This is a genomic window from Pseudonocardia humida, from assembly GCF_023898865.1.
In the GTDB taxonomy this organism is placed as follows: domain Bacteria; phylum Actinomycetota; class Actinomycetes; order Mycobacteriales; family Pseudonocardiaceae; genus Pseudonocardia; species Pseudonocardia humida.
In genome coordinates this window covers 1-94,819 of sequence record NZ_JAGSOV010000073.1, presented here as the reverse complement: position 1 = coordinate 94,819, position 94,819 = coordinate 1, and the positions used below count along the sequence as shown (strand labels likewise).

The 94,819-nt window shown below is 74.2% G+C and carries 80 protein-coding genes and 4 pseudogenes; 44 read left to right on the top strand and 40 right to left on the bottom strand.

The features are described from left to right. Positions 1-64: 64 nt before the first annotated feature. The 3 genes from KDL28_RS33625 to KDL28_RS33615 all read left to right on the top strand — a co-directional run bounded on the left by KDL28_RS33625 (position 65) and on the right by KDL28_RS33615 (position 1,397). Positions 65-283 (top strand): hypothetical protein, encoded by a 219-nt coding sequence (locus tag KDL28_RS33625; RefSeq protein WP_252445126.1) that lies wholly within the window; start codon positions 65-67, stop codon positions 281-283. Next, positions 280-540 (top strand): DUF5996 family protein, encoded by a 261-nt coding sequence (locus KDL28_RS33620; RefSeq protein ID WP_252445124.1) that lies wholly within the window; start codon positions 280-282, stop codon positions 538-540. The genes KDL28_RS33625 and KDL28_RS33620 overlap by 4 nt, the downstream gene beginning before the upstream one ends. A 110-nt stretch (positions 541-650) precedes the next feature. Beyond that, positions 651-1,397, top strand: a complete 747-nt coding sequence (locus KDL28_RS33615; protein WP_252445122.1) for a MerR family transcriptional regulator — start codon at positions 651-653, stop codon at positions 1,395-1,397. Between the two features lie 343 nt (positions 1,398-1,740). Here the strand turns inward: KDL28_RS33615 and KDL28_RS33610 are convergent, their stop codons facing one another. Further along, positions 1,741-4,476, bottom strand: coding sequence for an ATP-binding protein (locus KDL28_RS33610; RefSeq protein WP_252445120.1), 2,736 nt, complete (start codon positions 4,474-4,476; stop codon positions 1,741-1,743). A gap of 482 nt (positions 4,477-4,958) precedes the next feature. On the opposite strand from KDL28_RS33610, the gene KDL28_RS41815 reads away from it, so the two are divergent. From KDL28_RS41815 to KDL28_RS33585, 5 genes and pseudogenes are all read left to right on the top strand, one after another. Continuing rightward, positions 4,959-5,195 carry an SDR family oxidoreductase gene (locus tag KDL28_RS41815; RefSeq protein ID WP_252445118.1) on the top strand — a complete coding sequence of 79 codons (237 nt, stop codon included), beginning with the start codon at positions 4,959-4,961 and terminating at the stop codon, positions 5,193-5,195. Next, positions 5,192-5,374: pseudogene (locus KDL28_RS41810) on the top strand (hypothetical protein); the annotation flags it as partial. The gene KDL28_RS41815 and the pseudogene KDL28_RS41810, both read left to right, overlap by 4 nt. A 328-nt stretch (positions 5,375-5,702) precedes the next feature. After that, positions 5,703-5,969: pseudogene (locus KDL28_RS33595) on the top strand (enolase C-terminal domain-like protein); the annotation flags it as partial. 8 nt (positions 5,970-5,977) lie between these two features. Then, positions 5,978-6,589 carry a bifunctional 4-hydroxy-2-oxoglutarate aldolase/2-dehydro-3-deoxy-phosphogluconate aldolase gene (locus tag KDL28_RS33590; RefSeq protein WP_252445139.1) on the top strand — a complete coding sequence of 204 codons (612 nt, stop codon included), beginning with the start codon at positions 5,978-5,980 and terminating at the stop codon, positions 6,587-6,589. A 20-nt stretch (positions 6,590-6,609) separates the two neighbouring features. Continuing rightward, positions 6,610-7,512 carry a sugar kinase gene (locus tag KDL28_RS33585; protein WP_252445116.1) on the top strand — a complete coding sequence of 301 codons (903 nt, stop codon included), beginning with the start codon at positions 6,610-6,612 and terminating at the stop codon, positions 7,510-7,512. Between the two features lie 132 nt (positions 7,513-7,644). On the opposite strand, the gene KDL28_RS33580 is transcribed toward KDL28_RS33585, so the two are convergent. Next, the gene (locus KDL28_RS33580; RefSeq protein ID WP_252445114.1) at positions 7,645-8,142 is read right to left on the bottom strand and encodes a hypothetical protein; all 498 of its coding nucleotides are present in this window, start codon (positions 8,140-8,142) and stop codon (positions 7,645-7,647) included. A 59-nt stretch (positions 8,143-8,201) separates the two neighbouring features. Here KDL28_RS33580 and KDL28_RS33575 point away from each other — a divergent pair, with 59 nt between their 5' ends. Then, entirely contained in the window at positions 8,202-8,624 is a 423-nt protein-coding gene (locus KDL28_RS33575) for a MerR family transcriptional regulator (RefSeq protein ID WP_252445112.1), read from the top strand. Positions 8,625-8,774: 150 nt separating this feature from the next. Here KDL28_RS33575 and KDL28_RS33570 read toward each other — a convergent pair whose 3' ends face one another. Further along, positions 8,775-9,206, bottom strand: coding sequence for a MerR family transcriptional regulator (locus KDL28_RS33570; RefSeq protein WP_252445111.1), 432 nt, complete (start codon positions 9,204-9,206; stop codon positions 8,775-8,777). A 25-nt stretch (positions 9,207-9,231) separates the two neighbouring features. Next, positions 9,232-9,903: a thioredoxin family protein gene (locus KDL28_RS33565; protein ID WP_252445109.1), complete on the bottom strand. Its 672-nt coding sequence runs from the start codon at positions 9,901-9,903 to the stop codon at positions 9,232-9,234. 240 nt (positions 9,904-10,143) lie between these two features. On the opposite strand from KDL28_RS33565, the gene KDL28_RS33560 reads away from it, so the two are divergent. Continuing rightward, a complete protein-coding gene (locus KDL28_RS33560) occupies positions 10,144-12,000 on the top strand; it encodes a SpoIIE family protein phosphatase (protein ID WP_252445107.1) in 1,857 nt (618 codons plus the stop codon). Positions 12,001-12,100: 100 nt separating this feature from the next. Here the strand turns inward: KDL28_RS33560 and KDL28_RS33555 are convergent, their stop codons facing one another. Beyond that, on the bottom strand, positions 12,101-12,835 hold the full coding sequence (locus KDL28_RS33555; RefSeq protein WP_252445105.1) for a MerR family transcriptional regulator: 735 nt from the start codon (positions 12,833-12,835) through the stop codon (positions 12,101-12,103). Positions 12,836-12,882: 47 nt separating this feature from the next. Here KDL28_RS33555 and KDL28_RS33550 point away from each other — a divergent pair, with 47 nt between their 5' ends. After that, positions 12,883-13,554, top strand: a complete 672-nt coding sequence (locus tag KDL28_RS33550) for a hypothetical protein (RefSeq protein ID WP_252445103.1) — start codon at positions 12,883-12,885, stop codon at positions 13,552-13,554. A gap of 133 nt (positions 13,555-13,687) precedes the next feature. Here KDL28_RS33550 and KDL28_RS33545 read toward each other — a convergent pair whose 3' ends face one another. Next, the gene (locus KDL28_RS33545) at positions 13,688-14,293 is read right to left on the bottom strand and encodes a TetR/AcrR family transcriptional regulator (protein WP_252445101.1); all 606 of its coding nucleotides are present in this window, start codon (positions 14,291-14,293) and stop codon (positions 13,688-13,690) included. A gap of 56 nt (positions 14,294-14,349) precedes the next feature. On the opposite strand from KDL28_RS33545, the gene KDL28_RS33540 reads away from it, so the two are divergent. After that, a complete protein-coding gene (locus tag KDL28_RS33540; protein ID WP_252445099.1) occupies positions 14,350-15,639 on the top strand; it encodes an FAD-dependent monooxygenase in 1,290 nt (429 codons plus the stop codon). A 572-nt stretch (positions 15,640-16,211) separates the two neighbouring features. Here KDL28_RS33540 and narI read toward each other — a convergent pair. Genes narI through KDL28_RS33520 form a run of 4 tightly spaced genes read right to left on the bottom strand, consistent with a single transcriptional unit; the run spans position 16,212 to position 23,003 of the window. Continuing rightward, positions 16,212-16,937: a respiratory nitrate reductase subunit gamma gene (gene narI, locus KDL28_RS33535; protein WP_308216096.1), complete on the bottom strand. Its 726-nt coding sequence runs from the start codon at positions 16,935-16,937 to the stop codon at positions 16,212-16,214. Further along, positions 16,934-17,566, bottom strand: coding sequence for a nitrate reductase molybdenum cofactor assembly chaperone (gene narJ, locus KDL28_RS33530; RefSeq protein WP_252445097.1), 633 nt, complete (start codon positions 17,564-17,566; stop codon positions 16,934-16,936). The genes narI and narJ overlap by 4 nt, the downstream gene beginning before the upstream one ends. Then, complete coding sequence (narH, locus tag KDL28_RS33525; protein ID WP_252445095.1) at positions 17,563-19,311, bottom strand: nitrate reductase subunit beta; 1,749 nt, start codon at positions 19,309-19,311, stop codon at positions 17,563-17,565. Before narH ends, narJ begins: the two co-directional genes overlap by 4 nt. Beyond that, positions 19,311-23,003, bottom strand: a complete 3,693-nt coding sequence (locus tag KDL28_RS33520) for a nitrate reductase subunit alpha (protein ID WP_252445093.1) — start codon at positions 23,001-23,003, stop codon at positions 19,311-19,313. Before KDL28_RS33520 ends, narH begins: the two co-directional genes overlap by 1 nt. Positions 23,004-23,274: 271 nt before the next feature. On the opposite strand from KDL28_RS33520, the gene KDL28_RS33515 reads away from it, so the two are divergent. Beyond that, positions 23,275-24,447 (top strand): MFS transporter, encoded by a 1,173-nt coding sequence (locus KDL28_RS33515; protein ID WP_252445135.1) that lies wholly within the window; start codon positions 23,275-23,277, stop codon positions 24,445-24,447. A gap of 158 nt (positions 24,448-24,605) precedes the next feature. Here KDL28_RS33515 and KDL28_RS33510 read toward each other — a convergent pair whose 3' ends face one another. Beyond that, complete coding sequence (locus KDL28_RS33510; protein ID WP_252445091.1) at positions 24,606-26,621, bottom strand: AfsR/SARP family transcriptional regulator; 2,016 nt, start codon at positions 26,619-26,621, stop codon at positions 24,606-24,608. Positions 26,622-26,686: 65 nt separating this feature from the next. On the opposite strand from KDL28_RS33510, the gene KDL28_RS33505 reads away from it, so the two are divergent. After that, positions 26,687-27,610, top strand: coding sequence for an alpha/beta fold hydrolase (locus KDL28_RS33505; RefSeq protein WP_252445089.1), 924 nt, complete (start codon positions 26,687-26,689; stop codon positions 27,608-27,610). Positions 27,611-27,690: 80 nt separating this feature from the next. Here the strand turns inward: KDL28_RS33505 and KDL28_RS33500 are convergent, their stop codons facing one another. The 5 genes from KDL28_RS33500 to KDL28_RS33480 all read right to left on the bottom strand — a co-directional run bounded on the left by KDL28_RS33500 (position 27,691) and on the right by KDL28_RS33480 (position 32,487). Further along, a complete protein-coding gene (locus KDL28_RS33500; RefSeq protein WP_252445087.1) occupies positions 27,691-28,839 on the bottom strand; it encodes a molybdopterin molybdotransferase MoeA in 1,149 nt (382 codons plus the stop codon). Positions 28,840-29,018: 179 nt separating this feature from the next. Next, the gene (locus tag KDL28_RS33495) at positions 29,019-29,399 is read right to left on the bottom strand and encodes a PPOX class F420-dependent oxidoreductase (protein ID WP_252445085.1); all 381 of its coding nucleotides are present in this window, start codon (positions 29,397-29,399) and stop codon (positions 29,019-29,021) included. A gap of 1 nt (position 29,400) precedes the next feature. Further along, positions 29,401-30,036 (bottom strand): TetR/AcrR family transcriptional regulator, encoded by a 636-nt coding sequence (locus KDL28_RS33490; RefSeq protein ID WP_252445083.1) that lies wholly within the window; start codon positions 30,034-30,036, stop codon positions 29,401-29,403. Positions 30,037-30,071: 35 nt separating this feature from the next. Next, positions 30,072-31,031, bottom strand: a complete 960-nt coding sequence (locus tag KDL28_RS33485; protein ID WP_252445081.1) for an SAM-dependent methyltransferase — start codon at positions 31,029-31,031, stop codon at positions 30,072-30,074. Positions 31,032-31,098: 67 nt separating this feature from the next. Continuing rightward, positions 31,099-32,487: an MFS transporter gene (locus KDL28_RS33480; protein ID WP_443698380.1), complete on the bottom strand. Its 1,389-nt coding sequence runs from the start codon at positions 32,485-32,487 to the stop codon at positions 31,099-31,101. Positions 32,488-32,784: 297 nt separating this feature from the next. On the opposite strand from KDL28_RS33480, the gene KDL28_RS33475 reads away from it, so the two are divergent. Further along, positions 32,785-35,559 carry a helix-turn-helix transcriptional regulator gene (locus KDL28_RS33475; RefSeq protein ID WP_252445079.1) on the top strand — a complete coding sequence of 925 codons (2,775 nt, stop codon included), beginning with the start codon at positions 32,785-32,787 and terminating at the stop codon, positions 35,557-35,559. Positions 35,560-35,566: 7 nt separating this feature from the next. Here KDL28_RS33475 and KDL28_RS33470 read toward each other — a convergent pair whose 3' ends face one another. The 5 genes from KDL28_RS33470 to KDL28_RS33450 form a co-directional block, all read right to left on the bottom strand. Continuing rightward, positions 35,567-36,466 (bottom strand): universal stress protein, encoded by a 900-nt coding sequence (locus tag KDL28_RS33470; RefSeq protein ID WP_252445077.1) that lies wholly within the window; start codon positions 36,464-36,466, stop codon positions 35,567-35,569. A gap of 22 nt (positions 36,467-36,488) precedes the next feature. Then, the gene (locus KDL28_RS33465) at positions 36,489-37,412 is read right to left on the bottom strand and encodes a universal stress protein (protein WP_252445075.1); all 924 of its coding nucleotides are present in this window, start codon (positions 37,410-37,412) and stop codon (positions 36,489-36,491) included. Between the two features lie 144 nt (positions 37,413-37,556). Then, entirely contained in the window at positions 37,557-40,364 is a 2,808-nt protein-coding gene (locus tag KDL28_RS33460; protein ID WP_252445073.1) for an ATP-binding protein, read from the bottom strand. 107 nt (positions 40,365-40,471) lie between these two features. After that, positions 40,472-43,237 carry a cation-translocating P-type ATPase gene (locus tag KDL28_RS33455; protein WP_252445071.1) on the bottom strand — a complete coding sequence of 922 codons (2,766 nt, stop codon included), beginning with the start codon at positions 43,235-43,237 and terminating at the stop codon, positions 40,472-40,474. Positions 43,238-43,383: 146 nt separating this feature from the next. Beyond that, on the bottom strand, positions 43,384-45,114 hold the full coding sequence (locus KDL28_RS33450; RefSeq protein ID WP_252445069.1) for an L-aspartate oxidase: 1,731 nt from the start codon (positions 45,112-45,114) through the stop codon (positions 43,384-43,386). 162 nt (positions 45,115-45,276) lie between these two features. Between KDL28_RS33450 and KDL28_RS33445 the strand changes: the two genes are divergently transcribed. Continuing rightward, the gene (locus KDL28_RS33445) at positions 45,277-45,882 is read left to right on the top strand and encodes an RbsD/FucU domain-containing protein (protein ID WP_252445067.1); all 606 of its coding nucleotides are present in this window, start codon (positions 45,277-45,279) and stop codon (positions 45,880-45,882) included. Positions 45,883-45,937: 55 nt separating this feature from the next. Here the strand turns inward: KDL28_RS33445 and KDL28_RS33440 are convergent, their stop codons facing one another. The 3 genes from KDL28_RS33440 to KDL28_RS33430 form a co-directional block, all read right to left on the bottom strand. Next, positions 45,938-46,483, bottom strand: coding sequence for a YceI family protein (locus KDL28_RS33440; RefSeq protein WP_252445065.1), 546 nt, complete (start codon positions 46,481-46,483; stop codon positions 45,938-45,940). 202 nt (positions 46,484-46,685) lie between these two features. Then, positions 46,686-47,417, bottom strand: coding sequence for an alpha/beta fold hydrolase (locus KDL28_RS33435; protein WP_252445063.1), 732 nt, complete (start codon positions 47,415-47,417; stop codon positions 46,686-46,688). 43 nt (positions 47,418-47,460) lie between these two features. Next, positions 47,461-48,411 carry an alpha/beta hydrolase gene (locus KDL28_RS33430; protein ID WP_252445061.1) on the bottom strand — a complete coding sequence of 317 codons (951 nt, stop codon included), beginning with the start codon at positions 48,409-48,411 and terminating at the stop codon, positions 47,461-47,463. Between the two features lie 258 nt (positions 48,412-48,669). On the opposite strand from KDL28_RS33430, the gene KDL28_RS33425 reads away from it, so the two are divergent. Continuing rightward, on the top strand, positions 48,670-51,441 hold the full coding sequence (locus KDL28_RS33425; RefSeq protein ID WP_252445131.1) for a helix-turn-helix transcriptional regulator: 2,772 nt from the start codon (positions 48,670-48,672) through the stop codon (positions 51,439-51,441). Between the two features lie 21 nt (positions 51,442-51,462). On the opposite strand, the gene KDL28_RS33420 is transcribed toward KDL28_RS33425, so the two are convergent. The 10 genes from KDL28_RS33420 to KDL28_RS33375 form a co-directional block, all read right to left on the bottom strand. Further along, positions 51,463-52,401, bottom strand: coding sequence for a hypothetical protein (locus KDL28_RS33420; RefSeq protein ID WP_252445059.1), 939 nt, complete (start codon positions 52,399-52,401; stop codon positions 51,463-51,465). Further along, positions 52,398-52,889, bottom strand: coding sequence for a hypothetical protein (locus KDL28_RS33415; RefSeq protein WP_252445057.1), 492 nt, complete (start codon positions 52,887-52,889; stop codon positions 52,398-52,400). The genes KDL28_RS33420 and KDL28_RS33415 overlap by 4 nt, the downstream gene beginning before the upstream one ends. A 3-nt stretch (positions 52,890-52,892) precedes the next feature. After that, on the bottom strand, positions 52,893-54,116 hold the full coding sequence (locus KDL28_RS33410) for a macrolide family glycosyltransferase (RefSeq protein WP_252445055.1): 1,224 nt from the start codon (positions 54,114-54,116) through the stop codon (positions 52,893-52,895). Positions 54,117-54,187: 71 nt separating this feature from the next. Further along, entirely contained in the window at positions 54,188-55,099 is a 912-nt protein-coding gene (locus KDL28_RS33405; RefSeq protein WP_252445053.1) for a patatin-like phospholipase family protein, read from the bottom strand. Further along, positions 55,096-56,610, bottom strand: coding sequence for an MFS transporter (locus KDL28_RS33400; RefSeq protein ID WP_252445051.1), 1,515 nt, complete (start codon positions 56,608-56,610; stop codon positions 55,096-55,098). Before KDL28_RS33400 ends, KDL28_RS33405 begins: the two co-directional genes overlap by 4 nt. Continuing rightward, the gene (locus KDL28_RS33395) at positions 56,594-56,944 is read right to left on the bottom strand and encodes a hypothetical protein (protein WP_252445049.1); all 351 of its coding nucleotides are present in this window, start codon (positions 56,942-56,944) and stop codon (positions 56,594-56,596) included. Before KDL28_RS33395 ends, KDL28_RS33400 begins: the two co-directional genes overlap by 17 nt. Continuing rightward, positions 56,941-57,882: a carbamate kinase gene (locus KDL28_RS33390; protein ID WP_252445047.1), complete on the bottom strand. Its 942-nt coding sequence runs from the start codon at positions 57,880-57,882 to the stop codon at positions 56,941-56,943. Before KDL28_RS33390 ends, KDL28_RS33395 begins: the two co-directional genes overlap by 4 nt. Position 57,883: 1 nt before the next feature. Further along, complete coding sequence (gene argF / locus KDL28_RS33385) at positions 57,884-58,885, bottom strand: ornithine carbamoyltransferase (RefSeq protein ID WP_252445045.1); 1,002 nt, start codon at positions 58,883-58,885, stop codon at positions 57,884-57,886. Further along, entirely contained in the window at positions 58,882-60,165 is a 1,284-nt protein-coding gene (locus KDL28_RS33380) for an arginine deiminase (RefSeq protein ID WP_252445043.1), read from the bottom strand. Before KDL28_RS33380 ends, argF begins: the two co-directional genes overlap by 4 nt. After that, on the bottom strand, positions 60,162-61,586 hold the full coding sequence (locus tag KDL28_RS33375; protein WP_252445041.1) for an amino acid permease: 1,425 nt from the start codon (positions 61,584-61,586) through the stop codon (positions 60,162-60,164). The genes KDL28_RS33380 and KDL28_RS33375 overlap by 4 nt, the downstream gene beginning before the upstream one ends. 348 nt (positions 61,587-61,934) lie before the next feature. Between KDL28_RS33375 and KDL28_RS33370 the strand changes: the two genes are divergently transcribed. Together KDL28_RS33370 and KDL28_RS33365 are read left to right on the top strand one after the other, a co-directional pair. Then, positions 61,935-62,798, top strand: coding sequence for a sigma-70 family RNA polymerase sigma factor (locus KDL28_RS33370; RefSeq protein WP_252445039.1), 864 nt, complete (start codon positions 61,935-61,937; stop codon positions 62,796-62,798). Between the two features lie 73 nt (positions 62,799-62,871). Beyond that, complete coding sequence (locus tag KDL28_RS33365) at positions 62,872-64,461, top strand: peroxidase family protein (protein ID WP_252445038.1); 1,590 nt, start codon at positions 62,872-62,874, stop codon at positions 64,459-64,461. On the opposite strand, the gene KDL28_RS33360 is transcribed toward KDL28_RS33365, so the two are convergent. After that, on the bottom strand, positions 64,455-65,687 hold the full coding sequence (locus KDL28_RS33360; RefSeq protein ID WP_252445036.1) for a low temperature requirement protein A: 1,233 nt from the start codon (positions 65,685-65,687) through the stop codon (positions 64,455-64,457). The two genes, KDL28_RS33365 and KDL28_RS33360, sit on opposite strands and share 7 nt — an antisense overlap. 180 nt (positions 65,688-65,867) lie before the next feature. Here KDL28_RS33360 and KDL28_RS33355 point away from each other — a divergent pair, with 180 nt between their 5' ends. From KDL28_RS33355 to KDL28_RS33335, 5 genes and pseudogenes are all read left to right on the top strand, one after another. Beyond that, positions 65,868-66,611 (top strand): SDR family oxidoreductase, encoded by a 744-nt coding sequence (locus KDL28_RS33355; protein ID WP_252445034.1) that lies wholly within the window; start codon positions 65,868-65,870, stop codon positions 66,609-66,611. Positions 66,612-66,708: 97 nt separating this feature from the next. After that, positions 66,709-67,242: a flavodoxin family protein gene (locus tag KDL28_RS33350; protein ID WP_252445032.1), complete on the top strand. Its 534-nt coding sequence runs from the start codon at positions 66,709-66,711 to the stop codon at positions 67,240-67,242. A gap of 369 nt (positions 67,243-67,611) precedes the next feature. Next, a pseudogene (locus tag KDL28_RS42435) lies at positions 67,612-68,124 on the top strand (hypothetical protein); the annotation flags it as partial. Then, positions 68,076-68,762, top strand: coding sequence for a helix-turn-helix transcriptional regulator (locus KDL28_RS33340; protein WP_252445030.1), 687 nt, complete (start codon positions 68,076-68,078; stop codon positions 68,760-68,762). The pseudogene KDL28_RS42435 and the gene KDL28_RS33340, both read left to right, overlap by 49 nt. 32 nt (positions 68,763-68,794) lie before the next feature. Then, a complete protein-coding gene (locus KDL28_RS33335) occupies positions 68,795-69,265 on the top strand; it encodes a DUF3291 domain-containing protein (RefSeq protein WP_252445028.1) in 471 nt (156 codons plus the stop codon). 156 nt (positions 69,266-69,421) lie between these two features. Here KDL28_RS33335 and KDL28_RS33330 read toward each other — a convergent pair. Beyond that, positions 69,422-69,616: pseudogene (locus tag KDL28_RS33330) on the bottom strand (transposase); the annotation flags it as partial. Positions 69,617-70,045: 429 nt separating this feature from the next. Here KDL28_RS33330 and KDL28_RS33325 point away from each other — a divergent pair. The 11 genes from KDL28_RS33325 to KDL28_RS33280 all read left to right on the top strand — a co-directional run bounded on the left by KDL28_RS33325 (position 70,046) and on the right by KDL28_RS33280 (position 81,785). Further along, a complete protein-coding gene (locus KDL28_RS33325) occupies positions 70,046-71,902 on the top strand; it encodes a flavin-containing monooxygenase (RefSeq protein WP_252445026.1) in 1,857 nt (618 codons plus the stop codon). Next, the gene (locus tag KDL28_RS33320) at positions 71,889-72,287 is read left to right on the top strand and encodes a nuclear transport factor 2 family protein (protein WP_252445025.1); all 399 of its coding nucleotides are present in this window, start codon (positions 71,889-71,891) and stop codon (positions 72,285-72,287) included. Before KDL28_RS33325 ends, KDL28_RS33320 begins: the two co-directional genes overlap by 14 nt. Beyond that, positions 72,284-73,204, top strand: coding sequence for an NADP-dependent oxidoreductase (locus KDL28_RS33315; protein ID WP_252445023.1), 921 nt, complete (start codon positions 72,284-72,286; stop codon positions 73,202-73,204). Before KDL28_RS33320 ends, KDL28_RS33315 begins: the two co-directional genes overlap by 4 nt. Next, positions 73,201-74,103 carry an alpha/beta hydrolase gene (locus tag KDL28_RS33310; RefSeq protein ID WP_252445021.1) on the top strand — a complete coding sequence of 301 codons (903 nt, stop codon included), beginning with the start codon at positions 73,201-73,203 and terminating at the stop codon, positions 74,101-74,103. The genes KDL28_RS33315 and KDL28_RS33310 overlap by 4 nt, the downstream gene beginning before the upstream one ends. Positions 74,104-74,148: 45 nt before the next feature. Beyond that, the gene (locus KDL28_RS33305) at positions 74,149-74,727 is read left to right on the top strand and encodes a TetR family transcriptional regulator (RefSeq protein ID WP_252445019.1); all 579 of its coding nucleotides are present in this window, start codon (positions 74,149-74,151) and stop codon (positions 74,725-74,727) included. Between the two features lie 236 nt (positions 74,728-74,963). After that, positions 74,964-75,800, top strand: coding sequence for a mycofactocin-coupled SDR family oxidoreductase (locus KDL28_RS33300; RefSeq protein WP_252445017.1), 837 nt, complete (start codon positions 74,964-74,966; stop codon positions 75,798-75,800). Positions 75,801-75,814: 14 nt separating this feature from the next. Then, the gene (locus KDL28_RS33295; RefSeq protein ID WP_252445015.1) at positions 75,815-76,264 is read left to right on the top strand and encodes a DUF6640 family protein; all 450 of its coding nucleotides are present in this window, start codon (positions 75,815-75,817) and stop codon (positions 76,262-76,264) included. An 8-nt stretch (positions 76,265-76,272) separates the two neighbouring features. Beyond that, positions 76,273-76,401, top strand: a complete 129-nt coding sequence (locus KDL28_RS40815; protein WP_256503206.1) for a hypothetical protein — start codon at positions 76,273-76,275, stop codon at positions 76,399-76,401. A 59-nt stretch (positions 76,402-76,460) separates the two neighbouring features. Then, positions 76,461-79,178: an ATP-binding protein gene (locus tag KDL28_RS41805; RefSeq protein WP_252445013.1), complete on the top strand. Its 2,718-nt coding sequence runs from the start codon at positions 76,461-76,463 to the stop codon at positions 79,176-79,178. Positions 79,179-79,284: 106 nt separating this feature from the next. Next, complete coding sequence (locus tag KDL28_RS33285) at positions 79,285-80,253, top strand: SDR family NAD(P)-dependent oxidoreductase (RefSeq protein WP_252445011.1); 969 nt, start codon at positions 79,285-79,287, stop codon at positions 80,251-80,253. Positions 80,254-80,765: 512 nt separating this feature from the next. Beyond that, positions 80,766-81,785 (top strand): alcohol dehydrogenase catalytic domain-containing protein, encoded by a 1,020-nt coding sequence (locus KDL28_RS33280; protein ID WP_252445009.1) that lies wholly within the window; start codon positions 80,766-80,768, stop codon positions 81,783-81,785. A 12-nt stretch (positions 81,786-81,797) separates the two neighbouring features. On the opposite strand, the gene KDL28_RS33275 is transcribed toward KDL28_RS33280, so the two are convergent. Then, positions 81,798-82,715 carry a LysR family transcriptional regulator gene (locus tag KDL28_RS33275; RefSeq protein WP_252445007.1) on the bottom strand — a complete coding sequence of 306 codons (918 nt, stop codon included), beginning with the start codon at positions 82,713-82,715 and terminating at the stop codon, positions 81,798-81,800. A gap of 212 nt (positions 82,716-82,927) precedes the next feature. Between KDL28_RS33275 and KDL28_RS33270 the strand changes: the two genes are divergently transcribed. From KDL28_RS33270 to KDL28_RS33255, 4 genes are read left to right on the top strand one after another with little or no spacing between them, the layout of a single operon-like run. Continuing rightward, the gene (locus tag KDL28_RS33270) at positions 82,928-84,412 is read left to right on the top strand and encodes an NAD-dependent succinate-semialdehyde dehydrogenase (protein ID WP_252445005.1); all 1,485 of its coding nucleotides are present in this window, start codon (positions 82,928-82,930) and stop codon (positions 84,410-84,412) included. Positions 84,413-84,453: 41 nt separating this feature from the next. Continuing rightward, the gene (locus KDL28_RS33265) at positions 84,454-85,854 is read left to right on the top strand and encodes a class II fumarate hydratase (protein WP_252445130.1); all 1,401 of its coding nucleotides are present in this window, start codon (positions 84,454-84,456) and stop codon (positions 85,852-85,854) included. A gap of 27 nt (positions 85,855-85,881) precedes the next feature. Next, the gene (locus KDL28_RS33260) at positions 85,882-86,637 is read left to right on the top strand and encodes an SDR family oxidoreductase (protein ID WP_252445003.1); all 756 of its coding nucleotides are present in this window, start codon (positions 85,882-85,884) and stop codon (positions 86,635-86,637) included. 46 nt (positions 86,638-86,683) lie between these two features. After that, entirely contained in the window at positions 86,684-88,006 is a 1,323-nt protein-coding gene (locus KDL28_RS33255; protein WP_252445001.1) for an MFS transporter, read from the top strand. A 75-nt stretch (positions 88,007-88,081) separates the two neighbouring features. On the opposite strand, the gene KDL28_RS33250 is transcribed toward KDL28_RS33255, so the two are convergent. Together KDL28_RS33250 and KDL28_RS33245 are read right to left on the bottom strand one after the other, a co-directional pair. Then, positions 88,082-89,314 (bottom strand): RNA polymerase sigma factor, encoded by a 1,233-nt coding sequence (locus tag KDL28_RS33250; protein ID WP_252444999.1) that lies wholly within the window; start codon positions 89,312-89,314, stop codon positions 88,082-88,084. Next, complete coding sequence (locus KDL28_RS33245) at positions 89,311-89,646, bottom strand: YciI family protein (RefSeq protein ID WP_252444997.1); 336 nt, start codon at positions 89,644-89,646, stop codon at positions 89,311-89,313. Before KDL28_RS33245 ends, KDL28_RS33250 begins: the two co-directional genes overlap by 4 nt. Before the next feature lie 151 nt (positions 89,647-89,797). Here KDL28_RS33245 and KDL28_RS33240 point away from each other — a divergent pair, with 151 nt between their 5' ends. From KDL28_RS33240 to KDL28_RS33220, 5 genes are all read left to right on the top strand, one after another. Then, complete coding sequence (locus KDL28_RS33240; RefSeq protein ID WP_252444995.1) at positions 89,798-90,430, top strand: dihydrofolate reductase family protein; 633 nt, start codon at positions 89,798-89,800, stop codon at positions 90,428-90,430. A gap of 124 nt (positions 90,431-90,554) precedes the next feature. Next, positions 90,555-91,634: a sigma-70 family RNA polymerase sigma factor gene (locus tag KDL28_RS33235; RefSeq protein ID WP_252444993.1), complete on the top strand. Its 1,080-nt coding sequence runs from the start codon at positions 90,555-90,557 to the stop codon at positions 91,632-91,634. 127 nt (positions 91,635-91,761) lie between these two features. Next, the gene (locus KDL28_RS33230) at positions 91,762-93,237 is read left to right on the top strand and encodes an MFS transporter (RefSeq protein ID WP_252445128.1); all 1,476 of its coding nucleotides are present in this window, start codon (positions 91,762-91,764) and stop codon (positions 93,235-93,237) included. A gap of 138 nt (positions 93,238-93,375) precedes the next feature. Beyond that, positions 93,376-93,741, top strand: coding sequence for a hemerythrin domain-containing protein (locus KDL28_RS33225; protein ID WP_252444991.1), 366 nt, complete (start codon positions 93,376-93,378; stop codon positions 93,739-93,741). 142 nt (positions 93,742-93,883) lie between these two features. Next, positions 93,884-94,279 carry an ester cyclase gene (locus KDL28_RS33220; RefSeq protein ID WP_252444989.1) on the top strand — a complete coding sequence of 132 codons (396 nt, stop codon included), beginning with the start codon at positions 93,884-93,886 and terminating at the stop codon, positions 94,277-94,279. Here the strand turns inward: KDL28_RS33220 and KDL28_RS33215 are convergent. Next, the gene (locus tag KDL28_RS33215; RefSeq protein ID WP_252444987.1) at positions 94,276-94,692 is read right to left on the bottom strand and encodes a hypothetical protein; all 417 of its coding nucleotides are present in this window, start codon (positions 94,690-94,692) and stop codon (positions 94,276-94,278) included. The two genes, KDL28_RS33220 and KDL28_RS33215, sit on opposite strands and share 4 nt — an antisense overlap. Between the last annotated feature and the right edge of the window lie 127 nt (positions 94,693-94,819).

Sequence of the window (94,819 nt, the reverse complement as noted above, 5' to 3'; positions counted from 1 at the left end):
ACCTGGGCGGGCGGCGCGCTACGACGTCCGACGTGGACGCGGCATGAACGAGGGAGAACGTCTCATGGACGGATCCGTGACGCAGGAGCCCGACTTCACCGGGCTGCGCGCGATGTACATCAACTGCGACTTCACCAACCGCAACATCGCGTTCATGACCCACAACCTGCTCCACGTCGCGTCGACGGTCCGACGCGCCGGTGGCTTCCCGGCCCACGGCAACCTGCGCACGGCCTGGGACACCGGTTCTCACCCCGACAACGCCAACCCGGAGTACCGATGAGCAGCGCTGAGACGATCAACTCTGCGACGAGCTGGCCGAGCGTGCGGGTCTCGGACTGGACCCCCACCCGCGACACCCTGCACATGTGGACCCAGGTCGTGGGCAAGATCCGCATGGCCCACGCCCCGCTGCTCAACCACTGGTGGCAGGTGGCCCTGTACGTCAGCCCGCGCGGGCTGACGACGTCGGCCATCCCGTATCGCACGGGGGCCTTCGAGATCGAGTTCGACTTCGTCGGCCACCAGAACTCCACATGATCACAGTGACCGACAATCGCACCGTGAACAGCACCGGCGGTGGGGTCGGCGGTCGGGCTCGAGTCGGTCCGGCTTGACCATGCCGCGAGGGCAGGGTGTGTGCTGGGTCCATGGCCTGGAGCACGCGGGAGATCGCCGACCTCGCCGGGACCAGCCTGCGGGCGGTCCGGCACTACCACGAGGTCGGCCTGCTGGCGGAGCCGGAGCGGCAGTCGAACGGCTACAAGCAGTACGGCGTCACCCACCTCCTGCGGCTGCTGCGCATCAAGCGGCTGGTCGACCTCGGGTTCTCGCTGGCCCGGATCGCCGAGCTGGGCGAGGACGACCACCATCCCGTCGACGCGCTGCGCACCCTGGACGCGGAGCTGGGCGCCACCATCGAGCGGCTGACGCGGGCGCGCGTGGAGCTCGGCCTGATCCTGAGGCACCACGCGCCGGCTGATCTGCCCGCTGACCTCGTGACGGCGGGCGCGGCGGAGCTGTCGGAGGCCGACCGGTCGCTCATCCTCATCATGACTCGGGTCCTGGGGCCGGGGCACCTCGACGCCTACGCCGAGATGCTGCGCAACCAGCCCCCGGACCCGACCGACGGCGAGTTCGACACCCTCCCCGCCGACGCCGGCGAGGAGGCGCGCCAGGACCTCGCCGAACGCATGGCCCCGCACATCCGCCGGATCCGGGACGAGCACCCGGAGCTGGTGGACCCGGCCCCGCGCGGGGCCCGGTCGGCCACCCGGATCGCGGCGGCTGCGATGCGGGAGCTCTACAACCCCGCCCAGGTCGACGTCTTCCGCCGCGTCCAGCAACTCCTGCGAGCCGAAGCGCGACCGACGGACTCCCGGAGGGACGCCACCTGAGCCGCAGCACCACCCGTTCCTGACGTTCGTCCAACGGGTGCTGCCGCCCGTCGATGCCGTGGAGTCGTTGGCCGTGCTGGCCGATGACGGCGCTCTGACGCTCGGAGTTGCGGAACGTTCGCCAGCACTGCTCGAGCGATCGGCGTCGAGCCCTGAGCCAGCTCGAGGATCCGCCTGCCGCGAAGCGACCCACACCAGCGAGGCGTGCCGCCTCCAGCGCCGTCACCACACCCTCGCCGTCGATGGCGGCCGTGACGGGTACATCGTTCCAGGCTGACCGTCGCGGCCCGGCTTTCGCGTCGGTAGGAGCCAGCGATCTCCGGCGCAGCCGCACCGGGTCCGGTCAGGGAAGGTGGAGCTCTCTGAGCTCGCGGCGTGAGGTGATGCCGAGCTTGCGGAAGATGTTGCGCAGGTGGGCCTCGATGGTCCGGGGGCTGAGGAACAGCTGTGCGCCGACCTCGCGGGAGGTCGCTCCGGTGACCACCAGCCGTGCGACGTGCGACTCCTGGGTGGTGAGCTCGTCGGTCGGCTGGGCGGTTCGTGCGCGTGGGTGCTCGCCCGTCGCCCCGAGCTCGCGGGCGGCGCGGGCGGCGAACGCTTCCGCGCCCATGTCGGTGAGGAGCTGGTGGGCGGTACGGAGCTGGTCCCGGGCGTCTCGGCGGCGGCCCTCACGACGGAGCCACTCGCCGTAGACGAGATGGGTACGAGCGAGGTAGCCGCCCATCCGGCTGTGCCTGAGCTGCCCGATCGCCTCGCGATACCGATCCTCGGCCGCCGATCCGGTGCTCATGAGCGCCTGTGAGCGTGCCGCCATCCCGAGCGCCCACGGCGTGCCGCTGGCACGAGCCCGGGAGCAGAGCTGCTCCATCGCCTCGACCGCGCGTTCCGGCTGACCGGCACGGACTGCTGACTCGACGAGCTCGGGGTGGGCCAGGTTGCTGTGCGTCAGCTCGTCCGACTGGAACGCCCGCGTCGCGGCGGTCTGGGCCGCTGGGTACTCTCCGAAACCGTTGTGCAGCACCGCCAGGGCGTACTGCGCCAGCGAGACCTCCGTGTCGTCCCCACGTCTGGCAGCTTCTCCGACGAGGGTCGCCTGGATCTCGCCCGTCTCGTGCGAGCGGCCGCGCCAGGCGGCGAGGATGAGCTGGGCGTGGAGCAACGGCACTGCCGTCGTCGAGTCGGCGATCGAGGTCTGCACGTCGGCCAGCTCGGAGGCGCGAGCGAGCTCACCGGCGAGCACCAGCATGACGGACTGGACGAGGAGCGCAGCCGGGAGCGTCGCCAGCGCGCCGTCACGTGCCAGCCGCACGTGACGCTCCGCGAGGACGTGGGCGAGGTCGTCATCGAAGACCGCCATGGCGGCCCTGCTGACCAACCACAACCAGCGGTGGTCGTCGCCCTCGCCCGTGGACCCCGCGCTCGGCTCGTGGCGGGCGAAGGCGAGCAACGCCCGGCGCAGCTCGGGCACGCCCGCCTCGTACCCGCGCGTGAAGGTCGTCACGAGGCCATCGAGCAACAGGTCCGGCGGCTGCGGCGACCCGGGCGGTGCAGGCGCGGCCCGAGCAGCCTCGGCGACCTCCAACACGCCGCGGTCGGGGTCGCCGGTCACGAGTGCCGCGTCGAGCGCGTGCAGGTAGGTCTCACGGGCCAGGGCCGCATCGAGCGGGGTGAGGGTCTTGGCGGCGTCCAGCAGCATCCCCGGCACCTCGCTGCCTCGGCTCTGGTAGAACGCGATCTGGGCGCGGAGCAGCTCGAGGCGGGCGCGTGGCAGGGCGTCCAGTGGCCCGGAGGCCGCGACTGCCAGCAGCTCGCGGGCGGCCTCGGGCGCACCGGCCTCGTACTTGGCGTGGGCGCCCTCCAGCGCCCGCCTCGCGCGAGCGGCAGGCTCAGGAGACAGCTCGGCCGCGCGCTGCAGGAACGCGGCCGCGGCGGCCACACCCCCGCGGGCGCGTGCCCGTCCGGCCGAGCGCTCCAACCCTTCGGCGACTTCTTCGTCAGCTCCGAGCACCGCTTGCGCGCGGTGCCAGGCACGGCGATCCGGGTCGGCTCGTGGGTCGGTCGCCTCGGCGAGCGCGCCGTGGGCGCGACGACGGTCCGGCGGCGTGGCTGCCTGGTACACCGCGGACCGCACCAGCGGGTGGTGGAACCGCACCCGGACACCGATCTCCAGCAGCCCGGCGACCTCCGCGGGCGTGGCAACCTCGCGAGCGAGGCCCAGGTGCGCGATCGCGCGCCACAGCAGTGCCACGTCGCCCGTCGACTCGGACGCGGCGACCAGCAGCAGCAGCTGCGTCTCGGGCGGCAAGCTGGCTGAACGGCGTCGGAAGCTCTCCTCCACGCGGCGCGGGACGCTCAGCGCGTCGGGCAGCTCGAACCCGCCGGCCAAGTGCGCCGGCCGTATGTTGCGGGGCAGCTCCAGCAGCGCCAACGGGTTGCCGCCCGCTTCGGCGAGGATCCGCTCGCGCGCCCCCTCATGCAGCGGTGTGCGCACCGCAGCGCTGAGCAGCGCACGGGCATCGGACTCGCCGAGCCGCTCCAGACGTAGCTCCGGCAACCCGGCGAGCGGAAGGTGGTCGCCCTCGTCGGAGTCGCGCAACCCGAACACGATGGCCAACCTCTCGGCCCCCACCCGCCGCGCCACGAAGGCCAGCACCTGCGCCGATGACTCGTCCAGCCACTGCGCGTCGTCGACGAGGCACAGCAGCGGCTCCTCCTCGGCGACCTCGGCCATCAGGTTGAGGATGGCCAGCCCGACCAGGAACCGGTCCGGCGCGGCGCCACCGTGGAGTCCGAACGCCACTCCGAGAGCGGCCTGCTGCGGCTCGGGCAGCGTGCCGCTGCGATCCAGCAGGGGAGCACACAGTTGGTGCAGCCCAGCGAACGCGAACTGCGTCTCGGATTCGACGCCGACCGAGGACTCCACCCGGAAGGCTGCGGCGAGAGCCGCCTGCCGAGCGTGCTCGAGCACGGCGGTCTTCCCGATTCCGGCCTCCCCGCGCACCACGAGAGAGCCGCTGCGCCCGGACCGGGCCAGCGAGAGGAACTTCTCGATCGCTTCACGCTCTGGGCGCCGGCCCACGAGATCCGCCAGGTCGTGCTCCCGTCAATGCCGCAGGTAGCCGTCACCGTAGTCATCCCTGGCGGGGAGTGCGACAGCCCCGGGTCATCGCCAGCCACCGCCGAGGTTCTCGGTGGCGCCAGGCCGTGAAGACCTACCGACATCTGACGGGGCGGCGAACCCGCCGTCGACATCGGGGGACCGTGCCTGCTCGTCGCCGATCCCGGTCGTGCGGCCGGGCCTGGTGAAGGCCTTTGCGGCCCAGCCCCGCGCCGCGCAGGAGGCGGGAGCGGATTTCGCCCCAGGGCTGCCACGCCCCGGCGGGGCTCGGTGCGAGCCGGTGGCGGGCGCCGCCGAACAGCGAGTCGATGCGCACGGGCACGTCGGCTGCGAGCGCCACGGATTCCGCGGGCACGTCGAGGAGCAGGTGCATCGCCCAGGCCGCCGGCACCGGCCGGTCCGCGACAGCGGTGTAGCCCGCTCGGAGGGCATCGCCCTGGCCGGTGAGCTCGCGGACCATCCGGCGCCGACCGTCGGGCCCGGTGCTCACCGCGGCGTGGGACGGTATCGGTGAGGAGGACCGGCGGCGCAGCGCCGCGCAGACCGCGATCGGGCGGCTGGGCCGCCCGGACGAGGTCGCCGCGGCGATCGCCTTCCTGGTCGGTGACGACGCGTCGTTCGTCACCGGTGCCAGCCTGACCGTGGACGGCGGCTGGAGCACGGTGAAGGACTCCTCGTGAAGGGACGGCTCGGTGGGGGGACTGTGAGCGGCGGCTACGACGGGCGAGGCCTGCACGGGCAGGCGGTCGCGGTGCGGGGCGCCCGGATCGTCTCCGGGGAGCTGGCCCGGGGCGCCGTGCTCGACCTGTCCGTGCTGGGGTCGGAGCTCGACCCGAGCCTCACCGTGCTGCGCGGGGCGATCGGGGTGCTCACCGCGAAGGGCCTGCTCGAGGCCCGGCAGAGGCGCGGCACGACGGTGCTGCCGCGGGAGCGGTGGAACCTGCTCGACGCCGACGCCATCCGCTGGCGCAGCGAGGCGGGGGAGACCCGTGAGGTGCTGCGCGACCTCGCCGAGGCCGTCGGGGCGGACCCGGCCGTCGCGACCGCCGCCGACCTGCGGCTCCACCGGGGCCATCCTGCGGGCCACGCACAACGAGATGCTGGCCCGGATGGACGTGTTCATCGAGCCTGCGCTGGCGCTACGCGACGCGCTCGTGCACCGCCACCCCCACCAGGACCCGGTCCCCACCCACGCCCGTGCGGTCGACCACGACGTGCTGCTCGCGCCGCACTGCCCGCTCGGGCCGCTGGCGCTGGCGGCGAGCCTGCAGGTGGCGTTCGCGACGCCCGACTTCCTGATCCAGGAGCAGAGCATCGGCATCCACTACAACGCCGGCGCAGAGCTGCTGGACTACGTGCTGGACCGCGCGCCGTTCGCGTTCGCGGACGCCGCCGGCCACCGGTGGCGCTCGCCCGTGTGGCGGCACCCCGACGGATCGTTCGCGGAATGGTGAGGGGACACATGGACCTGCTAGGACGGCTCGCCGAGCACCCCGTGCTCGGCATCGTGCGCGGCGACGACGCCGGCGCGGCGCTGCGCACCGTGCTCGCGCTGGCCGAGGAGGGCATCGGGCTGGTGGAGGTGTCGCTGACCACGAACGGGGCGCTCGGGGTGATCGAGCGCGCGGTCGCCGAGCTCGGCGACCGGGTCGGCGCCGGCACCGTGCTCACCCGTGACGACGCGGTGCGCGCCCGCGACGCCGGGGCGGCGTTCGCGCTCACCCCGGCCCTCGGGCCCGGTGTGGACGCGGCGGTGGGGCTGGGGCTGCCGGTGGTGGCCGGGGCGTTCACCCCGACCGAGGTGCTGGCCGCGGTGCGGGCCGGCGCCGTGGCGGTGAAGGTGTTCCCGGCGAGCCTGCACGGCCCGGCGTACCTGCGGGCGCTGCGCGACCCGTTCCCGGACGTCGACCTGGTCCCGGTCGGCGGGGTGGGCGTCGAGGACGTGCGCCCGTACCTGGACGCCGGGGCGCTGGCCGTCGGCGCGGGTGGCCCGCTGGTCGGTGACGCCGCCCGCGGCGGGGACCTGGGCGCGCTGCGGGAGCGGGCCCGGGCGTTCCTGGCGGCCGCCCGGTGAACCCCGAGGTGCTGGCCCCGGTGGACGTCCTGACCTTCGGCGAGGCGATGGTGGCGGTGCGCGCCGACGGGCCGGTGCGCCTGGGTGGCGCGGCCCGCCTCTCGATCGCCGGCGCCGAGTCCAACGCGGCGATCGGGCTGGCCCGGCTCGGGCACGTGGTGCGCTTCGCCGGGCGGGTCGGAGCGGACGAGAGCGGGGCGCTGGTCGAGCGCACTCTGCGCGCCGAGGGGGTCGAACTCGCCCTGCGCGTCGACCCGGACGCGGCCACCGGGCTGGTGCTGTTCGAGCAGCGCCTGCCCGACGTGACCCGGGTCGAGTACCACCGGGCGGGCTCGGCGGGTTCCCGCCTGGAGCCCGATGACCTGGGCGACGTGCTGGCCGCTGGGGCGCGGTTGCTGCACGTGACGGGGGTGACCGCGGCGCTCGGGCCGGGCCCGCTCGACGCCGTGCGCCGCGCCGTGGCGCATCCGGGGTGGCGGGTCTGCCTGGACGTGAACTTCCGGGCCCGGTTGTGGTCGTCGGAGGCGGCCGCGGCGGCGCTGGGCGCGCTGGCCCGCGAGGCCGACGTGGTAATCGGCTCCCCGGAGGAGCTGGAGCTGGTCGGTGGGGTGGTGGCGTTGCGCGAGGCGGGCTGCGAGGTGGTGGTCAAGCTCGGGGCCGATGGCGCCCGCGCGCTGAGCGCCGACGGCGAGCACACCGCTGCTGGGCACCGGGTGGGTGTCGTCGACTCGGTGGGCGCGGGCGACGCCTTCACCGCCGGGTACCTCTCCGCCCTGCTCGACGGGCTGGACGTGCCGGGTCGGCTGGCCCGGGGCAACGCGGCCGGCGCCTTCGCGGTGGCCACCCGGGGTGACTGGGAGGGCCTGCCCACCCGCGCCGAACTGGACCTGCTCGGCCTTCCGGCGGGAGTCGCGCTGCGATGACCGCGCTGACCAGCGGCCGAGTGGGTCCGTGCCAGGCCGGTCGCACGGGAGCACGGGCCCGATGTCGGATGGTCGTCGGCCGGGGTCGCGGCCGTCGAGACGGGCCGGACCATCGCGTCGACCTTGCCGGGTTCAGCTCTCCAGCGGGGTGGGCCCGCCGCGGATCTCCTCGGGTGTCGCGCGCCGGGTGACGGGGCCGTCGGTGATGACGATGGGCACGCCGGTCGTCCGGACGAAACGCTCGTGCACCTCGTCGGCGTCGGTCAGCCGGGCCTCGGGCAGCTCGTGGAGCAGGTCCAGAACGGCGCGGGCAGCCGGATCGTCGATGGTCGTCGAGTCCCACAGCACCTCACCGTCGGTGGTGGTGATGGTGGTGGACATGAACGCGCAGCAGGCGTTCTCCCGGGCGGCCAGATCCCGGGCCAACGCCTCGATCCCGTCGTCGGCCCGCAGCCGCCACCGCATCCCGGTGGAGGTGCGTTCCCGGGAGATGAACGCGGTGGCGAAGAGGCGGGCGTACTCCTGCAGCCGCTGCTCGCCGGTGTCGGGTGCGTCGGTCATGTCGCACACCACGGCCGGCAGCGGCGGCTGTGCCGGCGAGTCGGTCGCCCGGTCGTCGGTGCGGGTCATCGGTTGGCTCCTCGGCGTCGGGCTTCCTTGTCGATCCTGGCCACCGTAAAGTCCGGACCATGGTCCAGAGTCAAGAGTCGCTGCTGAAGATCGGTGCCGTCGCGCGGCGGGCCGGGGTCAGCGTCGACACCGTGCGCTACTACGAGCGCCGCAGGCTCCTCCCTCCCGCGCAGCGATTGCCGTCGGGCTACCGGCTCTACTCCCAGGCCGCGGTCGACACGATCACGCTGGCCCGACGCCTGCAGGGTCTGGGGATGACCTTGGACGAGGTCGCGGACGCGCTGAGGGCTCACGACGGCGGTGGGGCGACCTGCGAGACGGAGCGGTGGCGGCTCGACGCGGTGCTGGACCGGACCCGGGCGCGACTGGCCGAGCTCACCGCGTTGCAGGGCAGCATCGAGACCGCGCTCGCCCGATGTGAAGCCGGCTGCTGCGAGCTGAGCGGCACGGCCGCCGGCGGCACGAACCGAGCGACGTCCTGATCCGTGCCGGCAGCCCACGCACGCGAGGACGGCCAGCACCGCGGCGAGCCTGCTGCGCGCCCGCATCGTGTTCGACCCCCGCATCGGTCTCGCCGGGGGTGCTGGTGGGGAAGGCGGAGGGCACGAGCAGGTCGTCGCGCGGGTCGAGGCTCACGGGGACTCTCCGGAGGCGGGGAAGGGGCGGACCTCGGCCGGCTCGACGAACGGGAGCGGGCAGTCCGGGCACGTGCAGTTGGTGAGGCTGTCGCAGCGGGCCCGCACGACCTGCAGCAGCCCGTCGCGGATGCGGGCCAGGTCGGCCATGCGGTCCTCGACCTCGGCCAACTTCGCCCGGGCGCGCTGCTGCAGGTCCGGGGTCGGGTGCCGGCGGCGGCCGGCGTCGAGCAGTTCGGTGACCTCGTCGAGGGTGAAGCCCAGCCGCTGCGCGGACTTGACCACCCGCAGCAGCGCGACCGCGTCGTCGTCGTACTCGCGGTACCCGCCCAGGGTGCGACGGGGCTCGGGCAGCAGGCCGCGGCGTTCGTAGTAGCGCAGCGTCTGCACGTTCACCCCCGCCGCCGCGGCCAACTGCCCCGACCTCATCGCCGTCCCCCCATCACCGGCTCCTTCACACCCGCGCCGCGTAGGCGGCCTCAGCCTGCGCGGTCAGCCCGTCGAGCACCACGACCCGGCTCGCCGGCACCCGCACATCGACCACCACCTCATCGGCCTGGCGCTGCACGGCGAAGTCGAAGAACGAGCAGCACCCGGCCTCCCGCGCAGTCAGCGCACGGGCCTGCTCCTCGATCCCCTCGCCGTCGTCGAGGCGCAGCCGCAACCAGCCCGGCTCCTCCCGGCGCAGCCCCCGCAGCGACGCGAACAGGCCCTCGAACTCCGCCAGCCGGGTCGGGCGGTCCGCGGTCGGCAACGTGCACGCGTCCGCCGGCACCCACGCCAGTTCCGACCGCCCGCCCTCGATGCGGTTCGCGGCCGCCTCGAACAGGCCCCGCAGCATCGGCTCCGGCTGCGCACCCACCATCGACGCCACCTGCTGCCCACGGTCGAGGACGAACAGCGTCGGCGTCGACGACACCCCGAACCGCTCCACCAGCCCCGGGCTCTCATCGGCGTTGACCTCGACGAACTTCACCGTGGCCGCGAACTCCTCGGCCAGCTTGTCGAGGACGGGCGCGACCCGGCGGCAATCGCCGCACCAGCTCGCGAAGAACTCCAGCACGACCGGGACCGGCGACGCCCCGACCTTCTGGTCGACCGTCTCCTCGGTGACCTCCACCGCCATGTCGCTACCTCCGCAGCACCGTCTCCAGCTGACGGCACAACGCTAAGCCTGTACCGAGGTACCACCTTCAACATGACGTCGGTCACGTGGAGTGCGCACCCGGAGGACTGTGTGGTGGGGCTAGAGCCGACGCTGGTCGGCCGGGCTGTCGGCGGTGATGCATCTGCGCGAGGGGCGAGACCTCCCTCGACCTAGGAGCAGCCTGTCTCCGCAGGTCGGTGAGGGATTCGCGGGAGGTGGATGCAGGACCTCGGCTTCTCGACCAGGCGGCCGGCGACGATGTGCCGTCGGGACGAACAACGGGTAGGCACGTGTATGGCAGAGGCTGCGGTCTTGGACGTGGACTACGCTCGACTGTTCGCCCAGGCTCCCTCGGCCTATGCAGTCGTCGACGCCGACCTGGTGATCGTGGAGGTGAACCGGGCGTACTGCGCGGCGTCTTCGCGTTCGCGGGAGCAGTTGCTGGGGACGAGGTTGGTGAGTTCGTTCCCGGACAACCCGGCAGCTCCGCAGGGGTCGGGGAGCCAGGCGGTGGCGGCGTCGTTGCGGCGCGTCCTGGCCGGCGGGCGGGCGGAGCGCATGGTTCCGCAGCGGTACGACGTGCTGGACCCGGCCACCGGTCGGTACGTGGAGCGCCACTGGAGCATCGTCAACGTCCCCGTGGTGGACGAGGACGGCCGGGTGGTGCTGGTGCTGCATCGTCCGGAGGAGATCACCGAGTTCGTCGTGAGCGAGGGCGAGCGCGGCCAAGGCACTCGTGCCGTCGTCGATGGTGCCGTCGTCGGTGGTGATGCCTTGGTGCGAGCGCAGGAGCTGCAGGCGGCGTGGCAGGCCGAGGCGGCCGCTCGGGTCCGGCTCACGGCGGTGTCGGACGTCGCGCTGCGGCTGTCGCGAGCGCAATCCGTGCAGGACCTCACCGGGATCGTGGTCGGGCAGGGTTTGGCTGCGCTCGGTGCCGATGGTGGTGCAGTGGGGGTGCGCAACGGCGACCGGCTCGACCTGGCGATCACCTCCTCCCTGGGCGAGCACACGCAGACCGAGTACGCGCAGCTGCCGCTGGACGGCCCGCTGCCGGCGTGCGTCGCCGCCGCTTCCGGTCGACCGGTCGTCCTGCCTGACGAGCAGGCCTCGTTGGCGTGGGCGCCCCAGATGCGCCAGGTGCTCGGTGACACCGGGTGCCAGGCGTGGGTGTCGTTGCCGCTGCGCACCGATGGGCCGATCCTGGGCTCGTTGACCATCGGGTGGGCGCAGTCGCACGAGTTCGGCTCTGCGGAGATGGACGTGTTGGGTGCCCTGGCGGCCCAGTGCGGCTACGGCCTGGAGCGGATCCAGGCCCGGCAGGCCGAACAGGTCGCCGCCCAGCAGACCCGCCGCATGTCGGAGGTGCTGCAGCGCAGCATGTTGACCGCTCCGTTCCAGCCCGACCACCTCGAACTGGCGGTGCGCTACGTGCCCGCTGCCGCCGACGCGCAGGTCGGCGGGGACTGGTACGACGCGTTCATGGTCCCCAGTGGCGCGTTGTGCCTGGCCGTGGGCGACGTCGCCGGTCATGATCGGGACGCGGCCGCGGCGATGGGGCAGTTGCGCAACCTGCTGCGCGGGATCGCCTGCGTGATCGACGAGCCGCCCTCGGCGATCTTGGGGGCGCTGGATGCGGCCATGGGCCAGCTCGCCGTGTCCGAGCTGGCCACCGCGGTGTTCGGCAAGATCGAGCAGACACCGCGGCACGCACCGGGGTGGCGGACCTTCCGCTGGAGCAGCGCTGGTCACCCACCGCCGGTGCTCGTCGGGCCGGACGGCGCCGTGCGGCTCCTGGACGCGCGGCCGGACCGCCTGCTCGGCGCCCGGTTCGACCAGCCGCGCCACGACCACGAACAGCTCCTGGAGCCGGGTTCGACGCTGCTGCTCTACACCGACGGCCTGGTCGAACGCCGCGGTGCCGACCTCGACACCGGGTTCGACTGGCTCGTCGCGGAGGTGACCCGTCGCGCCCGGGCCGGTCTCGACGAGCTGTGCGACGGATTGCTGGACGCCATCGGCGGCAGCGTCGACGACGACGTCGCGCTACTGGCGGTCCGCGCCCATCCTGAGGACTGAAGGACCCCATCCCATCGAGCTGAAGCGTGATCTTCGCCCGGAACGTGGTGAGCCCAGGCGGAGCGCGACGACACCGCTCCAGGACGGCGCGGGGGGAGTTTCAGTTGATCGTAGGGGCCGTCGACTGGCCGCCCGTGGGGCGCACGGGCACCTCGAGTGCCGCGGCGCGGGCCCCGTCCCCGTCGACCAGGTGCTCCTCCAGCGTCGGCCCGGCGACCGCCAGTCCCTGCCGGTCCACCCAGTCGAACAGCTCCCGCCCGGCTCGGACCACGCCGGTCCCGGCCGGCACGATCGTCCGCGCCACGTCGCGGACCGGCAGGGTGAGCGGCTCGCCGCCGACACCGGCCCACGCCGCAGTGAACCCGCCCTCCGGTGGGCCGTCCAGCCAGGTCAGCAGGAGTGTCTCCGGCCCGCCGCACATCCCGGCCAGCTCCGCCGGGTGTTCCACCCGCACGCGGTGCATCCGCAGCCGGCGGGCGCCGACCGTGGGCTGCTGAGGCAAGATCGTCCTCGCCGCGGCCAGGTGCTCCGCGGCGCGCGCGGCGGTCGCGGTCAACGCGGCGATGTCGTCGTGCAGGACGGCCACGGTCTCCTGCAGGGCTTGGCGCACCTGCGCGTCGGGTGCGTCGAGTACCTCGACGATGCGGTGCAGGGGTAGCCCGAGGCGCTGCAGCCCGCGGATCCGCTCCAGTCGGGCCAGTTCGGCCACCCCGTACCAGCGGTAGCCGGTGGCGTGGCCGACGGCTGCGGGGGCGAGCAGCCCGATCCGGTCGTAGTGGCGCAGGGTGCGGGCCGAGACCCCGGCCATGCGCGCGACCTGCCCGATCCGCCACATCGTGGGCTTGACCTTCTCTCTGCGGCAGAGTTCTAGCGTCCCCGATCATGACATCGACCGACCGGCGCGTCGCCGGCGTCCTGCTGCTGACCTCGCCGGCCCTCATGCTCGTCAGCGTTGCCATCGTGGTGCCCGCCGGGCTCACCCTCAACCCGGCCGACCCGACGGCGGCCCTGACCGCGGTCCGTGCCCAGGTTGGCCTGCACCTGGCCGAACTGGCCTTCGACGTACTGGGCTGGATCGGACTGACCGCCGCCGGGATGACCTTGGCCGCGGGCGTGCCGCGCGCCGCGCTGCCCGGCGGCCTGCTGGCCGCAGCTGGGCTGGCCGGCGTGCTGCACGACGCAGGCAACCTCGCGGTGACCCAGCTCGCCGCGGAGACCGACCCGGCGGCCGTGGCCGCGGCCCGCGCCCTGCTGCTCGCCGCGAAGTGGGAGGTGAACCTGGCCGGGCTGCTCTGGGCCGCAGCGCTGGCCGCGGCCGCGGTCCGGCTCGCCCTGCCCCGGTCGATGCGGCTGTGCGGCGCTGTCGCGGCGGGATGCGGGCTGGCCGCCGTCGCGCTGCCGTGGACGACCGGGACCGCCGGCCCGTCCCCTGCGGTCGAGCAGCTCGGCTACGTCCTGCAGCTACCGGTGCTGGTCTGGTTCGCGGTGCTGGGGTGGCGGCAACTGCGTCGGGTGGACGCGCTACCGGGCGCCGGAGCCATGGCAGCCCGTTGACCTGGAGGTCAAGGGAAGGCCGGATCGGAGCCTCCGGTGGTTCCGCGAATTTCCGACCGAGCCGAGCAGGGAAGCCCGGGCCGGCGCCGATGGCCGGCCCGATCTGCGCAGCGGTCTGCTCGACCGGCACGGCCTACCGGCTCTGGTCCCCTGCAGCCGGGCTCGTCGTGCCGGCGAGCACGGTGTCGACGCAGCCCGCCACGAAGTCGTCGTCCACCGCGAGACCCGGACCGGACACGGCGAACCAGATCGGGCCCACGATTCGGGTGACGACGACGTCGGGATCCGCGTCGGCCGGCAGTTCGCCGCGCTGCACCGCCCGCTCGATCAGCGGGCGCACGGCGGCGAGCCGGTCGGCCCAGTAGCGCCGGCCGATCTCGGCCAGCTCCCGGTGGTGGCGGCCGGCCGACAGCGCCGACATCAGTGCGCGGCTGGTGGGGGCCAGGATCGCGTCGCGGACCTGGCGGGCGAACACCACCAGGTCCTCCCGGCTGCTGCCGGTGTCGGGCACCGTGACCTGCCGGCCCGTGTTCGCCGTCAGCGCGTCGGCGACCAGCGCCTCCCGGGTCCCCCACCGGCGGTAGATCGTCGTCTTGTTGACCTCCGCGCGGGCCGCGACGGCCTCGATGCTGAGCCCGTCGAGGCCGTGCTCGGTCAGCGCGTGGACGGTCGCGGCGTGGACGGCGCGGGTGATGCGGGCGCTGCGGCCGCCGGGGCGGTGCGGGGGCGGGATCGGCATGGTGCGTCCAGCTTAAAGCAACGGTCAGTTGCCTTGCAACGCGACGTTGCATTAGAGTGCTCCCGGTCGAGGGGGAGAACATGAAGGTCGTGATCGTCGGTGCCGGACCGGCCGGGGCGACCCTGGCCCTGCTGCTGGCCCGCCGCGGCGCCGAGGTGCGCCTGGTGGACCGCGAGACCGCGCTCGGCGATGTGTTCCGCGGCGAGGGGCTGATGCCGCTCGGCATCGAGGCGCTGCAGCAGATGGGCCTGGGCCGGCTGCTGGCCGAGGTGCCCGGCCGGGTCGTGCGGAGCTGGCGGATCAGCATCGACGGCGAGGAGGTGTTCGCGGTCCCCGAGCCGGTCGCCGAGCTCGGGGACCGCGCCTTCCGCATCGCCTCGCCCGTCGCCCTGCTGGAGCGGGTCGTCGAGCAGGTGCGCGCCCACCCGGGCGCCCAGGTCCACCTGGGCGCGCGCTTCGCCGACGTCGTGCGGGACGAGACCGGCCGGGTCGTCGGGGTGCGGGCGGTGACGGCAGCGGGGGAGGAGGTCGTCTGGTCCGCCGACCTCGTGGTCGGATGCGACGGACGGGGCTCCTCGGTGCGCACCCGCTCCGGGCTCGACCTCACCCGGGCCGCGGAGGGCTACGACGTGCTGTGGTTCAAGGCGCCGGCGCCGCAGGCCCTGCGCGAGCACTGCGACTTCCACATCCTGGTGCGCCGGGGCTGTCACCCCCTGGTCGCCTACACCTCCTGGGACGACCGGCTGCAGTGCGGGCTGATCATGCCCAAGGGCGGGCTGGGCGAGTTCCGCGACGGCGACTGGCTGCCGACCGCGCTGCGCTCGGCCCCGCCCTGGCTGGTCGACCACGTGCTGGCCCACCGCGCCGAGGTCTCCCGGCCGCTGCGGCTGAACGTGCTGGTCGGGCTGGCCCCGCTGTGGTGGGCGCCCGGCGTGCTGCTGCTCGGCGACGCCGCCCACCCGATGTCGCCGGTCCGCGCCCAGGGCATCAACCTCGCCCTGCGCGACGTGGTGGTGGCCGCCAACCACCTCGTCCCGCTGGCCGCCGGCGGAGCCGGGGTCGACCGCGGTGCGCTGGACGCGGCGTGCCGCGCCGTGCAGGCCGAGCGGGAGCCGGAGGTGCGCCGCGCGCAGGCACTGCAGCGGCAGGAGGCCAGGGGACAGGGCGATGCCCGCGCCGGCACCTGGCGCTACGGGCTGGCCAGGCGCGGTGCCCGGGTCCTCGGCCGGTACGCCTGGGCGCAGCGGGCGTGGCTGCGCCGTCAGCACGACCTGCGGTTCGGCTCCACCCCGGTCACCCTGCAGCAGCCCGCCGCCGACCCGCCGCCGCAGCCGCCGGCGGGCTGAGCGCTGCCGCGTACCCGGCAGCGTCAGTCGCCGCGGACGTCGCGTCGGTGGTGGTCGCCCAGTCCGACGCCCCGACTGTTCTCCGTCTCGGGTGTCGGTGCTGCGGTGCCCAGTGGGTCCGGCGCAGTTCAGGTCCGAGCCGAAGGCGGTGTCGGACGCTCTCCGTGGTGGTCGTGCCGGTCGAGGCGGCCGGTGCGGATGTAGTCGTAGATCCGCTCGCTCACCCCACGATCGTGGTCGGCTGCGGGGTGTCGCAGACACGTGGTGGAGCCGTTGCCGGGATGTGTGAGACCGGAGTGCTTCGTCATGGTGGTGCTTCCCTAGGTGCGCATGGCGTCAGTATCACTCGATCCGACGTCTGCCGAGGATGCTGCGCGGGAGGCACGCTGCACGTGCAGATGAATGTGCATCTGCACACGATCTTGCTGACCGGGTGGGGAAGAGGCCACCGCTCGCTCAGCCTGACGTGCCCCAGCGCCGCCGGTGGTGCGGCCCTCGTCATCGACAGCCCGGACGGCGGCCACGGACGGTCCTGGACGTGCTCGGACGCGGCCCCCGTGGTCCACCGCGCCTCACCTCGTCCGGTCCCAGCCGGGCCGCGTCGGTCGGGCGGCGCCGGGGCGGCGGCTGCGGTAGACGATGTAGGGCCGGAACAGGTAGTGGACGGGCGCGGTGAACGCGTGCACGAGCCGGGTGAACGGCCAGATCGTGAACAGCACCATCCCGATCAGCGTGTGCAGCTGGAACGCGAGACCGGACCCGCTCATCGCGGCGACGTCGGGCTGCAGCACGAACAGCGACCGGAACCACGGGGAGACGGTGAGCCGGTAGTTGTGCTCCTCGCCGCCCGCGGCCCCGAGCAGCGTGGTGGCCAGCCCGGCGACGATCGCGGCGACCAGCACGACGTACATCAGCTTGTCGTTGCGGGTGGTGGCCCGGAAGACCGGGCCGGTGGTGCGCCGCCGGTAGACGAGGATCCCGACCCCGACCAGGGTGCAGAACCCGGCGATGGCGCCGAGCAGCAGCGCCTGCACGTGGTAGGCCTCCTGGCTGAGCCCGGCGGCGTCGGTCCAGCTCTTCGGGATGACCAGCCCGATCACGTGTCCGACGATCACGACCAGGAGCCCGAAGTGGAACAGCGGGCTGCCGATGCGCAGCAGACGTGATTCGTACAGCTCCGAGGAGCGGGTGGTCCAGCCGAACTTGTCGTAGCGGTAGCGCCAGATCGTGCCGCCGACCAGCACCACGACCATCAGGTAGGGCAGCACGCCCCAGAGCAGCACGTCGATCCCGTTCACGAGGTCCCTCCCGGTCGCACGCCGAACGGCGCGAGGTCGAGCCCGACCTGCTCGCGCGGTGGCCCGTTGCGGGCCAGCGCCTTGGCCGTCGCGACGTCGGCGGGGGAGGGCCCGGGCAGCAGCGCGCAGACCGCCTCGACCGGCCCGGCGTAGGGCGTGCCGGCGCCGAGCAGGGCCAGGCGCAGCAGCTCGAGGCCCGCCCGGTGCTCCTGCAGCAGCTGCAGGCCGGCGGCCAGGTCGGCGACGGCGGCGAACTCCAGGACCGCCGGCAGGAAGTCGGGCAGCTCGGTGGTGTCGAGTTCGACGCCGGCCGCGCGGTAGCGCCCCTTGAGCGCGGCCAGCGAGCCCCCGCGCCGCCGGGTCTCGCCGTCGGTCCACCAGGTGAGGTAGAGGCAGCACCGCTTCCGCAGGTCGAACACCTCGACGTAGTGCCGGGTCATCCGGGTCGGCGGGGTGGCCGCCGCGGCGTCGAGGAACGCGGTCAGCCGCTCGCGCGGTCGGCCGCCCGGCAGCTCGTCGACGGCCCGGCGGACCAGCGGGAGGCTCGCCAGCACGGTGTCGTCGGGGTACTGCAGGCACACCGACGCCGCCTGGAGCACCACGGCCTGGTCGGACGCGCGGATGGTCACCGGTCCACCCCGGGATCGGACGAGGACGGTGTCGCCGCGCTGCGGCCGGTGATGTCGCCGGGGCCCGGCGGTGCCTCGTCGGGCGGGGACTCGTGGGGTGGCGGGAACAGCCCGGCCGGGCGGCCCTTGCCGTCCCAGTTGAGCAGGTTGATCCGGGCCCCGCGGTCCTCCGGGTCGGTGACCCGGTCGCCGGTCTGGCGGTGCCGCAGGGCGTGGAAGGTCTCCACCGACACCGGCATCGGCGACCCGGAGCCCTCGCCGAACGGGCCGCTGCCGACCATGCCGGGCCCGCCGTCGACGTCGAGGCTGCAGGCGAGCTCCTCGAGCTGGTGGGCCTCGCCCTCGTAGGCGGTGGGGATGACGTAGCGCTCCTCGTACTTGGCGATGGCGAGCAGCCGGTACATCTCGACGATCTCCCGGCCGGTCATCCCGACCGCGCCCGCCACCGACTCGTCACGGGGTCGGTCCAGGGTCACATCGCGCATGTAGGCGCGCATGGCCGCCAGCTTCTGCAGCACACCGCGCACCGGTTCGGGGTCGCCCGCGGTGAACAGCTCGGCCAGGTAGGAGATCGGGATGCGCAGGGCGTCGATGGCGCCGAACAGGTTGCCGGCGTCCTCACCGTCGTGGCCGGTCTCGGTGAGCCGGTCGACCACCGGCGAGAGCGGCGGGATGTACCAGACCATCGGCATGGTCCGGAACTCCGGGTGCAGCGGCAGCGCCACCCGGTACTGCTTGGCCAGCTTGTAGACCGGCGAGCGCCGGGCGGCGGCGAGCCAGTCCTCGGCGATGCCGTCCGCGCGGGCCTGGGCGATCACCGCGGGATCGTGCGGGTCGAGCAGCAGGTCCAGCTGGGATTCGTAGAGGTCGCGCTCGTCGGCCACCGACGCCGCCGCGGTGACCCGATCGGCGTCGTAGAGGAACAGCCCGATGTAGCGCAGCCGCCCGACGCAGGTCTCGCTGCACACCGTGGGCAGGCCGACCTCGACGCGCGGGTAGCAGAACGTGCACTTCTCGGCCTTGCCGGTGCGGTGGTTGAAGTACACCTTCTTGTACGGGCAGCCGGTGACGCACATCCGCCAGCCCCGGCACTGGTCCTGGTCGACCAGCACGATCCCGTCCTCGACCCGCTTGTACATCGCCCCGGACGGGCAGGACGCGACGCACGACGGGTTCAGGCAGTGCTCGCAGATCCGCGGCAGGAAGAACATGAACGCCTGCTCGTAGTCCAGCTTGACCGCATCCTCGGACTCGCGGCGCAGCCGCTCCACGATGGGATCACGCGGAGCGTGCTCCGGCGCGCCGCCGAGGTCGTCGTCCCAGTTCGCGCTCCACTCGATCGCCATCGGCTCGCCGGAGATCAACGACTTCGGCTGGGCGACCGGGAAGTCGTCGCCGAGGGGGGCGTCGGTGAGCATCTCGTAGTCGTAGGTCCACGGCTCGTAGTAGTCGCGGATGTTCGGCAGCACCGGGTTGGCGAAGATCGTCATCAGCTTGCGCCACCGGCCACCGGCCTTCAGCGTGAGCCGTCCGCGGCGGTTGCGCACCCAGCCGCCCTTCCACTGCTCCTGGTCCTGGTAGCGGCGCGGGTAGCCCTGCCCGGGGCGGGTCTCCACGTTGTTGAACCACACGTACTCGACGCCGCTGCGGTTGGTCCAGGCCTGCTTGCAGGTGACCGAGCAGGTGTGGCAGCCGATGCACTTGTCGAGGTTCATGACCATGCCCATCTGGGCCATCACGCGCATCAGTACTCCACCTCCTGCGAGTTCCGCCGCCGGACGACGGTCACCTCGTCACGCTGGTTGCCGGTCGGGCCGAGGTAGTTGAACGCGAACGACAGCTGGGCGTAGCCGCCGATCAGGTGGGTGGGTTTGACCAGGATCCGGGTCAGCGAGTTGTGGATGCCGCCGCGCCGGCCGGTCGCCTCCGACTTCGGCACGTTCACCACCCGCTCCTGGGCGTGGTAGACGAACACCGTGCCGGGCGGCATCCGGTGGGTGACGATGGCCCGGGCCACCAGCACGCCGTTGCGGTTCACCGCCTCCACCCAGTCGTTGTCCCGCACCGCGATCGCGGCCGCGTCGGCCTCGCTCATCCACACCGTGGGGCCGCCCCGCGACAGCGACAGCATCAGCAGGTTGTCCTGGTACTCCGAGTGGATGGACCACTTGGAGTGCGGGGTCAGGTAGCGCACGGTCACCGACGCCCCGTCCGCGCCCCGGTCACCGGGGGTGCCGGCGCCGAAGAGCTTGTGCATGTCCAGCGGCGCGCGGTAGATCGGCAGGGCCTCGCCCATCTCGTGCGTCCAGTCGTGGTCGAGCAGGAAGTGCATCCGGCCGGTGAGGGTGTGCCACGGCTTGAGCCGCTCGACGTTGACCGTGAACGGGGCGTAGCGCCGCCCGCCGGTCTCGCTGCCCGACCACTCCGGGCTGGTGATCACCGGGACCGGGCGGGCCTGGGTGTCGGCGAAGGTGATCCGGCGTTCCTCGCTGCCCTCGGCCAGGTCGACCAGCGGGGTCCCGGTGCGGCGCTCGAGCTCCCGGAGGCCCTGCACGGCGAGCCGGCCGTTGGTCGTCGCGGACAGCGCGAGGATGGCCTCGGCCATCTTGGCGTCGGTGTCGACGGCCGGGCGGCCGTCGCCGGCGCCCCCGAGCATCACCCCGTTCTTCGCCGACAGGTGGGCGATCTCCTCGTCGGGGTGGTAGGTGACCGCCTTCGTCGTCATCCCGAGCCGGTCGACCAGCGGCCCGATGCTGGCCATCTTCTCCGCGACGGCCGGGTAGTCGCGCTCGACGGCCACGAAGTTCGGCATCGTGCGCCCCGGCACCGCCTCGACCTCACCGGCGCGCCAGTCCAGCACCCGGCCGCCGGGCTGCGCGGTCTCGCCGGGGGTGTCGTGCTGCAGCGGCACGGCGACGACGTCCCGGCGGACCCCGAGGTGCGTGCGGGCCAGCTCGCTGAACCGGCGGCCGATGGCCTGGAAGGCGTCGAAGTCGGTGCGCGACTCGAACGGCGGGTCGATCGCCGGGGTGAAGGCGTGCACGTACGGGTGCATGTCGGTGGTGTTCAGGTCGTGCTTCTCGTACCAGGTCGCGGCCGGCAGCACGACGTCGGACAGCAGCGTGGAGCTGGTCATCCGGAAGTCCAGCGACAGCAGCAGGTCGAGCTTGCCCTCGGGTGGGTCGCCGTCGCGCCAGGTGACGTCGCGGGGCCTGCGGTCGGGTGGGGTCTGGTCGGCGGTCAGGTCGTTGTGCGTGCCGAGCAGGTGCTTGAGGAAGTACTCGTCGCCCTTGGCCGAGGAACCGAGCAGGTTGGCCCGCCACAGGGTGAGGCAGCGCGGCCAGTTCTGCGGCGCGTCCGGGTCCTCGATCGCGAACCGGAGCGTCCCGTCCCGGAGCCGCCCGGCGACGTGCTCCGCGACGTCCTGGCCCGCCGCCGCGGCCTCGTCGGCGACGTCGAGGGGGTTGCGGTCGAACTGCGGGTAGGACGGCATCCAGCCCAGCCGCGCCGACAGCGCGATCGTGTCCATGGTGTGCATGCCGGCGAGGTGCCCGCGGGCCAGCGGGGAGGTGAGGGCGTCGGCCCGGTAGCCGTCGTAGCGCCACTGGTCGGTGTGGGTGTACCAGAACGCGGTGCCGATCATCTGCCGCGGCGGGCGCTGCCAGTCGGTGGCCATCGCCATCGTCGCCCAGCCGGTGACCGGGCGGCACTTCTCCTGGCCCACGTAGTGCGCCCAGCCGCCGCCGTTGCGGCCCATCGACCCGGTGAGCAGCAGCAGCGCGAGCACCGCGCGGTAGGTGGCGTCGCCGTGGAACCACTGGCAGATCCCGGCCCCCATGATGATCATGGTGCGGCCGCCGGACTCCTCGGAGTTGGCGGCCATCTCCCGGGCGATCCGGACGACCTGGTCGGCGGGCACCGAGGTGATCCCCTCCTGCCAGGCCGGGGTGTAGGGCTCCGCGGGGTCGTCGTAGCCCGACGGCCAGACGCCGGGCAGCCCGTCGCGGTGCACCCCGTACTGGGCGAGCATCAGGTCGAACACCGTCGTGACCAGCCGCCCGCCGACCCGGCGCACCGGCACCCCGCGGCGCAGCACGCCGCCGGAGCCGTCCAGGGCGTCGAAGCGGGGCAGCAGCACCTCGGCGGTCTCGCCGCCGAGCAGCGTCAGCTGCGGGGCCACCTCCCCCAGGTCCAGGTTCCACCGGCCGGCGCCCGACCCGGTGTAGCGGAACCCGAGCGAGCCGTTGGGCACCACCGGCTCCCCGGTGCGCCCGTCGAGCAGCACGGTCTTCCAGGCCACGCCCTCGCCCTCCTCGCCGAGGTCGGCCGCGGTGAGGAACTTGCCGGGCACGTGCGCCCCGTCCTGCTCCTCCAGCGTGACCAGGAACGGCAGGTCGGTGAAGCGCTGCACGTAGTCGACGAAGAACGGCACCCGCCGGTCGACGAAGAACTCCTTGAGCATGACGTGGCCCATGGCCATCGCCATCGCCCCGTCGGTGCCGGGCTGGGCGGGCAGCCAGGTGTCGGCGAACTTGGTGTTGTCGGCGTAGTCCGGCGACACCACGACGACCTTCTGGCCCTTGTAGCGCGCCTCGGCCATCCAGTGCGCGTCCGGGGTGCGGGTCACCGGGACGTTCGAGCCCCACATCAGCAGGTAGGTGGCGTTCCACCAGTCGCCGGACTCGGGCACGTCGGTCTGGTCGCCGAACACCTGCGGGGAGGCCACCGGCAGGTCGGCGTACCAGTCGTAGAACGAGGTCATGGCCCCGCCGACGAGCTCGATGAACCGCGACCCGGCCGCGTGGCTGACCATCGACATCGCCGGGATCGGGGAGAACCCGGCGACCCGGTCCGGTCCGTAGGTCTTGATCGTGTGCACGTGCGCGGCGGCGACGATCTCCACCGCCTCGTCCCAGCCCACCCGCACGTGCCCGCCCTTGCCGCGGGCGGACTGGTAGCGGCGGCGCCTGTCCGGGTCGGTGGTGACCTCCGCCCAGGCCTCGACCGGGTCGCCGAGGCGGGCCTTCGCCTCCCGGTACATCTCCACCAGCACCCCGCGGGCGTAGGGATAGCGCACCCGGGTGGGTGAGTAGGTGTACCAGGAGAACGCGGCACCGCGCGGGCAGCCGCGCGGCTCGTACTCCGGGGAGTCCGGTCCGACCGAGGGGTAGTCGGTCTGCTGGGCCTCCCAGGTGATGATCCCGTCCTTGACGTAGACCTTCCACGAGCACGACCCGGTGCAGTTCACCCCGTGCGTGGAGCGCACCACCTTGTCGTGGCTCCACCGGTCCCGGTAGAAGGCGTCCCCGTCGCGGCCGCCCTCCCGGTACACCGCTCGCAGGTCCGGCGAGGTGTCGCGGCGGGTGAAGAACCGCCCGGTCCGCAGCAGCGCATCCGCCGCCGGCCCGTCCGTTCCGCTTCGGGTCATCGGAGCCATGCCTTCCCCTCGACTGGCCGCCACGATGTCAGCGGGTGCGGCGCCGGACAATCGATGCGCACCCGACGACGACCAAAGTCCGGGTGATGGGGGTCTTTCGTCCCGCCGGTCCGCCGCGTCCCATCAGGGACAGTCGTATCGGCAGGGGGCGGTTCTCATGGCACCCGATCTCGCGTTCTCGACGAACTGGAAGGAGCACGGCGTGAGCGGAACACCTTCCCGGCCCGACCGCATCGCCACGACGGCCGGCGCCGGCGGGCGGCCGGCGCTGATGCTCGCCGTCGCCACGATCGGTTTCGCGATCACGTTCTGGGCGTGGGCCCTGCTCTCCCCCTTGGGCGCGACGTTGCGCGAGCAACTGGGTGCCTCGGCGTTCGAGCAGGCGCTGCTGGTCGCGGTCCCGGTCGTGGTCGGGTCGTTGGGGCGCATCCCCGTCGGCGCGTTGACCGACCGGCTCGGGGCGCGTCGCATGTTCCCGGTCGTCGCGCTGCTCACCGTCGTGCCCGTGCTCTACCTCGGCCACTTCGCCGACTCCCTGGCCGGCTACCTGGTCGGCGGGTTCTTCCTCGGGCTCGGGGGCACGACCTTCGCGATCGGCGTCCCCTTCGTCAACGCCTGGTACCCACCCGCGCGGCGCGGGCTGGCGCTGGGCGTCTTCGGTGCCGGCATGGGCGGCACCGCGATCTCGGCGTTCACCACCGTGCAGCTCAGCACCGCGATCGGGCCCGGCTTCCCGTTCGACCTGGTCGCCGTCGTCCTCGTGCTCTACGCCGCCGCCGCGTACCTGCTGCTCCGCGACCCCGTCGGCCGCCCGACCCCGGGCGGGACCGTGCTCGGCAGGCTGGCGATCACCCTGCGGATGCCCGCGACGTGGCAGTTGTCGTTCCTGTACGCCGTCGCCTTCGGCGGGTTCGTCGCGTTCAGCGTGTACCTGCCCACCTACCTCACCACCGCCTACGGGCTCGACCGCCCGGACGCCGCCCTGCGCACCGCCGGCTTCGTCGTACTCGCCGTCGCGATGCGCCCGGTCGGCGGCTGGCTCAGCGACCGGGTCCGCCCGGTCCTCGTGCTGGTCACGGCGTTCGCCGTGGTCGCGGTCTGCGCCGTCCTCGCCTCGTTCCAGCTGCCGCTGATCCCCATCGCCACGGCGTCGTTCCTCGCGATGGCCGCGGCGCTCGGGGCCGGTACCGGAGCCGTGTTCGCGCTCGTCGCCCGGATGGTCCAGGCCGAGCAGGTCGGGGCGGTCACCGGTGTGGTCGGCGCGGCGGGTGGGCTCGGCGGATTCTTCCCGCCCCTGGTGATGGGCGTGGTCTACGGCGCCTCGGGCAGCTACCTACTGGGCTTCCTGCTGCTCGCCGCCACCGCCGCGACGGCCGGAGGGTTCACTGCGACGATCGTGAGGCGCCGCGACGACGGCGGCGTCCGCGCAGATCGACTCCGATGATGACCCGGCGCACGTACCGGCTGGACCGGGCGGCGGGCATCGCGCTGCCGCCGTATGCGGGGTGGACGAGTTTCGCCACCGCTCTCAGCACCGAGATCGCGCGGCGGAACCGCGCACGTACGTGATCTCCGACCGGTCGCCGATGGGGCGGGAACGGCTCACGGATCGGTCGGAGGGATCGCCGGTGGCGTTCCTCCCGCGGCGGTCGCGCGCAGTGCGTCGAGGTGATCGTCGACCGGTCCGGCGGACAGCATCCCGGTCCCCGCACCCGCCAGCTCACCACCGGCGGGGCCGAGTGCGTGTGCTGCGCGGGCGACGACCTCCCGGTTCCCGACGGCCAGGCCCGCTCGTCCGGCGAGGCACCACAGGACCTCGAGCAGGTGGCCGGGCGGGGGTTCGGGCAGCGCCTGCACCGCGGCCGTGGCCTTCTCCCGCTGCCCGGCGGCGAGCAGCAGGTGCGGGGCGATCCACGGCTCGTAGGGCCCGAGCGGTCCGAGGGAGTCGATCGGGTCTGCCGGTTCCCCCCGCCGCAGGCGGCGGGCGACCAGCGTGAGCGCGAGGAGCCCTTCGGTCAGGCCGGGCATCCCGGCGCCGTCGAGCAGGCGCGCGGCGTCGCGGTAGCGGGTCTCGACGCGCGGATCCCCGCCGAGGTCGGCGCGCAGCGCGTGGAACCAGGTGACGAACACCCGGACCAGCGGGCGTTCGTACCGCTGGTCCAGCTCGATCAGTGCCTGCGCGTGCTGCTCGGCACCGGCGAGGTCGTCGAGCGCGCAGCGGGCCTGCAGTCGGATCAGGTGCCCGAGCGCGATCGAGGTGGCCGACTCCTGCCGCATCCCCAGGTCGAGGATCTCCACACCGATGTCGTCGCGGCGGGCGGCGAGCCCTGCCCGGTCGAAGCAGTGCAGGAACCGGCCGTTCAGGGCGGTCGCCAGCAGCGCCGGGTCGCCGTGCGCGCGGGCGAGGCGCTCGGCCTGCGCCGCGGCCTCGCGGCCCCGTGGGTCGGTGCTCCCGCGGCTCTCCCGGGCGATCGCGGTGAGCAGGCGCACCCGGGTCCGGACCGGCGCAGCACCGCCGAGCCGGCGCAGCGTGCGCTCGGCGGCCGCGACCAGCTGCCGGGAGGCGGCCGGGTCGTCGGGCCGGGTCCAGACGCTGGGCACGTCGAACCCGGTGATCACCTGGGCGGTGAGGTGCGGGTCGTCGAGTTCCTCGGCCGCCGCCACGGTCGCGGCGTGCTGGACGGTCGCCTCCGCCGGTCCGCCGCCGTGCACGGCGAGGCCGGCGAGCAGCGTGGTCGCCGAGGTCAGGGTGGCGCGGGGGCCGATGTCCGGGTCCCACGCCGCGGCGGCCCGGGTGAGGGTGCTGTGCACGCCCGGTACCGGTCGCTCGGGAGGCGGGTCGAGATGGGGCGCGCGGCGCAGGATGTCGACCTCCAGCGCGGCCAGCCGCGGACCGGGGTCGCTGCCGAGCTGCTCGACGAGCTCGCGGCGGGCCCGGCGCAGGACGGCGAGCGCGTCCCCGGTGCGGTCGCTGCGGTAGAGGGCGAGCGCGAGCAGCCGCCATCCCTCCTCGCGCCAGGGGTGGTCGGTGACGTGGGCGTCGAGGTCGGGGACGGCGTCGGCGGGTCGGCCGGCGGCGAGCAGTGCCTCGCCGAGCCGTTCCACGGCGGACAGCCTGAGCTGGCCGAGGCGGGCGCGCTCGGCGCGCGCCCAGGACGCGTCCGGGAAGTCGGCGTACGCCGGGCCCCGCCACAGGGCCAGTGCCGCACGCAGCGTTGCGACCGCACTCACGGCGTCACCCGTACCGGCCGAGCCCGCGACCGCCGACTCGAACCGGGCGCCGTCGAGGAGCCCCGGCGTCGCACGGAACGCGTAACCAGGACCTTCGGTGACGATCAGTCGGGATGCTGTTCCGGGCGGGCGGGCGGGCTCGAGGTCGGCGCGCAGCGCCGAGACGAAGGTGCGCACCGATCCGACGGGGTTGCGCGGCAGCGGCGCGTCCTCCCACAGGTCGTCCACCAGCTGAGTGACCGGCACGACACGACCCCGGGCCACGATCAACCGGGCCAGCACGGCGGTGTGCCGAGGTCCCCGCAGGTCGATCTCCGCCCCCGCACCGTCCCGCGCAGTCACCGGCCCGAGCACGGTGATCCCGGCAGCGGCCGTCCGTCGCGTCATCGGTACTGACCGGATGCTGATCGGGCGGGGCGAGGCTGGAATCCGTCCGAACGAGAGGAACAGCCATGCCCCCCGAGATCCCCGGATTCCGCACCGAGCGCGTCCCCACCGCCGACGGGACGGTCCTGAACGTGGCGACGGCGGGTTCCGGCCCGGCGGTCGTGCTGCTGCACGGCTTCCCCCAGACCCACCTGATGTGGCGGCACGTGGCCGCCGCCCTCGCCGTCGACCACCAGGTCATCTGCCCGGACCTGCGCGGGTACGGGGCCAGCGACAAGCCGGAGGCCGGCACCGGTGAGGTCTACGCGAAGCGCACGATGGCCGCGGACGTCGTGGCCGCCGCCGCCCACCTCGGCGCCGAGCGGTTCGCTCTGGTCGGGCACGACCGCGGCGCCCTGGTCGCCGTGCGGGCCGGTCTCGACCACCCGGAGACGATCACTCACCTCGGCATCCTCGACGTCCTGCCGACCCTCGACATGTGGGACATCCTGCACGGCGCCGACGCGGCGGTCGCCTTCCACCTCTTCCTGATGGCGCAGCCACCCGGTCTGCCGGAGGAGATGATCTCCCGCAGCGCCGACGCCTTCTTCGGGTACTTCCTCGACGCCTGGGGCGCCGATCCGGCGGCGATACCGCCCGACGTGCGTGCGGAGTACCTGCGCGCCTCCCGGGGGGCCGTTGCCTCGATCGTGGCGGACTACCGCGCCTCGGCCGGGATCGACATCGAGCACGACCGGGTCGACCGCGACGCCGGGCGGCGGCTGGCCATGCCGGTCGCGGTCGTCCAGCAGGACTGGGGGGCCGCGCTGGGGTACGACGCCGTGGCCCTGTGGCGGCAGTGGGCCGACGACCTGGACCACCGCACCCGGGCCTGGGGCCATTTCATGGCCGAGCAGGCGCCGGACGAGGTCACCGCGATGATCCGGGGACTGCTGGCCCGCGCACCGCGCACGCCGACGGCGGTCAGCGCGGTGGCGACGTCGCGGTAGTACTGCTCGACCCGGGCCGCGAGGCGGCCCAGCCGCGTGAGGTCGGTGACCAGGTCGTCAGCGGGCCGTCGACGGCGCGGTCAGGAGGCCCACGGCGAACCTCCCGGGTCGGGTAGCAGTCGCACGGAAGCGGCGTCGGCGGGGCTGACCACGGCGAGCCGGTCGGCCACGGCGGCGCCGCGCAGCATGGCCGCGCCGTCGTACCCGACCGGTCGGGCGACCCCGGCGCGCACCCGCACCGGCACGATCCGGTGCTCGGTCGGGTGCGGCCGCACGTCGTGGGCGGGCAGCCGGGCCAGCTCGGGCAGCTCCCGGCCGCCGAGGCCGGCCAGCGCGGCGGCGGCCAGGGTCAGGAACGCGACCAGCGCGGCCAGCGGGTTGCCGGGCAGGCCCACCAGCAGCCGGCCGTCCGGGAGCCGGGCCATGGTCTGCGGGTGGCCCGGCCGGCAGGCGACCCCGTCGACCAGCAGCTCGGCGCCCGCGGCCGCGAGCACCGACCGCAGGTGGTCGGCCGGGCCCTGCCCGGACGCCCCGGTGACCAGCACGACGTCCGCGTGGGCCTGTGCGAGCGCGGCGCGCAGCACGGTCGGGACGTCGGGCACGCGGACCGCGCCCGCCCACCGGCCCCCGGCCGCGGCGACCAGGCCGGGCAGCATCGGGCCGACCGCGTCGCGCACCCGGCCGGGGGACGGCGGGCCGGAGTCGACGAGCTCGTCACCGCTGATCACCGCGCGCACCGCGGGCGTGGGGTGCACGCGGAGCGTGTCGTGGCCGAGCGCGGCGGCCAGGCCGAGCACCGTGGGGCCGGCCACCGTGCCCGTCGCCACCAGGTAGTCGCCGGCGGCGCACTCCTCGCCCGCGGGGCGGACGTGCATGCCCGCAGCCGGGGTGGCCCGCCCGCGCAGCAGGTCCCCGGAGCGCTGCGCATGCTCCGCGGGCAGTACCGCGTCGGTCGCCTTGGGCACCGGGGCGCCGGTCACGACCGCGCACGCCTGGCCGTCCTCCAGGGACCGGTCGGCGGTCTCGACGACCCGCCACGGCGGCGCGCCGCGCACCGCGTAGCCGTCCATCGCCGAGGTGTCGGCCGTGGGCAGCGCCACCGGGGCGGTCAGCGGCTCGGCGAGCACGCCGCCCAGCGCCTGGTCGAGGGGTACCGAACGGGCCGGCAGTGCTGCCGCGGCGTAGTACGCGCACAGCCGGGCCTCGTCCCAGGACAGCCGGTCGGTCATCTCCCCATCATCCACCGACCACCGCGCGGCGCACCGGACCGGGAGCAGCCCGCCCGCGGCGCCGACGCCCCGTTGGTCCGCGTGCCCGCCGCAGGAGATGTTGACCTGGGTCGAGTCATGGCCCGGGCCCGGTCGGGCGCGACGAAGGCGGCGACGCGACCCACGTCGTCCAGGTCGCCTCACGTCGCCACCTCCCGCACGACCACCCCGACGCCGGGACCGCCGCGGCGGCGGGCCCGACCGAGCAGCGTCACCAGGCGCAGCACGCGGAACCCGCGGCCGTAGCGGGCCCGCAGCGCGGCCCGCACCGGGGCCAGCGCCGGACCGGTGACGATCCGCGCCGTTCCCGGCCGGAACGGGGCCAGCGGCTCGCCGTCGAACGTCGCGGGCGCCACCTCCACCCGCGGGTCGGCCGCGATGCGCCGCGCCTTGCCCGACCGCGCCGGGGTGAACCCGACCAGCGCGTCGCCGTGGGGCGCCAGCCAGACCGGTGTGACGACGCCGGACCCGTCGGCGCGGAACGTGCGCAATGCGAAGCAGGGCAGATCCGTGCGGGCCACCTCAACCGCCCGATCCCGCGCGACGCAGCCCGCGCGCGATCGACCGCTCGGCCCGGCGCGGGTCGTCGCCGTAGCCGGTCGCGAGCCGGACGAGCATGTCGGCCAGGACGAACCTCGCCTGCTCGCCCCCCAGAGCGCCGGAGTGGCACAGGCTCACCATGCCGTGCCGCATGCTCCACAGCTGCGCCGCCCACACGGGCCCGAGGCCGGCGGCACCGGCCCCGAACCGTCCGGTGTCGACGCAGCGGCCGATCTCGGCGACCAACCGGTCGAACGCGCCCTTGCCCTCGTCGTCCCCGTCGGCGGGCCGGTCCACGAACAGCGCCCGGTACAGGTGCGGCTCGTCGAGCCCGAACCCGAAGTAGACCTCGGTCAGCGCGGCGAGGTCGGCCACCGGATCATCGGTGACGCCGAGCGCGACCGCCCGGTCGTCGAGTTGGGCGAACCCCACCCGCCGCACCTCCCGGCGCAGCTCCTCCATCCCGCCGAAGTAGGTGTACACGGCGGTCGTGGACGCGCCGACCTCGCGGGCGACCCGGCGGGCGGTGAGCGCCACGGGACCCTCCTCGGCCAGCACCCGCGCCGCGACCCGTACGGCGGTCGAGCGGAGGTCCGGGTCCCGCGATCTGGGGCTCACGTCCCCGATCGTAGCGCAACGCTGTTACGTCACGCTCAGCTCGGGTCCGAGGCCCTTGTCGATGCGGCCCAGGAGGTCGGCTTGCGCGCCAGACCGCCGAAGACGTTCGTGACCGGTTCCGGCTCGCCGAGGCCGACGGACGGCAGCCCGTCGCGGTCGTCGGGTCGCCACCGGGGCGCCGACACCAGCCCGGGTTCGACGAACTCCAGGCCGTCGAAGCGGCTGCGCAGGACGGCCAGGGGGTGGACGTGGTAGGGCACGGCGCCGCTGTGGTTGTACTGCTGACCGGCCTTCTGGGCTGCCTGGGCCTCCTCGGTCTCGATGGCGTCGCAGATGAGCAGGTAGCTGCCGGGGACCACGGCGTCCACGAGGGCGCGGATGAGGGCGCGGACCTCCTGTTCGGTGGGCAGGTGCCCGAGCACCATCTGGAGCACGACGGCCACGGGCTTGCCGAGGTCGAGGTGCTCGCTCGCGAGTTCGAGCAGGTGCGCGGCGTCGCGCATGTCGGTGTGCATGTAGTGCGTCGCGCCCTCCGGGGTGCTGGTCATCAGCGCCCTGGCGTGGGCCAGGATGAGCGGGTCGTTGTCGACGTAGACGATCCGGGCGTCCGGGGCGACGCGCTGGGCGACCTCATGGGTGTTGTCGGCCGTCGGCAGTCCGGTGCCGATGTCGAGGAACTGACGAATGCCGGCCTCGCGGGCCAGGTAGCGCACAGCGCGCTGGAGAAATTCCCGGGACGCCTTGACGGCCACGCCCATCTCGGGGTCGATCGCGAGCCAGGCCTCGCCGGCTTCGCGGTCCACCGGGTAGTTGTCCTTGCCGCCGAGCCAGTAGTTCCAGATACGTGCCGAGTGCGGGACCGTCGTGTCGATACCGGTGCCACTCCGGTAATCATCCGTGGTCATGCCCGCAGGGTAGCGGCGATGAAAAAGCTCGCCCAGCATCGACACGTTGACCCACGCGCAGCTGCCGAGCAGAATGCCTGGGTAGGCCATTCGTCGTAATATCTGTGAACGCGGCTGGGGGAGGAGCACCGGCCGTCGGGTGACCGGGCGACGGGGCTCAGGCGGCCGTGGCGCGGAGGGACTTGCGCCGCCCGTGCGCGCCGACGGACCTGTGCTTGAGGTCGATGCCCTTGGTCTCGGGGAGGGTGAGGATGACGAGGCCGGATATGAGGCCGAGCGCGACGCTGTACCAGACGAACGTGCTCGTCATGTCGAGGTCGGCGAAGTAGGTCTGGAGGTAGGGCGCGGTGCCGCCGAAGAGCGCGACCGCGATCGAGTACGGCACCGCCAGACCGACGGCGCGGATCCGGGTCGGGAAGATCTCGGCGAACACGGCGGGTACGACGGCCGCGGAGCCGCCCAGGAAGACGAGCGCGATCGACATCGCGAAGAACAGCGACCACGGCGACGTGCTGAGCATCGCGTTCAGCGGGTAGCTCAGCACCGCCACGCCGACGACGGAGGCGATCAGCACGGGCTTGCGACCGATGCGGTCGGACACCACCCCCCAGATCGGGAGCACGACCAGGAAGACCACCTGGGCCGCGACGCCCGCCCAGAGGGCGCCCGCCGCGGGAACGTCCAGGACGTTGATCGCATAGGCCGGAGCCGAGATCGCCCATGCGTAGTAGAGGACCGTACCGCCCATGGTGATGCCCACGACCTGGAACAGCAGCTTGGGGTGTTCCTTGACGGTCTGCCAGATGACGCCCTTCCTCGTCTGCGGGCTCGCCCCGTCGGCCGCGGTGGGGTCGTCGCGGACGGCCTCGTCGACGAACACCTCGGTCTCGTGCATCCGCACCCGCATGTAGAGCGCGTAGAGGCCGAAGACGCCGCCCAGGATGAACGGGGCGCGCCAGCCGTAGGCGTTCATCGCCTCCCGGGACAGCCACGTGGAGAGGACGGCCGCCAGCAGGGTGCCCGTGAGCTGCCCGATGGTGCCCGAGAAGTAGATGAGGCTCGACCAGAGGCCGCGCCGCTGCTTCGGGGCCGCCTCCGCGATGTAGGTCTGGGCCGAGGGCAGCTCACCGCCGTGGGCGAGGCCTTGGGCGAGGCGGGCCAGCACCAGGATGATCGACGCGCCGACGCCGATCGCGGCGTAGTTCGGGCTGAGCCCGATCGCGAGGCTCCCGAGGGAGGTCAGCGCCACGGTCAGCGCCATCGACAGCTTCCGGCCCCTCCGGTCGGCGATCCAGCCGAACAGCCAACCGCCGAAGGGTCTGGCGATGAACCCGACCGCGAAGACGACGAGCGTGCTCAGCACGTCGGAGACGGTGTCGCCGGTGTGGAAGAACTGGGAGGCGAAGAACGGCGTGAAGGTGGTGTAGACCCCCCAGTCGAACCATTCCATCGCGTTGCCGGAGCCGATCCCGAACAGCGTGCGGGACCGGCTCTGGGTCGCCGAGGTCTGGATGCGCGGATCGCCCTGGACGGAAGGTTCGCTCACGGGGGTCGCCTCCTCGGCGAGTGCGTCGAGCTGGCAAACGGCAAGGCGGTTGGCTCCGCGATGTCCTGCGCCTTGCACGACCACCCGCAGGGTCGCAACGAGCCGGTCCTGGAACCGTAAATGGCCGGCCGAGGCCCGCCAACGGCCATCCGGGGTAGCGCCACGGCGCGCGCTCGACATCGATGTCGTCGGCCGTCTCCTCCCGAGGACTTCTGTCCTCGGTTCCCCGGGAGTGCGAAGATCGGTTCGATCCTGTCCGGGGCACGGGTCGGCCCGCCGACTCCAGCGGGGGTGGTGATGTCGGACGGCGCTCGTCGTCGCGGGCTGCGGGGCCGCCGCCGCGAGTGCGAGGCGCTCGATCGACTGCTGGCCGACGCGGGGGCGGGTCGGAGCCGGGTGCTGGTGCTGCGCGGGGAGGCGGGCGTCGGCAAGTCCGCGCTCCTGGAGTACCTGGTGCAGCGCGCGGTGGCGTCCCGGGTGGCGCGGGCGGTGGGCGTCGAGGCGGAGATGGAGATGGCGTTCGCCGGCCTGCACCAGCTGTGCGCCCCGATGCTGGAGCACCTGGACCGCCTGCCGAGCCCTCAGCGTGACGCGTTGTGCGTGGCGTTCGGCTTGAGCGCCGGGAGTCCACCGGACCGCTTCCTGGTCGGTCTGGCGGTGCTGAGCCTGCTGGCCGAAGTGGCTGAGGGGCAGCCGCTGGTCTGCGTGGTCGACGACGCCCAGTGGCTGGACGACGTCTCGGCGCGGACCCTGGCCTTCGTCGCGCGGCGGTTGCTGGCCGAGCGGGTCGCGATGGTGTTCGCGGTGCGCGGGGCGACGCTCGGGCCGGCCGCGGTCGCGGACGACGACCACCTGGTCGGTCTTCCGGAGCTGGTGATCTCGGGCCTGCGTGACGACGATGCGCGTGCGCTGCTGGAGTCGGCGGTCCCGGGACGGCTCGACGAGCGGGTCCGCGACCGGATCCTCGCCGAGACCCGCGGGAACCCGCTGGCACTGCTGGAGCTGCCGCAGGGGTTGAGCGCGGCGGAGCTGGCGGGCGGGTTCGTGCGCCCGGATGCGCGCCCGCTGGCCGGCCGGATCGAGCAGAGCTTCCTGCGGCGCATCGGGGCGCTGCCGGTCACGACGCAGCGGCTGCTGCTGGTGGCGGCAGCCGAGCCGGTGGGGGACGCGCCGTTGCTCGGACGGGTGGTCGAGCGGTTCGGGATCGGATTGGGCGCGGCCGCGCCTGCCGAGGCGGCGGGTCTGGTGGAGATCGGGGCCCGGGTGCGGTTCCGGCATCCGCTCGTGCGCTCGGCGGCCTACCGGGCGGCGGATCCGCAGGATCGACGGGAGGTGCACCGCGCACTGGCCGAGGCGACCGATCCGGGGTCCGACCCGGACCGCCGGGCGTGGCACCGGGCCCATGCCGCGGTGGGTCCCGACGAGGCGGTGGCCGCCGAACTGGAGCGGTCGGCCGACCGCGCGCAGGGCCGCGGCGGCGTGGCGGCCGCGTCGGCGTTCCTGCGGCGGGCGACCGAGCTGACCCCGGACCCGGTTCGGCGTGGGGCGCGGGCACTGGCCGCGGCCCGGACGACCTTCGAGGCCGGAGCGCCCGACGCGGCGCTCGACCTCCTCGCCGCCGCCGAGATGGGCCCGCTGGACGAGCTCCGCCGGGCGCGGCTGGCTCGGCTGCGGGGCCAGATCGTCTACGCCCGCCGCCGCGGCGGCGACGCCCTGCCGCTGCTGCTCGACGCGGCCGACCGGCTGCAACGGGTCGATGCCGGGCAGGCGCGCGAGGCGTACCTCGAAGCGGTCGGCGCGGCCGTCTTCGCCGGGCGCCTCGTCGGCCGCAGCGGACTGCGCGAGGTGGCCGAGGCCGCTCGCGCGGCGCCCCGGCCCGTGCGGTCTCCCCGACCGGTGGACCTGTTGCTCGACGGCGTCGTGACCCTGTTCACCGAGGGTTACGCCGGCGGTGCGGCACCGTTGAAGCGCGCCCTGGAGGCCTTCCGGCGCGACGTCGGGGGCACCGCGGACGAGGTGATGCGCTGGCTCTGGTTGACCTGGCCGATCGCCGCTGATCTGTGGGACGACACGACGTGGCAGGAGCTGACCACGCTCGCGGTCGGACGGGCCCGCGCGTCCGGTGCGCTCAACTTCCTCCCGCTCGCCGTCAGCTACCGCGCCGCGGTGCACCTGCACAGCGGGGAGTTCGACGCCGCCTCGGCCTTGATCGAGGAGTCCGACGCGCTCACCGAGCTGACGGGCATCACGATGCTGGGGTACTCCCCGGCGCTGCTCGTCGCATGGCGCGGTGAGGACGCCGGGCACCCGGCGTGGCTCGACGCCAAGACCCGGGAGGCCCTCACCTGGGGCGAGGGTCGCCCGCGCGGCGCGGCCGCCTACCTCACGGCGTTGATGCACAACGGATGGGGCCGGTACCAGGCCGCGCTGGCGGTGGCGGGGCTCGCCTACGAGCACGAGGACCTGGGGGTCTTCGGCTTCACCCTGCTCGAACTGGTGGAGGCCGGCGCCCGGGCCGGCGACGTCGGGGCGGCCGCCACCGCCCTGCGCAGGCTGGAGGAACGGACGGCCGCCGCCGGCACGGACTGGGCCCTCGGGGTGCTGGCCCGGTCCCGCGCGCTGCTCGCTCCCGGCGATGCCGCCGAGGTGCTCTACCGCGAGGCCGTCGAGCGCCTGGGGCGCAGCAGCGTCGCCGTCCACCTCGCCCGCACCCACCTCGTGTACGGCGAGTGGCTGCGCCGCGAGGGCCGGCGCCGGGAGGCGGGCCGGCACCTGCGGACCGCCCACGAGATGCTGGACGGCTTCGGTGCGACCGCGTTCGCCGAGCGCGCCCGCCGCGAGTTGGTGGCCATCGGCGAATCGGTGCGCCGGCGTTCGGCCAAGGCGGCCGGGGCGCTCACCGCGCAGGAAGCGCAGATCGCCCGTCTCGCCGGTGAGGGCAGGACGAACCCGGAGATCGGCGCCGAGCTGTTCATCAGCCCGCGCACGGTCGAGTGGCACCTGCACAAGGTCTTCGCGAAGCTCGGCGTGGACTCGCGTGGCAAGCTCCGCGCCGCGCTGAGCGGCCCCTGACGCGGGGTCAGGGCGCTCCGGCGGACCCGCCGGCCTCCGGACGGACGATCGCGACCGGGCAGTGGCTGCGGTGCAGCACGGAGTGGCTGACCGACCCGAGCAGCAGCCCGGCGAGGTTGCCGTGGCCGTGCGACCCCACGACGACGAGTTGGGCCTGCTCGGACAACCGGACCAGGGCCGCGGCCGCCCCGTGCCGGCCGACCGTGCGGTGGACCCGCAGGTCGGGGTACTTCTCCGACCAGGGGGCCAGCCGCTCGGCCAGCACCGCCCGCTCCTGCTCGAGTACCGCGTCCCAGTCCAGGACCGGCGGTCCGGCCGGGGCGAACTCGGTGCCGGTCCAGGTGTGCACGGCGATCAGCGGCACTCCGCGGGCCGCCGCCGACTCGTGGGCGAAGGCGATCGCGGCGTCGCTGCCGTGCTCCCCGTCCACCCCCAGGACGACCGGTCCGGCCGCGGGGTGGTCCTCGCGGACGACGACGACCGGGCAGCTCGCCCGGGCGGCCAGCGCGACGGTGACCGAGCCGACCAGCAGCCCGGCCAGCCCGCCCCGGCCCCGGTTGCCGAGCACCAGGAGGCCGGCCTCGTGGGCCTGCCCGGCGAGCACGTCGACGGGGAAACCGGTGCGCGTCCCGGCGGAGACCTCCAGATCCGGCGCGACCTGCCGGGCGGCCGCCGCGGCGTCCACGAGCCCGCTGCGGGCGTGCTCGGTCAGCACGTCGCGCACCTGCCCGCTGAGTCGGGTCGGCTCGACCACCCGGTTCGGCGCGTAGGTGAGCGCGGTGACCAGCCGCAGTCGGGTGCCGCGGCGCACGGCCTCCGCGGCTGCCCACCGCCCCGCCGCGAGGGCGCTCGCAGATCCGTCGACCCCCACCACCACGGGCCGGTCGGCGGGGGATCGCCCGGTCATCGTCGTCTCCGCACGGCCGGGCTCACGCCGGTCCGCCCGCGCCCGCCGTGTCGGGACGGACGATCGCGACCGGGCAGTGGCTGTGGTGCAGGACGCCGTGGCTGACCGATCCGAGGACCAGCCCGGCGAAGCCGCCGCGACCGCGGGACCCGACCACGACGAGCTGGGCCGCGCGGGACCGCTCCACGAGCGCGGTCGCCGCGCCGCCGCGGACGACCACCGGGGTGAGCGCCACGTCGGGGTGCTTGTCCGCCCAGCCGCCGAGGTGCTCGGTCAGCAGGGTCCGCTGGGTGTCGAGCACGGCGTCCCAGTCGATCAACGGGGCGATCCGCGCGTCGATCGTCGAGTCCGGCACGGTGCGCACGGCGACCAGCGGCGCGTCGCGGGCGGCGGCCGCGTCGAAGGCGAACGCGGTCGCGGCCTCGCTCGTCGGCGACCCGTCCACTCCGAGGACGACCGGGCGCGGGGAGAGGGGGTCGCGGTCCTCGCCGCGCACGACGACGACCGGGCAGGCGGCGTGCGCGGACAGCCCGACGGCCACCGACCCGACCAGCAACCCGCCCAGCCCGCCCAGGCCGCGGTTGCCCAGCACCAGCAGCTGAGCGCGACGGGACTCCTCGTAGAGGGTGGCGATCGGTGGGCCCACCACCACCTCGGCGCAGACCCGCAGGCCGGAGACGGCGCGCTCGGCCACGGTGACGGCGCCGGTGCGGAGGTGCTCGCGTGCGCGCTGCAGCAGGTCGGCGCGGTAGTGCTCGCGCAGACCGGGGTGCCCGCGCTCGGGCGCCCAGGCGAAGGCGGTGACGACGCGCAGCGGGGCCGCGCGCCGGTGCGCCTCGACGGCCGCCCAGTTCACGGCATCGAGGGCGCCGTCGGATCCGTCGACGCCCACGACGACCGGCCGGGTACCCGGCGTGGGCTCGGGGGCAGTGGACTCATCGCTCATCGTCATCTCCTCGGGGTCCCGCCGGCGGCGTCGACCGGGGTGCGCATCGACGAGGACCGGACAGGGGCGCGGGTCGTGACACGCGTGCCCCGGCGTCGACGGGCGGAACGACTGCCCGGCTCACCCCTCCGGCAGGCGCCGGCCTCAGCCCGAGGGCGCCGAACGGGATGCGGCGACGAGGCGCCCGCGGTCGGGCAGCGCCTTCGCCAGCGCCCTGCGCGAGGTGATGCCCAGCTTCGCGAACACGTTGTGCAGGTGCCATTCGACGGTCCGCGGGCTGAGGAAGAGCTCCGCGCCGATCTGCGGGTTCGTCCGCCCGCGGCCGGCGAGCCGGGCGATCTGCAGCTCCTGGGAGGTGAGCTCGTCGTAGCTGTCGACGGTCTGCCTGCGCACCCGCTCACCGGTCGCGGCCAGCTCGCGGCGCGCGCGCTCGGCGAACGCCTCGGCCCCGATCCGGTCCAGCATCCCGTGCGCGGTGCGCAGCTGCTCGCGCGCCTCGCTGCGTCGGTTCTCGCGCCGGAGCCACTCGCCGTAGACGAGGTGGGCGCGGGCCAGGTGCGGGACCAGGCGGCCGCGGGACAACCGCTCGATCGCCTCCCGGTAGTGGACCTCGGCCGACGGGCCGGTCGTGGCCAGCCCTCGCGACCGGGCCTCGATGCCGAGGGCCCAGTCGCTGCCGCTGGCCCCGGTGCGGGCGCAGAGCCGCTCCAGCGCCGAGGCGGCGAGCCGACCCGCGTCGCAGCGGACGGCCGCCTCGACGAGCTCCACCAGCGCCAGGCCGTACAGGGAGAGCTCCGCCTGGGCGCACGCGCGTTCCGCGGCGGCGAGCGCATCCCCGTACCGGCCGAGGCCGTTGCACAGCACGGCGTGCGCGCACTCGTTCAGGCTCAGCGCCATCCCCTGGCCCCGAGCCGTCGCCTCCCGGCGGGCCGCTTCGATCAGCACCAGTGCCTCGGCCTCGTGGCCGCGGTAGGCGGGGAGCATGCCCGACGGATCGGCCAAGGACGCGGTTCCCGTGGCGTGGGTGATGGCCGCGGCCTCCTCCATCAGCACCGACGCGGCGTCGTACTCCCCGGCGTGGACGTGGGCACCCGCGCGGTACTGGGCCGCGGTGGGCAGGACGTCGAGGGCGCCCGCGTCGCGCGCGAGCCGGACGCCGCGCCTGCTCAGCTCGTCCCACGTCTCGTGGTCCCAGAGGTCCGCCGCGACGCGGCACGCCAGCCACAACCAGCGCTGGGCGTCGGCGGGGAGGTCGTCGTCGCGGAAGGCGGCCAGCGCACTCCGCAGGATCGGGACGCTGGCCGCGTAGCCCTCCGTGACCCGCGTGGCCAAGCCGTCCAGCAGCAGGTCGGTCGCGCCGGGGGGCTGGGACGCCGTCGTCGCGGTGCGCGCGATCGTCCGCGCGTCCCGGCCATCGCCGAGGCGCCCGGTGAAGATGCCGGCCGCGAGCGCTTCGAGGCAGGTCTGGCGGGCCAACCCGACATCGAGCGGCACCAGCCGCGCGGCGGCGTCCAGCAGCAGCGGGGGCGCCTCACCGCCGTTGCCCAGTGCGAAGGCGATCTGGGCGCGCAGGCGCTGCAGGAGCGCGCGTCGGAGCTCGTCGAGCGGTGCGAGGCCGGCGGTCGCGGCCAGGGTCCGGGCCGCGTCGGGTGCGCCCGCCTCCAACTTGGCCTGCGCCGCGGCGAGCGCTCGCGCGCCCTGCAGCGCCGCGTCGGCGGTGAGCGCCGCCGCTCGTTCGAGGAAAGCGGCCGTCGCGGCGACACCTCCGCGCGCCTGCGCCCTGCCCGCCGTGCGCAGGAGTTCCTCGGCGACCTCGTCGTCGGGTCCCACCGCCGCCTGAGCGCGGTGCCACGCCCGGCGATCGAGATCGGTCTCGGAGTCGGTCGCCTCGGCGAGCGCGCGGTGCGCGGCCCGGCGCTCGTCCGGCGTCGCCGCGCGGTAGACGGCCGAGCGCACGAGCGGGTGCCGGAAGCGCACGTGGACCCCGAACTCGACCAGGCCCTCGCCGACCGCGGGCGTCGCGGCGTCCGGGGCGATCCGCAGCCGGTCGGCCGCGCGCCGCAGGAGCGCGGCGTCGCCGACGGGTTCCGCCGCTGCCACGAGCAGCAGTCGCTGGGTGTCGGGCGGCAGCGACCCGAGCCTGCGCAGGAAGCTCTGCTCGATGCGCCCCGCCAGCGGCAGGGCAGCGGGCAGGGCGGCGGGGAGGCCGAAACCGCCGGCCAGCTCGGCCGGCGTCAGCTCGCGCGGCAGCTCCAGCAGCGCGAGGGGGTTGCCGCGCGCCTCGGCGACGATGCGGTCGCGCACCCGCTCGTCGAGCCGGCCGCGGATCGCCTGGTCGAGCAGCGCGTTCGCGTCGCGGTCGGTCAACCCGCCGACCGCGAGCTCCGGCAGGCCGGCCAGCTCCGGATGATCCGGGTGCTCGTGGCCCCCGGAGCCCGACCGCACGGCGAAGACCATCGCGGCCGACTCGGCCAGCAGGCGCCGGGCGACGAAGGCGAGCACCTGCGCGGAGGCGCGGTCGAGCCATTGGGCGTCGTCGATCTCGCAGAGCAACGGCTCCCGCTCGGCGACCTCCGAGATCAGGCCGAGCACCGCGAGGCCGACCAGGAAGCGATCCGGCGCCGGTCCGGCGGTCAGGCCGAACGCCGTGCCGAGCGCCTCGCGCTGGGGCGCGGGCAGACGTTCCAGGTGGTCCAGCATCGGCGCGCAGAGCTGGTGCAGGCCGGCGAACGCGAGCTCCATCTCCGACTCGACGCCCGCGGCACGGGCGATGCGACACCCCGACGCCCGCGCCCGCAGGTGCGCCAGGAGCGCGGACTTGCCGACGCCGGCCTCGCCGCGCACCACCAGCACCCGGCTCTGACCCGCCCGCACGTCCTCCAGCAGCCGGTCCAGGGCCTCGCACTCGCGGCGCCGACCGCGCAGCCCCGTCCGGAGCCGCCCCCCGGCCATACTCAGCGAGGTTATGCACCGCTCACGACCCTGGCAACGCTGCTGCGGCCGACGGCGACCGTGGCGATCTCTCGTGGGTCGATCGGCGGGTCGTCTGCGTCCGAACGTCACGCCGCCACGGCGGTCCTCCGCCGCCGCCACCACTTCTCCACCGCGACCACCGGGACCACCACCGCGCCCGCCGTCGCGGCCAGTGCCCACTGCCCGACGGTCAGGTCAGCGGTGCGGAACACGGCCTGCAGGACCGGCAGGTGCACGACCGCGGCCTGGAGCACCAGCAGCACCGCGATGCCGGCGAAGACGTACCGGTTCGAGGTCCAGCCGATGCTGCGCACCGGTGCGGTCAGCGTCCGGCACATCAGCAGGTAGAAGATCTGGAAGAAGGCCACCGAGGTGACGGCGAGCGTCTGGGCCTGCGCGATCGGTGCCGCGTGCGCCGCGGTCCCGGTCAGCGCAGCGACGGCGAGGAACAGCGAGATCGCGACCGCCGTCATGAGCACGCCGACGTAGAGCGTGCGGACGACGACGAAGCGCGAGAGCAGCCGCTCCTGCGGATCGCGGGGCGGCCTGCGCATCGAGTCGGGCTCCTGGGCCTCGAAGGCGATCGGCAGGGCCAGCGACACCGTGGCCACCAGGTTGATCCAGAGGATCTGCACGGGCTCGATCGGCAGCACCGGCGTCCCCCCGACCACCGGGAACGCCAGCACCGCCACCAGGACGATCAGCGCCTCGCCGACGTTGGTCGGCAGCGCGAACGCCAGCGCCTTGACCAGGTTGTCGTAGACCCGGCGCCCTTCCTCGACGGCCGCGCGGATCGTCGCGAAGTCGTCGTCTCCGAGGACGATGTCGGCGGCCTCCTTGGCCGCCGCCGTGCCGGCGCGCCCCATCGCCACGCCGATGTCGGCCTGGCGCAGGGCCGGGGCGTCGTTGACCCCGTCACCGGTCATCGCCGTCACCGCGCCCCCGGCCTGCAGCGCCCGCACGAGCTTCAGCTTGTGCTCCGGGGCCACCCGGGCGAAGACACCGGTGGCGCGGGCCCGGGCCCGCAGGTCGTCCGCGGAGAGCTCCGCGATCTCGGCGCCCGTCATCGGCGGCTGCCGCCCGGTGATGCCCAGCTCGCGGCCGATCGCCGCCGCGGTGGCGGCGTGGTCACCCGTGATCATCTTGACGTCGATGCCTGCGCCCCGGCACGCCCGCACGGCGTCCACCACCCGCGGCCGCAGCGGGTCGATCAACGCCACCAGGCCGAGCAGCTCGAGCCGGCCGCCGTCGAGGACCGCGGCGTCGAGGGCCGCGCCGCTGCTCCCGTCGTCGTCGCGGCGGCACACCGCGAGGACCCGCAGGCCGTCGGCGGCGTAGGCGTCGAGCACCGCGCCGGCGCTCTCGGCGTCGGTCGGGTCCACGCGCGCGAGCAGGACTTCCGGGGCTCCCTTGACGTAGGTGACGCGACGCGTGCACCCGGTGCCCGGCTCGGGGGAGCTGGCCATGTAGCGGCGCTCCGAGTCGAACGGCAGCACAGCGCGCGGCGGGTGCCCCCGGAACAGCTCGGCGAGGTCCACGCCACCCCGTTCCGCCGCGACCAGCAACGCACCGTCGGTCGGGTCGCCCAGCACGGCCCGCCGCTCGCCGGCGTCGTCCAGCCGCGCCTCGTTCGCCAGAGCCGCGCCCACCAGCAGCTCCCGCAGCGGACCGCGGACCCGGCCCGCGGGGGTCGGTGGGCGGCCCCCGACCACCACCCGCCCGGCGGCCTCGTACCCGACGCCCTCGAACTCCGCCTCGTCGCCCCGCGGCGTCCAGGCCCGGCGGAGCACCATCTCGTTGCGGGTCAGCGTCCCGGTCTTGTCCGTGCAGATCACGGAGGTGGACCCCAGGGTCTCGACGGCGGGCAGCTCCCGGACCACCGCCCGCCGCCGGGCCATCCGCTGCACGCCGACCGCCAGCGCGATCGTGACGATCGCCGGCAGGCCCTCCGGGATCGCGGCGACGGCGAGGGTGATCGCGGCCAGGGCGGCGTCGGCGAGGGGGAACCCCCGCAGCAGCGCGACCCCCAGCAGGACCACCGCCACCACCGCGACGACCCTGGTGACCACCGAGCCCAGCCGGGCGATGCCCAGGGTCAGCGGCGTCCGGATCTTCTCGATACCGCCCAGCAGCCCGGAGATGCGGCCCAGCTCCGTCCGGTCGCCGGTCTCGACCACCGCGGCGACGGCCGAGCCCGCGGCCACGAGACTGCCCCCGTGCAGCATCGACCGCCGTTCGGCGAGCTCCGCGGCCGGCCCGACCGGTGCGGGCGACTTGTCCACCGGCACCGACTCGCCGGTGAGCGTGGACTCGTCCACCCGCAGGCCGTCGGCCCGCAGGATCCTCAGGTCGGCGACGACCCGGGCACTCGCCTCGACCGACACGACGTCCCCGGGGACGAGGACCGCGGCGTCGACCCGCGTCCAGCGCCCGTCGCGCCGCACCGTCGCCGGTTCCGACACCAGCAGGGTCAGTGCCTGGATCGCCCGACCCGCGCGGTACTCCTGGACGAACCCGATCAGCGCGTTGAGCACCACCACACCGAGCACCACGGCGCCGTCGGCGAGGTCCCCCAGGGCGAACGCCACGACGGCGGCGATCAGCAGCGCGTAGATGAGCGGGCTGGCCACCTGCCGCGCCAGCACCGCCCACGCCGAGGGGCCCCGCTGCCGGGTGAGCCGGTTCGGACCGTGCTCGGCCAGCCGCCGCACGGCCTCGGCCGCGCTCAGGCCCCGCGGGTCGCTCGCCAGGCGGGCGAGGACGTCCTCGCTGCTCGAGGCGTGCCAAGCGGCGGTCGTCGTCCCCCGCTCGTCCTCCGCGGGGCGGAGCGCGTGCGGCTCTGAGATCGCCATCTCGCCATCCCTCGATCGTCCGGTCCGCGGCGGGCGCGCCCGCCCGCCTCGACCAGGACCGGACGCGGACCCGATCCGTGACACCGGCGCGCTGCCCGACCCGGCGCCGGCAGCCCTTCCGCCGCGGTGCGAGCCCGGACAGCGCCTCACTCCAGGAGCTTGCCGACCGTGGAGATCTCCCGGACGAGCGCCGCGATCTCCACCGGCGTCTGGGCCACCGGCTCCCGGACCAGCCGCCCGGGGCCGGACCAGACGAGGTTGACCCGCAGTGCCTCGTCCATCTCGGGGAAGTCCGAGCGGTTGTGGCAGCCGCGGGTCTCGCGCCGCTCGATCGCCGCCTCCACCGTCGCCCGGGCCGCGACCAGGGCGGACCGCAGGTCGAACGCGTGGGCGAGGTCCTGGAAGCCGGCCAGGTCCGGATGGACCCCGACGTCCGCGGCGGCGGCCTCGATGTCGTCGAGACGGGCGAGGCCCGTGCGCAGGCCGGTCTCGTCGCGCACGACGCCGGCGTGCTCGGTCATGGTGTCGCGGACCGCCCGCTGCAGGGACCGCACGTTCTCCGGCCCGTCCGCGGCGAGCACCCGGTCCACCTCGTCGCGCGCCTCGGCGACGGCGCCCGCGCCGCGCGGCTGCGCGTCGAGGTCCGCCGAGTAGTCGGCGGCGGCGTCGCCCACGATCCGGCCGTACACCAGCAGCTCGATCAGCGAGTTGCCGCCGAGCCGGTTGGCGCCGTGCAGCCCGCTGGCCGCCTCCCCGACGGCGTAGAGCCCCGCGACCCCGGTGCCGTGGTCCTGCGGCCGTACCCAGACCCCGCCCATGGAGTAGTGCGCGGTCGGGGCGACCTCCATCGGCGTGGTGGTGATGTCGAGCATCTGCAGCTCCATCAGCGTCCGGTGGACGCGGGGGAGCCGCTGCATGATCGTGTCCCGGGGCAGGTGCGAGACGTCGAGCCACACGCCGCCGCGCGGGGTGCCCCGGCCCTGCTTGATCTCGGTGTAGGCGGCGAGGGCGACCCGGTCGCGGGTGGAGAGCTCCATCCTGGCCGGGTCGTAGCGCTGCATGAACCGCTCGCCGAGGCGGTTGCGCAGGACCCCGCCCTCACCGCGCGCGGCCTCCGACACGAGCGTCCCGGCCGCGTCCTCCGGCTCGATCAGCCCCGACGGGTGGAACTGCACCAGCTCGGGGTCGCGGATGCGCGCGCCGGCGGTGAGGGCGAGCCGGAACGAGTCGCCGGTGTTCTCGTCGCGCCGCGAGGAGGTCCGCCGCCAGATGCGGGTGTGCCCGCCCGCGGCCAGGACCACGGCGTCGGCGTGGACCAGGTAGCGCGTGCCGTCCCCGGTGTCGAAGCCGTAGGCGCCGAACACGGTCCCGTCCCGGGTCAGGATCCGGGTCACGTACATCGTGTCGATGATCGGCACCTCCAGCGCCCTGGCCCGGTTCACCAGGGTGCGCTGGATCTCCAGGCCCGTGTAGTCGCCGGCGAAGGCGGTGCGGCGGAAGGTGTGCGCCCCGAAGAACCGCTGCGAGATGCGTCCGTCCGGTTCGCGGGCGAACGGCATGCCCCACCGTTCCAGGTCGGCGACGCCCGCGGCCGCGCCTTCGGCGACGATCCGGACGGTCCGCGGGTCCGCGAGGAAGTAGCTCTCCGTGAGCGTGTCCGCGGCGTGCTGCTGCCAGGTGTCGGCGGGGTCCATGGTGGCGAGGGCGGCGTTGATGCCGCCCGCGGCGAGGGTGGTGTGCGCGTCCGCGGCGGGGCGCTTGCCCACCAGCAGGACGTCGGTGCCGCGCTCGGCCAGCTGGATCGCCGCACGCAGGCCGGAACCACCGGCGCCGATCACCAGCACCGAGGTCGCGAGCCGCTGCTCGACCGGGCTCATGGCCACCGCTCCCGCTCGTCGGCCCGGGTCGCCGGGGCGTGCCTGCCGTCCATGTGACCTCTCCTGCTCCACGTGCGGACGGAGGTGTCCGGTGGCGGGTGGGACGCTCGACCGGACTCCCTCCACGAACGAGGACAGCGCGGCGCGGCCGGACGTGACGCCGTGCCGGGCGGTGCCCGGTGTCACGGAACCGGTTCTCGTCCTGTCCTGCGCAAAGCGAGCGACACCCGGCCCGCCCGTGCGGGCGTCGGCCGCGTGCCGACGGAGAACAGGAGCCCTCGAATGATCAAGAGCCCGGATCCTCGCCTGCCGTCCGACGTCCTGTTCCTTCTGTGGGCGATGGGGCACGGGGACGAAGTGGCCGTCGTCGACCCGTCCTACTTCACCGATGCGGACGGCGACGAGCACGTCGCCGGCACGGTCGTGCGGATGGATGGGGTCGATGTCGCGCAGGCGATGCGCGCGGTCCTGTCGGGGCTGCAGCTCGACACCACCTTCGTGGCCCATCCGGTCCGGCAGATCCGCCGCGGGGGATCGCGACCGCGGCACCGGCTCCGCCGCGCCGTCCAGGTCGAGGTCGACGAGGCGCTGGGGTTCTCCTGCCCGATCACCGCCGTGGCGGAGCCCGAGTTCCGCGCGCAGGTGCAGAACTGCTACGCACTGATCGTCACCGGGGACGCGCGGCGGCGAGGGGCGTTCATCGTGCGGAAGGGGCTGGACGTGACACCGGACAGCGTCCTCCTCCCGCCCGGTGGGCGCGGCCGATGAGGACGCCGCCGTCGCCCGACGGGGGCGACGGCGGCGCTCGGGGCGGCACCGGCGATCAGGCGGTCAGCGTGGCCTCGATCTCCAGCGCGATCCTGATCCGGTCGCTGACGATGGCGCCGGCCGGGCCGCCGGTGACGCCGAAGTCCGTGCGGTCGATCTCGGTGGTGGCCGAGAAGCCGGCCACGGTGGACCCGTTCGGGCCGTCGGCGAAGCCGCCGACCTCCACCGCCAGCGTCACCGGCCGGGTGACACCGCGCAGCGTCAGCTCCCCGTCGACGAGCACGGTCTCCCCGTCCCGCGGCCGGATCGCGGTGGAGCGGAAGGCCATCGTCGGGTACGCCGCCACGTCCAGGAAGTCCCTGCTGCGCAGGTGCCCGTCGCGCTGGCTGTTCCGGGTGTTGACCGAGGCCGTCCGGATGGTGGCGACGACCGAGGACCGCCGCGGGTCCGCGGCCGTCGTGACGGTGCCCTCGAACGCGTCGAAGGTGCCCCGCACCTTGGCGACGCCCAGGTGGCGGGCGGTGAAGGACACCGAGGAGTGGACCGGGTCGATGGACCAGGTGCCGGTGCGGAAGGTGGTGGTGGTGGCCTCGACGGTCATCTCGTGCTCCTGGGGTGGTCGGTGCGGGACGGGTCAGGCGGATCGCCCGGTCGGGCCGGTGGCGGCACGGCGTGCTCCCGCGGTGCCGGCCGCGTCGTCGTGTCGGTCGTTTCGGTCGCTCCCGTCGGTGTCGGGTGCCGGTGGGCCGGGCCGCCGCCGACCGGTGGCGGGGGAGGATCGGCGGCGGTCCGGCCGGGCTGCGCTAGCGGTACTGCTCGGTCACCCCGGCGACGGTGTCGAGGATCGTGGCGCTCACCTGGTCCGGGCGGGAGACGGTGGGCGCGTGGGAGGCCCCGGCGATCTCGCGGGTCCCCCGGGAGCCGGCCCGCTCGGCCATGAAGCGCTGCAGCGTGGCCGGGATGTTGCGGTCGTCGGTGCCGAACACGAACCAGGACGGGATCGTCCGCCACGCCGGTGCGGTGGTGGGCAGCCCCTCGGTCAGCGCGGCCTGGGTGACGGGGCGCTGGGTGGCGGCCATGACGGCGGCCTCCGCGGCCGGGACGTCGGCGGCGAACTGCTGGTGGAACGCGTCCTTGGCGATGGCGAGCTCGACGCCGCCCGCCGCGAGCGGGTAGGCCACGAGGGCATCGCCGAGGGTGCTGCCCGGGAACTTGCCGGACAGCTCGAAGGCCGACTCGCCGTGCTCGGGCGCGAAGGCCCCGACGTAGGTGAGACCGACGACCGCGTCGTTGCCCGACGCCGCCTCGGTGATCACGATGCCGGCGTAGGAGTGGCCGACGAGCACCACCGGCCTGCCGATCGCGGCGACGACGTCGCGGACGTACGCCGCGTCACCGGAGACGGAGCGCAGCGGGTTGGCGACGGCGGTGACCTCGAACGACTCCTCGCGCAGCCGCGCGATGACCCGGTTCCAGCTCGCGGACTCGGCGAAGGCGCCGTGCACGAGCACGATCGCGGGCTTCTCTGTGGACATGGTCGTGTCTCCTCGGGTGCGTGCGGGTGGTGGATGGCCGTGCTCAATCGGCCGCGAGGGCCCGGCGGAGGATGTCGACCGCCTGCTCGACCGCGCCGGTGGTGGCGGCGGTCCGGCGGAGCGGGTTGAGCATCATGAAGTCGTGCAGCGTGGCGTTGTAGCGCACGCTGGTGGTCCGGACCCCGGCCTCGACGAGCCGGCGCGCGAAGGCCTCGCCCTCGTCGCGCAGGACGTCGTTCTCGTCGACGACCAGGAAGGTCTCGGGCAGTCCGGAGAGCTCGTCCAGGCTCGCCCGCAGCGGGGACACCGTGCTGGCGCCGCGCGCGTCGCGGTCGGGGAGGTAGGCGTCCCAGAACCAGGCCATGGCCTTGGCCGTGAGGTAGGGGCCCTCGGCGAACTCGCGGTAGCTGGCGGTGTCCTGCGCGGCGTCGGTGACCGGGTAGTACAGCGACTGGTGCACGAACCGGACCTCGCCGCGCCGCGCGGCCAGCAGCGCCACCGCGGCGCTCATGTTGCCGCCGACGGAGTCCCCGGCGACGGCGAGGCGGGAGGCGTCGAGGCCCTCGGCGAGACCGTCCCGGGTGATCCACCGAGCGGTCGCGTAGGCCTGCTCGATCGCGACGGGGTAGCGGGCCTCGGGCGAGCGGTCGTACTCGACGAACACGACGGCGGCGCCTGCGCCGACGGCGAGCTCGCGCACGAGCCGGTCGTGGGTGCCGGCGTTGCCGAGGATCCAGCCGCCGCCGTGGATGTAGAGGACGGCGGGGAGCACGCCGGTCGTGCCGGGCGGGGTGACGACGCGGACCCGCACGTCGCCGACGTCCGCCGGGACCGTGATCCACTTCTCGTCGACCTCGAGCTCGGGGACGGGCGCGGCCTGGATGTCGTCGAGGACCTTCCGGGCGCCTTCGACGCCGAGCTCGTAGAGCAGCGGCGGGGTGGAGGTCGCGTCGGCGATCTGCTGCGCGTCGCGCTCCAGGACGGGCTCGGCCATGATCGGTTCCCTCGTCTCCCGGTTCCGACGACCGGACATCGCGTCGGGCCCGGTCGTGGTTCCGCGGTTCGTCGTGCCGCTGTCCGAGGGAGGACCGCGCAGCCCCCGGGTGCGTGACACCGTCGGGGAACGTGGCTACCTCCGACGTGACCGCCGTGACTGCCCGCGGCATTTCGTGTCGTCCGTCCGGTGCGCGGTGCGATGATCTGTCCGGTCCGCAGGGCCGGGCCGGGTATCGGGCATCAGCGGGGGGTGGTGATGTCGGACGGTGGTCCTCGGCGCGGGTTGCTCGGCCGGCGCAGCGAGTGCGCGGCGCTGGACCGGCTGACCGCCGACGCCCGGGAGGGCCGCAGCCGCGTGCTGGTCCTGCGCGGCGAGGCGGGGGTGGGCAAGTCCGCGCTGGTGGAGTACCTGCTGGGGCGCGCGGCCGGGTGCCGGGTCGCGCGGGCGGTTGGCGTCGAGTCCGAGATGGAGATGGCCTTCGCCGGGCTGCACCAGCTGTGCGCGCCGCTGCTGGGGCACCTGGACAACCTCCCCGGGCCGCAGCGGGACGCGCTGTGCGTCGCGTTCGGGCTGAGCGCGGGGAACCCACCGGACCGCTTCCTGGTCGGGTTGGCGGTGCTCAGCCTGCTGGCCGACGCGGCGGAGGAGCAGCCGCTGGTCTGCGTGGTCGACGACGCCCAGTGGCTGGACCGGGTCTCGGCGCAGACGCTGGCCTTCGTCGGGCGCAGGCTGCTGGCGGAGCGGCTGGCACTGGTGATCGCCGTGCGCGGACCGATCCCGGACCTGTCGCCCGGACCGGACGAGGACCAGCTGGTCGGGTTGCCGGAGCTGGTGATCACCGGTCTGCGCGACGAGGACGCCCGCGCGCTGCTGGAGTCGGCGGTCCCCGGCCGGCTCGACGAGCGGGTGCGCGACCGGATCGTCGCCGAGACCCGCGGCAATCCGCTGGCCCTGCTGGAGCTGCCGCGGGGGCGGACCGCGGCCGAGCTGGCCGGCGGGTTCGTCCGGCCCGACGCGCGGCCGCTGGCCGGTCGGATCGAGCAGAGCTTCCTGCGCCGCATCGGGACCCTGCCGGCCTCGACGCGACGGCTGCTGCTCGTGGCGGCGGCCGAACCGGTCGGGGACGTCCCGCTGCTCAGGCGGGTGGCCGAGCGGCTCGGGATCGAGATCGGTGCGGTCGTGGCGGCCGAGGCGGTGGGGCTGATCGAGCTCGGTGCGCGCGTGCGGTTCCACCACCCCCTGGTGCGTTCGGCCGCCTACCGCGCCGCGCACCCGCAGGACCGCCAGGAGGTGCACCGCGCGCTGGCCGAGGCCACCGACCCCGGATCGGACCCGGATCGCCGGGCCTGGCACCGCGCCCACGCGGCGGTGGAACCGGACGAGGCGGTGGCCGCCGAGCTGGAGCGGTCGGCCGACCGGGCCCAGGCCCGCGGCGGCGTGGCCGCCGCGGCGGCGTTCCTGCGGCGGGCGACCGAGCTGACGCCGGATCCGGCCGGACGCGGAGCGCGGGCGGTGGCCGCGGCCCGCGCCGCCTTCGAGGCCGGCGCCCCCGATGCGGCGCTCGACCTGCTCGCCGCCGCGGAGATCGCCCCGCTGGACGAGCTCCGGCGGGGGTGGCTGGCCCGGATCCGCGCCCAGATCGTCTTCGCCCGCCGGCGCGGGGGTGACGCGCTGCCGCTGCTGCTCGACGCGGCCCACCAGCTGGAACGGCTCGACGGGGGTCAGGCGCGCGAGGCGTACCTGGAAGCGATCGGGGCAGCGGTCTTCGCCGGGCGCCTGAGCGGACGCAGCGGGGTGCGGGAGGTCGCCGAGGCCGCCCGCGCCGCCCCGCCGGGACCGCGACCCCCGCGGCTCGCGGACGCGCTCCTGGACGGCCTGGCGATCCGGTACACCGACGGTTACGTCGCGGGTGCGGCGCCGTTGGAGCGCGCTCTGCGGGGGTTTCGGCGCGACGCCGAGCGCAACCAGGACGACGTGATGCGCTGGCTCTGGTTGACCTGGCTGGTCGCCGGCGACCTGTGGGACGACCGGACCTGGCACGAGCTGGCCGCGCACGCGGTCCACCGGGCTCGGGAGGCCGGCGCGCTCAACTTCCTGCCCCTGGCCCTGAGCTACCGGGCTGCCGTGCACGTGCACGCGGGTGAGTTCGACATCGCCTCGACGCTGATCGAGGAGTCGGCGGCGATCACGAGGCTGACCGGCAACGCGCCGCTGGGGTACGCCCCGCTGCTGCTCGCCGCGTGGCGGGGCGACGCGGAGGCGGTGGCGCTGATCCAGGCCCAGGCCCGGGAGGCGAGCGGTTGGGGCGAGGGGCGGGCCGTCGGCCTGGGCGACTACCTGGTCGCGGTGCTGTGCAACGGGCTGGGCCGCTACGAGGACGCACTGGCCGGTGCGCAACGGGCCTGCGAGCACGAGGATCTGGGGGTCTTCGGGTTCGCCCTCGTCGAGCTCGTCGAGGCCGGTGCGCGGGCCGGGGCGCCCGAGGCCGCCGCGGCGGCCCTGCGGCTGCTCGAGGAACGCGCCGTCGCCAGCGGCACGGACTGGGCCCTCGGCGTGCTGGCCGTGTCCCGCGCGCTGCTCGCCGACGGCGAGGCGGCCGACGCGCTGTACCGCGAGGCCGTCGAGCGGCTCGAGCGCTGCCGCGTCGCCGTCCACCTCGCCCGCACCCACCTGGTGTACGGCGAGTGGCTGCGGCGGGAGGACCGGCGCGGCGACGCGCGCGAGCAGCTCCGCGTCGCCCACGAGATGCTGCGCGGCTTCGGCGCCGAGGCGTTCGCCGAGCGCGCCCGTCGGGAGCTTGTGGCCACCGGCGCGACGGTGAGCCGGGGTGCGGTCGCGGCGCGGGGGGTCCTCACCGCGCAGGAGGCGCAGATCGCCCGGCTGGCCGGCGATGGGAAGACCAACCCCGAGATCGGCGCCGAGCTGTTCATCAGCCCGCGCACGGTCGAGTGGCACCTGCACAAGATCTTCACCAAGCTCGCCGTCGATTCGCGCGGCAAGCTCCGCGGAGCGCTGACCGGCACCTGACGCGCCCTGGCGCGCCCGCGGCTACGGGTCGTCGCGCGACGCACCGGCGCCGGTGCGGGCCCGGACGAGCGCGATCACGGTGTCGGCGGTGCGGTCGAGGTGGGTGCGGCCGTCGGGCAGCCGGGCCAGGGGGCTGATGTAGCTGCGCGGCCCGACGTGGGTGGCCGGGTCGAGCCGGTGCACCGTGACCTTCCCGGCCCGATCGACCCGGTTCCACGCGCTGCCCCGAAGCAGCGGCCAGCGCTGCGGGAAGATCCAGGCGCCGACCCGCTCGATCCGGTCGCAGGCGCTGGTGAGCCGGTGGACGTGGGCGGCGTGGGTGAGGTCGTTGGCGCCGTTGTGGAACCCGCCGAGGTTGATCAGCACGAGCGGGGCGCCCAGCCGGGCGTGCAGCTCGTCGACCGCACCGGTGGCGACCTGGGTGCCGCCGCTGTAGCTGAGCAGCACCACCGGGATGCCGCTGCCGGGCCGGTAGCCCGCGAGCCGGAGCTGGGCGACGACCTGGGTGCCGACGGCGCGGTTGTAGAGGGGGCGGTACCGGCGGTCGGCGGCGACGAAGGTCTGCATGGCGTTGTGCAGGAACAGCAGCAGCCCGACGTGGCGGCGCAGCCACGCCCACACCCGCCGGTCGGCCAGCGGGTCGGCCAGCGGGGAGTAGGGCAGCACCTGCCCCAGCACCCGCAGCTCCGGCGCTCCGGCGACCAGCGCCCGGACCAGCCGGCCGCCGTCGCGGCTGTCGCGGAAGCGGCGCTTGCCGATGCCGTCGAGGTAGACGAGGTAGGCGTCCGGGGGTCGGTCGGGCGGAGCACCCAGGGCGTAGGGCACGCCCTCCGGGAGCTCGGTGCCCGGGGCCCGCCAGCCGGCGGCGTAGACGAGCACCTCGTAGCGGGCGAGCAGGGCCTCGGCGAGCAGGACCGGCCCCACCCCGCCGACCAGCAGCACGACCAGCAGCTCGGTCATGGGACCGGCTCCGCCGCCCGGTCGACCCCGATCCTGGCGACCAGACGCCGGACGGCCTCGACGGCGAGGCCGAGCCCGATCCCGGCGACGGCCACGCACCCGGCGGCCGCCGCCCAGCCCAGCCCGGTGGCGGCGGCGAGCGGGCCGGCGAGACCGGCCCCGACCCCCACCAGGAGCAGCAGGTGCAGCAGGGGCCCGAGCACCGGGAACGCGAGGACCGCCGCGAGCAGCAGCGGGGCGAGCAGGCCCGGTGTCCAGGTCGGCGCGGCGCCGGCGGGTGGCGCGGCGGGCGGCACCAGCTCGGCGAGGGTCCACGCGGTGAGCGGCCAGAGCGCGAACACGGTGCCCTCGACCAGTGCACCGGTCAGCAGCAGCCCGACCGTGGTCGACGGCGAGGCCCCGGACCGGCGCGCCACCAGGGGCAGGAGGCGCCCGACGGCCTCGGACAGCCCGGCGAGCAGCAGCAGGACGACGACGGTGGGAGACACCGCTCAGCCCAGCCGTGGCGGATCGGCGTGGACCGGTCGGCGGACGGCGCCGGCCGGGCGCAGGTAGCGCTCGAGCTCGTCGGCGGCGCGCCGGTAGCCGCCCGCCTCGCGCTGGGCGACCCGCAGGGCGGCCGCGGCGGCCCGGAAGCGGGTGTCGTCGAGCAGGCGCCGGGCCAGTGCGCGTACGGGGCCCACGCCCGCGTCCCGGGGACGGATCGACAGGCCGGCACCGAGCTCCACGACGCGGCGGGCCACCATCGGCTGGTCACCGCCCTGCGGCAGCACCACCATCGGGACCCCGGCGTACAGGGCCTCGTTGACGCCGTTCACCCCGCCGTGGGTGACGAACAGCGCGGCGCGGTCCAGCACCTCCGGTTGCGGGACCGAACGGAGGGCGAGCACGTGGGCCGGCAGCGGACCCAGCGCCGCGGGATCGGTGCGCCCGGTGGCGACGACCACGGTGGCGCCCAGCGGGGCGAGCGCGGCGGCGAGGTCGCGCAACTGCCGTGGGCCGGCGTCGAACACCGTGCCCAGCGAGGCGTACAGCACCGGGTCCCGCAGCCGGTCGACCGGGAACGACGGGTCGGGCGGACGGGATCCCAGGCTCGGGCCGACGAACGCGTAGGACCGGTCGAAGGTGTCGGCGGCGGGGTGGAACGCCCGCGAGGTGTAGACCAGGTTGAGCGGCTGGCGGATGTCGACCAGGTCGAGCGGCGCCAGCCCCCGGGCGTCGAAGCGGCGGTGCAGCGTCCAGCGCGACCGCAGGTAGCGCCGGACCGACCGGGGCCGGGCCGCCGCGGCGGCCAGCAGCGCCCACGAACCGCGGGTGGGGCTGGGGACGTGCCGGTTGAACGCGAACGTGGTGAACGACGACGCCGCCGGCACCGCGAGCTCGCGGGCGGCGACGGCGCCCCACGGGCAGGCCGAGCCGTGCACGACCAGGTCCGGCCGGACGCGCCGCAGGTCGCTCAGCACGGCGGGCAGCACGCGGACCGCGGTGCGGGTGAGCCCCTCCACCATCGCGACCGGGGTCGGCTCGTCGACGATCGGCGCGTCGCCCCCGGGGTAGAGGTGCACGGTCGCGCCGGTGGCCGCGATCTGCTCGGCGAACGCGGGCGAGGTGTGGTAGCTGACGCGGTGGCCGCGCCGGACGAGCTCGGCCACCACCGGCAACGTCGGGTTGACGTGCCCGTGCATGCCGATGTTGAGGAACGCGATGGTGCTCATCGCACTCGCTCGCTGCGCTCGGTCGGCGCTTCGCACGGGCGGCTGTGCCGATGGTTCGCTCGCAGGCTTGCTCACTGCCCGACCTCCCTGCGCTGGGCCGGCGCGTCGCACCGGCGCTGTGGCGGATCATCGGCCCGGTACAGGCCGGGCCCGCGGACGTGCAGCCGGTCGAGGAAGCGCCCCGCGGTGCGGGACGCGACGCCGATCAGCCGCTCGGAGTGGCCGAAGTCCCAGGGGGCGGGCCATGCCTCGATGCCCGTCGGCACCACGACGGTCGGGATGTGCGCGGCCACCTCGTGCAGGTCGCGCTCGACCTGCCGGTGCAGCATCAGCAGCGCGGCCCGGGCGGCGATCGCCCCGGCCCGCGGGCGCGGGACGGTCGGGAACGGCGGCCGGCTCTGCGGCCCGGTCGACAGCACCACCACGCTGGCCGCCCCGGCCTGCCGGGCCGCCCGCACCGGGACGTAGGCGATCACCCCGCCGTCGACGAGGGTCCGGCCCCCGCGGACCACCGGGGGCAGGACCCCGGGAACGGCCGCGCTGGCCAGCAGCGCCGACTCGAGGTCCCCGTGGTCGAGCAGCACCTCGGCGCCGGCGTCCAGGTCCATGGCCACCGCGGTGAACGGGACCGCCAGCTGCTCGATCCGCGACGGCAGGCCGGCCCGGGCGATCAGCCGGCGCAGCCCGCGATCGGCGCACAGGCTGGTCCGCGAGGGCCGGAAGTCGAGCGGGAAGACCTCGCGGCGGCGCGCCCGGGTCCACACGTGGTCCAGCCAGGGCGCGGCCGAGCCGGGATGGCCTGCCGCGATCGCCCCGTTGAGTGCGCCCACCGAGGTGCCGACGATCAGGTCCGGGGCGAACCCGTGCTGCTCCAGCGCGTAGCCCACCCCGACCTGCGCCGCCCCGAGCACGCCCCCGCCGCCCACCACCGCCGCGACCGGCCGGGGCAGACCGCGCAGCGCCCGCCTGCCGTACTCCCTCATCGGGCGACGCTCCTTCCGGATCCGTTCGACGGGGCCAGGACCTCGCGACCCGTGCAGGGGTGGTCGACCGCGGGCAGGGGGTGGACGTGGACGCGGGCGCCCCGCCCGACCGTCGCGGCGGCGACCGCGCCACCGACGGCGCACAGCCCGGCGCAGATCCACATGGCGGGTCCGAACCCGGGACCGAGCGGCGCGCCGGTGACCGACATGTCGATCCCGGCGACCACCGGCAGCACCGCCACCGCGAGCAGCCCGGCGATGCGGGAGACCGCGTTGTTGACGCCCGACGCCGCGCCGACGTGGCCGGCGGGGACCGAGGCGAGCACCGCGGAGGACAACGGGGCCGCGGTGAGCGCGATCCCGGCGCCGAGCACGGTCACACCGGGCAGCACCCCGGTGAGGTACTCCGATCCCGGTCGGACGGAGCCCAGCAGGCCCAGACCGACCGCGGCGAGCACGGGGCCCACCGTCATCGGCCACCGCGGCCCGATCCGCTGCGCGAGCGCGCCGACCCGCCCCGACAGGGTCACGAGCAGCGCGGTCATCGGCAGGGTCGCCGCACCGGCGGCCAGCGCCGGGTAGCCCAGCGTCTGCTGCAGGTGCAGCGCGAGCAGGAACAGCGCCCCGCCCAGCGCGGCGTAGACGGCCAGGGTCACCAGGTTGGCCCCGACGAACTGGGCGGACCCGAACAGCCCCGGCGGGACCAGCGGCGTGCTCCGCCGCCGCTCCACCACCGGGAACGCCACCACGCCGATCAGCCCGGCGGCCGCGGCGAGCACCGAGACCGGGTCCCAGCCGCGGGCCGGGACCTCGATCAGGGCGAAGATCGTGCCCGCGAGCCCGACGGTCACCGCGACCGACCCGGCGACGTCGAGGCGGCCGGGGCGGCGGTCCCGGCTCTCCGGCGCGTGCCGCAGGGTGAGCAGCGCGGCCGCGGCCGCGAGCGGGACGTTGAGGAGGAACACCCAGCGCCAGGACAGGACGTCGATCAGGTACCCGCCGACGAACGGCCCGGTGGCCGAGGCGATGCCGGCCAGGCCGGCCCAGGTGCCGATCGCGCGCCCGCGGTCCGCCGGCCGGATCGAGGAGTCGATCAGGGCGAGGCTCCCGGGCACCAGCAGCGCCCCGCCGACGCCCTGCACGAGCCGGGCGACGACCAGCGCCGCCCCGGACGGCGCGAGCCCGCAGGCCAGCGACGCGGCGGTGAAGACCACGAGGCCGGCGAGGAAGACCCGGCGCCGCCCGAGGCGGTCGCCCAGCGCCCCGCCCAGCAGCAGGAGCGCCCCGAGGGTCAGCAGGTAGCCGTCCACCACCCACTGCGCAAGGGTGAACCCACCGCCGAGATCGCGCCCGATCGCGGGCAGCGCGAGGGTGACCACCGATCCGTCGAGGAAGGCGACGCCCGAGCCCAGTGCGGCCGCGACGACCAACCAGCGGCCCGGGCCGGAGGCGTAGGCCAGTGCTCCGGTGTCGACGGTCGCTCCCGGGCGCCCGTCACGCGCGGTGCGCATCGCTTCGGACCGTCGGAAGGAGGTACTTCAGCACGTGGTGGGCGATCTCCGTCGCCCCCGAGACGACCGTGTGGTGCACCGCGCCGTCGACGTGCATGGAGAACGCGACGGCGTCGAGCAGCCGGGCCAGGCCGAACATGGCGTACTCGCCGGGCGGGTGGGAGCGGTACACCCCCATCTCGATCCCGAGCCGCAGCCGCTGCGCGGCCTCCACGAGCAGGGCGGGGTCGCCGTGGACGCTCCACGACGACGTCGTGTCGGTCACCGGGTGGTCGGGGACGAGCTGTTCCATGGTTCCTCCGCGGCGGTCGTCGTGGTGGTTCGTCGCGGTCATCGCGCCGCCTCCACAGGGGCGGGGGCCTCGACGGCCGCGAGGATCGTGGTCCCGGCCGTGCCGGCGAGCACCGCGGACGCGTCCCGCAGCGCCCCGACCGCCGCCGGGCGGCCGGTCGCGGTGACGAACCGGACGCAGGCCTCGACCTTGGGGGCCATCGAGCCGGCCGGGAACCGCATGGCCCCCAGCTCGCTGACCCGCACGACGGACAGCGGTCGTTCCCGTGGGGTGCCGAAGTCGCGCTTGACCGCGTCGACGTCGGTGAGCACGACCAGGCGGTCGGCGCCCAGCTCGACGGCCAGCAGCGCGGCGGTGAGGTCCTTGTCCACGACGGCCTGCGCGCCCTCGGTGCGCGCGCGCTCCCCGGCGACGACCGGTACCCCGCCACCGCCACCGCAGATCACCGTGGTGCCCGTCCCCACCAGCCGTTCGATCGTGGGCAGCTCGACGACCCCGCGCGGCGCAGGGGAGGCGACGACGCGGCGCCAGGCCGTGCCGTCCGGGGCGATGGTCCAGCCGTGCTCCCGGGCCAGCCGCCGGGCCTCCGGCTCGGGATAGCCCTGGCCGACGAACTTCGTGGGCGTCGAGAACGCCGGGTCGTCGGCGTCGATCACGGTCTGGGTGACGATCGCGACGACCGGCCGGGACACCCCGGCGTTCGCCAGCTCCTGGGCCAGCCAGTACCCGATCATCCCCTGGGTCTGGGCGCCGAGCGCGTCCAGCGGGAACGGGTGGGTGAGCGCGGGGTCGTTCTCGCTCTCGACGGCGAGCACCCCGATCTGCGGCCCGTTGCCGTGGCACAGCACCAGCGCGTGCGCGGCGGCGAGCGGGGCGAGCGCGCGGGCGGCGGTGCGGACGTGCGCGCGCTGCACCTGCGCGTCGGGGCGCTCGCCCCGGTTCAGCAGGGCGTTGCCGCCCAGTGCGACGACGATCAGCACGTCATCGCCCCAGCGCCGCGACGAGCAGGGCCTTGATCGTGTGCAGCCGGTTCTCGGCCTGCTCGAACACCACCGAGGCGGGCGAGGCGAACACCTCGTCGGTGACCTCGGCCCCGGCGAGCCCGTAGCGCTGCAGGACCCGCCGGCCCAGGGCGGTGGTGGTGTCGTGCACGGCGGGCAGGCAGTGCAGGAACCGGGTGTCGGCGCGGCCGGTCGCGGCCATGGCCCGGGCGGTGACGCGGTAGGGCGTGAGCAGCGGGACCCGGCGGTCCCACTCGGCGTCGTCCTCGCCCATGCTGACCCACACGTCGGTGTAGACGAACGCGGCGCCGTCCAGCGCGGCCGCGAGGTCCTCGGTCACCGTCACCCGGGCGCCGCTGGTCAGCGCGGTGCGTTCGGCGTCCTCGACCACCGGTCGCGGCGGCCACAGCTCGCGCGGCGCGGCGATGCGCACGTCCATGCCCAGCATCGCGCCGGTGACCAGCAGCGACCGGGCGATGTTGCCGCGCCCGTCGCCGGTGAAGCAGAAGCTGATCGCGCCGACGTCGCCGGGCTGGTGCTCGCGCATGGTGAGGACGTCCGCGAGCATCTGGGTCGGGTGCCACTGGTCGGTGAGACCGTTCCAGACCGGCACGCCGGCGTGGCGGGCCAGCTCCTCGACGGTGTCCTGGGCGAACCCGCGGAACTCGATGCCGTCGAACATCGCGCCCAGCACCCGCGCGGTGTCCGCGACGCTCTCCTCCCGACCCAGGTGCGACCCCGTCGGGCCCAGGTAGGTGACGTGGGCACCCTGGTCGTAGGCGGCCACCTCGAACGCGCAGCGGGTGCGGGTGGAGGCCTTCTCGAACACCAGGGCGATGCTGCGACCGGTGAGGGCGGGCCGCTCGCGCCCCGCCTTCCTGGCCGCCTTGAGCTCCGCGGCCCGGTCGAGCAGCTCCAGGAAGCCGTCGCGGCCCAGGTCGGTCGCGGTGAGCAGGGAACGGGGTGGGGCGGAGAGGGTCATGACGGCTCCTGCCGGGACGGGACGGGATCGCGCGCGATCGGGCAGCTCATGCAGCGCGCGCCCCCGCGGCCCCGGCCGAGCTCGCTGCCGGCCAGCGGGATCACGGTCACGCCGTGGTCGCGCAGCATCTGGTTGGTGGTGGTGTTGCGCTCGTAGCCCAGGACGACGCCGGGGGCGATCGCCAGGAAGTTGTCGGCGTCGTTCCACTGCTCGCGCTCGGCCTCGCGCCGGTCCTCGATGGCGGTGAGGATGCGGACGCCGTCGTCCTCGATCGCCTCGGCGAGCGCGGCGCGCAGCCCGGACCGCTGCTGGACCTCGACGCCGTCCCCGTCCGGGGACGGGGTGAGCAGCCACAGCCGGGCCGCGGCCTGGTCGAAGTAGGGGTAGGCCACGAAGGTGGCCACGTCGACCATGGTGAGCACGGTGTCCAGGTGCATCGCCGAGCGGGCCCTGGGCAGCTCGACGGCCAGCACGCGGTGGGCGAGCCCCTCCGCGAAGAGCCGTCGGGCCAGCAGCTCGACGCCCATCGGCGTGGTGCGCTCACCCATCCCGATCATCACGACGCCGTCGGCGACGACGTGGATGTCGCCGCCCTCCAGGGTGGCCGGGGCGTGGTCGAGGTCGTCGTCGCCGTACAGGCTGGTGAAGTCGGCGTCGGCGAAGAGCGGGTGGTGGCGGTACACGGCCCGGGTGTTGATCGACTCGCGGCTGCGGGCCGGCTTGGCCATCGGGTTGACCGCGACCCCCCGCCCGATCCACGCGGAGTTGTCGCGCTGGAACAGCGTGTTGGGCAGCGGGGCGAGGACCAGGTCGTCGATGTCCAGGCTCTGCCACACCACGCTGGACGCGGTGAGCGGGGCCAGGTCGGACTTGAGCACCCCGCCGATGAGGAAGTCGGCCAGCAGCACCGGGTCGGCGTCGGTGAACAGCGCCCGCAGCTCCCGGGCCAGGGCGGGCCCGAACCGCTGGTCGGTGCACACCCGGGCCACCGCGAAGCCGCGCCCGGTCTCCGTCGCGAGGGCCTGCGCCAGCAGCTCGGCGAACAGGTGCACCCGCACGCCGTGGCCACGCAGCACCTCGACGAACGCGTCGTGCTCCACCCGGGCGCGCTCGGCCCACAGCACGTCGTCGAACAGCAGGTCCGCGGCGTTGGCCGGGGTCAGCCGGTCGAGCTCGCGCCCCGGCCGGTGCACGACGACCTCGCGCAGCGCGCCGATCTCGGAGTGGACCGCCACCTCGAGGCCGAGCCCCTGGACGGCGAGTCCCTGCGCCGCGCTCATCGGGGCACCTCGCCGTACGCGCCGCGGCGGACGCGGACCCACACGTACACCGGCACCCCGAGCAGCACGCAGAACGTCCCGTAGTAGACGGCCTGGTAGCCGCTGCCGGCCAGGGCCCAGAACCCGAAGGCGAGCGCGAGCACCGAGACGGCGACGTCGCGGGCCAGGTGCCCGACCCGCGCCCGCCTGCCCTCGGTGAGCAGCCAGTACAGCTGGGCCGCTGCGGAGAGCAGGTACGGGATGACCGAGGTCAGCACCGACAGCAGCACGACGGTGATGAACACCTGCTCGAAGCTGGTGTAGCTGACCACGGTGAGCCCGGCGGCCAGCAGGGTCGACACGACGATGCCGAACGCGGGGACCCCGGCGCGGCTCTGCCGGGCGAACCGGGCCGGGAACAGCCCGTCCCGCGCGGCCGCCCGCGGCATCTCGGCCACGATCAGCGTCCACCCGACCAGCGCCCCGAACCCGGACACGACGGCGGCGACGGCCACCGTGGCCCCGGCCCACTGCCCGCCGAAGATCGCGTTGGCCGAGTCGGTGAACGGGGCGGTGGAGCCGACGAGGTCGTCGTGGGCGACGGTGCCGAAGACGGTGACGGTGCCCAGGATGTAGACCGCCGCGCAGGCCAGGGTGCCCAGCACGGTGGCGCGGCCCACGTTGCGCTCGGGATCGCGGACCCGGGCCGCGGCGACCGACGCGGTCTCGATGCCGAGGTAGCTGAACAGGGCGATGGCGCCCGCGGCGCTGATCGCGCCCCACCACGATTCCCCGCCGGCGTTGAAGTCGCCGAAGTTCGCGGTGTTGATGAAGAGCAGGCCGACGGTGGCCATGAACAGCAGCGGGACGAACTTGAGCACGGTGGTGACGACCTGGAACGCGGCGAAGCTGCGCAGCCCGGCCAGGTTCACCAGTGCGGGCACGAGCAGCCCGGACAGCGCGATGACGATCGACCACCCGACCTGGTGGTCGGTGTTCCAGAACACCTCGACGTAGCCGACCCAGGCGACGACGATCGCCGCGTTCCCGGCCCACGCGGTGATCCAGTAGCTCCAGGCGATGAGGAACCCGGCGAACTCCCCGAACGCGTCCCGGGCGTAGACGTACGGGCCGCCCGCACCGGGCAGCCGCGCGGCGAGTCCGCGGAAGGCCAGGGCCAGCGCGGTGGCGCCGACGGTGACGAGGACGAACGCGACGAGCGAGATCGGGCCGAACACCGCGAGGGCGGACGGCAGGGCGAACACACCGGTCCCGATCACCGAGCCGACCACGAGCGCCGACGCCGTCCCGAGCCCGAAGCGGCGGGCGCCCGGATCCGGGCCGGCCTCCGGCGATCGGGCCGCGGTCGACGGGACCGGTGGTTCCGGAGCGGGCGGGGCGCCGCTGTCGGTCCGGTGCGGCACTCCGATGGCACGGCTCATCACGAACTCCTCGGGATGTCGGCGGGGGAGCCGGGTCCGGCTGCTGCTCCCGGCGAATCCCAGGACCGAGCAGCGCGCCGCCCCGTGACAGCCCCGGACCGGCGGGCTGTCACGGGCCACCGGCCGGCCCTTGTCCTCGTCGTGCGGTGCAGAGGCTCGGCACCGCGTCGAACGAACGCGAGGACCACGCCGCCGCCCTGCGCGGTGCGAAGTCGATCGTCATCGTCGCCGTGTGCGACCGGAGCGAGGCGGACTCCTCCGCCCGGGGGCCCGGGGCCCCGGCCCGGGGGTCCCGGGGGGTGCGCCCGGGGCCCCGACGGGTGCACCGGCCCCCGGGGCCGGACGACCGTGGCCGTGTCACAGCGCCGCGGCCCGCAGGACGGGGGCCCGGTCGGCGCCCCGGCCCGCCACCAGGAGATGATCTCCATGCGCCTTTCCGCCGTCGACGTCGTTGCGGGTTCGGGCTCGTCGAGCGCGGATCCGATCAGGAGTTCCGCGCGCTCGCTCGTCGCCGCGACCCCCTCGCACCGCCGGACCGAGTGGAGCGCGGCGACCGATCCGCTCCGGTCCGAGGTGGACGAGGCGGTGGCGGACTTCGAGCGGGTGCGCCCGCGGCTGTTCGGGATCGCCTACCAGGTGCTCGGCGGGGCCGCCGACGCCGAGGACATCGTCCAGGACGTGTGGGTCCGCTGGCAGGGCGCGGACCGGGCGCAGGTGCGCGACCGGGTCGCGTTCCTCGTCACCGTCACGACCCGGCTCGCGCTCAACGCGGTGACCTCGGCCCGCGCGCGCCGGGAGGTCAGCGTCGGCGGACCGCTGCCCGAGCGCGGGTCCGGGTCCGTCGACCCCGCGCTCCGGGCGGTGCGCGGTGAGGAGCTCGGGCTGGCGGTCCAGCTCCTGTGCGGTCGGCTGACCGCCGTCGAACGCGCCGTCTACGTGCTCCGCGAGGCCTTCGACTACCCGTTCCGCGAGATCGCCGCGGCCATCGGGACCAGTGAGGTGAACGCCCGGCAGCTCGCGCGTCGCGCGCGCAAGCACCTCGTCGAGCGGCCGCAGGGCGCGACCGATCCGGGGGAGCGGGACGGGCTGCTGCAGGCGTTCCGGCACGCCGCGCGGTCCGGCGACATGGGGTGCCTCATCGACCTGCTCACCGCGGCCGCGGCGGGGTGCGGCGCCTCCGCGGACGAGCACCCGGCGGGGCGCCCGACGTGACGTCCCGCAGGCCCGTCACGGATCCCCCGCCCGCCCGGTCCTGCGGGGAGGCCCGACGTCCATGGAGGAAGCAATGAGCACCCCGACCGGCGACCACGCCTTCCTGCACGACCTCGAGGGCACGGTCCGGGAAGAGCTGGCCCTGGCCGAGAGGGGGCGGTCGGCGGAGGAGGCCTTCACCGCACCGATCGCCGAGTGGCTGTTCGATCCGGCGGACATCGAGCGCGAGGAGATCGGGCTGCGCAGCCTCCTGGGCGCCGTCGAGGCCGTGGAAGGGAGTTCCCGCCCTGCCGGCGGCGCTCCGCCCGATGCACGCGGCAGCCGCGTGGCCGCTCCGGACCACTGCCTGAGCCTGGTCCGGGCCGTCGATCGGCCGACCGGGGCGGCGCGCTACGGGCGCATGTTCCCGGATCTGGACCCGCTGGCCACCGATCCCCGCCTGCTCGTGCGCGCGGGCGGCGACGGCGGGATCTGCGACGCCGCCGAGGTGCTGGACCCGCGCGACCCCGACGGCGACGACGCGGCCGGCGCCGCCGGGTGGCCGTTCTTCGGCCAGCTGGTCGCCCACGACATCACCGCCGACCGCTCGCCCATCGGCGGCGGCGTCGAGCCGGGAGCGCTGCGCAACGCGCGCACCCCGAAGCTCGACCTGGAGATCATCTACTCCGACGGACCGGTCGGCTCGCCGTACCTGTTCGACCTCGGCGACCCGGCGAAGTTCCTGCTCGGCCCGGACGGTGCCGACGTGCCGCGCAACCAGCAGGGCGTGGCCCTGATCGGCGACCCGCGCAACGACGTGCACCTGTTCGCGCTGGCCCTGCACGTCGCCCTGCTGCGGGCGCACAACCGGATCGTCGACCGGCTGCGCGCGAACGGCGTGCCCGAGGCCGAGGTCTTCGACACGGCCCGGGTCACCCTCGGCCGGCACTACCAGTGGATCGTGGTCCACGACTTCCTGCCCCGGCTCGTGGGCGCGGACCTGGTCGAGCAGGTGCTCGCCGAGGGCTGCCGCTGGTTCCGGCCGCCGCCCGGGCAGGCGTACATCCCGCTGGAGTTCGCCGACGCGGCGTTCCGCTACGGCCACGGGCAGATCCGGCACGCCTACCGGCTCGTCGCGGGCGGCCCGGCGGTGCCGCTCTTCCCGGACCTGCTCGGGTTCGGGCCGCTGCCCGCCGACCGGCGGCTCGACCTCGCCCAGGTCTTCGACCTGCCCGGACACCCGCCCGCGCAGCGGGCCAAGCGCCTCGACGGCCGGCTCGCCGCCAGCCTCATCGGGCTGCCCGAGCAGGTCACCGGGACGGTCGACGACACCGCCCACCGCTCCCTCGCGGTCCGCGACCTGCTGCGCGGCGACACCACCCGGCTGCCCGGCGGCGAGGCGGTCGCCCGCCTCCTCGACGTGGCGCCGCTGACCGCCGACGAGCTGGGGCAGCGGTGGCCGCACGGCACCCCGCTGTGGTTCTACCTCCTCAAGGAGGCCGAGCACCGCGGCGACGGCGACCGCCTCGGCCCGGTCGGCGGCCGGATCGTGGCGGAGGTCCTGATCGGGCTGCTGCGCGCCGACCCGGCGAGCTACCTGAGCCTCCAACCGGACTGGGAGCCCACCCTGCCGGCCGCGGGGCGCAGCTTCGGCCTGGCCGACCTGCTCGCCCCCGCTCAGTAGCGCGCGCGACCGCGACCCGGTGCCGAGCGCCCGGTCGGGCGAGCGACTGTCACCGCGACCGCCGCGACGGCGACCGTCGCGATGAGACCGACGACGACCCCCGGACCGGCACCGGCACCGGCCACCGGCGCGAGCAGCACCAGGACGGCGGCCCCGAGCAGGGTGGAGGGCCGGACCCGCGACCGCGGCACGACCGGGGAGTGGCTCACCCACAGCAGCACCAGGAACACCGCCGCGGGGACCGCGACGGCGTAGCCCGCACCGAGGCCGTCGGGTGTGCCGGCCCGGCGCACGGCGACCTCGAGGCCCGCGCCGAGCGCGGCGAGCGCCGCGAAGACGCCGTAGTGGCCGTAGCCCCAGAGGAACGAGCGCCCGCGCCGGGTGGACAGCCCGTCGGCGCTGGGCTCCAGCTCGTAGAGCCACCAGAGCGCGAACAGCAGCACCAGCCCGGATCCCGCCACCACCACGAGCGACCAGCGCAGCCCGGAGGCGAGGACGTCGGCGATCCCGGTCGACACCGCGAGGACGCTCTCGCCGAGCAGGATGATCGTGAACAGCGCGTACCGCTCGGCGATGTGGTGGGGGTGCCAGCTCGTGCCCCGGCTGCGCTCGGCCCAGACGGGCACCGCCAGTTCCGCCACGACCAGGGCGGCGAACACGACGACCAACGCCGAGCCGCTCAGCACGCCGAGCTCGGCCAGCAGCAGCCGCAGGAGCCACGCCACCTCGGTGGCGGAGACGCCGGCGGCGTAGCGCCGCGCGGTCCGGCGGCCCTGCGGGTCCTCCCGCGCCGCCCGGAGCCACAGCACGACCAGACCCACCCGCATCACCAGGTACCCGAGGGTGACCGCGCGGTAGTCGCCGGCGAACGCGGCCGGCACCCCGGCGGCCAGCACGAGCACGCCGCCCATCTGCAGCAGCGCGAGCAGCCGGTAGGGCACGTCGTCGGTGTCGTAGGAGGAGGCGAACCAGGTGAAGTTCATCCACGCCCACCAGATCGCGAAGAACACCTGCAGGAAGGGCCCGACGCTGTCCACCGCGTGACCGTCGACCACCCCGTGACCGAGCTGCGCCACCACCGCGGCCACCGCCACCACGAACGTCAGGTCGAACAGCAGCTCGAGCTGCGTCGCCTGCCGGTGCGCCTCGTCGACGGCGCGCCCGGTCATCCGGATCCGGACCGAGTCCACCAGCGACGTCGGGTCCGTCGGCGACATCGCGTCCATGCGTCTCCCTCGGTGGGTGCCGGTACGTCGGGAGCGGGACAGCGCGGAGCACCGGTCCGTGACACGGACGCCGGGCGCGGGGCCGCGTCACGGATCGCCCGGCCGCCCTGTCCTCGCTGCGGGGCGCCCCGCCGAGCAGCGGCGGCCGCGTCGCGTTCGTCGAACGAAGGGATGCACATCGTGAAGGTCGTTGTGATCGGTGGGACCGGGCTGATCGGCTCGAAGCTGGTGGCCAAGCTGGGCGAGCACGGGCACGAGGCGGTACCCGCCGCCCCGAACACGGGCGTGAACACCCTCACCGGGGAGGGGCTGGCCGAGGTGCTCGAGGGCGCGGCGGTCGTGGTGGACGTGTCGAACTCGCCGTCGTTCGCCGACGACCCCGTCATGGAGTTCTTCCGCACCTCCACCACCAACCTGCTCGAGTACTCCGCGAAGGCGGGCGTCGGGCACCACGTGGCGCTGTCGGTGGTCGGCACGGACCGGCTGCAGGAATCGGGCTACTTCCGCGCGAAGGCGGCGCAGGAGCAGCTGATCCGGGAATCCGGCCGGCCGTACTCGATCGTGCACGCCACCCAGTTCTTCGAGTTCGTCAAGGCCATCGCCGACTTCAGCACGGTCGACGGGAAGGTCCGCCTCCCGTCCGCCCTGATCCAGCCGATGGCCGCCGACGACGTCGCCGCCGGGCTGGGGCGCGTCACGGTGGGGGAGCCGGTGAACGGGATCCGCGAGATCGGCGGGCCCGAGCAGTTCGGGCTCGACGAGCTGGTGCGCAAGGGGCTCGCAGCCAAGGGCGACCCCCGCGAGGTCGTCACCGACGAGCAGGCGCCCTACTCCGGCGTGCGGCTGAGCGAGCGGACGCTGGTCCCGGGCCCGGACGCGCAGCTCGGGGAGATCACCTTCGAGAAGTGGCTGGCCCAGCAGTAGCCGCGCCGGCAGAGCCGGCCGAGCGGCCACCGTCCACGGGCGGTGGCCGCTCGGCCCGAGATCGACCACGCAGCAGCGCGTTCGAAGGAGTGACCGCATGGACCAGCCGAAGGTGTCAGTCGTCTACCACGGGCAGGGGATCCTGCAGGCGTTGGCGAGGGAGGTGGCGGCCGGCGCGGAGGAGGTGGGCGCGGTCGTCCGGGTCCGTCGCCTGCCCGGCCACGCCGCACCGGGGGCCGGTGCGGCCGAGGGCCTCGTCGAGTCCGAGGACGTGCACTGGCCCGACGCCGTCGTTCTCGGTTCGCCGAGCCGGTACGGCAACCTCGCGCCTCCGCTGAGGGCCTACCTCCAGCAGCTGCGGACCCTCGAGGGCGAGCGGCTGGCCGAGGTCGTCTGGTCCGGCTTCGCCTCGGCCGACGGCCTGCTGCACGGCGGGCACGAGGCCACGTTGCGGACCCTGTTCCACATGCTGTCCCAGCTCGGCGGCGTCGTTGTCCCCGTCTCCGGTCTCCAGGGCGCCGGCGTGCGCACCGCCGCCCGGTGCACGGGCCGGGACGTGGCGGACGTCGCGCGCCGGCTGCGCGCCGGTGCGGCGACCGAACTGGTGCCGTCGGGGCGCACCGCGGGCTAGTACTGCAACGGCGGGTGTTCACGGCGTGTCGCTTGGGCCGAGTCCGGTCCACTGAGGATGGTCGCCGGGCGGTGGACGTTGCCGGGTGGGTGGCCGGGCTGGACGCGGTCGATCAGCTTGATCGGGCGCCGGTTCGTGCGTGAAGAGCCCCGTGCTCGGGCCGGTGTCTACGTGCGGGGGCTGCTCGCGGGCCTGGAACGCAAGGACGGCTGGACGTTGGCCGAGCACGCCGGAGCGGTCTCCCCCGGACGGGATGCAGCGGCTGCTGCGGACCGCGGACTGGGACATCGAAGGCGTGCGTGACGACGTGCGCGACTACGCCCTGGCCATCTCGGGGACCCGGTGACCGGGGTGTTCGTGCTCGACGACACCGGGTTGCGGGAGTTGATCCGGGTGGCCGGGGCGCGGTGGGCGATCGAGGAGTGCTTCCAGACCGCGAAGAACGAGGCCGGCCTGGATCACTACCAGGTCCGGACCTGGCGGGCGTGGTGTGCCCACATCACCCTCGCGATGCTCGCGCTGGCCTACCTCGCCGCCACCCGAGCCCGCGAACACCAACAAGAACACGAACAGGCCCTGAGCAGCGAGAGGGGGAACTGCAACCAGCGGCGAACGGCCGATCCCGCTGTCGGCCAACGAGATCCGTCGACTACTCACCGAGCTCGTTCTTGCCCGGCCGTCTGCGTCGAGCAGGTCATGGCTGGTCACTCTGGCGCCGCTGCCAGTACCAAGCCCGCGCCTGCCACTACCGCCGCCGCGGCCACTACCTACCGACATGAACCGAGTGTCGTTGCAGTACTAGTACCAAGACCGGTTGGCAATACACTCGACCGGTGTCCACCTCCGATGATCTGGGCGACCTCCGCGCCGTCGCGGCGCTGAGCGACGACGTGCGCCGCGCGGCCTACCAGGCGGTGGCGACCGCGGCGCCCGACCCGGTGGGTCGGGACGAGGTCGCCGCCGCGCTCGGCGTCGGGCGCACGCTCGCCGCGTTCCACCTCGACAAGCTGGTCGACGCGGGACTGCTCGAGGCATCCTACGCCCGCCGCTCGGGCCGGACCGGACCGGGCGCCGGGCGCCCGGCCAAGCTCTATCGCGCCGCCGCGGAGGAGCGCGCGGTGAGCGTGCCGCCGCGCGCCTACCGCTCCGCGGCGGCGCTGCTCGCCGAGGCCGTGGAGCGCAGCGGTGCGGAGGCGGTCCTGCACGAGGTCTCCTACGAGCACGGCCGACGGGCCGGGACCGGTGGACCCGGTGGACCCGGTGGTGGGATGGGTGGCCCCGGCGAACTGCTGGCCGCGCACGGCTACCACCCGGTCGCCTCCGGCGGCCGGATCGAGCTGCGCAACTGTCCGTTCCACCGACTGGCCGCGGAGTTCCCGCCGGTCGTCTGCGGGATGAACCTGGCGCTGGTCGAGGGGCTGCTGGCCGGCGCCGGGGTGGACGACTGGGCCGCCCGCATGGACGCGGCCCCGGGTCGCTGCTGCGTCACCGTGCAGCAGACTAAAAACAAATCTGATTGACAATAGAGGTGGCGCTCTGGTGGGGTGGGGGCATGACGGCCTCCCACCTCGCCCAGTTCAACGTCGCGCGGCTGCGCGCACCCCTGGACCACCCGTCGTCGGCCGGATTCATGGCGGGCATGGACCCCATGAACGACCTCGCCGACCGCTCGCCCGGCTTCGTCTGGCGCCTCACCGAGGACGGCAAGGACAACGCGACCGGCATCCGACCGATCGCCCCGGACGTGATCATCACGCTGTCGCTGTGGGAGTCGCTCGAGGCGCTGCGGGCCTACGCCTACCACAGCGAGCACCTCGACTACCTGCGCCGGCGCCGGGAGTGGTTCCTCCCGCACGGGCTGCCCGCGGCGCTGGTGCTGTGGTGGGTCCCGGTCGGGCTCACCCCGACCGTCGACGAGGCGCTGGAGCGGCTCGACCTGCTCGGCACCGCGGGACCGACCCCGCGGGCGTTCACCTTCCGCCAGCCCTTCCCGGCCCCGACCGGTCCGGCCGTGCTCGCGTAGGCCGCACCCGCCCCCCGCGGATCAGCCCTGCTGGTGCATGGCGTGCCGGGTCTCGGCCCGGCACAGCCCGGTGGCCTGCAGCAGGTCGAGCACGATCGAGCGCACCTGGGCCGGTATCACCGTCTCCGACGGCCCCCGGCGAGCCTGGCCGGCCACACCCGGCCGGGATCCGGCGTCGACCTCGGCCTGACGTACCCACTTGCGCAGGGTCTCGCCGGACACGCCGACCTTCGCCGCGATCGAGCAGATCGCCGCCCACTGCGAGTTGTGCTGGCCCGTCTTGACCTGCTCGAACACCAACGCAACCGCGCGTTCACGCACCTCACGAGGGTGCGCCGATCTCCGTGCCATGATCAGCTTCTCCACGCGGGCGTGGAGCCTCCATCAGACCCGGGGCGGTTCAGCCACCCGCTTCCGACATGAACCGAGTGTCGGTGCAGTACTAGGAGACTGCTGAACGAGGGCGGTTTGGCGGGCCGGGCGCCTCGAGCAGTCTTGCTGCAGAGGTCAGCACCCGAGGGTGCGACAAGAGGTCGCCCTGCCCGGTGGTGACGATAGCGCGGGGTTCGACAGCGCGCACCGCCCCGGGTGGGGCGGACCGGTGCCAGCTGACAGCTAGCGGCTGTCGGTGGGGAGCCGCTGCCCGATGGCCCCCTGCACCACGGCCTGCACAGCGTCGCCGCCGGTGCGGCGTGACCACAACCACAGAAAGTTGATGTCGCGGCGTGACATCGGTGCTAGTGTGATGTCACACCGCGACAACAGCATGGGGTGGTCAACGTGGAGGACACCGCGGGAGCTGGTCAGACTTCACTGAGCGAGTTCGACCAGGTCGGGCTGCGCCAGAAGTACCGGGAGGAGCGGGACAAGAGACTTCGACCAGACGGGAACGCGCAGTACCTGGACGTCAGTGGGGAGCTCGCCGCGTTCGCGGCCGACCCGTATCTGGCCTCGAGTCCGGGCGGGCGGCCGCGCGCGCCGCGGATCGCCGAGGTGGATGTCCTCGTCCTGGGTGGCGGGTGGTCGGGGCTGCAGATGGCGGTCCAGCTGCAGAAGGCGGGAACGACGGACTTCCTGATCGTGGATCAGGCGGGGGACTTCGGCGGGGTCTGGTACTGGAACCGGTACCCGGGCGTGCGCTGCGACATGGAGTCCTACATCTACATGCCGCTGCTGGAAGAGGTCGGCACGGTGCCGACGGAGAAGTACGCAGGCGGCCCGGAGATGCTCGAGCACGCCCGGGCGATCGGCCGGAAGTTCGACCTGTACTCCAGGGCCCTCCTCGGCACGACGGTCCTCGACGTGACGTGGAACGAGAGCCGCTCGCGCTGGGCGGTGCGCACCGACCGCGACGACCTGGTCCTCGCCCGGTACCTCACGATCGGGACCGGTCCGCTGAGTCGGGCCAAGCTGCCGGGCATCAAGGGGATCGAGGGCTTCCGGGGGAAGTCGTTCCACTCCAGCCGGTGGGATTACACCGTCACCGGGGGCGACTGGTCGGGAAAGCTCGACAAGCTGGGCGACAAGCGGGTCGCGCTGATCGGCACGGGCGCGAGCAGCATCCAGATCCTTCCGCACCTCGCCGAGAGTGCGCAGCAGGTGTACCTGTTCCAGCGCACCCCTTCGACCGTCAACGCCCGCAACAACCGGCCGACCGACCGGGAATGGTTCCGCAGCCAGGAGCCCGGTTGGCAGCGCAGGCGCATGGACAACTTCGTGCAGATGATGGCGGGCCTGCCCGTCGAGGATCTCATCGCCGACGAAGCCACGGACATGGGTCGACGCATGGCGGCGGCGATGACGGCGGCGAACGGAAGGCCGGACGTCGCCATGATGCAGGCGGTCGACTTCCAGAAGATGCAGGAGCTCCGACAGCGGGTCACGGAGATCGTCGAGGATCCGACCACGGCGGCGTCATTGCAACCCTGGTACGACTACTTCTGCAAGCGCCCGCTCTTCAGCGACGACTACTACCCCGCGTTCAACAACGACAACGTCACCCTGGTCGACACCGACGGCCGCGGCGTGGACCACGTCACCGAGCGCGCGATCGTCTTCGACGGGGTGGAGTACGAGGTCGATCTGATCATCTACGGCACCGGCTTCGATGCGATGGCGCCCACCTACAAGGCAGGCGGCTACGACCTGATCGGTCGAGACGGTGTGTCGCTGGCCGGCCACTGGCGCGACGGCATGCGCAGCCTGCACGGCATGATGACCAGCCGATTCCCGAACCTGTTCCTCACCGGCGGTGTCGAGCAGGCGGCGATCTCGATCAATCTCCCGCACGTGGCGTCGCACCAGGCGAGGCACATCGCAGCGCTGATCGCGCGCTTCCGGCGGGCCGGCGTCACCGTCGCCGAGGTCACGCCGGAGGCCGAGCAGCGCTGGGCCGACGAGATGGCTCGCGTGCACGTCGACCGCTCGCGCTACGAGTCGGAGTGCACGCCGAGCTACTACAACAACGAAGGAAAGCGCGAAGACGTCCGGCCGTCGGTCAACGGCGGGCAGTACGGGCGCGGGCCGATCGGCTACATCACCGTGATCGAGGACTGGGTCGCCACCGATGTGGAGCGCGACATCAGACTCACCGCGGGTAGCCCTACGAGAACGGATGTATTCGATGTTGAGCACTGACGACCGCTTGCAGATCGCCGAGGTCCTGTCCTTGCACGGGCACATCTTCGACGGGGCACATCTGGACCGCCTCGGCGAGATCTTCACCCCGGAGATCGTCTACGACCTCTCCGATGCCGGACTGGGGACCTTCGAAGGCATCGAGGGCCTCCGGGTCGCATTCACCAAGCTCGGCGCCGCAGCCCCACGCACGCACCACGTGACGAACATCGTCATCTCCGCGGTGGGCCCGGACGAGGCGACGGCGCGCTCCAAAGGTCTGATGATCATGGCGGACGGCACGCTCAACAGCGTGAACCATGTGGACACGATGCGCCGTCACGACGGCCACTGGCGGATCGGCCACCGGGTCATCACCGCGCTGAACAGTGGGAGGGAGTCATGAAGGCGATTCGATTCGAGCAGTACGGCCCTCCGGAGGTGCTCGCTCTCGTCGACGTCGAGGAGCCGCACACGGGGCCGGGTCAGGTTCGCATCGAGGTGCGCGCTGCCGGGGTCAACGGCCTGGACTGGAAGATCCGCGCAGGTCACATGCGCCAGATGATCGATCTCCAGCTGCCCAGCGGTACGGGTTCGGACGCTTCCGGGGTGATCGACCAGGTCGGTGAGGGCGTGTCCGACGTCGAGGTCGGCGACGCTGTGTTCGGTGTCGGTGTCGGCGTCCTCGCCGAGTACGCGGTGCTCGATGCCTGGGCGGTGAAGCCCGACAGCCTGTCCTTCGAGGAAGCCGCCGGGTACCCGATCCCGGTCGAGACGGCGTTCCGCATCCTCGACCAGGTCGGCGTCGAGCCCGGCCACACCCTGCTGATCAGTGGCGCTTCGGGCGGCGTCGGCACTGCTGCCGTCCAGATCGCCCGAGAGCGGGGAATCACCGTCGTCGGCACCGCGAGCCCGGCCAACCAGGACTACCTCCGCGAGCTGGGTGCGCTGCCGACGACGTACGGGGACGGGCTCGTCGACCGGGTTCGCGCGCTGGCGCCGAACGGTGTCGACGCCGCGTTGGACGTGTCCGGTTCGGGCGTCATCGCGGACTGCATCGAGCTCACGGGCGATCCGTCCACGGTGGTGTCCATCGCGGACTTCACCGCTCCGCGGCTCGGAGCGCAGGTCTCGTTCGCGCCCACCGACATCTCCGCCGCGTTGCGCGCCGCCGCCGCGCTGCACGTCGAAGGGGTGCTGCACATCCCGGTCGAGTCGAGGTTCCCGCTGGCCGACACCGCGGCCGCGCAGGCGCGCAACGAAGCCGGGCATGCCGCGGGACGGACCGTCGTCGTCGTCTCCGGAGGGCCGGGCGCCACGTGAGCAGCGAACAGCGAGCCAAGGTCGACGCGATCATGCGGGCGCCCCAGCCGGTGCCGCGCGACCTGGGGGAGATGCGCGCCGCGTTCGCCGCGCGGCAGGCGCTGAGCGTCGTCCCGGAGGCGATCGGCACATCCGAGACGGTGTTGGGAACTCGTCGTGCGCTCGTGCTGGAGCCCGCTGACCAGCAGCCTCGGGGGACGATCCTGTACTTCCACGGGGGCGCCTGGGCACTCGGGTCCCCGGAGACATCGCTGTCCCTGACCGCCCATCTCGTGTCGCGTTCGCGGAGTCGCGCATTCTCGCTGGACTACCGGCTGGCACCGGAGCATCCGTTCCCGGCGGCGATCCACGACGGCGTCGACGCCTACCGGGCGCTGCTCGATGACGGAGTCGATCCGGGGCACATCGCCTTCGCCGGGGACTCGGCCGGTGGCGGCCTCGCCGTCACGACCGTCATGGAGGCCCGCGAACGCGGGCTGCCCGTTCCCGGGGCGATCGTCGCCTTCTCGCCGAGCCTCGACCTGACCCTCACCAGCGCGAGCATGGGCGCCAAGGAGGGCGTCGACCCGATCTTCACACGCGAGCGGCTGCGGCCGTTCGTCGCGATGTACTGCCCCGGGGCGGACGTGCGTCAGCCGCTGCTGAGTCCTGCCGTCAGCGGCGACCTGACCGGGTTCCCGCCGATGTTGCTCCAGGCGGGTTCCCATGAGGTCCTGCTCGACGACGCGGTCGTCACGGCGACGCGCGCGGTGTCGGCCGGCGTGGACGTGCTGCTCGACGTCACAGCAGGAGTACCCCATGTGTTCCAGAACTTCGTGGGCCTCCTCGACGAGGCGGACCAGGCCCTCGATCGTGCGGCACTGTTCCTCCGCCACCATGGCGGCACTGTCCAGGCGTAGGCCGAGCTGTGTCGTGGCGCGACATGACGCCGGTAGGGTGAGGCCATGCCCCGCTGGGAACAGGGCAGTGCGGACCGACTGACGAGGGCCGCTCTGGAGCTGTTCGAGGAACAAGGTTTCGAGAGCACGAGCGTCGTCGAGATCGCGGACCGCGCGCGTGTCACGACCCGCACGTTCTTCCGGTACTTCGCGGACAAGGCCGAGGTGCTGTTCGCCGAGTCGGAGCGGATACGCGCGACGCTCGTGCAGGCGGTCCTCGATGCCCCCGACGTCTCGGAGCCGCTCCACGTCGTGACCACGATCCTGGCCGAGTTCGACTGGACCGGTCCCGGCATGGAACTGCAACGCCAGCGCCATGCGGTGATCGCGGCCAATCCGGGACTGCTGGAACGCGACCTGATCAAGCAGCACGACATCGCGACGGGGTTCATCGACGCCTTGCAGCGCCGCGGGGTGGAGGAGACGGCGGCCCGTCTCGCCGCGCGCGTGGGGAGCCAGGTGTTCTCCATCGCGTACGCCCAGTGGGTCGAGAGCGACGGCGCGGCGGACCTGGCGAAGCTCAACGACGCCGCGATGGCTCTGCTCGAAACCCTCGTCCGTCCCGGTCGGGCCGGCACGGCCTGATCCTGGCGTCCTCGGCCCGCGGCTTCCCGCGGCGGAGCTGACCAGCCCGAGCACCGAGGCGACCCGATCGGCCTTCGGGGCGGCAGGCGTCGCTCCCGTCGCCGTCAGCAGCGCGGTCCTCTACGTCGTGGTGGCGAACGGTCGGCACGTCACGGGGGCGGCGATGGTCATCGACGCCGGCGCCGGGCACCGACCCGCTCGACCGGATCCACATCATTCAATGAAGGGACGAGCACATGATGGGCAAGTTCGAGGGCAAGGTCGCCTTCATCACCGGGGCGGCGCGCGGGCAGGGCCGTGCGCACGCGATCCGATTGGCCGAGGAGGGGGCCGACATCATCGCGGTCGACATCTGCGCACCGATCGAGACCGTGCCCTATCCGCTGGGCACCGCCGAGGATCTCGAGGAGACCGAGCGCGCGGTGGAGAAGCTCGATCGCCGGATCCATGCCGAGGTCGCGGACGTGCGTGACCGGGCGGCGCTGCAGGCCGCCTTCGAGCGGGGCGTCGGCCTGTTCGGTCGGGTCGACGTGGTCGTCGCCAACGCCGGCGTCTTCGCGCTCGCGGAGGCCGGGGAGGGGACCCTCGCCCAGTGGGCGGACGGGATCGAGGTCAACCTCACCGGCACCTTCAACACGGTCGAGGTCGCCCGGCCGCTGCTGGTCGAGCAGGGCGAGGGTGGCTCGATCGTCCTCATCAGCTCCACGGCCGGGCTCAACGGGATGGGTGCGGGCGCCCACTCCGCCGAACCCGGCGGTCTCGCCTACACCGCGTCGAAGCACGGGATCGTCGGTCTGATGCGCTCCTACGCCAACATCCTGGCCCGGCACAGCATCAGGGTGAACAGCGTGCACCCCACCGGGGTGGACACCCCGATGATCCTCAACGACAAGGTGCAGGCGGTCCTGCAGGCCGCCGCCCGCCAGGGCCAGGCGATGACGAACGCGCTGCCCGTGCCCATGGTCGAGGCACGCGACATCGCCAACGCCGTCGCCTGGCTCGCCTCCGACGAGGCCCGCTACGTCACCGGAGTCGCACTGCCGGTCGACGCCGGTTTCACCGTCAAGCGCTGAATCGAGGAATCCCCATGCCTGCAAGGAAGAAAGCGTCGCGCGCGCTGGTCGGTCTGATCGCAGCGGGGACGGCCGTCGGGCCGCTCGCCGTCGACGCCCTGCTGCCTGTGACAGCCCGACAGCACCTGCGCAATCCCCGCTGGCCTGCGCATGCCAAGTTCCACAACGCGCAGTACATCGTCATGAGCACGGTGCTCGGCGCCGTCGGCCTGCGGCTGGTGAACTCTCCCCACGGAGACCCGGACCGCAACCGGCTGATCGCGACGGCGATGTTGTCCGCACCCTGGCTGGGAATGTACGGCGCTGCCGCATTCCCGGGCACCGCGCTGGTCGACGAGGAGTTCCGCGACTCGCCGGCCAACAAGGTCATGGGTGTCGAGGTCAACATCCTCATCGGTTCGATCTGCCTGTCGCTGCTGGGGGCGTCGCTCGCGCTGGGGCGTCGCGCTCGCCGAACCGGCTAGACCGCCGAGTGCTTGCCTGGGTCCTCACCGACCTCGACGCCGTCGTGTCCGGGCAGGGACAGCAGGGCATCGGTACCCCCGCGCAGGCCGGGCAACGCTGGGAGCGCTTCCGGTCGGCGTCGGACGGCTCCGGCTGAGTCGGACCCTGCCCGGCGCGACCCGCGAACCCGCCGCCCGGCCCGGGTAGGCTGGCGGCGTGCTCGTGGGGAGAGCCGACGAGCAGGCCGCCGTCGAGGACGTCCTGACCGCGGCGCAGACCGGGCGAAGCCGCGCCCTGGTGGTCCGCGGCGAGGCGGGGATCGGCAAATCGGCACTGCTGGACCACGCGACGACGACATGGCGGCACCGCGTGCTCCGCAGCGTGGGTATCGAGTCGGATGCCGAGCTCGCGTTCGGCGCGTTGCACATGATGCTGCACCCCTACCTGGACCGGCTCGACGCGCTTCCGGGTCCGCAGGCCGACGCGCTGCGTGCGGCGCTCGGGCTGGCCGGCACGCCGACCCCGAACCGGCTGCTGGTCGGCGCCGCGACGCTGTCCCTGCTCGCGGAGCTGGCCGCCGAGACGCCGACGCTGTGCCTGGTCGACGACGCCCAGTGGCTCGACCAGGGCTCGTCGGACGCGCTGCTGTTCGCCGCTCGCCGGTTCCGGGCCGACCCGGTGGCGATGCTGTTCGGAGTGCGCGAGACCGCCGTCCCGTTCCGCACGCCCGGGCTCGACACGCTGCAGCTGGGCGGCCTGAGCGATGTCGGCGCGCGGACGTTGCTGGACGAGCACGCACCGGGGCTGACCGAGCCGGTGCGCAGGCGGGTGCTGGACGAGGCGCGTGGCAACCCGCTGGCCGTCATCGAGTTCGGCGGTGCCCGCCGGGCGGCGCAGCAGGCGGGCCGGGCGGACCCGGTGGAGCAGGTCGGCCCGCTGCCGGTGGTCCGCAGGGTGCAGGAGGGGTTCCGCGCCCAGATCGCGGAGCTCCCCGCGGCGACCCGGACGGTGCTGCTGGCCGCCGCCGCCGACGGCTCGGCCGGTCTGGGCGTGGTCCTGCAGGTCGCCTCCGTGTCCGGGGCGTCGGCCGCCGACCTGGAGCCCGCCGAGCGGGCCGAGCTGGTCGCGGTGGCCTCGGACGCGGTGACGTTCCGGCATCCGCTGATCCGGGCGGCTGCCTACCAGGACGCGCCGCACCACCAGCGGGTCGCGGTGCACGGGGCGTTCGCCGACGCGCTGATCGGCCCGGACGAGACCGACCGCCGGGTCTGGCACCTGGCCGCGGCGGCCACCGGACCGGACGACGCCGTCGCCGCCGAGCTGGAACGCAGCGCGGTGCGGGCCCAGCACCGCGGCGGCACGATGGCGGTGTCCGCCGCGTACGAACGGGCCGGACGGCTCAGCACGGACCCGGCCCAGCGGGCTCGCCGGATCACCGTCGCGGCGCAGGCGGCATGGGACGCGGGCAAGCCGGACCGTGCCGCCCGGCTCGCCGCGGAGGCCGCGTCCCTCACCGACGACCCGGTCATCACCGCCGACGCGCTGTTCGTGCAGGCCCAGATCGAGTACGACCGCACCTCGCCGGTCACAGACGCGGCCATGGCCATGGAGGCCGCCGAGCTGGTGCTGGAACGCGACCCCGAACGGGCCGTCGTGATGCTCACCGAGGCGGTGAACGCCGCCCGGCACGGCTGCGCACTCGAGCACCTCCGGCGGGCCACCGGGCACCTGACGGCGTTGGATCTCCCCGCCGGCTCGCCGCTGCACCTGACGATCGCGGCGGAGGCCGGGTGGGCCGAGCTGCTCGACGGCAGGCCGGAACTCGCCGTGGAGCCGATGCGGCGGCTGCTCGACACGGCGCGGACCGGGGCGGTCGACTACCACGCCTGGGTGGTCGCGGGCATCTCCGGCCTGATGCTCGGGGACAGCGAGGCGGCCACCGCCGCCATGACGGCGATGCTCGCCGACGCGCGGGCGGCGGGTGCCGTGGGGTGGATGCCGTACACGCTGGAGTTCCTCGCGATCGCCCAGCTCCTCGGCGGCGAGTTCCGCGCGGCCGAGGCGAGCGCCACCGAGGGGATCGACCTCGCCGAGGAGGCGGGCTGGCACACCGAGAAGGTCGCGCTGCAGGCGGTGGCGGTCTGGCTCGCCGCGGTCGCCGGGGACGAGGCGCGGTGCCGGTCGCTGGCCGCGACCGTGATCGTCGAGGGAACGGCACGCCGGCTGGCCAACACCTCGCTCGCGCAGTGGGGACTGGCGCTGCTCGATCTCGCGGCCGGGCGGTTCGGTGCCGCGGCGGACGCGCTCGACGAGGTCTGCTCCGGCCCCGCGCGGCACGACTATCTGATCCACGCGGTGCCGGACCACGTGGAGGCCGCCGTCCGTGCGGGCACGCCGGACCGGGCGCGGGACCACCTGCCCGCGTTCGAGCACTGGGCCTGGCAGGTCGGTGATCCCGGCGCCGCGGCACTGGCGCATCGCTGCCGGGCGCTGCTGGACGACGACGATGCGGGGTCCCACTACGAGCGGGCGCTCCGCCTGCATCCGGGGCCCTACGACACCGCCCGCACCCGCCTGCTCCACGGCGAGTGGCTGCGCCGCCGCCGTCGTCGCACCGAGGCCAAGGCCCAGCTGCTGGCCGCGCTGGCGGGGTTCGACCGGCTCGGCGCCCGCTGCTGGGCCGACCGCACCGCCACCGAGCTGGCCGCGATCGGCGAACGGCCGGTCGCCCGGCCGCAGGCCGGCGACCTGCTCGCGCGTCTCACGCCGCAGGAGGCCCAGGCGGTGCGGCTGGCCGCGGCGGGCCTGAGCAACAAGGAGATCGCCGCGCGGCTCTTCCTCAGCCCTCGCACCGTCGGACACCACCTGTACCGGGCGTACCCGAAGCTCGGCGTGACCCGGCGTACCGAGCTCGCGCAGCTCGACCTCGGCTGAACCCGGTCATCGTCCGCCGGTACGCCAGTCACTCGACCGATGCGACCGGTGCCCGCCTGCCGCGAAGGTGGGTCCTGCACACCGGAGACGGGCAGGGGAGGCCGAGATGATCCTGGAGAACAGGACCGCCGTCGTGTACGGCGCGGGCGGCCGGATCGGCGGCGCGGTGGCGAAGGGCCTCGCCGCTGAGGGTGCCCGATGCTTCCTGGTCGGTCCACGCCCGGGGCCGCTCGACGCGGTCGCCGCGGAGATCCGGGCGGCCGGGGGACAGGTCGAGACCGCGGTCGTCGACGTGTTCGACGGGGCCGCGGTCGACGACCACGCCGACGCCACCGCCCGGCGGGCCGGGCTCGTCGACATCTCGGTCGGTGAACCCGGCGTCCCTGAGGCCCCCGGCGGTGACCGGATCACCGCACGGTTCCTGACCACCCGGGCTGTGGCACGGCACATGACGCGGCAGGGATCCGGCGTGATCCTCTTTCCCGGCGTCCCCGACGTCGCCGCCGGTGCGGCCGCCGTCGAGGCGTTGCGCAGGCGGTGGGAGCACGCGCTCGGGCCGTACGCCGTCCGGGTCGTCGCGCTCCCGGTCGCCGGGGTCCCGCTCGCCGAGCTCGGGCGGACCGCCGCGTCGCTCGCCGCGGGTCCGGCCCCCAGTACCCCCTCACCCGTTCGTCAACGATTCGAGATGGAGCAGAGTCCCATGACCCAGTACTTCCTGACCCTTCCGCACGACACCGCCGACGAGCCGACGATGGAGTCCATGCAGGACATGGACCCGGCTGAGCTGGAAGCGGTGATGGCCGCGGTGGAGAAGTTCAACACCGACCTGAACGAGGCCGGCGCGTTCGTCACCGCGGGCGGTCTGGAGCCGCCGTCGACCGCGATCACGGTCGAGACGACGAGCGCCGGACCCAGGCGTACCCCGGAGCCGTTCGTGAAGGCCGACCAGTACGTGGGCGGCTTCTGGATCATCGAGGCGGCCGACCAGGAGGCGGCACTCGTCTGGGCCGAGCAGTGCTCGGCCGCCCTGCAGTCCCGGGTCGAGGTCCGCGCCCTGCAGTCCGCACCGGAGTAGGCGTCCCGATCCCGACACGAGAACGCCCGCCGAACCGTACGAACGGTTCGGCGGGCGTTCGTCGTGCAGCAGCGCCTCCACCTGGTCGCCGGCCGGCCATCCGGCAAGGGAGATCTTGTCGGCCGCGAAGAGCACCTCGTGTTCGAGCGCGTTGGGCTGGGATCCCGGACCCGGTGTCGACGGCCCCACCCCTCCGGTCAATGGCCGTTCCCGCTGGGCTGGTGGACGTTGGTGAACGAACGCCGCGCCCGTCCCGTCCGCCGCGCCACAAAGGTGGATAGGTGACCGCCATCGGTGAATAGGCCCAGATGGCGGGCTGTCGGAGAATCGCATCGGGCGGCCGCGCGAGGTGCCGGGAAGGGCATTCGGATGCGCCCCCCGGTTCGGGTGCCGCAGAATCGAGTCCGTTGCGGAGCGGTGTGCCCGACCGTGTTCCGGTTCCCCGAAACACCACCGTGCTGCGTTCCGCATGCCCACATCACGTGCCGCCCAGCGAGAACAGGAGTCCGAAGATGACCGCGAAGATGAAGTCCGTCGTCGTCGACCAGGCGAAGGGCCGGTGGGAACTGCGGGACCGGCCCGTGCCGCAGGTCGGGCCGAACGACGTGCTGGTGCGGGTCCGCGCCTGCGCGATCTGCGGGACCGACCTGTGGCTCTCCGACGGGGTGCTGTCGTTCCGGGACTTCCCGATCGTCCCCGGTCACGAGGCCGCCGGTGAGGTCGTCGCCGTCGGCGAGGGCGTGACGAAGCGCGAGGTCGGCGACCGGGTCGGGGTGTTCATGACGCAGAAGATGTGCGGGGTCTGCGACTTCTGCCACGAGGAGCACCCGAACAGCTTCGTGACCGCCGCGAACTGCGCCAGCCCCACCCTGACCGGGGTCACCGTCGACGGCGGGCACGCCGAGTACGTCGCGGTCGACGCCGGCGGGACGGTCCTGCTGCCCGACGCGGTGTCCTACGAACAGGCCGCGCCCATCATCTGCGCCGGCTACACCGTCTGGGCGGGCCTGCGCCGGGCCGAGCCCAAGCCGGGCGCCCGGGTGGCGGTCTCGGGCATCGGTGGCCTGGGCCACCTGGCCGTGCAGTACGCGAAGGCCGCGGGCTTCCACGTCATCGCGCTGACCCACAGCCCCGACAAGAAGGACCTCGCCCTGGAGCTCGGCGCCGACGAGGTCGTGTCCGACGGCGCCTCGCTCAAGGCGGCGGGCGGGGCCGACGTGCTGCTGCACACCAACAGCTCGCACGCCGCCGTCGCCGACGCGATGAACGGGCTCAAGCCGTGGGGGAAGGTCGTGCTGATGGGGATCGGCACCGATGAGCTCGCCCTCCCGGCGCTCGCCCTGACCTCGAACAGCTACCAGGTCATCGGCTCGGCGCACAACACCATCGAGCACCTCGTCGAGGCCCTCGACTTCGTGGCCAGGGGCGAGGTCCGGACGCTGGTCGAGACCTTCCCCAAGGAGCGGGCGGAGGAGGCGCACGCCAAGGCCGGCGCCGGTGAGGTGCGCTTCAAGGCCGTCATCACGTACTGACCCACCCCGGCCTCAGCCCGACCCGACCGCGCGGGGCAGGCTCGCGGCCCAGAGGCGGAAGCTGTCCGCCGCCGGGGTCGGCCGACGGCGGGAGGAGACGATCAGGCCGATCGTCCGGTAGCGCGTGGGCGCGATCGGGATCTCGATCGAGCCCGCGCTCGGGCCGCCCTGCCGGGACGGCAGGACCGCGACCCCGACACCGGCGGCGACGAGGCCGCGCACGGTCTCCACCTCCTCGGTCTCGAAGCCGTAGCGCGGCCGGATCCTGGCCGCGCGGAACATCTCGTCGACCGGGCGGCGCAGCGCGATCCCGGCGCTGAGGCCGACGAAGGTCTCGTCGCGGACGTCGCGCAGGTGCACCATCGGCCGCCGGGCCAGCCGGTGCTCGACCGGGGCCACCAGCACGAACGGCTCCCGGAACAGCTCGATGGCCTCGACCTCGGTGTCCGTCGGGCGCAGCGCGGTCAAGGCGATGTCGATGCTGCCGGCGTGCAGCTGTTCGACCAGCTCCTCGTGCCCGGCCTGGACCAGCGAGAACCGGACCCGGGGACGGACCGCGCGGTAGCCGCGCAGCAGCTCGGGCGCTCGGGTGGAGCCCTGCGTGCGCAGGAAGCCGAACACGATCTGGCCGCGCCCGGGGTCGGCGGCCTCGATCGCCCGGGCCACGCCCATCGCCAGCTCGCGGTGGACCGCGCCGGCCGTCTCGGCCAGCGCGTGGCCGGCCGGGGTGAGCTCGACGCGGCGCCCGACCCGTTCGGTCAGTGCCACCCCGACGGACCGGTTGAGGGCGTCGAGCCAGCGCGTGGCGGTGGGTTGGGGCACCCCGATCGACTCCGCGGCCGCGCTCAGGTGGCCGTGCTCGGTCATCGCGTGCAGCAGTGCGAGTCGGGGGATCAGTTCCGCGGCGATCGACACGGACGCGGGCAGCACGGCGGCATCCTACGCCGGCAACGCCCGACCCGACCGGAATTGAATACCCGACCCCCGATCGTGAATACGTCCAGGCCACGGCGGGTGTCATCGGGGGGTTTTCCGCCGCCGCGGTCCACCGCCATTCCCGGCGAGCGTGACAGGAGTCCACTGCGGTGGGCACCGTGAGCGTGCAGCAGAAGTCGGACACCGAAAGTGAGGATCTCGATACGATGACCGCCACCATTCCCGCACCGGTCCCGGCGACCGCGGTGCTCGACCGGATCGAGAAGGGCCTGCTCGTCGGCGGCCGATTCCGCGAGGCGACCGGCGGGCGGACGTTCGCGGTGGAGGACCCGGCCACCGGGGCGGCGCTCTGCGAGGTCGCCGACGGTACCGCGGAGGACGCCCTCGACGCGCTCGCCGCGGCGTCGGCGGCGCAGGGCGGGTGGGCCGCGACCCCGCCGCGCGAGCGGGGCGAGGTCCTGCGCCGCGCCTACGAGATCCTCGTGGCGCGCACCGAGGAGATCGCGCTGCTGATCACCCTGGAGATGGGCAAGTCGCTGGCCGAGTCGCGGGCCGAGGTGGCCTACGGCGCGGAGTTCCTCCGCTGGTTCGCCGAGGAGGCCGTGCGCATCCGCGGCGACTGGACGGTCGACCCCGCCGGCTCGGGGCGGATCCTGCTGATGCGCCAGCCGGTGGGCCCGAGCCTGCTGATCACGCCGTGGAACGTGCCGCTGGCCATGCCCACCCGCAAGATCGGGCCCGCGGTCGCGGCCGGCTGCACGATGATCCTCAAGCCGGCCGAGCAGACCCCGCTCACCGCGCTGGCGCTGGCCTCGGTGCTGGCCGAGGCGGGCCTGCCCGACGGCGTGCTCAACGTCGTGACCACCTCCTCGCCCGCGGCGGTCGCCGGGCCCCTGCTCCACGACCCCCGGCTGCGCAAGCTGTCGTTCACCGGCTCGACCGAGGTCGGGCGCACGCTGATCGCGAGCTCGGCCGACCAGGTGCTGCGCACGTCGATGGAGCTGGGCGGCAACGCCCCGTTCATCGTGTGCGCGGACGCCGACGTCGAGGCCGCGGTGGAGGGCGCGGTGGTCGCCAAGATGCGCAACGTCGGCGAGGCGTGCATCGCGGCCAACCGGTTCCACGTGCACGCGGACGTGGCCGAGGAGTTCACCGAGGGGCTCACGGCCCGGATGGGCGCGCTCGTGGTGGGTCGTGGCGTCGACGACGGTGTGGACGTCGGCCCGCTCATCGACGCCGTCCAGCGCGACAAGGTCGCCGCGCTCGTCGAGGACGCCGTCGGCCGCGGCGCCCGCGTCCGCACCGGCGGCGCGGTGCCCCCCGGCCCGGGCTACTTCTACCCGCCCACCGTGCTGACCGACGTCCCGGCCTCCGCGCGCATGGCCCGCGAGGAGATCTTCGGACCGGTCGCGCCGATCTCCACCTTCACCGACGAGCAGGAGGTGCTGCAGCGGGCCAACGACACCGAGTCCGGGTTGGTGAGCTACGTCTACACGCGCGACATCGGCCGGGCGATCCGGCTGGCCGAGGGCCTGGAGACCGGCATGGTCGGGCTCAACCGCGGCTTCGTGTCCAACCCGGCCGCCCCGTTCGGCGGGATGAAGCGCTCGGGTCTGGGCCGGGAGGGCGGCAGCGCAGGCATCGAGGAGTACCTCGAGGTCAAGTACGTCGCGGTGGACGTGGGCCGGTGAGCGAGCTCGCGAGCGAACCGCCGAGGCGGAGTGCGGAGCCGATGGCGCTGCGGTTGGCGGGTTCCCGGCAGGAGGTCGACTTCGGCGGGACGGTGGCCGTGCCGGACGGCGCCCTGTGGGGGGCGCAGACCCAGCGCGCGATCGAGACGTTCACCATCAGCGACCTGCGCCTGCCGCGCGGCTACCTGCGCGGCCTCGGGTCGCTCAAGCGGGCCGCCGCTCGCGTCAACGCCGGCCTCGGGCTGGTCGACCCGGCGCTCGCCGAGGCCATCGCGATCGCCGCGGGCGAGGTCGCCGACGGGCTGCTCGACGGCCACTTCCGGGTCGACGTGTTCCAGACCGGCAGCGGCACCAACACCAACATGAACGCCAACGAGGTCATCGCCAACCGGGCGAACCAGCTGCTGGGCGCGCCGCTGGGCGCCAAGCACCCGGTCCACCCCAACGACCACGTCAACCGCGGGCAGTCGTCCAACGACGTGACCCCCACCGTCGTGCACCTCGCCGCGCAGACGGCGATCACCCACCGGCTGGTGCCCGCGTTCGCCCACCTCGCGCAGTCCCTGCGGGCGGTCGCCCGGGCCACCGACGGGGTGGTCAAGACCGGGCGCACCCACCTGCAGGACGCGGTGCCGATCCGGCTCGGGCAGGAGTTCCTGGGCCACGCCGGCCAGGTCGAACGCAGCCTCGAGCGGCTCCGCGCCGCCCAGCGCGGCCTCGCCGAGGTGGCGCTGGGCGGCACCGCGGTCGGGACCGGGCTCAACACCCACCCCGAGTTCGCCGGCCGGGTCGTCGCGGCGCTGGTCGAGGAGTTCGCGGTGGAGCTGCGCGAGACCGGGAACCACTTCCAGGCCCAGAACAACCTCGACGCCGTGGTGTTCGCCTCGGGTGCGCTGCGCACGGCCGCGGTGAGCCTGCTCAAGATCGCCGACGACGTGCGCTGGATGAGCAGCGGGCCCCGCACGGGGTTGGCCGAGATCGAGGTGCCGAGCCTGTCGATGGGCTCGTCGATCATGCCGGGGAAGACCAACCCGATCGTCGCCGAGGCCGTCTGCCAGGTCGCGGCCAAGGTGAGCGGCAACGACGCCGCCATCGCGCTGGCCGGCGGCCGCGGGAACTTCGAGCTCACCGTGATGACCCCGGTGGCCGCCTACTGCCTGCTGGAGTCGATCGAGCTGCTGTCCGGCGCGGCGAGCGTGTTCGCCGACCGGTGCGTCGTCGGGATCCGGGCCACCGACGCCGGACCGGCCGCGGTCGAGCGCAGCCTCATGACGGCCACCGCGCTGGCCCCGCGCCTGGGCTACGACGAGGCGGCCGCCATCGCCGCCGAGGCCCGTCGCAGCGGGCGCACGATCCGCGAGGTCGCCCGCGAGCGCACCGACCTGCCGGAGGACGAGCTGCGCGAGCTGCTCGACCCGCGGCGGATGACCGCACCCCACTGACCCGGAACCCGAGCCGCAGGAGCTGGCATGGAGCTGTCGTTCGAGAACAAGGTCGTCGTCGTGACCGGCGCCGCGGGCGGGTTCGGGTCGGCGACCGCGCGGGCCTTCGCCGACGCCGGGGCGCACGTCGTCGTCTCCGACATCGACTCCGCGGGGGCCCAGGAGGTGGCCGCCGGCCTGCCGTCGGCCATCGCGGTCACCACCGACGTGACCGACGCGGACGCCGTGCGCGGGCTCGTCGAGACCGCCGAGTCGGCGTTCGGCGGCGTCGACGTCATGGTGAACAACGCCGGGGTGCCGCACCGCGCGGGCGCACTGGTCGACCTCGACGTCGAGGCGGTCGACCGGCAGCTCGCCGTCAACGTGCGCAGCGTGTTCCTCGGCTGCAAGTACGCCGTGCCCGCGCTGCGCCGCCGGGGCGGGGGAGTGGTCGTCAACGTCGCCTCGATCGCGGCGAAGCGCCCGCGGCCGGGCCTGACCGTCTACAACGCCACCAAGGGCGCGGTCATCACGCTGACCCGCGGCCTCGCCGTCGAGGTCGCCCCCGACGTGCGGGTCAACGCGGTCAACCCGGTGATCGCCGAGACCGGCTTCGTCAAGAGCCTCACCGGGTCGGCCGCCCTGCCCGACGACCTGCGCGCGGACTGGGTGGCCGGCATCCCGATGGCGCGCACCGCATCCGCCCGCGACGTCGCCACCGCCATCGTCTTCCTGGCCTGCGACCAGGCCGGCTTCCTCACCGGCGTCTGCCTGGACGTCGACGGCGGCCGCAGCATCCAGTAACCCGTCACCCCCCGTACCAGCCACAACCCCAACCAGGAGCCACGAGATGACGACGACGCATTCCGTGCCGGCTGCCCGGCAGGCGCCCTCACCCGCCAAGGTCGCGGTCGCCAGCTTCATCGGAACCACCATCGAGTGGTACGACTACCTCGTCTTCGGGGCGGCCACCGTGCTGGTGTTCAACCCGCTGTTCTTCCCCACCCTGGATCCGGTCGCCGGGGCGCTGGCCGGGTTCGCGACGCTCGCGGTCGCCTTCCTCGCGCGTCCACTCGGCGGGCTGGTGTTCGGGCACTTCGGCGACCGGGTCGGGCGCAAGCGGATGCTCGTGCTCTCGGTGGTCCTGATGGGGCTGGGCACGGTCGCGGTCGGGCTGCTGCCGACCTACGCGACGATCGGGATCTGGGCGCCGGTGCTGCTGGTCGTGCTGCGGTTCGTCCAGGGGTTCGCCGTCGGGGGCGAGTGGGGCGGGGCGGTGGTCATGTCCCTGGAGCACGCGCCCCCGCACCGCCGCGCGTTCTACGCCAGCTTCCCGCAGGCCGGGGTGCCCGCCGGCACGTTCCTGTCCAGCGGGGCGTTCTTCCTGGTCACCCTCATGCCCGAGGAGCAGCTGCTGAGCTGGGGGTGGCGGGTGCCGTTCCTGTGCTCGGCGCTGCTGGTCGTGGTGGGGCTCTACATCCGCCTGCGGGTGAGCGAGTCGCCGGAGTTCCTCGCGCTGCAGGAGCGCGGCGACGTCGTCAAGGCCCCGGCGGTGGAGGTCCTGCGCTCCTCCAAGCGCGCGCTCGTGGTCGGCATGCTCTGCATGCTCGCCCCGAACACGATCTTCTACCTGGCCAGCACGTTCTTCCTCAGCTACGGCCCGGTCCACCTGGGGCTGAGCCGGGGCCTGGTGCTGGCGGCGCTGCTGGTGGCCGCCGCGCTGCAGGTGGTGACCCTCCCGCTGCTCGCCGTACTGGCCGACCGGATCGGCACCCGGAACTTCCTGATGATCGGGTGCGTCGCGGTCGCGCTGGGCGCCTTCCCCGTCTTCGCGCTCTTCGACACCGGCACCACCGCCGGCGTCGTCGCCGCCTACCTGCTCGCCCTCCCCGTCCTGCACGCACTGGTCTACGGTGCGGTCGCGGGCTTCACCGCGGAGCTGTTCCCGCCGCGGGCCCGCTACACCGGCTCGTCGCTGGCCTACCACCTGGGCGGGGCGCTCACCGCGGCGCCCGTGCCGATCGTGGCGACCCTGCTGCTCGCCGAGTTCGGCTCCTCCGCGGCGATCGCCGTCTACGTCGTCCTGGCCGCCCTCGTCTGCGGCGCGGCCATCTCGCTGGCCCCCCGGGCCCCGCAACCGGCCCCCGTCGCCTCCGACGCGGTCACGGCATGACGCCGCCCGGCCGCCTCCCGGCTGGACCGGTCCGGTAGCGGGGCCGGCACCCACCACCGGCCGGGAGGGGTCGGGTCAGTCCTCCGGCGCGAGCTCGCGCAGCCGTTCGGCGAGGTAGCGGCGCTCGGCCGTGCTCGGCGCCAGCGCCAGTGCCTGCTCGTAGGACGCTCGGGCTTCACCCGGGCGCCCGTGGCGGCGCAGGAGGTCGGCGCGGGTGGCGGGGAGCAGGTGGTAGCCCTCGAGCCGGCCGGACGACGCGATCGCGTCGACGAGGGCGAGCCCGGCGGGGATGCCGTCGGTCATGGCGACGGCGACGGCGCGGTTGAGCTCGACGACGGGCGAGGGCGCGAGCCGGGCGAGCGTCGCGTAGAGGCCCGCGATCTGGGCCCAGTCGGTGGCGGCGGCGTCGGGGGCCGTGGCGTGGCAGGCGGCGATCGCCGCCTGCACCTGGTAGGGGCCGGGGTGTCGCATCGCCAGCGCCTCGTCCAGGACGCGCACGCCTTCGTCGATGAGCGCGCGGTCCCACCGCGTGCGGTCCTGCTGCTCCAGGGTGACCAGCACGCCGTCGCGCACGCGGGTCGGGCGCCGGGACTCGTGCAGCAGCATGAGGGCGAGCAGCCCGCGCGGCTCGGGTTCGGCGGGCATCAGCGCGACCAGCACCCTGGCCAGGCGGATGGCCTCGGCGGTCAGGGCCCGCCGCTGCTCCTGCTCGCCGTAGCCCTCGTTGAAGATCAGGTACAGCACGGCGAGCACGGCGGCGAGCCGGTGCGCCAGCAGCTCGGCCGGGGGCACCCGGTAGGGGATGCCGGCCTCCTGGATCTTGCGCTTGGCCCGGCTCAACCGCTGGCCCATGGTGGTCTCGGCGGTGAGGAGCGCGCGGGCGATCTCGGCGGTGGTCAGGCCGGCGAGCGTGCGCAGCGTGAGCGCCACCCTGGCCGGGAACGGCAGCGCGGGGTGGCAGCAGGTGAAGATCAGCCGCAGCCGCTCGTCCGGGATCTCCTCCGGATCCGGGTCGTCCGGATCGGGCGGCAGCGCGGCGAGCGCGCGGAGCTTCACCGCCCCCGCGGCGTCGCGGCGGACGTGGTCGGTGGCCCGGTTGCGGGCGGTCGTGGTCAGCCACGCTCCGGGGCGGCGCGGGACCCCGTCGCGCGGCCAGGCGGTGAGCGCCGCGGTGAAGGCCTCTTGCGCGCAGTCCTCGGCCAGGTCCCAGTCCCCGGTCAGCCGGATCATGGTCGCGACGACCTGGCCCCACTCCTCGCGGTACGCCGCCTCGACGGCCGCCCGGACCTCCCGCTCCGACGCGCTCATTCCCAGACGGGGCGGATCTCGACGCACCCCCGCCGCGCGTACGGGTGGCCCGCCGCGATCGCGATCGCCTCGTCGAGGTCGGCGCACTCGAGCAGGACGACGCCCCCGACGAAGTCCTTGGTCTCGGCGAACGGCCCGTCCGAGACCAAGGCCTGGCCGTCGCGGACGCGGACGGTGGTCGCGTCCACCACCGGCCGCAGGCGGGCCATGGCCTGCACGTCGGAGCGCCGGGTCAGCTCCTGCAGCCACGACGTGTGCCCGGGGTCGGCCGCGAGCTGCTCGTTCGTCGGTGCGTCGACCTCGTCGTCGCAGATGAGCAGGACGTACTTCATGCCGCCATCAAAGCGCACGGATCGGGCGTGGGGCGCCGTCGCGTCCGGATCCGGAACTGCCCGACGCGCGATGTCGAGATGCCGCGGTGCCGTTCGTCGGTGGGGCACCGGGGGCTTCCCGGGAACCGCCGCACGACGGAAGGACGCACAGATGCGCAGGATCATCGCCGCCATGAAGGTCTCCCTCGACGGGAAGACCGAGGGGTCCGAGGGCATGGCCGACTGGGTCGAGGCCTGGTCGGAGGACTACGGGCTGACCCGGCAGATCGACGCCTGCCTGCTGGGCGGGGGCATGTACCCGGGCTACGAGCAGTACTGGGGCGCGATCCTGGACAAGCCGCAGACCCCGGCCTGGATCACCGGTGAGCCGCCGACCGCGGCCGAGCGCGAGTGGGCCGAGCTCATCGGGCGGACCCCGCACTACGTGCTCTCCCGCACGCTGACCACCTCGACCCTGCCGAACACGACGTTCCTCCGCGACGTGTCCGAGGTGGCCGCGCTCAAGCAGCTCCCCGGCAAGGACATCTACCTGGTCGGCGGGGCCCGCGTCGTGGTCGCGCTGCTGGACGCCGGGCTCGTCGACGAGCTGCGGCTGATCACCTACCCGCTCGTCGCCGGCATCGGCACCCCGCTGTTCGCCGGTGCCGAGGACCGGCACCGGCTGGAGCTGCGCTCGGTCGAGCAGCTGCCCGCCGGGAAGGTCGGGCTCACCTACACCGTCCTGCGGGATCACCGAACGGCGCAGGACGGTGACGCGCGCGGAGAGGAGCGCGGCGCGCTCTAGACGCCACATCGCCGGGTTCCCGGTCTGCCGGGTCGGTCGTGTCGTGCTGATTCCGGCGCGACCGACCATTTCCCGGGACCGGCGGTGTCCATCCCGGTGGAGGATCGGCACGGGAGGAGCCACGATGGGACGGAGCCCAGCGGCGGGGGACGCCGGGGCCGCGGCGGGCGGGCCCGGCGCGGAGCGCTCGACGCAGGACCTGCTGGCGCTGGCGCGCGCGGGGGACGGGGCGGCGTTCCGCGCGCTCGTCGATCCGTACCGGCACGAGCTGCAGGTGCACTGCTACCGCATCCTCGGCTCGGTGCAGGACGCCGAGGACCTGCTGCAGGAGACCCTGTTGGCGGCGTGGCGCGCCATCGACGGCTACCAGGAGCGCGCGTCGGTGCGGACCTGGCTGTACCGGATCGCGACGAACCGCTGTCTCAACGCACTGCGCGCCGGTGCCCGCCGACCGCCCGCGTACGCGACCTACCAGCCGGAGGTTCCGTTGCCCGAGCCGTCGCACCGAGGTCCGGAGCCGAGCTGGTTGGAGCCCTACCCCGACGCGCTGTGGGAGGGGATCGCCGACCAGGTGCCCGGCCCGGAGGCGCGCTACGAGGCCAGGGAGTCGGTGTCGTTGGCGTTCCTGGCCGCGCTGCAGCAGTTGCCGCCGCGCCAGCGTGCGGTGCTGGTGCTGCGCGACGTCCTGGGGTTCCGGACCGCCGAGGTGGCGCGCATCCTCGACACGACCCAGGACGCGGTGACCGGTGCGCTGAAGCGGGCCCGCGGCACCCTCGCCGAGGAGCTTCCGGGTGCGGACCGGGACGGCGCCCCGCTGCCGGGCTCGCCGCGGGAACGGCGGATCGTGGCGGAGTTCGTCCGCGCGTTCGAGGCCGGCGACGTCGACGCGGTCGTGGCGCTGCTGGCCGACGACGCGTCGCTGTCGATGCCGCCGCTGCCGCTGGAGTACCGGGGCCGGGACGCCGTGCGGCACTTCCTGGCCACCGTCGCGCTGCGGACCGGGCAGCGGCACGTGCTGATCCCGACCCGGGCGAACGGCCAACCGGCGTTCGGCTGCTACCTGCGCGACCCGCGGACCCCCATCCGGCACGCGCACGGGGTGCTCGTGCTGGGCCTGAGCGGTGACCGGATCACCGCGGTGACCCGGTTCCTGGACAACGCCCTGCTGGCGAGGTTCGGGCTGCCCCGGTCGCTGCGCCCCTGACCGACACCGGACCTGATCCGCGTCGGCCGCTCACCCGCTCCTCCTGAGCGCGGTGCGGCCCCGTCGTGCCCGGATCAGGCCGGGTCGCGGTCAGACGACCGCATCTCATGGAGATCGAGTGGAGACGATGGTGCAGAACGACACGGGTCGGATGACGTCCAACCAGGCCTGGGTGCTGGGGCTGGCCTCGCTGGCGTCGTTCATGATGGCCCTGGACAGCCTGGTGGTGACCACGGCGCTCGGCGCGATCCGGCGCGACCTGGGGGCATCGGTCGAGACGCTGGAGTGGACCGTCAACGCCTACAACATGGCGTTCGCGGTCCTGCTGCTGACCGGGGCGGCGCTGGGCGACCGGTTCGGGAGGCGCCGCACGTTCGTCGTCGGGTTGGCGGTGTTCACCGTTGCGTCGGCGGCGTGCGCGTCGGCACCGACGATCGGGGTGCTGATCGCCGCCCGGGTGCTGCAGGGTGCCGGGGCCGCATTGGTGCTGCCGCTGTCGCTGACCCTGCTCAGCGCGGCCTTCCCGGGGCGGCAGCGGGGTCGGGCGATGGGGCTGTACCTGGGCATCACCGGTCTGGCGACGTTCAGCGGCCCGTTCGTCGGGGGCGTCGTCACCGAGGGCATGGCCTGGCAGTGGATCTTCTGGCTGAACCTGCCGGTCGGGGTGCTGGCGATCGTGCTCACGACGCTGCGGGTCGCCGAGAGCACCGGCCCGAACGGCCGGTTCGACCTCGGCGGCGTCGTGCTGGTCACGCTGAGCGCCTTCGGCGTCGTCTGGGGCCTGGTGCGTGGGAACGCGGCGGGCTGGACGAGCCCGGAGGTGCTGGGCGCACTGGTGCTCGGGTCGGGGCTCGTGGTCGCCTTCGTGCTCTGGGAACGTCGCACGTCGGCGCCGATGCTGCCGATGCGGTTCTTCCGGTCGCGGGCGTTCGCCACGGCCAACCCGGCGAACTTCTGCGTGTTCGCCTCGCTGTACGGCACGCTGTTCTTCCTCGCGCAGTACTTCCAGGTCGTGCTGGGCGACGGACCGCTGGGCGCGGGCCTGCGGCTCGTGCCGTGGACCGCGACGCTCATGATCTGCGCGCCGATCGCGGGGCGGTTGGCCGACCGCTACGGCGAGCGCGCGTTCGTGGTCGGCGGGTTGGCGCTGCAGACCGCGGGCATGGGCTGGGTCTCGGTGGCCTCGGGTGCCGGTGCGGGATACGCGCAGCTGCTGCCTGCGCTCGTCGTCGGCGGCGTGGGGTTGACCATGGCGATGCCGGCGGCGCAGAAGGCGGTGGTCGGCGCCGTGCGCCCGGCCGAGGTGGGCCAGGCGTCGGGGGCCTTCATGATGTTGCGCATCCTCGGCGGGGTGTTCGGCGTCGCGGTCGCCGTCGCGGTCTTCGCCGGCGTCGGCGGCTACGGATCGGCCCAGGACTTCGGCGCCGGCTTCACCGCGGCCATGGGCGCGGTGAGTGCCTTCGCCCTGGTGGGCCTGCTCGTCGCACTCGGCATGCCGGGCCGACGCCGCACAGCCGCGGCACCTGCGGAGCCGGCCGCGAACGCTCCGGCGACCCTGGTCCCCGGGCCCGTCAGCACCGCTGAGGGGGAGGGCGCCGGGTGAGGCGATGTCGGTGCGGACGGTGCGGTGGGGCGAGGGGGTGGTCGGAGACGTCGGTTGGTGCCGGTCGGCGGTATGACCGCGACCGTCCCGAACCCACCACGAGGAGGACACCGTGACCGACCAGAGCACCACATCGACGTGGTCGACGAGCTGACCACCGATCACCGCAAGGCGCTTGCGCTCCTCGACCGGATCGAGGCCAGCAGCGACCACCGCGAGCGGCGCGACCTCGCCGACACCGTGATCGCCGAGGTCGTCCGGCACGCGGTCGCCGAGGAGATGCACGTCTACCCGGCGATGCGCGAGCACCTGCCCGACGGGGAGAAGGCCGTCGAGCACGACATCGAGGAGCACAAGCAGCTCGAGGGGGTCATGAAGCGGCTCGAGGCGGTGGACGCGAGCGAGCCGCGGTTCGACGCGCTGGTCCGCGAGATGCTCGCCGGCCCCGGTGTCGGGCCGGTCGACCGGCTGCGGGACCGGCTCGCCCAGCGCGGCACCGGCTGACCCCGCCCGTCCGCGCGGCCGGGCGCTGCGTTCCGCGTTGCGCCCGGCCGGATGAGCGCATGCGATCCCCCGGTCGCCGAGCTCGTCACGTCCGCCCGACGATCGATGCGTGGACAGTGACCCGGCGACCGAGGAGGAGCCCGTGAGCGGCGACCTTGAAGAGGTCTATCGCGCCTACATCGACGCGCTGAACGGCAGGCGGTTGGACGACCTCGACCAGTTCGTGCACGCCCTGGTCGTCTACAACGACAGGACGATCAGTCGACAGCAGTACGCCGAGATGATCGCCGAGGACGTGCGGAGGATCCCCGACCTGCACTTCACCGTCGACCTGCTCGTCACCGGCGACGACGTCGTCGCCTGCCGCCTGTGGTTCGACTGCACGCCCGAGCACGAGTTCGCCGGCATCGCGCCCACCGGTCGACGCGTGACGTTCGCCGAGCACGTCTTCTACCGCTTCCGCGACGGTCGCATCGAGCGGGTGTGGTCGCTCATCGACACCGATGCGGTTCGGGACCAGGCGAGGAACGACCACTAGCGCCGTGTGTCGTGAAGCGTCGAGGGGGATCGGTCCCGCTGGGAGGCGCTGACCCGGTCACGGTTCTGCGGCCCGTCGGGCCTGGTGAGCGTGCGGCTGATGCTCTTGATCAGGAGCAGCGCGACCAGGACGGCCGCCAGGACGATGGCGGCGACCGCGTAGGAGCCGGTCGTCCGGTCCGCGGCGAAGGCGCCGACCGACAGCAGGGACCCGAACGCGCCGACCGACAAGACCGAGCCGAAGGAGCCGACCGAGAGGACCGACAGGACGGAGCCGAGGGAGGCGACGGACAGGATCGATCCGACGGAGCCGATCGACAGGATCGAGTCCGTGGAGCCGACGCTCAGGATCGAACCGCTCGAGCGGTAGGACAGGATGTTCCCGGTGCGCGCCGCGCCCACCGTGAGCCGCATTGTTGGTGTCGGAGTTCATGGGTGAGAACTAGTGGCCCGTCCAGCAAGGTTCGACGGGTATCTCGGCGGCCCAGGTGCCCGCTGGCTGCGTTGCCGGCCGACCCGAGTACGCCAGGTACGAGGGCCG

Coding starts and splice junctions, on each gene's coding strand:
- KDL28_RS33625 (WP_252445126.1), top strand. CDS start 65: ATGGACGGATCCGTGACGCAGGAGCCCGACTTCACCGGGCTGCGCGCG.
- KDL28_RS33620 (WP_252445124.1), top strand. CDS start 280: ATGAGCAGCGCTGAGACGATCAACTCTGCGACGAGCTGGCCGAGCGTG.
- KDL28_RS33615 (WP_252445122.1), top strand. CDS start 651: ATGGCCTGGAGCACGCGGGAGATCGCCGACCTCGCCGGGACCAGCCTG.
- KDL28_RS33590 (WP_252445139.1), top strand. CDS start 5,978: ATGGACCTGCTAGGACGGCTCGCCGAGCACCCCGTGCTCGGCATCGTG.
- KDL28_RS33580 (WP_252445114.1), bottom strand. CDS start 8,142: ATGACCCGCACCGACGACCGGGCGACCGACTCGCCGGCACAGCCGCCG.
- KDL28_RS33575 (WP_252445112.1), top strand. CDS start 8,202: ATGGTCCAGAGTCAAGAGTCGCTGCTGAAGATCGGTGCCGTCGCGCGG.
- KDL28_RS33570 (WP_252445111.1), bottom strand. CDS start 9,206: ATGAGGTCGGGGCAGTTGGCCGCGGCGGCGGGGGTGAACGTGCAGACG.
- KDL28_RS33565 (WP_252445109.1), bottom strand. CDS start 9,903: ATGGCGGTGGAGGTCACCGAGGAGACGGTCGACCAGAAGGTCGGGGCG.
- KDL28_RS33560 (WP_252445107.1), top strand. CDS start 10,144: ATGCAGGACCTCGGCTTCTCGACCAGGCGGCCGGCGACGATGTGCCGT.
- KDL28_RS33555 (WP_252445105.1), bottom strand. CDS start 12,835: ATGTGGCGGATCGGGCAGGTCGCGCGCATGGCCGGGGTCTCGGCCCGC.
- KDL28_RS33550 (WP_252445103.1), top strand. CDS start 12,883: ATGACATCGACCGACCGGCGCGTCGCCGGCGTCCTGCTGCTGACCTCG.
- KDL28_RS33545 (WP_252445101.1), bottom strand. CDS start 14,293: ATGCCGATCCCGCCCCCGCACCGCCCCGGCGGCCGCAGCGCCCGCATC.
- narH (WP_252445095.1), bottom strand. CDS start 19,311: ATGCGCGTGATGGCCCAGATGGGCATGGTCATGAACCTCGACAAGTGC.
- KDL28_RS33520 (WP_252445093.1), bottom strand. CDS start 23,003: ATGGCTCCGATGACCCGAAGCGGAACGGACGGGCCGGCGGCGGATGCG.
- KDL28_RS33515 (WP_252445135.1), top strand. CDS start 23,275: ATGCTCGCCGTCGCCACGATCGGTTTCGCGATCACGTTCTGGGCGTGG.
- KDL28_RS33510 (WP_252445091.1), bottom strand. CDS start 26,621: ATGACGCGACGGACGGCCGCTGCCGGGATCACCGTGCTCGGGCCGGTG.
- KDL28_RS33505 (WP_252445089.1), top strand. CDS start 26,687: ATGCCCCCCGAGATCCCCGGATTCCGCACCGAGCGCGTCCCCACCGCC.
- KDL28_RS33500 (WP_252445087.1), bottom strand. CDS start 28,839: ATGACCGACCGGCTGTCCTGGGACGAGGCCCGGCTGTGCGCGTACTAC.
- KDL28_RS33485 (WP_252445081.1), bottom strand. CDS start 31,031: ATGGCCTACCCAGGCATTCTGCTCGGCAGCTGCGCGTGGGTCAACGTG.
- KDL28_RS33475 (WP_252445079.1), top strand. CDS start 32,785: ATGTCGGACGGCGCTCGTCGTCGCGGGCTGCGGGGCCGCCGCCGCGAG.
- KDL28_RS33470 (WP_252445077.1), bottom strand. CDS start 36,466: ATGACCGGGCGATCCCCCGCCGACCGGCCCGTGGTGGTGGGGGTCGAC.
- KDL28_RS33465 (WP_252445075.1), bottom strand. CDS start 37,412: ATGAGCGATGAGTCCACTGCCCCCGAGCCCACGCCGGGTACCCGGCCG.
- KDL28_RS33460 (WP_252445073.1), bottom strand. CDS start 40,364: ATGGCCGGGGGGCGGCTCCGGACGGGGCTGCGCGGTCGGCGCCGCGAG.
- KDL28_RS33455 (WP_252445071.1), bottom strand. CDS start 43,237: ATGGCGATCTCAGAGCCGCACGCGCTCCGCCCCGCGGAGGACGAGCGG.
- KDL28_RS33450 (WP_252445069.1), bottom strand. CDS start 45,114: ATGAGCCCGGTCGAGCAGCGGCTCGCGACCTCGGTGCTGGTGATCGGC.
- KDL28_RS33440 (WP_252445065.1), bottom strand. CDS start 46,483: ATGACCGTCGAGGCCACCACCACCACCTTCCGCACCGGCACCTGGTCC.
- KDL28_RS33435 (WP_252445063.1), bottom strand. CDS start 47,417: ATGTCCACAGAGAAGCCCGCGATCGTGCTCGTGCACGGCGCCTTCGCC.
- KDL28_RS33430 (WP_252445061.1), bottom strand. CDS start 48,411: ATGGCCGAGCCCGTCCTGGAGCGCGACGCGCAGCAGATCGCCGACGCG.
- KDL28_RS33425 (WP_252445131.1), top strand. CDS start 48,670: ATGTCGGACGGTGGTCCTCGGCGCGGGTTGCTCGGCCGGCGCAGCGAG.
- KDL28_RS33420 (WP_252445059.1), bottom strand. CDS start 52,401: ATGACCGAGCTGCTGGTCGTGCTGCTGGTCGGCGGGGTGGGGCCGGTC.
- KDL28_RS33410 (WP_252445055.1), bottom strand. CDS start 54,116: ATGAGCACCATCGCGTTCCTCAACATCGGCATGCACGGGCACGTCAAC.
- KDL28_RS33405 (WP_252445053.1), bottom strand. CDS start 55,099: ATGAGGGAGTACGGCAGGCGGGCGCTGCGCGGTCTGCCCCGGCCGGTC.
- KDL28_RS33400 (WP_252445051.1), bottom strand. CDS start 56,610: ATGCGCACCGCGCGTGACGGGCGCCCGGGAGCGACCGTCGACACCGGA.
- KDL28_RS33395 (WP_252445049.1), bottom strand. CDS start 56,944: ATGACCGCGACGAACCACCACGACGACCGCCGCGGAGGAACCATGGAA.
- argF (WP_252445045.1), bottom strand. CDS start 58,885: ATGACCCTCTCCGCCCCACCCCGTTCCCTGCTCACCGCGACCGACCTG.
- KDL28_RS33380 (WP_252445043.1), bottom strand. CDS start 60,165: ATGAGCGCGGCGCAGGGACTCGCCGTCCAGGGGCTCGGCCTCGAGGTG.
- KDL28_RS33375 (WP_252445041.1), bottom strand. CDS start 61,586: ATGAGCCGTGCCATCGGAGTGCCGCACCGGACCGACAGCGGCGCCCCG.
- KDL28_RS33365 (WP_252445038.1), top strand. CDS start 62,872: ATGAGCACCCCGACCGGCGACCACGCCTTCCTGCACGACCTCGAGGGC.
- KDL28_RS33360 (WP_252445036.1), bottom strand. CDS start 65,687: ATGGACGCGATGTCGCCGACGGACCCGACGTCGCTGGTGGACTCGGTC.
- KDL28_RS33350 (WP_252445032.1), top strand. CDS start 66,709: ATGGACCAGCCGAAGGTGTCAGTCGTCTACCACGGGCAGGGGATCCTG.
- KDL28_RS33335 (WP_252445028.1), top strand. CDS start 68,795: ATGACGGCCTCCCACCTCGCCCAGTTCAACGTCGCGCGGCTGCGCGCA.
- KDL28_RS33320 (WP_252445025.1), top strand. CDS start 71,889: ATGTTGAGCACTGACGACCGCTTGCAGATCGCCGAGGTCCTGTCCTTG.
- KDL28_RS33315 (WP_252445023.1), top strand. CDS start 72,284: ATGAAGGCGATTCGATTCGAGCAGTACGGCCCTCCGGAGGTGCTCGCT.
- KDL28_RS33305 (WP_252445019.1), top strand. CDS start 74,149: ATGCCCCGCTGGGAACAGGGCAGTGCGGACCGACTGACGAGGGCCGCT.
- KDL28_RS33300 (WP_252445017.1), top strand. CDS start 74,964: ATGATGGGCAAGTTCGAGGGCAAGGTCGCCTTCATCACCGGGGCGGCG.
- KDL28_RS33295 (WP_252445015.1), top strand. CDS start 75,815: ATGCCTGCAAGGAAGAAAGCGTCGCGCGCGCTGGTCGGTCTGATCGCA.
- KDL28_RS33285 (WP_252445011.1), top strand. CDS start 79,285: ATGATCCTGGAGAACAGGACCGCCGTCGTGTACGGCGCGGGCGGCCGG.
- KDL28_RS33280 (WP_252445009.1), top strand. CDS start 80,766: ATGACCGCGAAGATGAAGTCCGTCGTCGTCGACCAGGCGAAGGGCCGG.
- KDL28_RS33270 (WP_252445005.1), top strand. CDS start 82,928: ATGACCGCCACCATTCCCGCACCGGTCCCGGCGACCGCGGTGCTCGAC.
- KDL28_RS33265 (WP_252445130.1), top strand. CDS start 84,454: ATGGCGCTGCGGTTGGCGGGTTCCCGGCAGGAGGTCGACTTCGGCGGG.
- KDL28_RS33260 (WP_252445003.1), top strand. CDS start 85,882: ATGGAGCTGTCGTTCGAGAACAAGGTCGTCGTCGTGACCGGCGCCGCG.
- KDL28_RS33255 (WP_252445001.1), top strand. CDS start 86,684: ATGACGACGACGCATTCCGTGCCGGCTGCCCGGCAGGCGCCCTCACCC.
- KDL28_RS33250 (WP_252444999.1), bottom strand. CDS start 89,314: ATGAGCGCGTCGGAGCGGGAGGTCCGGGCGGCCGTCGAGGCGGCGTAC.
- KDL28_RS33245 (WP_252444997.1), bottom strand. CDS start 89,646: ATGAAGTACGTCCTGCTCATCTGCGACGACGAGGTCGACGCACCGACG.
- KDL28_RS33240 (WP_252444995.1), top strand. CDS start 89,798: ATGCGCAGGATCATCGCCGCCATGAAGGTCTCCCTCGACGGGAAGACC.
- KDL28_RS33235 (WP_252444993.1), top strand. CDS start 90,555: ATGGGACGGAGCCCAGCGGCGGGGGACGCCGGGGCCGCGGCGGGCGGG.
- KDL28_RS33230 (WP_252445128.1), top strand. CDS start 91,762: ATGGTGCAGAACGACACGGGTCGGATGACGTCCAACCAGGCCTGGGTG.
- KDL28_RS33215 (WP_252444987.1), bottom strand. CDS start 94,692: ATGCGGCTCACGGTGGGCGCGGCGCGCACCGGGAACATCCTGTCCTAC.